Origin of the sequence: Bifidobacterium animalis subsp. animalis ATCC 25527, from assembly GCF_000260715.1 — a bacterium.
In the GTDB taxonomy this organism is placed as follows: domain Bacteria; phylum Actinomycetota; class Actinomycetes; order Actinomycetales; family Bifidobacteriaceae; genus Bifidobacterium; species Bifidobacterium animalis.
Genome location: NC_017834.1, coordinates 519,043 through 634,385, shown reverse-complemented (window position 1 = coordinate 634,385; position 115,343 = coordinate 519,043). Strand labels below are relative to the sequence as shown.

Annotated in this window: 88 protein-coding genes, 7 tRNA genes and 1 pseudogene (2 of these 96 only partly in view); 27 read left to right on the top strand and 69 right to left on the bottom strand. The window is 60.8% G+C overall.

Features of this window, described 5'->3' with window-relative positions:
- The 5 genes from BANAN_RS02670 to BANAN_RS02650 form a co-directional block, all read right to left on the bottom strand.
- Window positions 1–1,716 carry the 5' portion of a sialate O-acetylesterase gene (locus tag BANAN_RS02670; protein ID WP_041777103.1) on the bottom strand. It extends 210 nt beyond the left edge of the window, so 1,716 of the gene's 1,926 nt are visible here — the first part of the coding sequence; it begins with the start codon at window positions 1,714–1,716; its stop codon lies off the left edge, out of view.
- 107 nt (window positions 1,717–1,823) lie between these two features.
- Complete coding sequence (locus BANAN_RS02665) at window positions 1,824–3,449, bottom strand: glycoside hydrolase family 43 protein (RefSeq protein WP_014697405.1); 1,626 nt, start codon at window positions 3,447–3,449, stop codon at window positions 1,824–1,826.
- A 77-nt stretch (window positions 3,450–3,526) separates the two neighbouring features.
- On the bottom strand, window positions 3,527–4,396 hold the full coding sequence (locus tag BANAN_RS02660; protein WP_014697404.1) for a carbohydrate ABC transporter permease: 870 nt from the start codon (window positions 4,394–4,396) through the stop codon (window positions 3,527–3,529).
- A 1-nt stretch (window position 4,397) separates the two neighbouring features.
- The gene (locus BANAN_RS02655; RefSeq protein ID WP_041776964.1) at window positions 4,398–5,456 is read right to left on the bottom strand and encodes a carbohydrate ABC transporter permease; all 1,059 of its coding nucleotides are present in this window, start codon (window positions 5,454–5,456) and stop codon (window positions 4,398–4,400) included.
- 107 nt (window positions 5,457–5,563) lie between these two features.
- Window positions 5,564–6,841, bottom strand: coding sequence for an extracellular solute-binding protein (locus BANAN_RS02650; protein WP_014697402.1), 1,278 nt, complete (start codon window positions 6,839–6,841; stop codon window positions 5,564–5,566).
- 331 nt (window positions 6,842–7,172) lie between these two features.
- On the opposite strand from BANAN_RS02650, the gene BANAN_RS02645 reads away from it, so the two are divergent.
- Window positions 7,173–8,189: a LacI family DNA-binding transcriptional regulator gene (locus BANAN_RS02645; RefSeq protein ID WP_014697401.1), complete on the top strand. Its 1,017-nt coding sequence runs from the start codon at window positions 7,173–7,175 to the stop codon at window positions 8,187–8,189.
- A 164-nt stretch (window positions 8,190–8,353) separates the two neighbouring features.
- Here the strand turns inward: BANAN_RS02645 and BANAN_RS02640 are convergent, their stop codons facing one another.
- From BANAN_RS02640 to rpmE, 3 genes are all read right to left on the bottom strand, one after another.
- Entirely contained in the window at window positions 8,354–10,036 is a 1,683-nt protein-coding gene (locus BANAN_RS02640) for a glycoside hydrolase family 43 protein (protein WP_014697400.1), read from the bottom strand.
- Between the two features lie 429 nt (window positions 10,037–10,465).
- Entirely contained in the window at window positions 10,466–11,818 is a 1,353-nt protein-coding gene (xylA, locus tag BANAN_RS02635) for a xylose isomerase (RefSeq protein WP_014697399.1), read from the bottom strand.
- A 295-nt stretch (window positions 11,819–12,113) separates the two neighbouring features.
- Window positions 12,114–12,323 (bottom strand): 50S ribosomal protein L31, encoded by a 210-nt coding sequence (rpmE, locus tag BANAN_RS02630; protein WP_014697398.1) that lies wholly within the window; start codon window positions 12,321–12,323, stop codon window positions 12,114–12,116.
- A 364-nt stretch (window positions 12,324–12,687) separates the two neighbouring features.
- Here rpmE and BANAN_RS02625 point away from each other — a divergent pair, with 364 nt between their 5' ends.
- The gene (locus tag BANAN_RS02625; RefSeq protein WP_048340832.1) at window positions 12,688–13,593 is read left to right on the top strand and encodes a hypothetical protein; all 906 of its coding nucleotides are present in this window, start codon (window positions 12,688–12,690) and stop codon (window positions 13,591–13,593) included.
- 77 nt (window positions 13,594–13,670) lie between these two features.
- Here BANAN_RS02625 and BANAN_RS02620 read toward each other — a convergent pair.
- The 3 genes from BANAN_RS02620 to BANAN_RS02610 form a co-directional block, all read right to left on the bottom strand.
- Window positions 13,671–13,744 (bottom strand) — tRNA-Ile (locus tag BANAN_RS02620).
- Window positions 13,745–13,830: 86 nt separating this feature from the next.
- Window positions 13,831–14,739: a hypothetical protein gene (locus tag BANAN_RS02615; RefSeq protein ID WP_041777102.1), complete on the bottom strand. Its 909-nt coding sequence runs from the start codon at window positions 14,737–14,739 to the stop codon at window positions 13,831–13,833.
- Window positions 14,740–15,022: 283 nt separating this feature from the next.
- On the bottom strand, window positions 15,023–15,655 hold the full coding sequence (locus BANAN_RS02610) for an ECF transporter S component (RefSeq protein ID WP_014697395.1): 633 nt from the start codon (window positions 15,653–15,655) through the stop codon (window positions 15,023–15,025).
- A 287-nt stretch (window positions 15,656–15,942) separates the two neighbouring features.
- Between BANAN_RS02610 and BANAN_RS02605 the strand changes: the two genes are divergently transcribed.
- Window positions 15,943–17,229, top strand: coding sequence for an O-acetylhomoserine aminocarboxypropyltransferase/cysteine synthase family protein (locus BANAN_RS02605; protein WP_014697394.1), 1,287 nt, complete (start codon window positions 15,943–15,945; stop codon window positions 17,227–17,229).
- A gap of 31 nt (window positions 17,230–17,260) precedes the next feature.
- Here BANAN_RS02605 and BANAN_RS02600 read toward each other — a convergent pair whose 3' ends face one another.
- Window positions 17,261–17,689, bottom strand: a complete 429-nt coding sequence (locus BANAN_RS02600; protein ID WP_014697393.1) for a peptide deformylase — start codon at window positions 17,687–17,689, stop codon at window positions 17,261–17,263.
- Window positions 17,690–17,856: 167 nt separating this feature from the next.
- Between BANAN_RS02600 and ettA the strand changes: the two genes are divergently transcribed.
- Window positions 17,857–19,533, top strand: a complete 1,677-nt coding sequence (gene ettA, locus BANAN_RS02595) for an energy-dependent translational throttle protein EttA (RefSeq protein ID WP_014697392.1) — start codon at window positions 17,857–17,859, stop codon at window positions 19,531–19,533.
- Between the two features lie 244 nt (window positions 19,534–19,777).
- On the top strand, window positions 19,778–20,683 hold the full coding sequence (locus tag BANAN_RS02590; protein ID WP_041776963.1) for an acyl-CoA thioesterase: 906 nt from the start codon (window positions 19,778–19,780) through the stop codon (window positions 20,681–20,683).
- A 114-nt stretch (window positions 20,684–20,797) separates the two neighbouring features.
- Here the strand turns inward: BANAN_RS02590 and BANAN_RS02585 are convergent, their stop codons facing one another.
- The 10 genes from BANAN_RS02585 to BANAN_RS02540 all read right to left on the bottom strand — a co-directional run bounded on the left by BANAN_RS02585 (window position 20,798) and on the right by BANAN_RS02540 (window position 33,360).
- On the bottom strand, window positions 20,798–21,415 hold the full coding sequence (locus BANAN_RS02585) for a DUF3180 domain-containing protein (protein ID WP_014697390.1): 618 nt from the start codon (window positions 21,413–21,415) through the stop codon (window positions 20,798–20,800).
- Window positions 21,412–22,281, bottom strand: a complete 870-nt coding sequence (locus BANAN_RS02580) for a hypothetical protein (protein ID WP_014697389.1) — start codon at window positions 22,279–22,281, stop codon at window positions 21,412–21,414. Before BANAN_RS02580 ends, BANAN_RS02585 begins: the two co-directional genes overlap by 4 nt.
- Before the next feature lie 86 nt (window positions 22,282–22,367).
- On the bottom strand, window positions 22,368–24,464 hold the full coding sequence (gene ftsH / locus BANAN_RS02575) for an ATP-dependent zinc metalloprotease FtsH (RefSeq protein ID WP_014697388.1): 2,097 nt from the start codon (window positions 24,462–24,464) through the stop codon (window positions 22,368–22,370).
- Window positions 24,461–25,024, bottom strand: coding sequence for a hypoxanthine phosphoribosyltransferase (hpt, locus tag BANAN_RS02570; protein ID WP_014697387.1), 564 nt, complete (start codon window positions 25,022–25,024; stop codon window positions 24,461–24,463). The genes ftsH and hpt overlap by 4 nt, the downstream gene beginning before the upstream one ends.
- Window positions 24,987–26,141 (bottom strand): tRNA lysidine(34) synthetase TilS, encoded by a 1,155-nt coding sequence (gene tilS, locus BANAN_RS02565; protein WP_041776962.1) that lies wholly within the window; start codon window positions 26,139–26,141, stop codon window positions 24,987–24,989. The genes hpt and tilS overlap by 38 nt, the downstream gene beginning before the upstream one ends.
- A gap of 44 nt (window positions 26,142–26,185) precedes the next feature.
- Complete coding sequence (locus BANAN_RS02560) at window positions 26,186–27,658, bottom strand: D-alanyl-D-alanine carboxypeptidase/D-alanyl-D-alanine-endopeptidase (protein WP_014697385.1); 1,473 nt, start codon at window positions 27,656–27,658, stop codon at window positions 26,186–26,188.
- Window positions 27,659–27,686: 28 nt separating this feature from the next.
- On the bottom strand, window positions 27,687–29,408 hold the full coding sequence (locus BANAN_RS02555; RefSeq protein ID WP_050858001.1) for a hypothetical protein: 1,722 nt from the start codon (window positions 29,406–29,408) through the stop codon (window positions 27,687–27,689).
- On the bottom strand, window positions 29,405–30,277 hold the full coding sequence (locus tag BANAN_RS02550) for an ABC transporter ATP-binding protein (protein ID WP_014697383.1): 873 nt from the start codon (window positions 30,275–30,277) through the stop codon (window positions 29,405–29,407). The genes BANAN_RS02555 and BANAN_RS02550 overlap by 4 nt, the downstream gene beginning before the upstream one ends.
- A 210-nt stretch (window positions 30,278–30,487) precedes the next feature.
- Entirely contained in the window at window positions 30,488–31,774 is a 1,287-nt protein-coding gene (locus BANAN_RS02545) for a glycosyltransferase family 2 protein (protein WP_014697382.1), read from the bottom strand.
- Complete coding sequence (locus BANAN_RS02540; RefSeq protein WP_014697381.1) at window positions 31,774–33,360, bottom strand: AI-2E family transporter; 1,587 nt, start codon at window positions 33,358–33,360, stop codon at window positions 31,774–31,776. Before BANAN_RS02540 ends, BANAN_RS02545 begins: the two co-directional genes overlap by 1 nt.
- Window positions 33,361–33,490: 130 nt before the next feature.
- Between BANAN_RS02540 and BANAN_RS02535 the strand changes: the two genes are divergently transcribed.
- Complete coding sequence (locus BANAN_RS02535; protein ID WP_014697380.1) at window positions 33,491–34,513, top strand: glycosyltransferase family 2 protein; 1,023 nt, start codon at window positions 33,491–33,493, stop codon at window positions 34,511–34,513.
- 149 nt (window positions 34,514–34,662) lie between these two features.
- Here BANAN_RS02535 and BANAN_RS02530 read toward each other — a convergent pair.
- The 5 genes from BANAN_RS02530 to BANAN_RS02510 all read right to left on the bottom strand — a co-directional run bounded on the left by BANAN_RS02530 (window position 34,663) and on the right by BANAN_RS02510 (window position 36,412).
- A tRNA-Phe gene (locus BANAN_RS02530) sits at window positions 34,663–34,738 on the bottom strand.
- A 27-nt stretch (window positions 34,739–34,765) separates the two neighbouring features.
- Window positions 34,766–34,839: transfer RNA gene (locus BANAN_RS02525), tRNA-Asp, on the bottom strand.
- A gap of 36 nt (window positions 34,840–34,875) precedes the next feature.
- A tRNA-Asp gene (locus BANAN_RS02520) sits at window positions 34,876–34,949 on the bottom strand.
- 135 nt (window positions 34,950–35,084) lie between these two features.
- Window positions 35,085–35,615, bottom strand: a complete 531-nt coding sequence (locus BANAN_RS02515; protein ID WP_014697379.1) for a DUF4190 domain-containing protein — start codon at window positions 35,613–35,615, stop codon at window positions 35,085–35,087.
- A 176-nt stretch (window positions 35,616–35,791) separates the two neighbouring features.
- Complete coding sequence (locus BANAN_RS02510) at window positions 35,792–36,412, bottom strand: DUF4190 domain-containing protein (RefSeq protein ID WP_014697378.1); 621 nt, start codon at window positions 36,410–36,412, stop codon at window positions 35,792–35,794.
- A 129-nt stretch (window positions 36,413–36,541) separates the two neighbouring features.
- Here BANAN_RS02510 and BANAN_RS02505 point away from each other — a divergent pair, with 129 nt between their 5' ends.
- Complete coding sequence (locus BANAN_RS02505) at window positions 36,542–36,937, top strand: hypothetical protein (protein ID WP_014697377.1); 396 nt, start codon at window positions 36,542–36,544, stop codon at window positions 36,935–36,937.
- 126 nt (window positions 36,938–37,063) lie between these two features.
- On the opposite strand, the gene BANAN_RS02500 is transcribed toward BANAN_RS02505, so the two are convergent.
- Complete coding sequence (locus BANAN_RS02500) at window positions 37,064–37,672, bottom strand: HAD family hydrolase (RefSeq protein ID WP_014697376.1); 609 nt, start codon at window positions 37,670–37,672, stop codon at window positions 37,064–37,066.
- 417 nt (window positions 37,673–38,089) lie between these two features.
- On the opposite strand from BANAN_RS02500, the gene BANAN_RS02495 reads away from it, so the two are divergent.
- Window positions 38,090–39,085 (top strand): LacI family DNA-binding transcriptional regulator, encoded by a 996-nt coding sequence (locus BANAN_RS02495; protein ID WP_014697375.1) that lies wholly within the window; start codon window positions 38,090–38,092, stop codon window positions 39,083–39,085.
- A 207-nt stretch (window positions 39,086–39,292) separates the two neighbouring features.
- On the opposite strand, the gene lacZ is transcribed toward BANAN_RS02495, so the two are convergent.
- Window positions 39,293–42,496 carry a beta-galactosidase, LacZ type gene (gene lacZ, locus BANAN_RS02490; RefSeq protein ID WP_014697374.1) on the bottom strand — a complete coding sequence of 1,068 codons (3,204 nt, stop codon included), beginning with the start codon at window positions 42,494–42,496 and terminating at the stop codon, window positions 39,293–39,295.
- A gap of 309 nt (window positions 42,497–42,805) precedes the next feature.
- Between lacZ and BANAN_RS02485 the strand changes: the two genes are divergently transcribed.
- From BANAN_RS02485 to BANAN_RS08430, 3 genes are all read left to right on the top strand, one after another.
- Window positions 42,806–44,323 carry a glycoside-pentoside-hexuronide (GPH):cation symporter gene (locus BANAN_RS02485; RefSeq protein ID WP_014697373.1) on the top strand — a complete coding sequence of 506 codons (1,518 nt, stop codon included), beginning with the start codon at window positions 42,806–42,808 and terminating at the stop codon, window positions 44,321–44,323.
- 245 nt (window positions 44,324–44,568) lie between these two features.
- Window positions 44,569–44,961 (top strand): DUF488 domain-containing protein, encoded by a 393-nt coding sequence (locus BANAN_RS02480; protein ID WP_014697372.1) that lies wholly within the window; start codon window positions 44,569–44,571, stop codon window positions 44,959–44,961.
- A gap of 69 nt (window positions 44,962–45,030) precedes the next feature.
- Complete coding sequence (locus BANAN_RS08430) at window positions 45,031–45,408, top strand: hypothetical protein (protein ID WP_012619726.1); 378 nt, start codon at window positions 45,031–45,033, stop codon at window positions 45,406–45,408.
- Here the strand turns inward: BANAN_RS08430 and BANAN_RS02470 are convergent.
- The 9 genes from BANAN_RS02470 to BANAN_RS02425 all read right to left on the bottom strand — a co-directional run bounded on the left by BANAN_RS02470 (window position 45,329) and on the right by BANAN_RS02425 (window position 58,505).
- Window positions 45,329–46,549: a DUF3322 and DUF2220 domain-containing protein gene (locus BANAN_RS02470; protein WP_014697370.1), complete on the bottom strand. Its 1,221-nt coding sequence runs from the start codon at window positions 46,547–46,549 to the stop codon at window positions 45,329–45,331. The two genes, BANAN_RS08430 and BANAN_RS02470, sit on opposite strands and share 80 nt — an antisense overlap.
- Window positions 46,546–50,043: an ATP-binding protein gene (locus tag BANAN_RS02465; protein ID WP_014697369.1), complete on the bottom strand. Its 3,498-nt coding sequence runs from the start codon at window positions 50,041–50,043 to the stop codon at window positions 46,546–46,548. The genes BANAN_RS02470 and BANAN_RS02465 overlap by 4 nt, the downstream gene beginning before the upstream one ends.
- Complete coding sequence (locus BANAN_RS02460) at window positions 50,040–50,849, bottom strand: DUF4194 domain-containing protein (protein WP_014697368.1); 810 nt, start codon at window positions 50,847–50,849, stop codon at window positions 50,040–50,042. Before BANAN_RS02460 ends, BANAN_RS02465 begins: the two co-directional genes overlap by 4 nt.
- Window position 50,850: 1 nt before the next feature.
- Entirely contained in the window at window positions 50,851–52,425 is a 1,575-nt protein-coding gene (locus BANAN_RS02455) for a DUF3375 domain-containing protein (RefSeq protein WP_014697367.1), read from the bottom strand.
- Window positions 52,426–52,651: 226 nt separating this feature from the next.
- Window positions 52,652–54,073 (bottom strand): DUF2130 domain-containing protein, encoded by a 1,422-nt coding sequence (locus tag BANAN_RS02450; RefSeq protein WP_014697366.1) that lies wholly within the window; start codon window positions 54,071–54,073, stop codon window positions 52,652–52,654.
- A gap of 91 nt (window positions 54,074–54,164) precedes the next feature.
- Window positions 54,165–55,124: a cutinase family protein gene (locus BANAN_RS08180; RefSeq protein WP_162178374.1), complete on the bottom strand. Its 960-nt coding sequence runs from the start codon at window positions 55,122–55,124 to the stop codon at window positions 54,165–54,167.
- A gap of 133 nt (window positions 55,125–55,257) precedes the next feature.
- Window positions 55,258–56,805, bottom strand: coding sequence for an ATP-dependent nuclease (locus BANAN_RS02435; RefSeq protein WP_014697364.1), 1,548 nt, complete (start codon window positions 56,803–56,805; stop codon window positions 55,258–55,260).
- 25 nt (window positions 56,806–56,830) lie between these two features.
- Entirely contained in the window at window positions 56,831–57,256 is a 426-nt protein-coding gene (locus BANAN_RS02430) for a BUD32 family EKC/KEOPS complex subunit (protein WP_237705835.1), read from the bottom strand.
- Between the two features lie 253 nt (window positions 57,257–57,509).
- Window positions 57,510–58,505: a 5'-nucleotidase gene (locus BANAN_RS02425; RefSeq protein ID WP_014697362.1), complete on the bottom strand. Its 996-nt coding sequence runs from the start codon at window positions 58,503–58,505 to the stop codon at window positions 57,510–57,512.
- A gap of 146 nt (window positions 58,506–58,651) precedes the next feature.
- Between BANAN_RS02425 and BANAN_RS02420 the strand changes: the two genes are divergently transcribed.
- Entirely contained in the window at window positions 58,652–59,719 is a 1,068-nt protein-coding gene (locus BANAN_RS02420) for a YdcF family protein (protein WP_014697361.1), read from the top strand.
- A gap of 379 nt (window positions 59,720–60,098) precedes the next feature.
- Here the strand turns inward: BANAN_RS02420 and BANAN_RS02415 are convergent.
- Window positions 60,099–60,170 (bottom strand) — tRNA-Glu (locus BANAN_RS02415).
- A gap of 117 nt (window positions 60,171–60,287) precedes the next feature.
- The gene (trmB, locus tag BANAN_RS02410) at window positions 60,288–61,133 is read right to left on the bottom strand and encodes a tRNA (guanosine(46)-N7)-methyltransferase TrmB (RefSeq protein WP_014697360.1); all 846 of its coding nucleotides are present in this window, start codon (window positions 61,131–61,133) and stop codon (window positions 60,288–60,290) included.
- Between the two features lie 336 nt (window positions 61,134–61,469).
- Between trmB and galE the strand changes: the two genes are divergently transcribed.
- Window positions 61,470–62,480: a UDP-glucose 4-epimerase GalE gene (gene galE / locus BANAN_RS02405; protein ID WP_014697359.1), complete on the top strand. Its 1,011-nt coding sequence runs from the start codon at window positions 61,470–61,472 to the stop codon at window positions 62,478–62,480.
- Window positions 62,481–62,578: 98 nt separating this feature from the next.
- Here galE and BANAN_RS02400 read toward each other — a convergent pair whose 3' ends face one another.
- From BANAN_RS02400 to BANAN_RS02390, 3 genes are all read right to left on the bottom strand, one after another.
- The gene (locus tag BANAN_RS02400) at window positions 62,579–63,115 is read right to left on the bottom strand and encodes a low molecular weight protein-tyrosine-phosphatase (protein WP_014697358.1); all 537 of its coding nucleotides are present in this window, start codon (window positions 63,113–63,115) and stop codon (window positions 62,579–62,581) included.
- Between the two features lie 34 nt (window positions 63,116–63,149).
- On the bottom strand, window positions 63,150–63,833 hold the full coding sequence (locus BANAN_RS02395) for a dihydrofolate reductase (protein WP_014697357.1): 684 nt from the start codon (window positions 63,831–63,833) through the stop codon (window positions 63,150–63,152).
- 125 nt (window positions 63,834–63,958) lie between these two features.
- Window positions 63,959–64,831, bottom strand: a complete 873-nt coding sequence (locus tag BANAN_RS02390; protein WP_014697356.1) for a thymidylate synthase — start codon at window positions 64,829–64,831, stop codon at window positions 63,959–63,961.
- A gap of 133 nt (window positions 64,832–64,964) precedes the next feature.
- Between BANAN_RS02390 and BANAN_RS02385 the strand changes: the two genes are divergently transcribed.
- Window positions 64,965–65,378, top strand: coding sequence for an OsmC family protein (locus BANAN_RS02385; RefSeq protein WP_014697355.1), 414 nt, complete (start codon window positions 64,965–64,967; stop codon window positions 65,376–65,378).
- A 106-nt stretch (window positions 65,379–65,484) separates the two neighbouring features.
- On the opposite strand, the gene BANAN_RS02380 is transcribed toward BANAN_RS02385, so the two are convergent.
- From BANAN_RS02380 to BANAN_RS02370, 3 genes are all read right to left on the bottom strand, one after another.
- Window positions 65,485–66,522: a universal stress protein gene (locus tag BANAN_RS02380; RefSeq protein ID WP_014697354.1), complete on the bottom strand. Its 1,038-nt coding sequence runs from the start codon at window positions 66,520–66,522 to the stop codon at window positions 65,485–65,487.
- 454 nt (window positions 66,523–66,976) lie between these two features.
- Window positions 66,977–67,786, bottom strand: coding sequence for a C40 family peptidase (locus BANAN_RS02375; protein WP_014697353.1), 810 nt, complete (start codon window positions 67,784–67,786; stop codon window positions 66,977–66,979).
- 218 nt (window positions 67,787–68,004) lie between these two features.
- Window positions 68,005–69,030 carry a CHAP domain-containing protein gene (locus tag BANAN_RS02370; protein WP_041776959.1) on the bottom strand — a complete coding sequence of 342 codons (1,026 nt, stop codon included), beginning with the start codon at window positions 69,028–69,030 and terminating at the stop codon, window positions 68,005–68,007.
- 337 nt (window positions 69,031–69,367) lie between these two features.
- Here BANAN_RS02370 and serC point away from each other — a divergent pair, with 337 nt between their 5' ends.
- Window positions 69,368–70,507 (top strand): phosphoserine transaminase, encoded by a 1,140-nt coding sequence (gene serC, locus BANAN_RS02365; protein WP_041776958.1) that lies wholly within the window; start codon window positions 69,368–69,370, stop codon window positions 70,505–70,507.
- A 156-nt stretch (window positions 70,508–70,663) separates the two neighbouring features.
- On the opposite strand, the gene phoU is transcribed toward serC, so the two are convergent.
- The gene (gene phoU, locus BANAN_RS02360; RefSeq protein ID WP_004268709.1) at window positions 70,664–71,344 is read right to left on the bottom strand and encodes a phosphate signaling complex protein PhoU; all 681 of its coding nucleotides are present in this window, start codon (window positions 71,342–71,344) and stop codon (window positions 70,664–70,666) included.
- A 169-nt stretch (window positions 71,345–71,513) separates the two neighbouring features.
- Between phoU and BANAN_RS02355 the strand changes: the two genes are divergently transcribed.
- Complete coding sequence (locus tag BANAN_RS02355; RefSeq protein ID WP_014697350.1) at window positions 71,514–72,902, top strand: sensor histidine kinase; 1,389 nt, start codon at window positions 71,514–71,516, stop codon at window positions 72,900–72,902.
- On the opposite strand, the gene BANAN_RS08425 is transcribed toward BANAN_RS02355, so the two are convergent.
- Window positions 72,811–73,074, bottom strand: coding sequence for a hypothetical protein (locus BANAN_RS08425; protein ID WP_154701365.1), 264 nt, complete (start codon window positions 73,072–73,074; stop codon window positions 72,811–72,813). The two genes, BANAN_RS02355 and BANAN_RS08425, sit on opposite strands and share 92 nt — an antisense overlap.
- A 162-nt stretch (window positions 73,075–73,236) precedes the next feature.
- On the opposite strand from BANAN_RS08425, the gene manA reads away from it, so the two are divergent.
- A complete protein-coding gene (manA, locus tag BANAN_RS02350; protein WP_014697348.1) occupies window positions 73,237–74,607 on the top strand; it encodes a mannose-6-phosphate isomerase, class I in 1,371 nt (456 codons plus the stop codon).
- Window positions 74,608–75,007: 400 nt separating this feature from the next.
- Here the strand turns inward: manA and BANAN_RS02345 are convergent, their stop codons facing one another.
- The 14 genes from BANAN_RS02345 to lysS all read right to left on the bottom strand — a co-directional run bounded on the left by BANAN_RS02345 (window position 75,008) and on the right by lysS (window position 95,515).
- Window positions 75,008–75,991, bottom strand: a complete 984-nt coding sequence (locus BANAN_RS02345; protein WP_237705834.1) for a zinc-binding dehydrogenase — start codon at window positions 75,989–75,991, stop codon at window positions 75,008–75,010.
- 8 nt (window positions 75,992–75,999) lie between these two features.
- Window positions 76,000–78,117, bottom strand: a complete 2,118-nt coding sequence (locus tag BANAN_RS02340; RefSeq protein ID WP_014697346.1) for an oleate hydratase — start codon at window positions 78,115–78,117, stop codon at window positions 76,000–76,002.
- Window positions 78,118–78,799: 682 nt separating this feature from the next.
- The gene (locus tag BANAN_RS02335) at window positions 78,800–79,540 is read right to left on the bottom strand and encodes a phosphoglyceromutase (protein ID WP_014697345.1); all 741 of its coding nucleotides are present in this window, start codon (window positions 79,538–79,540) and stop codon (window positions 78,800–78,802) included.
- Window positions 79,541–79,637: 97 nt separating this feature from the next.
- Entirely contained in the window at window positions 79,638–80,708 is a 1,071-nt protein-coding gene (menA, locus tag BANAN_RS02330; protein ID WP_014697344.1) for a 1,4-dihydroxy-2-naphthoate octaprenyltransferase, read from the bottom strand.
- Window positions 80,709–80,795: 87 nt separating this feature from the next.
- A complete protein-coding gene (locus tag BANAN_RS02325) occupies window positions 80,796–82,325 on the bottom strand; it encodes an APC family permease (protein ID WP_014697343.1) in 1,530 nt (509 codons plus the stop codon).
- Between the two features lie 208 nt (window positions 82,326–82,533).
- Window positions 82,534–84,027 carry a S10 family peptidase gene (locus BANAN_RS02320; RefSeq protein WP_014697342.1) on the bottom strand — a complete coding sequence of 498 codons (1,494 nt, stop codon included), beginning with the start codon at window positions 84,025–84,027 and terminating at the stop codon, window positions 82,534–82,536.
- Between the two features lie 118 nt (window positions 84,028–84,145).
- On the bottom strand, window positions 84,146–86,269 hold the full coding sequence (locus BANAN_RS02315; RefSeq protein ID WP_014697341.1) for an APC family permease: 2,124 nt from the start codon (window positions 86,267–86,269) through the stop codon (window positions 84,146–84,148).
- Between the two features lie 104 nt (window positions 86,270–86,373).
- A complete protein-coding gene (locus tag BANAN_RS02310; protein ID WP_014697340.1) occupies window positions 86,374–87,732 on the bottom strand; it encodes a C1 family peptidase in 1,359 nt (452 codons plus the stop codon).
- Window positions 87,733–87,929: 197 nt separating this feature from the next.
- The gene (locus BANAN_RS02305; RefSeq protein WP_014697339.1) at window positions 87,930–89,285 is read right to left on the bottom strand and encodes a C45 family autoproteolytic acyltransferase/hydrolase; all 1,356 of its coding nucleotides are present in this window, start codon (window positions 89,283–89,285) and stop codon (window positions 87,930–87,932) included.
- 478 nt (window positions 89,286–89,763) lie between these two features.
- Entirely contained in the window at window positions 89,764–91,602 is a 1,839-nt protein-coding gene (locus BANAN_RS02300; RefSeq protein WP_014697338.1) for an ATP-binding cassette domain-containing protein, read from the bottom strand.
- Window positions 91,603–91,605: 3 nt separating this feature from the next.
- Window positions 91,606–91,773 carry an inner-membrane translocator gene (locus BANAN_RS08465; protein WP_014697337.1) on the bottom strand — a complete coding sequence of 56 codons (168 nt, stop codon included), beginning with the start codon at window positions 91,771–91,773 and terminating at the stop codon, window positions 91,606–91,608.
- Between the two features lie 13 nt (window positions 91,774–91,786).
- Window positions 91,787–92,020 (bottom strand): hypothetical protein, encoded by a 234-nt coding sequence (locus BANAN_RS08460; RefSeq protein WP_014697336.1) that lies wholly within the window; start codon window positions 92,018–92,020, stop codon window positions 91,787–91,789.
- A gap of 612 nt (window positions 92,021–92,632) precedes the next feature.
- Window positions 92,633–93,700, bottom strand: coding sequence for a YML083C domain-containing protein (locus BANAN_RS02290; RefSeq protein WP_014697335.1), 1,068 nt, complete (start codon window positions 93,698–93,700; stop codon window positions 92,633–92,635).
- A 150-nt stretch (window positions 93,701–93,850) separates the two neighbouring features.
- Window positions 93,851–95,515 carry a lysine--tRNA ligase gene (gene lysS / locus BANAN_RS02285; RefSeq protein WP_041776957.1) on the bottom strand — a complete coding sequence of 555 codons (1,665 nt, stop codon included), beginning with the start codon at window positions 95,513–95,515 and terminating at the stop codon, window positions 93,851–93,853.
- 227 nt (window positions 95,516–95,742) lie between these two features.
- On the opposite strand from lysS, the gene BANAN_RS02280 reads away from it, so the two are divergent.
- Window positions 95,743–95,816, top strand: a tRNA-Pro gene (locus BANAN_RS02280).
- Window positions 95,817–95,889: 73 nt separating this feature from the next.
- On the opposite strand, the gene BANAN_RS08695 is transcribed toward BANAN_RS02280, so the two are convergent.
- The 5 genes and pseudogenes from BANAN_RS08695 to BANAN_RS02255 all read right to left on the bottom strand — a co-directional run bounded on the left by BANAN_RS08695 (window position 95,890) and on the right by BANAN_RS02255 (window position 100,805).
- A complete protein-coding gene (locus BANAN_RS08695) occupies window positions 95,890–96,372 on the bottom strand; it encodes a PLP-dependent transferase (protein WP_014697333.1) in 483 nt (160 codons plus the stop codon).
- Window positions 96,369–97,115 (bottom strand): PLP-dependent transferase, encoded by a 747-nt coding sequence (locus tag BANAN_RS08690; RefSeq protein WP_014697332.1) that lies wholly within the window; start codon window positions 97,113–97,115, stop codon window positions 96,369–96,371. The genes BANAN_RS08695 and BANAN_RS08690 overlap by 4 nt, the downstream gene beginning before the upstream one ends.
- A gap of 237 nt (window positions 97,116–97,352) precedes the next feature.
- A pseudogene (locus BANAN_RS02265) lies at window positions 97,353–97,736 on the bottom strand (PLP-dependent transferase); the annotation flags it as partial.
- 290 nt (window positions 97,737–98,026) lie between these two features.
- Window positions 98,027–98,668: an ABC transporter permease gene (locus tag BANAN_RS02260; protein WP_014697330.1), complete on the bottom strand. Its 642-nt coding sequence runs from the start codon at window positions 98,666–98,668 to the stop codon at window positions 98,027–98,029.
- 16 nt (window positions 98,669–98,684) lie between these two features.
- Window positions 98,685–100,805, bottom strand: a complete 2,121-nt coding sequence (locus tag BANAN_RS02255; protein ID WP_014697329.1) for a PspC domain-containing protein — start codon at window positions 100,803–100,805, stop codon at window positions 98,685–98,687.
- Between the two features lie 114 nt (window positions 100,806–100,919).
- Here BANAN_RS02255 and BANAN_RS02250 point away from each other — a divergent pair, with 114 nt between their 5' ends.
- From BANAN_RS02250 to BANAN_RS02230, 5 genes are all read left to right on the top strand, one after another.
- Window positions 100,920–102,389 (top strand): ATP-binding protein, encoded by a 1,470-nt coding sequence (locus BANAN_RS02250; protein ID WP_014697328.1) that lies wholly within the window; start codon window positions 100,920–100,922, stop codon window positions 102,387–102,389.
- Window positions 102,390–102,581: 192 nt separating this feature from the next.
- Window positions 102,582–103,292, top strand: coding sequence for a LuxR C-terminal-related transcriptional regulator (locus BANAN_RS02245; protein ID WP_014697326.1), 711 nt, complete (start codon window positions 102,582–102,584; stop codon window positions 103,290–103,292).
- 54 nt (window positions 103,293–103,346) lie between these two features.
- Window positions 103,347–105,479 (top strand): DUF4037 domain-containing protein, encoded by a 2,133-nt coding sequence (locus BANAN_RS02240; RefSeq protein WP_014697325.1) that lies wholly within the window; start codon window positions 103,347–103,349, stop codon window positions 105,477–105,479.
- 29 nt (window positions 105,480–105,508) lie between these two features.
- Window positions 105,509–106,129, top strand: coding sequence for a DUF4125 family protein (locus BANAN_RS02235; RefSeq protein ID WP_014697324.1), 621 nt, complete (start codon window positions 105,509–105,511; stop codon window positions 106,127–106,129).
- 102 nt (window positions 106,130–106,231) lie between these two features.
- Window positions 106,232–107,779, top strand: a complete 1,548-nt coding sequence (locus BANAN_RS02230; protein WP_014697323.1) for an alpha/beta hydrolase family protein — start codon at window positions 106,232–106,234, stop codon at window positions 107,777–107,779.
- A gap of 121 nt (window positions 107,780–107,900) precedes the next feature.
- Here BANAN_RS02230 and pgm read toward each other — a convergent pair whose 3' ends face one another.
- Window positions 107,901–109,577 (bottom strand): phosphoglucomutase (alpha-D-glucose-1,6-bisphosphate-dependent), encoded by a 1,677-nt coding sequence (pgm, locus tag BANAN_RS02225; RefSeq protein ID WP_014697322.1) that lies wholly within the window; start codon window positions 109,575–109,577, stop codon window positions 107,901–107,903.
- A 159-nt stretch (window positions 109,578–109,736) separates the two neighbouring features.
- Window positions 109,737–110,894 carry a diacylglycerol/lipid kinase family protein gene (locus tag BANAN_RS02220; protein WP_014697321.1) on the bottom strand — a complete coding sequence of 386 codons (1,158 nt, stop codon included), beginning with the start codon at window positions 110,892–110,894 and terminating at the stop codon, window positions 109,737–109,739.
- A gap of 170 nt (window positions 110,895–111,064) precedes the next feature.
- Here BANAN_RS02220 and serS point away from each other — a divergent pair, with 170 nt between their 5' ends.
- The 4 genes from serS to rpiA all read left to right on the top strand — a co-directional run.
- Window positions 111,065–112,351, top strand: coding sequence for a serine--tRNA ligase (serS, locus tag BANAN_RS02215; protein WP_014697320.1), 1,287 nt, complete (start codon window positions 111,065–111,067; stop codon window positions 112,349–112,351).
- 335 nt (window positions 112,352–112,686) lie between these two features.
- Window positions 112,687–112,771: transfer RNA gene (locus BANAN_RS02210), tRNA-Ser, on the top strand.
- Window positions 112,772–113,564: 793 nt separating this feature from the next.
- Entirely contained in the window at window positions 113,565–114,539 is a 975-nt protein-coding gene (locus tag BANAN_RS02205; RefSeq protein ID WP_014697319.1) for a ribonuclease H family protein, read from the top strand.
- A 104-nt stretch (window positions 114,540–114,643) separates the two neighbouring features.
- On the top strand, window positions 114,644–115,343 hold the 5' portion of the coding sequence (gene rpiA / locus BANAN_RS02200) for a ribose-5-phosphate isomerase RpiA (protein ID WP_014697318.1). The gene runs 2 nt beyond the window's last position; 700 of the gene's 702 nt are visible here — the first part of the coding sequence; the start codon lies at window positions 114,644–114,646; the stop codon is cut by the window's right edge — 1 of its three bases falls inside, at window position 115,343.

The following is a 115,343-nucleotide window of genomic DNA, read 5'->3' as shown; positions in this document are numbered from 1 at the left end:
CGTCGCAGGTGCAGGCACCGCGCACATGGCATCGCGCCAGACGAACTCGAATTCACCCAGATCGCCGCCATCGAGCGTCAACGGCGTGCAAGGGACCGGATTGGCCCCTTGGCGGGCAACAGTGGCATAGGAGACGCACAGCATCCCATCGCGTTCCTCGATCCTCTTCACCATCGGCTGCACATTGTCGCCTCCATAGAGCAGCGCACATGCCGCGTCGAACAGACGTGACGCGACGAGCTTCTTGTCATGCGGATGCAAGTCGTTGGGTTCACCGGCATCCAGCGTCACGACCGTCTTCACGTCGGGTACTTGCTTCCCAACGGCCCACTGCCCGGCGCGTACGAGCGGCCAACCGCCGTCCTCGATGCAATCGATGCTGATGCCGGGCAATTGCACGATGAGGAAGGGCATATGCGGATCATGCCAACGCTCCCGCCACAGATCGATCATCGTGGCGAGCAGTTTGCCGTATTGCGCCGCCCTGGTCCCGGTGTTCGATTCCCCTTGGTACCACAGCGCAGCGCGTACCGGGAAACGGAAGCAAGGCGCGAGCATGGCGTTATACAACCCGGTGGGGCGCCAACGCACAAAATCCTCACTCGGACATGGCCTGTCCATGCTCGCCACGACGGCAAGCCTCCAGATGCCGCTCACATCATGGACCTCATCGCCGACCTGCAAGGTCATCGCCTTGCCTTCGGTCACCCGGCCGGATCCCGCGTTGCAGACAAGGCGCACAACAATCTCGTTGGCCCCCGCGCGCAGCATACCGGCAGGAATCCGGTAGTCACGGGGCTCATATTGGTTGGGGCGGCCCCCTATGTTGATTCCATTGATGTAGGTCTCATCGATGTCAGCCCATGCCCCCAACCGCAGCGTGCCTTCAGCACCCTCGCAATAGGGCGGCAGCACCACTGTCCGCCGCAATTCGATCATTCCCTGGAATCCCGGCAACCCGCAATCCTCAAAACGGGCCGGCAGGTCGACATGGCGCCAATGCAGCTTGTCGGCAGGAATCCGCCGCGCTTGCAGCTCTTCCATCCATCCAGCGACCGCGGACAGACTCTCTTCGCTCCGCGCCTCGGCCACGCCATCACCCAGATAGGGATCCAGCTCCTCCAACGCTTCAGGACAATCATCGAGTGAAGCGGCGTCCATCCATGCTTCGATGGGGGAACCGCCCAACGATACATTGAGCAGTCCGACGGGGACCTGCAACCACTGGCGCACCATTCGCCCAAAGAAATACGCGACTGCGGAGAATTGGCCCAGCGTCTCGGGTGCACACTCCAGCCATGAGGCCTCCTCATGGTCACGCACCGGGCCGGAGAAATCGTATCGGTCCACGACCTTGAACTGGCGCAGCAAGGGGTCATCCTGCCGCCGAAACTCGTTGGGATAGTATGGATGTACCCATTGCATGGAAAGCTCCATATTGGATTGCCCCGAACACAGGAACACCTCACCCGCATAGCATGAGCGCCGTACTGTCGCGCCATCGCCAATCACTTCGAAGGCATACGGGCCGCCAGGATCCAACGCATCCAACCGCACCTGCCAGCCGCCGTCCGCGGCGCTTATGGTTTCCCCTGCACATTCGCCGATACGTACGGAGACACGCTCCCCCGGTGTGCACCATCCCCAGATGTTCACGGGTCTGCCGGATTGCAGCACACATCCATCATCCAGCAGCTTTGGCATTGTCAATGTCATATGCGTCCCTTGCGCCTTCCATGCGGTCATGTCATCTGCACCGCAGATATGGAGATGCACGCTGGGCGGCCCGTCTCGGAGACGGCCCGCCCAGCGTGCATCCATGGTCATTCACTCAATTCGCGGTAATCGAAGTCCACGAACTCCGCCGTTGCGTCATACCCCGACAGGTCCACTGCCGCGAGCCCAACGAACGCTCCGGTGAAGAACCCGCCATACCGTTGATTCACATAGTCGTCCGACAGGATCTTCGCGTCCAGTTCGACACCGAGGTCATGCCACTGCTCACCGTCGAACGAATAGTCGTAACCATAGGTCTGCGTGCGCACACGCGTGCGCAGCCATACGGTCTCCACATCATCGGGAACCGGTACCGCCCGGTCCCGCAGGAACGAGGTGTAGGTGTTGAAATCGTTCTGGGCGACTTCGATCACACGGCACTGCCGCTTCTCATCCCAAGTGACGAAAGCCCACGACCAGCACAGGTCGTTGTAGTAGTTCGTCAGACCGGCCATCTGCCGGTAGTTGGTGGGGTCGAATCGCACACCGACAGACGCGTCGAAATCGAACGCCTGCCAACGGCGGGCGACGAGGGACAGGTCGAAGAGGTTGCACAGCGATCCCTGCCCACGCAAGGTCAGCGTGCCGCCTCCGACGGAACCCATCGATTCGTCGAAGGGAACACGCAGCGTGTTCCAATCCAGGGCGAGCTGCGGCACCTCGAAATCGTCATGCTGGCTGTGATCGGCCGGTGCCTCGGTCTCGATGGCGTCTTGCGGCGCCTCGACGACGCGTTGTCCGCCATGACCGCCGACGACGACAGGCCAGCCGTCATCGGTCCATTCGACTTTCTGGATGGACGTCTCGCGGCCCAGGGTGCACCATCCACGCGGATCGGTCACCGATTCGTTCTCATGGTGCCAGGGCCGGCCACACAGCGACGCGTAGTACCATTCGCCGGATGGCGTATCCACGAGTGCGCCATGCCCCTGCTTCTGCAGGTAGCTGCGTGGGGTGTCGAAGTTGCTGATGAACGGGTTGTACGGGCTCCCCTCGAACGACATCGCATCGAGCGTCGCGGAACGCGCGACGACCTCCTGATGCGTCCAGACGGTGCCGCCCTCGGCACAGAACAGGTAGTACATGCCGTTGATTTTGTACAGGTGTGGGCCTTCGACGAGTTTGACATCGGTGCCGCGCCAAATCGTGCGTTCGGTCTCAGGGCGCAGGCGCATGGTCTCGACGTCGAACTCGGTAAGCGTGATGCCATCGAAGGGATGGTTGTATTCACGGAAATCCCAAGTCTGCTGGACGAGGTACTTGCGCCCGTCATCGTCATGGAACAGGCTTGCATCGAAGCCAACGCCGTTGATCCGGATCGGTTCGCTCCACGGGCCACGGATGTCCTCGGCGGTCACGAGGTAGTTCGTGCAGTCCTTGAACGCGCCGTTGACGATTTTAACATCGGAGTACACGAGCCAGAACTTGCCGTCCGCATAGGACAGGTCGGGAGCCCACACGCCACCGGAGGACGGGTTGCCGCGCATGTCGATCTGCGAACGACGGTTCAGCGGGCTCGGCAACAGGCGCCAATGCACCATGTCCTTCGACTCGTGCAGACGCACGCCAGGCCACCATTCGAACGTGGAATTCGCGATGTAGTAGGTGTCTCCGACCCTGATCATCGACGGATCGGCGTTGAATCCGGGCAGTACCGGGTTTTCGATCTTCATAACGATCTCCTTAAGGAAACGGCGGCCCGGTTGTGACCGGGCCGCCGCGCTTCGTGCATTGCAGGCGGCGGGTCAGATCAGCCCTTGACCGCGCCGGTCAGGCCACCCACGATCTTCTTCTGGAAGATCGTGAAGCAGATGAGGGCCGGAAGCATGGCGAGCGAGGTGAACGCCAGGACCCTGGCCGTATCCACCGAGTGCTGGGAGCTGAACATCTGCACACCAAGCGGAAGCGTGTACTTGCTTTCATCGCTCAGGACGAAGAGCGGAAGCATATAGCCGTTCCAGCTTCCCACGAAGGTGAGGATGCCGGTTGTGGCGACGCCGGGCATCGACAGCGGGATGACCATGCGCCAGAAGAAGCCGAGGCGAGAACAACCGTCCAGCAGGCACGCCTCCTCCAATTCCATCGGGATGGATTGCAGGAAGGGGACCAGGATGATGATGGTCTGCGGCAGACCGAAAGCAATTCCCGGAAGGATAATGCCCGCAAGGGAGTTCGACAGACCCAGATTCCTGATCATCAGGTACAGCGGAGTGATACCGACGGTCATCGGGAACATGAGGCCCGCCGAGAACAGCGCATACATCAGTGCCGAGTACCGGAACTTGTAGCGGGCGATGACGTAGCTGACCATGATGCCGAGGACGACGACGCCGACCATCGTGCAGATGCCAGCGATCAGCGAGTTGCCCAGCTCGGTCCAGAACATATCACTGGTGATGACGTCCTTGTAGTTGCTGATCACCCAGGGATTCGGCAGACCGGCAGGGTTGTTGGTGATCTGCGCGTTGGTACGGAATCCGCCGAAGATGATGTAAAGCACCGGGACGATACAAATCGCCACGAGCACAAGCGAGAAGAAATAGACTATCGGGTTGCCCCATGGGGTCTTCGCGGACTTGTGGAAACCGTTTTTCTTGGAATATGCCGTTGCAGCACTCATCTCACTTCACTCCTTCCATGGCGACCGCCAGGGCCTCATCTTCTGCGGTCTGCCTCTTCCTGCGCTTCTTGGACGCCTTCTTCTCGGTCAAGGCGCCATCGAGATCACGGTTGAGCACAAAGTGCTGGTAGGTCAGCGCCACAATCAGCGAGATGACGAAAATGATGAGGGCGACGGCGGAACCATATCCGTAGTTGCCAGCACCGCGTCCCTCGCGGACCATGTAGGTGGCCATTGTGGAGACGCCGGCCGTCGTGGAAACGTACTGGCCCCAGATGATGTAGACCAAATCGAACAGCTGCAGCGAACCGATCATCGACAGGAAGACCCAGATGCGCAGCGTCGGGGCGAGCAACGGCAGTGTGATGCTCTTCTGGATCTGCCAGAACCCTGCACCGTCCACCTTTGCCGCTTCGTACAGTTCCTCAGGAATCGACTGCATGCCTGCAAGCATGAGGATGACGGCGAATCCGATGTATTTCCAGCTGATGAGCAACAGCAGCGTCCAGATCGCGACCTTGGGATCAGCGAGCCAATCGACACCATGCATGCCGAGTGATTCAAGGATCTGGTTGACCGCGCCCTTCTTCTGGAGTAGCAGGCTCCAGCCGGTGCCGACGATGACTTCCGAAACGACATACGGCACGAAGATGAGCGTACGGATCAGGCCACGTCCCTTGAACTTCTGGTTGAGCAGGAGAGCGAAGAGGATGGCCAACGGCCCCTGGATAACGAGGGACCCAATGACGATTTCAAAGGTGTGCAGGATCGCCTGTTGGAAGTTCGGATCCTTCAACGCCACGATGTAGTTCTGCAGTCCGACGAACTTGCCGTTCTCGGCCGGAGTGCCAAAGCCCTTCCACTGGTAGAAGCCGTAGTAGGCGCCCAAAATGATCGGAAAAATCACAAAGCAGCAGAAGAGGATAATCGCGGGTGCGGAAAGGATGAAAATTTCGAGATTTCTGCGCCCCTTGCCGTTAGAGGGTTTGCGTTCTCCGCCCCGCTTCTTCGTTTCGGCAACCGGTCGCCCGACTGCCACGGCATCATTCATTTCAGTCATGTCATCAATCCCATGTATCTAAGGTGTTTCGTTATACGTCATCCAGGGGAAAGGATGGCTGGACCATGAGGCATAGCCCAGCCATCCCGGACCTTGCTCAGACGCAATCAGCCCTTCTGGGCGGCGTCCTCCATCGCCTTGACGATGTCTTCGGGGCTACCCTGCCCCGACAGCATGTTCACCACAGCGGCATTCAACGCGTTGCCGATGTTGGTGCCCAGTGCGGTATCCATCCACAGCTGCATGGACGGAGCCTTGTCCAGGTATTCGATGACTTGCTTGAGAGACTCGTCGGTCACCACACCACGCGCGGGCTCGGAGGCAGGGATGGTGGAGAACGCCTCGGCGTAATCCTCCTGGTTCTTCTTCTCACCCATGTAGTTGACGAAATCGATCGAGGCCTGTGAAGCCTTCGGGTTGACACAGAAGTAGGTCACGCCGCCCATGAGCGCACCGGGCTCGCCTTCGCCGCCTGCAACCTCAGGGAACGCGAAGAATCCAAGGTCAGCCATCGGCTTCTGATCGGGGGTGAGATCACCGAGCACGCCCGGCTCCCAAGCGCCCATGAGTTCCATGGCCGCTTTATGGTTGGCAAGCAGGCCCGCAGAGGAGTTGGCGCCCTGCTGCGCGGTCGTGGTCAGGAAGCCGTCGTTGAAGACCTTCAAGTCTTTGAGCTCCTGCAGCTTCTTGCCGGCGTTGACCCAGCACGCGTTCGAGAAGTCGTGGTCCTGAACGCTCTTGTCGTAGACTGCAGGAGAGCATTCGCGCAGGACCAGCCAGTAATACCAATGCGCCGCGGGCCAAGCGTCCTTGGCGCCGAGCGCGATGGCATCGGTGCCGCTGTCCTTGAGCTTCTTCGCGTCCGCGAGCAGGTCCTCGTAGGTCGCCGGCACACCGGAAATGCCCGCCTTCTTGAACAGATCCTTGGAATACCACATGCCGCCCGGTTCCACACTGACCGGGACGCCGTAGACCTTGCCGTCGAACGTGGCAGCAGAAAGGGTCGACTTCATATCGGTCTTCACCGTGTCCGAGATCTTATCGGTCAGGTCCATGACCTGGCCGGCGTCGATCATTTCCTGGGTCTTGGAGCCGCCAAGCGACATGAAGACATCCGGACCGGATGCGGGATCCTGCATGGCGGTCTGCAGCTTGCCGGCGAAGTCCTCGTTCTGAATGGCCTGGATCTCCACCTTGGTCCCCGGGTTGGCCTCTTCGAAGGACTTTGCCAGATTCTCCCAGTACTGGCGTCCTTTACCGGCGGAAGCATTGTGCCAGAACGTGATGGTCTTGTCATCGGACGACGACCCCGACCCACCACATGCGCTCATGCCGAGTACGGTCGCAACGGCCAGTGTTGCTGCTGCAAGCGTCTTGAGTTTCATAGTTCCTCCTTGATCTTTGTCCACGCTGACATTGACGTGGAGCCGTCCTCGCTGACGCGCATTGCCAGAAGAGCAATGCATCCGAGCTTCTACGAAGCCTCCGGTACAACATTGAGAACTTCCGAAAACTTACGCTGTTTTCGTTAGAAACTATCGTAAACCTACTTTGTCAATTAGTCAAACAAAGTGTATTTTCGGCGTTTCGCGCACTTTTGTATACATTTGCTCGCCGTTTTCACAACAAGCGCATATTTCGCTTGCAACATTACGAAACTTTCGATATTATGACAGATGATATCACCCCCATTCATTTGCGGCAAAGGAGCTCCATATGTCGGAATCCAAAGTCAGATTGGCGGACATCGCAAAGCACACCGGCTACTCGTTGGCAACCGTCTCCAAGGCACTCAACGGAAGGTCCGACATCTCCGACGAGGCCCGCACAGCCATCGATCAGGCACTCAAGGCCTCGGGCTACCAGCGCCGCGGCCAGAAAGCGGCCGGCCAAAGGTACATCGAAGTGGTCTTTCAGGACCTCGACACAATCTGGGCTCTCGAAGTGCTGCGCGGCGTGCTGCGTGAGACAAGGCACTCGCCCGACATCAGCGTCATCACGACGGAAAGTGGCACCCGCCAACACCCCGACGACGACTGGATCACCGGCATGCTGAGGCGCAGGCCATTCGGCGTCATCTTCATCTTCGCCAATCTCACCGAAAAAGAAAAAACCAAATTGCAGGCCAACGGCATCCCCTATGTCATCTTCGACCCTTCGGGCGAGCCGTCGAACGATGATTTCTCCGTGCAGGCGGACAACTGGGCCGGCGGCGTGCTCGCGACTCGGCATCTGCTCGCCCTGGGGCACACGCGCATCGGCATCATCACCGGCCCCGAAGAGATGATGTGCTCGCGTGCGCGGCTCGACGGCTACACGTCGGCGCTCGCCGAACAGGGCATCGCGCTGGATCCCGAGCTGGTGACCGAAGGCGATTTCACGACCGAAGGCGGCTACGCGCAGGCGATGGCGTTGCTGGAGAACCCGAACCGCCCCACCGCGATCTTCGCTGGCAGCGACCTGCAGGCGATGGGCGTCTATGAGGCCGCCCGGCAGAACCGGCTGCGCATCCCCGAAGACCTTTCGGTTGTCGGTTTCGACGACGTGCAGACCTCCGCGTTCCTAGGTCCGGCGCTCACCACGGTGCGCCAGCCATTGCACGACATGGCGGCGGTCTCGACGCGCATGCTCATCGACACGGCGGAGGGGCGCCCCACGCAACACCATGTGATCCTCCCGACGACGCTCGTCGTGCGCGGCAGCACGGCCCGCTTGGCGTCGGAGGCGCGCTGATGGCGGACCAGCGCGCCTCCGACATCGGCATGGTATGCGGAGGACTGCTCATACCGGTGCTCCGCAATTTCGCGATGCTGCTGCGCAAACGGCAGCGGCTGGTGCACGGCGAGCCGGCCAAGGCTACCGCAACAGTGGCCCAACCATCCCGCTTAGGTCGCCGCCTACGCGTCACAACCGACGAGGCACCCCACGAAGCCGCCGGACCATTCGGTGCTCAGCGGCGCCACGTCGATCACCTCGACGGCCGGCGCCGTCCATGCCTGTTCCGCGGACTGCGCCACGACCACACGCGCCATGCCTTTGTCGAAGACGAGCATAACCGATCCCGGCTCCCCCTCGGGGATCGGCACCATGCCTTCCCTGCGCTCCGTACCCTCGCCGAGCGCCCACTGCACCGACGCACTATCGGTCGCCACGCTCAACGTATGGCGGCCGTCCTGCCGGATACGCACCGTGCCACGCGGCGGGCACAGCACCACGCACCTGTCTTCCGGCATACGCCGGTACACCGTGCCATCCGCGCGCACGGCCGCGCCTTCGCCGTCGCCGACGGCAAAAGGCATGCGCGCATCGACGACAGCCTGCGATTCGCACGGACCAATGCACATATCGAGCAGGGTCCCGTCCGCCGCATCGATGCGCAATGTCTGCGCCAGACGCCCCGCTCCCCCGGCGAGTATCGGCCAGCCCGGGTCATCAGTCCGCCTTTGCGCGGGCCCATTGGATTCCAGCGACCATTGTGCCGGATCGTGCTGCCAGTCGACAGGTGCCACAAAGGTCTCCCTGCCTAGGAAGCTGAGCGCCCCATGGTCCGCGGTGGGGGTCTCGCGCGAGCCCAGGCACGCGGCCCACCAGCCAAGCCGCGGATGATGCAGCAGATCGGCGTGGCCCACACACTGCACGCGCTCCTCCAAACCAAGATGCCGGTGTGTCAGGAACGGATTCTTCTTGCACGGATGGAACAGTCGCGCATACCGCCCCACAACCGACCGTTCGTCGGCACGTGGCGCGCGCGGCTCGGTCCCGTCTGCGTGCGCTTGGCCCTGCAGGGATTCGATCGCCGGTCCGAGCCCGTCGGGTGCCCACGTGCGCATGGTCATCTCGCTGTGGTCGAAGCTTGTGCCGCCTTCTGCGGTCATCAGATACACCCAATCGCCGATGCGGTACAGGTGCGGTCCTTCGGCCCACACCGCCTCCACGCCGTATCCCGTCCAGAGGACCGTCTTGCCATAGTCGCCGTCTGCGTCATGCGACGCGCACAGCCGCCACGTCTCCGGGTCGATCCGCTGGGTCCACACCTCGGTCTGCCCTTCCCAGCGCGGGCGTACGGCCGGCCTTGTCTGCGTCCAGTACACAGAGCCGTCAAGGTCCTCGAAGATGTCTGGATCGATGCCCTCGGCGCCCTCGATCCAGTACGGGCCGCGCCATGGCCCCTCAAGCGCATCGGCTTCGATGATGAAGTTGCCCTGGCTTGCGCGGGCCGCCTCGATCGACTCCGGGTCGACCCCAGCTGCGGCGGCCGCGTCCAGATCGATGCGGGCGACCGTGCATGCGATCACGTACTTCCCGCGGATCATGCGCAATGTCGGCGCATACAATCCCCCAGAATCAAGCACGAAGGGGATCAGCAGCCGTTGCGCCATCGCCTCGTCGACGGCGTTCCCCGCAAGCTCCCAGTTCGCGATATCGTCTGAAACGTGGATCGGCAGTCCCGGCACCAGTTCGAACGAGGAATTCACCAGGGCCACGCGCTCCCCGCGCTCGTCCCACATCCAGCTTGGGTCGGGGTACATGCCCCGCAGTACGGGATTGGTGATGTCTATGGTCGCGGTCGTTGCGGTCATCGTGGTCCTCCATATCGGTAGTGGTCGGTCATATCAGTACATTCGGTTCGGCAGCATGGCCGGAGGGTATAAGGGCGGTGCAGCGGTGCGCCATGCGCCTTGCGCAAGCAATAGGCGAACACACCGTCGTGCCCACCCGTATGGAAAAAGCCCATGGGCCTCCGGGAACCGCCGTGCTCCCCGCGCGCGGTGTGTTTGATGGGAAGGATGCGCGCGGAGCGTATGGGTGCACGGTGGGGCCCGGTGGCCCTTGGGCCTGCATCGCGCCTGCAGAGGAAAGGAAAGAACAGGCGGCGATTCATTGGAAGGAAGGAAAGAAAGAGTTACTGGCGGCATATGCCATACAGCGTGCACTGCATATGCCACGCGCCGCAGAGGTTGGATGGACGGTCCGGCCGCCCATGCGGCAGGTGGCCGGACCGTGCGGCGTCAGGCGTTGGCCAGGGCGTCGATGATGTAGTTGTTGATGGTCGCCTTCACGTCCTCGAGGTGATCGGGGTGCGTGGATGCGATGATCTCGGACTGCGGCATGTCGATGGCGTAGTCATTGAGCGACTCGAGGGTGGCGGTGCCGTCGTCGATCGACTTGCCGATGCCCGAATCGTAGGAGCCATAACGGTTGGCCACAAGGTCCTCGATGTACTTGTCCTGATGCATCTTGTCCGCCACGAGCAGGCCGGCGGCAAACGTGTCCATGCCGGCGATGTGCGCGCGGAACAGGTCTTCAGCGCTGAACGAGGTGCGGCGCGGCTTGGCGTCGAAGTTGAGGCCGCCGTGAGGGCCGATCTGGCCTTCGTCGAGCACTTCCCACATCACGGAGGTGGTCTCGTACAGGTTGGTCGGGAACTCATCGAGGTCCCAGCCGAGCAGCATGTCGCCCTGGTTGGCGTCGAGCGAACCGAGCACGCCGTTGTCGCGGGCGACGCGGATCTCGTGCTGGTAGGTGTGGCCTGCGAGGTTGGCGTGGTTGCCTTCGAGGTTGAGCTTGAAGACGTCGATCAGGTCATAGGCGCGCAGGAAGTTGCATGCCGTAGCCGCGTCGAAGTCGTACTGGTGCGTCGTCGGTTCCTTGGCCTTCGGCTCGATGAGGAACTGGGCGTCCATGCCGATCTGCTTGGCGTAGTCGGCGCACATGTGGAAGAACTTCGCCATGTGCTCCTGCTCACGCTTCATGTCGGTGACCCACAGGTTCTCGTAGCCTTCGCGGCCGCCCCAGAACACGTAGTTCTCGGCGCCCAGGCGCTTGCCGATCTCGAGGGAGTGCTTGAGCTGCGCCGCGGCATAGGCGTAGACGTCGGCGAACGGCGAGGTGGAGGCGCCTGCCACGAAGCGCGGGTTGGTGAAGAGCGACGAGGTGTTCCACAGCAGCTTCACGCCGGTGGACTGCATGTTCTCTTCGATCTTGTCGACCACGCGGTCGAGGTTGGCGTTCGTCTCACGCAGCGTATCGCCTTCCGGGGCGATGTCGCGGTCATGGAAGCAGAAGTACTCGGCGCCGAGCTTGGTGAAGAACTCGAACGCGTAGTCCACCTTGGCGAGCGCGTTGTCCATCGGGTCGGAGTACTTGCCGTCCCACGGGCGCTGGGCGGTGCCATCGCCGAAGGGGTCGGTGAGCGGCGCGTCGAAGGTGTGCCACCATGCCACACCGAAGCGCAGCCAGTCCTTCATCTTCTTGCCGGCGACAACCTTGTCGGCATCGTAATACTGGAATCCGAGTCCCTCCTGAAGACCCTTGGTGCGGCCGACATACTCGATCTTGTCGATGTCCCACAGACCTGCCATGACTACTCCTTTGCAATCATTTTCACTGTTCGACGCGAGTCGCACCGGGCATCCCACGCCATTTCAGATTTGTCCAGAACGCTTCCGCGTTCATGGTGTTATAGTAAAACGAAAATACTATATATGTCAAATGGATTGACTTTTAGCGTGTCGCCTGAAATTCCAGCACTCCCCCGCTTATGTCACATATCCATACAGATCGATTTCCTCGACACACAGACCAACGCCCCGAACAGTCCGCAGGCAAACAAAAAAGCGCCAGGGTTGCCTGGCGCTTCTCTGTCACAGGGACCGACTAGTCCTTCTTGCCGTAGCGCTTCTCGAAGCGGGCCACACGGCCGCCGGTGTCGAGAATCTTCTGCTTGCCGGTGTAGAACGGATGGCACTTCGAGCACACATCCACCGTCATATGGTCACCCTTGGCGGTCGAACGCGTCTCGAACGTGTTACCGCACGAACACGTGACGGTCACCTTGTGATAATCAGGATGAATACCCTGCTGCATAACATCGTCTCCTAAAGATACGGGGGACCCGGGTCCACTCACATACGCAAACGCATACGCAAGCGGTGAACCGGCTATGTTTGCGCGCGCCGCTATGGCGCCCGCAAGTGGACTTGCGCCCACCAAGACCCACAATACGAGCACGCCACGGTTTATTCCAATCGGTTATCCTTCCGGCATACTCATCGGCGCACACCGGCAATCCAATAGAATTAATTTAGGCAAGTGGGAGCCGGAATAAGAAATATTAGCAACTTCTTTGAGTATATTGTAAAATATTTATCTACATTTATTCTGTCTGCACGCCGAGAACAAAACCCCAAATGGACCACGGACGCCGTCTGCGTCGCCTAATGTACCCCGTATGGTTGATAGACAGATTAGCGAAGTGCTAGGGGATTTTCTTCACCGATATCGCGAATTGTATGGCATCGACGCCAATTCATTCCTGAGATGCGCGCACTCATACGGCATGAATTGGGGCGATCGCACGCTCAATGTGATCGAAGAGGGCCAGGCGACTGCAGGCATTCATCTCACGCTCGTCATATTGCGCGTGCTGAACCAGATCAGCGACGCCAAACTCAGGCTCGCCGACATTCTCGATTTCACCGACCCAGCCGATTCCATTCGCATCACACCGGACATCTCCATCCCTTCGCGCACCCTTCAGTGCATTCTGCGCGGACGACCCGTATGGTTCTATGGCTCGCCGGAGCGCCCCGGCAGCGTGGATCGCGCACAACGTGAGCACGAGGTACGCCGTTCGCGCGATGCCGACAATCTGACGCCCCTTCCACCTACCTGCACCGAGGAGCAGGCAATGGCACGGCTTGACGTGAATCTGCAGACCCTACGCGGTTGGTGCAATGCACTGTTCGGCATGTCGCTCGACGAAACCGCACATATGCGAGCGCAGGCTTCCGCGGACTCGACGCCCGAGCTCGAAGCGCACGCGATCGTGGAGGAAATCTACCAGGACCATGTACGCAAAGTGAAGTATTCGATGCGCAACTGCACGACATGGAGCAATTCGAATATCAATCTCATGCCGCCCGACGAACTCGACCGCTTGGAGGACGATCTTTCCCAAATGGAGGATTGCCTCATGAAATTCATGGCATTGCGCCACATCTCCTTCGTGCGCGACAAACGTGCCTACGACGCCGACCCGCGGAATACGGGCCCCTATGCGTTCCAACCAGATTCGGACATCTGGGCTGACATCGACGAGCCGGAGGATGGCACACCAGGTGCCGAGGAGTCCTGACCAACGCCGCGAACTCCGAACCAAGCAACGGATGCACACAAAAGGTCGTCTCCCGAAGGAGACGGCCTTGTACTATGTGGGGCCTCAGGGGCTTGAACCCTGGACCGGCGGATTATGAGTCCGATGCTCTAACCGACTGAGCTAAGGCCCCATGTGTGGTGCGGAACCACCACAAGTCCAATAGTCTACCAAAGCACCCCAGACCGCCGTGGCAGAACGACATGCAGCACGGCCCATTCAGTGCTTGTCCTTGTTCTTTTCCTCCTCCGCCTTCGCCTCGGCCTCGGACTCCTTGCGCTTCTGCTCGGCCTCCTGAGCCTTGCGTTCGGCCTCCGCACGCGCCTGCTCCTCCTGTCGCAGCTTCTCTCGGTTCGAACGCTCCACAGCATCCATTCTGGCGTTGAGATCGTCCATGAGCGTGCCGATCCTGCCCATATCGGTCTCCCCGCTGCGGTTCCGCGCCTCGCCAATGAGCTTGGAGAGGTCGTTCCACACTGCTTCGTCCGTCACATGACCCTGTGCGGAGGCGAGAATGTTGTCGGCATTACGGAGCACCTCCTCGAGTGAGGCATGGGCGTCCTCCACCTGCTTGGCGTGCCTTGACTCATTGACTGCCTGAATGGCGCTTCTCAGCGAAGCGGTGTGCTCGTCGTACCATTGGGAGGATGCCTTCGCCTGGGCAATGCGGTTCTCGAATTCCTCCACACTGCTCACGTCGCAGTTCACCGTCGCCGGGGATTCGCTGGCCATCTCAATATCGAGCTGCTTGACGGCCGTCGTGTCTTTGACGTCGACATCGGCGATCTTGCTCGCCAGTTCACCGTCGCCACCCACGAGGTCTTGGTACGCCACCACCTTGTCGTCGAGACCGACGAGCGAGCGCTCGCATTCCGTACGTTTCGCAGCGATTATGGATTGATGGTGGCGTCCTATGCCGAAAATGACCGCAATGAGCACGGCAATCACCGCGAGTATGCTCACACAGGCGATGGCAAGCCGCCTGTAGAATCCGCGATTGTCGTCGTCGGGCTGCCGGCGGTGCGACGTCGGAGGTCGGCGTCCCATTGCCGCGATTTCGTTGGGATTGATGAGTTCGGTTTGAGAACCGGCCTCATTGCCTGCATACATGATCGTCTTATCGTCCACAGTTACTTCCTCATCGCCCCATGTCTCGGACCGGTACTGTTTGTCGAGTGTGCCAATGCCCATTGCATGGATTCGCTGCGAGCTGAACAGTTCACAGATTATTTGTCCGTCTCTCATCAAGGAACGTTCTGCTCGCATTTCGGAACAATAGCGCACGTCGCATCGGGTATATGCCAAGCATTCTACAGAATCTCGCGTCCAAAACGAAGCAGCCGCCCCATCGGGCGGCTGACTGTCGCAAAGCGTCCACAATCGGCGAGGAGGCACGGAATGCAATCCTCGTTTACTCTTCACGCACGTGCACCGCACGGCCGGAAGCGAAGTGGTCGAGAGCCCCGGTCTTGGCCACAGCGACGAATAGAAGCCAACTGAACACACCGGCGATGAGCGCACCGCCCACCAGCTCGCTGATCATGTGCACAATGCCACGCGGGCTGAGCAATGCGACACCCTGATAGCGGAAGAACAGCAAGTAGAAGCCGTATTCCAGCGCAGTGCACAGACCGGAGAGCACGGCCATGGGCAGATTGAACACGCGGTATCGGGTCACAGCGAACGGGATCTCGGCGAAAATGCCCTGCAGGATCGCCGAAATGAATACGAATCCGAACGCGAAGTTGTTTCCAAGCAGCATTTCAACTGCACTGCCGACCACATTCACATACACCGCAGCGCCCGGTTTGCGCAGGATGAGCACGGCGAGCGTGCCGGAGAAATACCACACGGCGTGCAGAACACTCGCAATGCCAGGCAGAATGGAGCCAAGCATCGATGAAATCGGGGTGTAGGCGAAGTTGAAACCCCAGAAGACGAGTCCGCAGCCCACACCCAGCGCGGCGCCAAGGGCGATGTCCGCCGGCGTCCAGCGGAATCGGGAAGAGGATGGACGGGGTGATTGGGTGATGCCAGTAGACATATGGCTCCTTATTACATACATGGTCGCACACAGAATCGGAATATGGCGCGTCTTGACCTGCGCGACTCGGGCGGATGCGCCTCGATCATCTTAAATTGCATCCCATATTTCGGCAAGCGCGATGGCATCACGTGGAATCCACCTGCGCGGACGAGTGTCCACATAGATGAACGACACGGCGCCGACACGCGCGAACCGGATAGATTGTTGTCAACCCCAGTGAGAGGGCGGCCGCCTGCGTCGAAGGCATGGCGGCCAGATGGCTTCAAGGAGACAGGAGAGCACGCATGGGCGAGCATGTGGACACCATCTGCGTACAGGGCGGCTACCAGCCGGGCAACGGCGAATCGCGCACGCCGCCGATCATTCAGGCGACGACGTTCAAATACACATCGAGCGAACAGATGAGCCGCCTGTTCGATCTGTCGGAGACCGGCTACTTCTACACACGCCTGCAGAACCCCACGAACGACACGGTTGCGGCGAAGATCTGCGAGATGGAGGGCGGCGTGGCGGCCATGCTCACGTCAAGCGGGCAGGCGGCGAACTTCTTCGCATTGTTCAACATATGCAACGAAGGCGATCACATCGTCGCATCGAGCGCGATCTACGGCGGTACCTTCAATCTCATCAACGTGACGATGCGCAAGATGGGTATCACCTGCACCTTCGTGAACCCGGACTGTTCCCCGGAGGAGCTCGAGGCGGCATTCCAGCCGAACACGAAGGCGGTGTTCGGCGAGTCGATCTCGAACCCGGCGCTCATCGTGCTTGACTTCGACAAGTTCGCGAAGGCCGCGCACAGCCACGGCGTGCCGCTCATCGTCGACAACACGTTCCCCACGCCGATCAACTGCCGTCCGTTCGAATACGGCGTCGACATCGTCACCCACGCCACGACGAAGTACATGGACGGCCACGGCTCGTGCGTGGGCGGCGCGATTGTGGACTCCGGCAATTTCGACTGGATGGCGCACGCCGAGAAGTTCCCCGGGATGACGACGCCCGACGATTCGTACCATGGCGTCGTGTACGCGAAGGACTTCGGCAAGGCCGCATTCATCACGAAGGCGACCGCCCAGCTCATGCGTGACTTTGGTTCCACGCCGGCGCCGATCAACTCGTGGATCATGGGCATGCACCTCGAATCCCTGGGCGTGCGCATGGAACGCCATTGCTCGAACGCCCGCGCGGTTGCGCAATTCCTCGAAGACGATCCACGTATTTCCTGGGTGAGTTGCCCGGAGCTGCCCACAGACCGCTACCATGCCCTGGCCGAGAAGTACATGCCGAACGGCACGTGCGGCGTCATCTCATTCGGCGTGCCCGGCGGCCGTGAGAAGGTCTCCGCCTTCCTCGACCATCTGAAGATGATCTCCATCGCCACGCATGTGGCCGACGCGCGTAGCTGCACACTCTACCCTGCCGGCACCACGCATCGTCAGCTCACCGAGGAGCAGCTCGAGGAGGCCGGCGTGGGCGTGGATCTGGTACGGCTGAGCTGCGGCATCGAGAATCCGGACGACATCATTGCCGACCTTCGCCAAGCGCTCGACGCCGTCTTCGGCGAATGAGCGGCGCTGCGTAGATGTGCAGATCTCGGATTCAGATGAGCACGCCGTTGCAGTGATCGATCTCGTGCTGAATGATCTGCGCGGTCCAGTCGGCGAAGGTGGCGTGGCGAGCGCGTCCCTTGCGTGTCGTGTAATCGACCTCGATGCGGCGGAAACGCGGTGTGTGGCGCTCGCCGTGCAGCGAGAGGCAGCCTTCACAGGCGTCGTATTCGCCGTCGGCGGCAGTGATCTGCGGGTTGAACATGACAGTGATCGCGCTGCCCAGGCCTTCGTCGACGAAGGCGATCACGCGCTTCGGCTCGCCTATCATGTTCGCCGCCATGCCCACGCATTCTTCGCGGTGCGCGGCGAGCGTCTCCTTCAGATCCTGCGCAATGGCGGCGTCGAGCGGGTCGGCTGGGTCGGCAGAGATCGAGGGGCGTGAGAGGAAGCTGGTATCGGTGACAATCGTTCGCTGCATTCGCTCAGTATATCCGGTGTTTGAACGATTGTGCGCAGATTGGCTGCAGTTCGGAATATCAATGCCTCGCACGGTGTTTGCGCTGTAGACCTCTTTTGGAATAATGGTCGTGCATTTGCGTGAGACTCTGCGATGCACATCACATGCGTTACTAGAACGGAATCAAGTTGGCAGAATTCATTTATCAGATGATCAACGCCCGCAAGGCGTATGGCGATCGCGTCATTCTCGACAACGTGACGCTGAGCTTCCTGCCGGGCGCCAAGATCGGTGTCGTGGGCCCGAACGGCATGGGCAAATCCACACTGCTCAAGATCATGGCAGGGCTCGACACGGTGAGCAACGGCGAGGCACAGCTCACCCCCGGCTATACGGTCGGCATCCTGCAGCAGGAACCCCCTCTGGATGAAGACAAGACCGTGGGCGAGAACATCAAGATGGCGTTCGGCGACATCGCAGCCAAGGTCGAGCGTTTCAACCAGATCGGCGAGGAGATGGCGAATCCGGATGCCGACTTCGACTCCCTCATGGAGGAGATGGGCAAGCTGCAGACTGAGATTGATGCAGCGAATGGCTGGGATCTCGACTCGCAGCTCGAACAGGCCATGGACGCGCTGCAGTGCCCGGATCCGGACACCCCGGTGTCGGTGTGCTCCGGCGGCGAGCGCCGTCGTGTGGCGCTGTGCAAGCTGCTGCTCGAGGCTCCCGACCTGCTGCTGCTCGACGAGCCCACGAACCATTTGGACGCCGAGTCGATCCTGTGGCTCGAGAAGTTCCTGCACCAGTACCAGGGTGCCGTCATTGCCGTCACCCACGACCGCTACTTCATGGACAATGTGGCCGAATGGATCTGCGAGGTCGACCGTGGCCAGCTCTACCCATACAAGGGCAACTACTCCACCTACTTGGAGACGAAGGCCAAACGTATGGAGATCCAGGGCGCCAAGGACGCCAAGCTCGCCAAGCGCCTCAAGAACGAGCTCGAATGGGTGAGGTCCTCACCGAAGGCTCGTCAGGCCAAGAACAAGGCCCGTCTTGAGCGCTACGACCAGATGGAACAGGAGGCACGCAACTCCAAGAAGCTCGACTTCTCCGAGATTCAGATTCCGCCAGGACCTCGCCTGGGCTCCACCGTGCTCGAGGCCGAGCACATTCACAAGGCCTTCGGCGACCGCGTGCTCATCGACGACCTGAGCTTCACGTTGCCGCGTAACGGCATCGTGGGCGTCATCGGCCCGAACGGCGTGGGCAAGTCCACGCTGTTCAAGACGATCGTGGGCCTCGAACCGCTGTCAGGCGGCGATCTCAAGATCGGCGACACCGTCAAGATCAGCTACGTCGACCAGAACCGTGCCGGACTCGACCCGAACAAGAACCTGTGGGAGGCGGTCTCCGACGGCAACGACTTCATTGAGGTCGGCGGCGTCGAGGTGCCCACCCGCGCCTATGTGGCCAGCTTCGGCTTCAAGGGCTCCGACCAGCAGAAGCTCACCGGCGTGCTCTCCGGCGGCGAGCGCAACCGACTGAACCTTGCGCTCACGTTGAAGCAGGGTGGCAATCTGCTGCTGCTCGACGAGCCTACGAACGACCTCGATGTCGAGACGTTGGAGTCGCTCGAGAACGCGCTCATCGAGTTCCCGGGCTGCGCCGTGGTGATCTCCCATGACCGCTGGTTCCTCGACCGCATCGCCACGCACATTCTGGCGTGGGAGGGCGACGACGAGCATCCGGCCAATTGGTACTGGTTCGAGGGCAATTTCCAGGCCTACCAGGAGAACAAGATCGCCCGTCTGGGCGAAGAGGCCGCACGCCCGCACCGCTTGCACCGCAAACTCACGCGCTAACCGCAGAGTGGTGTCGTACACCACGACCCATGGCAGATCGAACGGGGAGGCAGATCGCCTTCCCGTTCGTCGTTCTGCGCCATCACTGCGTGATTCCGATTGGAACGCTACGCTCTCCGTAACATTCTTTTGCCCGTTCTTAACACGCGCCATGTAGATTACTCACATTGACATAGAACAGCAGATTACCCACGTGTTGCATGCAACACCGTGCATGACTGCATGGCATGCGAGAAGGCAGAACATGGCAAGCGATACCAAGACCCCGCTCCAACGAATCGTCGACGTGCTCAAACTGGGCGAGCCGTCGCAATACCGTGACCACACCTATATCAACGGCGAGAGCATGTACTTCCCCACCGGTCGCGTATACGGCGGCCAGGTGATCTCGCAGTCGCTCATCGCTGCATCGAAGACCGTGCCGGAAGACCGTCTCCCCCATTCGATCCACGGGTATTTCATCGCTCCGGGCGACATTCATCAGGATCTGCTGTTCGATGTGGAGAATCTGCGCGACGGGCACTCCTTCTCCGCGCGCCGCGTGAATGTGACGCAATCGCAGGGCTCGATTCTGACAGCCATTGCGAGTTTCCAGACCAAGGACCAGCCGGGTGTCGAATATTTCGACTCCATGCCGGCCGATGTTCCGGATCCGGAGTCGCTGCCCAGCTCGGTGGATCTCATGAAACCGTATGCGGATCAGTCCGACTACGCGAAGTACTACGCCACAACGTCGCCGTTCGACATTCGCTACATCTCCTCGCCGATTGTGCTCGGCCCCGATGAGGAGAGCCACAGACTCGACACCGGCAAGCAGATGCTGTGGATGCGTGCCATGGGTGAGATCGAGGTCTCGCAGACCTTCCACCGTGCATTGCTCGCGCTCGGCTGCGATCAGGTGATGCTCGAGCCCATTCTGCGTCGTGCCGGTCTCACACTGCTCACGCCGGGCATTTCCTTCGCATCGATAGATCATTCGATGTGGTGGTATCGCGACATCGACGTGACGAAGTGGCATCTGTATGTGCAGGACACGCCGACTGCCGCCCATGGCCGCGGGCTGTCTTCGGCAAAGGTGTACTCCCAGGATGGCGATCTCGTGGCATGCATGGTGCAGGAGGCGATGATTCGCGTCCCGCAGACAGACTAATCCTCTGCCGGATTGTGTCACGACCTGGCGGCCTGCCTGCTTCTGCGTAACAGGCAGGCCGCCAGGTCGTCAGTGAGTCAGCAGAGAGCACGGATGTCTCAGACGCCATAGTGGCTAATTGCAGGGCTTCTCCCATTTGTCGCTCTCATCGGCCCCGTTATTGCCGGCATGCTGCCCTGCGGCTTGCATCGGCATGCCAGACGCCCTGTTCGTGAACCTCGCCAACCGCTCCTCACGGCGTTTGCGCACGACCTTCGGATGCTCCGGTCCCATGTTCGGCGGCAGCTGGCATAGTCCTTCGCTGATGATGCCGAGCACCATGTCGATGACGCTCGCAATCACCGCGATGATGCATTCGATCACGATATGCCTGAAGAACGGTGCCTCAAAACGGTCGTACAGCATAACGATCTGGCCGCCATACCAGCCGGCGAGCAATGCTCCGGCAATGGCGAGCGCCTTGGACACGATGAGCGTGTTCACACAGCGCTCCGAATCCATGGGCTTGAGCTGCGCACGTTTCTTCGGATCGGTGGTCGTGTATTTATGCACCTGCCACGCCAGATAGAGCACAATGAAGCCGACAACGACCATCACCGCGCTGGCGAGGTACGGGATGCCGGCCAATCCCAGCCCCCGCGTCTCCTCAAGATGCGAGATGCCCATGCCGGCAAGCAGACCGACGAGCATGGCAATCACATACCACCACCATGGAGTTCTGCGTGCTTTCATCGACCGCCTCCCATAACCCACTGTTCGGATTCGACGCCCACCTGTGCGCTGTCGGGCGCCATTGCCAGCAGATACGCCAGTGGGTCTCCGTTATAGCTGGCATTGGGATCCATGGCAGCCCACGGCTCAAGCACGGCAGCGCCGAGATGATGATCCGCCGCGCCCTCCGGTGCATGCAGTGATTCATCCCCCGCCTTGCCTATGGCCACAACCGACAGTTGCAGGGCTCCCTCGTGTGCGGTGTGCAACGCATCGAGCACCTGATTCAGCTGACGCGTCCCCATTGCGGTGCTGAGTTTGATCACGGCGGCATGGCCGTCGGTTCCGTTGAGCGAGCCCACGAAATACAGTGGGGAGATGCCGTCCACTTGGTTGCCCGGCATGCTGTCGAGCGTGACGATGACCTCACGGAACAGCTGCTCGGCATTCGGCGCGGCACTGCGCAAGGAAATGACGGCATCGTGGTATGCCGGGTCGACCGGCAATGCCCCATCATGCGTGCTTGCAGATTCCTCGCCCCCGGTATTCGCAGCGGCCGCAGATGGGTTGGCCGAGGATTGCCGGTTTGCGGCGACCGTTGCGCTGAGCTGTTCGAAGGTGCGCAATGGGGCCTTCCAATGCATGTGCACGGTGACGGTGACGGAGCGGAACACCGGTTGGTTCGCCAGCTGCGCCGCGATGCGCTCGGCAAGCTGCTCAACGGGTACGCCGAGCATCATCTGCCCGATGGCCGCCACATGTGCGGCCAGATCCTCGGCATCCACCAGCTGGTCGTCGTCGGTGATCCAGCTGACGTCCGCCGTCCACACACGCGTATCGTCCTCGTTGCTGCCCAAGTCGATGCCGTTGCAGTCCACGGTTGTCATATTCCTCGCCCTCCTCTTCCCTGTTCGCATGGGCGCATATGCGAGGAAGGCCTGGGCGCATGCGCTCCAGGCCTTCCAGGTTTTCGTTAGAACTCCTGCTGAGGCAGTCCGGCGGACTTCTTCAGCGCTTCCGGAATGGCCACCGGCGGCTTGTCCGAATCCGGGCGGTTCGGGTTGCTCAGCCACACCTTGCGTTTCGGAGCCATCTTCAGATTGGCGAAGATCTCCTTGAGTTCCTTCTCGTTGAGCGTCTGCTTGACGAGAAGGCGGCTGACCAGTTCGTCGAGCACCTCGCGGTTCTCGGTGAGAATCTGCCAAGCCTCGGTGTGAGCGGTCTCGATGAGCTTGAGCACCTCCTCGTCGATCATCTCAGCGGTGGCGTCCGAATACTCGCGCGGGCGCAGACCGTCGAGACCCTGGTCGTCGTTCGAATCGAGCCACTTGACGGCGCCGAGCTGGGAGGAAAGACCATACAGCCCCACCATCTGACGGGCAATCTGCGTCGCCTTCTCGATGTCGTTGGAGGCGCCGGTGGTCGGGTCGTGGAACACGATCTCCTCGGCGGTACGGCCGCCCATCGCATAGGCCATTTGATCGAGCAGCTCATTGCGCGTCTGCGAATAACGGTCTTCGGTGGGCATCACGGCCGTGTACCCCAGAGCGCGGCCACGCGGCAGAATCGTCACCTTCGTCACCGGGTCGGTGTTGTGCAGGGCGGCGGCGACAAGCGCATGGCCACCCTCGTGGTACGCGGTGTTGCGCAATTCGTCGAGCGCCATGCCGCGCGAACGGCGGCGAGGGCCGCTCATCACACGGTCAATGGCCTCGTCGATGGCACGGTTGTCGATGAGCTGGGCTCCCACTCGAGCACACAGCAACGCTGCCTCGTTGAGCACGTTGGCCAAATCAGCTCCGGTGAAACCGGGTGTGCGCACAGCCACCGAATGCAGGTCGATGTCAGGCACGAAAGGCTTACCTTTGGCATGCACCTTCAGAATCTCCTCGCGGCCTTCCAAATCCGGCGCCTCCACGGCCACCTGACGGTCGAAACGGCCCGGACGCAGCAATGCCGGGTCGAGCACGTCGGGGCGGTTCGTGGCGGCGATGATGATCAGATGGGTGTCGTTGTCGAAGCCATCCATCTCGACGAGCAGCTGGTTGAGCGTCTGCTCACGCTCGTCGTGGCCTCCGCCCATGCCGGAGCCACGCTTGCGACCGACGGCGTCGATCTCGTCGATGAAGATGATGGCCGGGGCGTTCTTCTTCGCCTCGTCGAACAGGTCACGCACACGCGAGGCGCCAAGGCCCACGAACATTTCGACGAAGTCGGAACCCGCCATGGCGTAGAACGGCACACCGGCCTCGCCTGCGATGGCGCGCGCAAGCAGCGTCTTGCCGGTGCCGGGAGGGCCGTACAGCAGCACGCCGCGTGGGATGCGGGCGCCCAGCGCCTTGTACTTGGCCGGATCCTTGAGGAAGTCCTTGATCTCCTCGACCTCCTGCACAGCGGCCTCTTCGCCCGCGACGTCGGAGAACTTCGTCTTCGGAATCTGGCCGTCGGCGAGCTTGGCGCTCTTCTTGCCGCCCATGCCGAGCATGCCGCCCGCCGAGCTGCTCATACGGCTCATCAGGAACCAGATGAGCGCGAAGAAGATAAGGAAGGGCACCACCGAGCTCAGCAGGTAGGTCCACATACTTGTGCTGTGCATCGTGGCGGTCCAGCCCTGCGACGGGTTGGCCTTCTCCACGGCACGCACCACCTGCGCCTGCTGGGCGGTCGTGTAGTAGAACTGCACGTCCTTGCCGTAATTGCGCTCACGACCCGTCTGCGGGTCGTTCTTCTTGAAGTCGTTCTTGAGCTTCAACTGCACTTGCTGCGTGTTGTCGACTATGGTGGCCGACTCCACGTCGCTGGCCTGGCTGTTGAGGATGTTCATGCCATCCTGCGTGTTGATCGTCTGCGTGTTGTTTCCGAGGAAGGCCTGGAAAATGAAGAACAGGATCAGCACAATGAGCACGATGTAGAGCCACGGGCGCTGCCAGAACGACCTAGGTGCGTTGTTGTTCCCGTTGGGGCCGCCGTTGTTGCGCGGCTTGTTGGAATTGTCACCGAAGGGATTGAACGGGTTCGGCCTGTTGTTGCGACCGCCTCCGTTGTTCCCCGGCTGATTGGGGTAAGTCATTGCACAGCTCCTTCATACACTTCGGGCTTCAGCACGGCAATGCTGTCAAGGTTTCTGTATTGCTCGTCGTAGTCGAGGCCGAATCCGACCACGAATTCGTCTGGAATCTCGAATCCCTTATATTTCACATCAACATCGATCACGCGTCGAGCCGGTTTTTCGAGAAGCGCGAAAATCTCGACCGATTTCGCTCCACGCGACTTCAGCTCGTTCACCAGCCAGTCGAGCGTGCGTCCGGAATCGATGATGTCTTCCACGATGATCACGTCCCGGCCGCGCACATCGCGGCTCAGATCCTGGCGCACCGTGATCGTGCCGCTCGATGAGGTGCCCGCACCGTACGACGACAGGCTCATGTAGTCGAGTTCCACCTGGATCGACATGGCCTGCGCGAACGCGGTCATCGTGTTCGCCGCGCCTTTGAGCACGCATACGAGTAGCGGCAGCGTGTGTTTGTAATCCTCGCTGACCTGGTCCGCGGCTTCTTGGATTCTCTTCATGATCTCGTCATGAGTGATCAGCTCATGATCGATTTCGTTTTGCACATCGACGATTCGCATGCGTAATATCTTCGCATATGCGAATGACGTGAGCCTTACGTTTTGCTGAATATTTACTGGGAAGCGCAACCTTGCCCTGTCCGTGCCACTGCGAGACGAGCTTGTCCACCGCCGCCACATGCCGTGACGCATACGCCAGACCGCACGCAGCCAAGGTCCGGGCGATCACACGGTAGCGTATCGCCTCGGGCCACCGTTCCAACGCGCGCGCGTCGAGGTTCGCACCGAGCTTGGCATCGGCGAGATGATCTGCCTGCAGATTGCGCATGTTCCCTTCGAATTCTACCGTCTGCGCAAGCGCACGCTCGGCCTCCTGATTGAGCGCTTCGACATCACGGCGCGCAATCCGCGCTGTTCTGGCCAATCGATCCACCATGTCACATCCGGCGAATGCGCTCAGGTATGGCATGAGGTCGTGCCGCACGCGCGAGCGCAGCGGATAGCTTGCCGGCAACGCGGTCTCTAATGGCACCGCATCGCCGTTGGTGGGGTCATCCCAGTATTGCAGTCCTTCGTCTTCGCAGATTCGCGTCGTCTGCGCGCGCGTGATGCCGAGCAGAGGGCGCAATACCAGCACATCGTCGAACAGCTGGGTTTGCGGCATGCCGGCGAACGCATCGGTTCCGGCGGCACGGATCAGATCGATGAGTATGCTCTCCGCCTGGTCATCCTTGGTGTGGGCGAGCAGAACCGCAGCCGCATGCCATCGCCGTGCGGTGCCGATCAGGGCCGCATACCGCGCCTCGCGTGCGGCCGCCTCGATGCCCTGCCCGCGTTCCGTCACCTGCACGTCCACAATGAGTACCGGCTCCAGACCGAGCTCCCTGCACGTCTGGGCAGTCTGTTGCGCCACCTTATGGGACGCATCCTGCAGATGATGGTCGACTATAATCGCGCCGCAACGAATGCCCCATGCGGCGCACACCACCTGTGCGCATGCGGCCAGCGCCAATGAATCCCGGCCGCCAGAGCATGCGACGAAGACGAGCGGGGCATCGTCATGTGGCTTGTGTTCGCCATGTGCCGAGAATTCCTTGGATTGCTGGCCCAGACCATGGGCTTTGAGCACATCGCGCATCTCGCCGATCGCCGCCTTCATAACTGCAGAGTATGCCATGGATGCCCTTTCGCCGTCTCCTGTTCCCGACCAGATTCCCCGGATTACAGGGCCGCCAGCCCCGCCACGAATTCGCTGATGGCGGTGCGCGTGGCCTCGAAGTCTTCGGGATTGTTCACGATCACCGCGAATGCGGCCACACCGCCTTGTTCCCGCGATACATTGCCCGTCATCGACGAGACCTCCTGCAGGCTCCCGGTTTTCACACGCGTCAGGCCGGCAGCCTGTGCCGAGGCCAGACGATTGGCTGCCGTACCGACGAGACCCGGAATGGAAAGTCCCTCTGCCGCGGCCACTGCTCCCCCGACATCCAGATTGCGGGCCTGCACTTGGGCGAGCGTGTTCGCGGTGAGTCTCGACCCGGGAGTGAGACCCGAGCAGTCGGCCATGTGCAGCCCGGTCAGGTCTATGTCGAGCGTGCGCAGTTCGTTTCTCACCGCGGCGGTGGCCCCGGTCGGCGAGTTCTCCTGCTTGGTGGACAACGCCAGCAGCCTGCCGAACTCCTCGGCGAGTGTGTTGTCCGAATGCCGCAACATGAAGGCCATGACCATGGCGAGCGGCGCGGACTCCACTTCGGCTATCGGCGTGCGATCAGCGCTCACCGTGGTCTGCGTGGGCTCGGCATTCACAATCGTGATGCCTTGGGCGCCCAACAGGTTCCGGAAGATGGCAGTGACATCAGCTGCGGTGTTCTGCGAAAGCGTCGGGTATGACTCAAACATGTCCGGGTTGCTTGGATTCGCACCGTTCCATTGACGGCCACCATCAATGGCCATTGAGGAGACGGGCGTGTAATAGAGCGAATCGGGGTTGTTGGCCTCGATGCCTCTTGGCGTGCGATCAGTGCCGAACAACGAATCATCGTATTGCAGGTTCACCTTCGTGACCCCCCGTTGCTTGAGGGCATGGGCCGTGTTCCTGGCAAGCGTGAGCAACCCGGCCCGCCCGTTCACATGATCCGGGTCGCTGTCACCGGCACCGAGCAGCATGTCGCCATTGCCTTTGATCACCACGGTGTCGGTACCCTGTTCGGCCTGCAATAGGAATGTCTGGGTTGGCAGTGTGTCTCCCATGTCGAGCACCGAGGCCGCGGCCAGCGATGTGAGCGTCTTCATTGTGGAGGCCGGTTCGCGCGCCACATCCGCCGCATGATCGGCCACCACAGTGCCGTCGGCCTGCATGATGATTGCCGAGACGTCTGGTCCCACCCCGTTCTTCGCGCGGAGTGCGCCGATGAGCTTCGCCGCCTTCCCGGCATCGATGGCACGCGAGGTGTCGGCATTGGCAATGAAAGGGGCATCGGCTGTGAGCAGATGCCCCTGCGGCTCGGCAATATGCGGTTGCACGGCGGCATTGGTGAGGATTCCAGGCGCCTTGTCGGCGATGTCGGCCCACACGTAGGCGCCGCAGCACCCCAAGGTGACGAGTGCGGTGATGGCCACGGTGAGTGCGCGACGGGCCCGTATGCGACGCGTGCCGTTCGTGGCATGCCTTCCTGCTGTTTGTTTCCTGCCCATGCGCCTTCCGTCAATCGCCGAGATGAAGCTATTGCTGCAACGAGGCGAAGTTGTCGAGCGTGGCCAGCACCTTCAGGCCCCGTGCATCAAGAATCTTACCGCCAAGCCATACCCCGAGCCACAGGAAGAGCACGCCGTTGGCAAGCGAGACCGGCATGAGCACCCAATTCATGCCCCAGTGATCGGTGGCTGCGAGCACAATGGCCACAATGCCCGTGGGCAGTGCCATCACACAGGTGGCGAGCATGAAGGCGAGGGGAAAGAGTCCCTGGGCCATGGCTCGGCCTTGCGGCGACGAGAACGGTTTGCGAATCGACGGCACCGGGTACATGAGGAACGTCGAGAAGAACTCGGCGCTGCCCAACGAGATGAGCGCCACGCCGAAGCCGACCACCGTGCAGGTGATGCCACGCATGACACCGGCCGGAGTGCGCCAATCGCCGGTAAGCGCGTAGGTGAGCAACGCGCACAGCACATAGAAGATCGCCAAGTAGGCCAGGTAGACACGGGTGCGCCCCCAACGGTCCACCCTGCCAGGCACGCCGGCAATCTGCTCCATCGCATAGGCGCGCCCGTCATAGGCGATCCCGTTGCTTTCGCCGATGAGCATCATGAGTCCCATCCACAGGAAGCACTGCCACACCACCATCGACTCGCCATGGGATTGCAGCACGAAAATCACTATGAACAACACGGGCAGCACATATTGCATGGCTTGGCGGGGGTCGCGCTTGAGCGAGATGAACAGGCGCGCGGAGATCGCCCCACTCGCCGAATCCGGCATCCAGTTGAACGCACCGATCGAACGTTCCTTACGCACGTTGCTCTGCGGCTCGCCCTGCAGTCGTTCGCGACGAATGCACCACACCGACGCGGCGAAGCACAGGGCACAGAACACGAGGACGAGCGCCACCCGCGCAATGAACGCGGCGGCGTTGCCACGGGCGGCGTCGAACGGCAACTCCAGACTCCACCCGGACGGCAGCCAGCCCACAACGTCGGTCAAACGAACGAGCCCATTCACGTCAATCGCCGAGAAGTCTTCCTCGGTATGCGTGTTGACGTAGATGTTCGGCAACTGCGCCGCAACCACGACGAGCAGCGTCACCAGAATGTACAGCGTGTTCTTGCCGCGCTCGGTGCGGGTGAGCTGTGAGGCCAGCGACAGTGCCGCCTTGCTGAAGCACATGGCCACCATGACGGCGAGTATGGCGCTCAACACCCCACCCAGCACGGCGCCCGTGCCGTACCCCACGTAGAGGCGCGAGGCGAACAGCAGCGACAGGAATGCGCAGGTGGCCGGCAGACCGGTGAATGCCGAAAGGTAGAGTCCGGCGGTGAGCGTGCGGTCTTCAATGCCGAACAACGAGAACTTCTGTGCGCTCATGGTGGACGATTCCCCAATGAGCAGCAGCTGGATGAGGGCGGCGAAGATGATGCCCACCGTGCCGGTATTCACCATGACCACCCGCAGTACATCGAACGTCTCATCGTTCCATTCGATCGCTCCGCCGGTCAGCATGAACGCGGTGACGCCCGCTCCCGCCACAATGCCGAGCGCCATGACCAACGCCAGCACGTACCCCACAATCTGCCAGGGGCTTTTGCGCATGGCGGCGAACATCAACGACCAGCGCAACCGCACCATCGTGGCGATCACATTGGGTCGCTTGCCTGCGGAGTCTCCATTCGCCTGGACCTGCGGCATGTTCTTCCGTTCCCCCATCGGAGGTGTCTGCGTCGCACTCATGCCCGACCACCGTTCTGATGGTCATCATGTGGCACGGAGACGGCCTCGTCAGCCGCATGCACACCTCCATTGAGCCAGTCGAGATGCATGGTGTCATGGCGGCCGCCCACCAGTTGCAGGAAGCGCTCATCGAGATCCTCACCACCGGCGACCTGATCCACGGTTCCGGCGGCGACCACCTGCCCCTTGTTGATCACGGCCACATGCGTGCACATGCGTTCCACCATCGACATCACATGCGACGAAATGATCACCGTGCCCCCGGTGGAGACGTATGCGGAGAGAATGTCGCGGATGTTCGAGCTTGACACCGGATCCACCGCCTCGAAGGGTTCGTCGAGCACCAACACGCGTGGACTATGGATCATTGCGGTGGCCAGACAGATCTTCTTGGTCATGCCGGCCGAATAGTCGAACACCGGTTTGTCGGCCGCATCGAGCAGGTCGAATGCGTGCATGAGGTCGTTGGCCCGCTCCAGGGACTCGGCACGCGGCATGCTGCGCAGCATGCCGGAATAGACGAGCAACTGGCGGCCCGTCAATCTGTCGAAAATCTGGTCGGGCTGCGGCATGAGGCCGATCTCACGCTTGACGGCGTTGACATCGTGCCACACATCCTTGCCCAGAACGAGTACCATGCCCGCATCGGGCTTGAGCATTCCGGTCATCATGTTGATCGTCGTGGTCTTGCCCGCGCCGTTCGGCCCCACCAGTCCATAGAACGAACCAGTCGGGATGTCGAGCGAGAGGCCATTGACAGCCACTTTGTCGTCATACCGCTTATACAGACCCCGAATGGAGACCGCCATGGACGGGTCGGCCGGCACCGGAGCAGGAGCGGCAATCGACTGTTGCATAATCTGTGTCATATTTCACCTATATCAAGAATCAGCCGTTCGCGGCAATTACATTCACAAATGAACTCACGAACGGTTCCTTTCTCCACCTAATCAGAATCCAGACAGTCCATATCGGACCATCTCACGAGATGGACATATTTAGACAATCTGTCTATTTCAGTCTGTTGGTGGAATCGAGTGAAATATGATCTACCGGTTCAAAACGAATGCTCAGGCCACTCAGCTGGCCATGGCACGCTCTTCGCGGTCTTGTTCGCGAATACGCGGATTCTCGGCACCCGAGGAGCCCTGATGCTCGATCGGCTTCCACTGCGCCTTGGCGAACACGGCCTGGAACGAAATAGGCACATAGCTCAGAATGTAAATCGGGAAGCTCAGCGCATAGGCGAACAACTCACGGTTCGAAGCGCCAATCTGCTTGCGTTCCACCACCATCGTGAGCCCCGCCAGCACCATCATGAACACCATCGACGAGACGACGCCGAGCATCCAATTGAACAACGCGGCGCCCTGGCTCGACCATGAGATGAACCCGCAGGCGGCGAAGACGGTGCCGAGCAGGACGCGAATGATCGCGAGCACTGTGAACGGGCAAATGAACAGCGTCAAGTCGATGGACGAAAAATCGCGCTCCTGGATCGCACGGCGAATGAGCGCCGGGCCATAATAGCGGAACACCTGCAGGAAGCCCTTGCTCCAACGCAGCCGTTGACGCCAACTCTGCGCAAAGGTGACCGGCTGCTCATCGTAGAGGATTGCCGAGCCCACGTACCCGATGCGATCGCCATGCAGCACGGAGTCCATGGTGAACTCGAGGTCTTCAGTGAGCAGATGGAACTTCCACCCCTGATTGCGGCGCATCACCTCCTGCGAGAACATGAATCCGGTGCCACCCACATGGCAGCTGTTGCCAAGCCACATGCGCGAGGCGCTCACGAATCTGGATTCGCGAATGAACCACAATGCCGAACCGGAGCTCACCCAGTTCTCCGAAAGGTTCACCGAATTGCGGTAGCTCGTCAGAATGCGGAAACCGGATTGGTAGGCCTTGTTCATCTCCTCGAAGTAATGCTTGTCGAGGCGGTTGTCGGCGTCGAACACGAAGAACGCATCGTATTGGTCGGAGGCCTTCGAATCGATCATCGCGTTGAGCAGGTACGTCAGTGCATAGCCCTTGCCCACCTGCTGCTGGTTGAACCGTTCCACCACATGGCAGCCGAGGTCGCGGGCGAGCTGCGCGGTGCCATCGTCGCAGTTGTCGGCCACGAGCCAGATGTCGATGAGCCTGCTGGGATAGCTCTGCGATTGGATGTCGCGAATGAGGTTACCCACCACCTGTTCTTCATTTCGCGCGGAGATGAGCACGGCGTACCGCTTGTCCATCGGGGCGGTGGGGAACGTGACCGGCTTGGCAAACAGGGAGACGAGAATGCAGAATCCCTGGTAGGCGATGCTCACACCGCCCACGATGACGAGAAGCAGATCGAGAACGTCGAGTATTGCCATCAGCTCCACTGGCTCCTAGGGTTCTTTGGTTTGGTTCCGGTTGTTGTGGCGACGGAAGGCTTTGCGCCATCCGAATCCGTCCGCTCAGATTCTACCGGAGTCGAAGACTCGGCAGTATCGGTCTTGCGAACGATATCGACCTCATCTTGCGACTCGCCCTTGCCGGGAACTCCCCTGCGCGGCTTGTATTGGAGTCCTTCGCCTGCATGACGTTCGAGCAAGTGCTTCGGAATCGCCATGGTCGGTGATTCCTCCGATTCAGAATGGGCATATCCGCTCGCAGCGTCGTCTTCGCGGTCGCTGCCGTACATCTGCTCACGCAGATACTGAATATGGTCGTCGTCGAAGGAGACATGCGCGCTGGAACCCTTGGCCTGTCGTGGCATATGGTCGCTGACCGGTTTGATCACATGTTCGTTGATCGCATCCGCGGCCTCCACCATCTTCGACTTCTTGTTCGGCTCCGGATCGCTCATCAACGGCATGTCGACCAGCGGATACCGTTTCATGGCCACCTTGAGCAGCACTTGGATGCTGGCGGTGATCGGTAATGCGAGGAAGGCTCCTGCCGCGCCGAATATCGAGCCGAAGAACAGGACGGTGAGGAATGCGATGCAGGGGTTCAGATCCATCGTACGTTCCGAGATCTTCGGAGAAAGCACCAGATTCTCGATCTGCTGGTACACGGTGATGAACACCACGACGCCAATGGCGTAACCGATTCCGCGCTCACCCCAGGCGAACAACACCGGCAATGCGCCACCGATATAGGTTCCAAGAGTCGGGACGAACTGCGAGACAATGCCGCAGAACAAAGCCAGAGGCAGCCAGTACGGCACCTTGATGATCATCAGGAACACCGACATGCAGGCCGCGTTGATCGCGGCGAGGATGGAACGCGAGAACAGGAACCCGGAAATCTGATCCTGCACCACGGTCCACACCATGAGGAAGCGGCGCTGAGATCTCGGAGCGATCCACTGGCACACGCTCCGGCGCAGCTTCGGGCCGGCGATCGAGATGTAGAACGCCACCATGAGCGCTGTCGTCAGATTCAGTATCTGCCCAAGCACCCCCATCGTGGTGCTCACCGCCTGACCTGCGAAATCGGTGACCCATGATCCCTTGATGTTCTTCATGATCTCGCCGCCAAGATCGTTCATCTCGGGCAGCTTGAAATGGGTTTTCGCGTCCACGAAGGCGGCGAACTGGTTGTACAGATCGGGCAGCCCCTTGACCATGGAGATCATCTGCTGCACGAACATGTTGCCGAACAGCGCCATGAGCACGATCACGATGACCAGCAGGCTGGTCAGGCAGGTCACCGATGCGACACCGCGTTTCCAACCGTGCTTGATCAGTCGAATGACCAACGGCTCCACCGCAAGGGCCAGGAACAACGCGATCACGATGTCGAACACGATGTATGTGATCTTGCCGTACGACGTGAACACGAACCAACCGAGGTAGACGGCTATCACGGCATAGAACAACGCGCGGCCATACCACTCTGGCGGCCTCCTGGGATCGCCCTTTGATGGGAACAGCGACGCCACGTCCAGTTTCTGCTTGCTTTCCTCGCTCATGCGCCATATTGTAATAGTCTGCATACTCAACGTTCAGGGCGAAACCACGACCCGTCAGCCCGCACCTGCCTAAATTCGCCATCATCGTATGTGTGCCCGAGTGTACGGGTGAACTCATATTGTAGAAGGCATGCTGAAAGTCTCAATCATCATCCCAGCGTGGAACGAAGAGGAACGCATCGTCGATTGTCTCGACAACGCAACCCGCCAGACGGTGATGCCGCACGAGGTGCTCGTGGTGGACAACCGTTCCACCGACCATACCGCGGAAATCGTGGAGCGCTACATCGCCGAGCATCCGGACCTCCCGGTCAAGCTGCTCCATCAGGATGAGGAGCAGGGTCTCATTCCGACGCGAAACTACGGACTCAACCATGCCACCGGCGACATTCTCGGACGTGTGGATGCCGACTGCATGCTCAAGCCGGATTGGGTGGAAGTGGTGCGAGGCATCTTCACCGAGGATGCCGAGGCAATGGGAGCCACCGGCCCGGTCACCTATTACGACATGCCCGCCCACAAAATCGCATTGCGCGGCGACGACAGCGTGCGCCGCCACACCTACCGCGCGGACGGCGGTCAGGTGCTGCTGTTCGGCTCCAACATGGCATTGCGCGCTTCGGCATGGAAGCTCATTCACGACGAGGTGTGCCTCGACAAGGAGGATGTGATGCACGAAGACATCGACATCTCGCTGCACCTGCTTGGACGTGGACTCAAGACCGTGTATTCCGGCCGTATGATCTGCGGCATCTCCGCACGCCGCATGGACACATCGTTCAAATCGTTCCGCAACTACATGAGGCGCTTCAAGAACACCTTCGCAGCGCATCCGGAGCATTGGCGCAACCACAAGTCGGAGCGCACACTGTACCTGATGTACCCATGGCTGCACGCGATGTTCCCGATCTACCGCCAGTACCTGGAATCGAAGGACATCAACCCGGCCGTGCGCATCTGGTTCCGCGAACAGGCCAAGCTCGCGCGCAAGGAAGGCGACCCGCTTGCCGACCTGCCGGGCATCGAGAAGTTCGTGGAGGAGACGCCGACTGACATTCCCGGTCTCGAGGAGATCGACGAGAATATTGCCTTCGATCCGGATGCCGCACCGCAATCCGAGGATTCCTCGAACGCAGGGGCCACAACCGCATAGTAACCACTCAGCGGTCTTTGATCAGGGGGCGATGTGAATTCGCGTTCGCATCGCCCCTGCTCTTTGCCATGGCTGGCACTTGGTGGATGAAATGGCACCACGGATTGGCCTGAAAAACAAAAAATCCCTTGCCGAAGCAAGGGATTGAGTGGTGGCTCCGAGCGGCGTCGATCCGCTGACCTAACGATTTTCAGTCGTTCGCTCTACCAACTGAGCTACAGAGCCAGAGGCTGGAACAGAGTTCCAACATCGCGACCACGGCCGGACTTGAACCGGTGACCTCCGCCGTGACAGGGCGGCGCTCTAACCAACTGAGCTACGCGGCCTCAATCTTAAGATTCGCTAGAATCATTAAGACCTAGCGACCACGACCGGACTTGAACCGGCGACCTCCGCCGTGACAGGGCGGCGCTCTAACCAACTGAGCTACGCGGCCGTTGTTTCTCGATGTTTCCATCGCGACAACAGATGTAAATATTACTCGATTCTGCATTCAACGCAAATCCGGCGTGTCGAATATGGAGAGGGGCTTCACACTCACCCCCATCGCAAGCCACGACAGCGCTATTCGCTAGAACATTCCGCCCAGCGCACCCACCCAAGCGAAGGAGAACACCCAGACGACGATGCTGATCACAATACCGGCGATGGCCATGCCGCGACTCTTTTCACCAGTCCTGTTGATCTGGGTGAGCGCGACGATCGACAGGATCAGCCCCACAATCGGAACGAGGAACGAGCACACGAAACCCGCGATGCACAAACCGTTCCATGTCGTGGGCTCCGGCGAGTAACCATTGCCGTACTGGCTTTGGTTGTACTGGCCATACGGAGCGTAATTCGGCATGTTCTGCGTGTAGTCCGGCTGCCCGTACTGCTGGCCGCCCCCTTGGGCATATTGGCCATACTGCGGCTGGGCATATGGGGACTGCTGCCCGTACTGCGGCTGCCCGTATGGCTGCTGAGCATTGCCCTGTGCACCATAGTCACCATACTGGGGCTGGGCAAACGGAGTCTGGTTTGGATCTTGCTGCATCGGGGGCTCGCTCGAGCCCTGCGCATATGGATTGTTCGGATCGTAATTCGGCTGGTAATTCGTCATGACTCCACACTACAGGCAAACCCCTCGACACATCCGACACTTATGGCGACGCACTCGCGCGATACCGATAACACATGAGAGCCTGCAAACCCGCAATAGAAACGGGCCCCGGCCTTTCGGCCAGACCCCGCAGGAAACGGCTTCGCGGATGACTACTATGCCATCCGCATGGAATATCACACCGTTTTCATGAGCTGGTCCACAGAGCGTATATGCGCAAGGTAATCTGCACCCACCTCGTCGAACTGCGAGTAGTCGCTGTGGGTATCGTAGTGGTACTCGTAATTGTCCCATCCTGTTTCGGCGAGCGCGCCGAGCCCAATCACCAATCCGCAGATGACCATGATGATTGCGATGAGAGCGAGCGCCGTCGAGATGCCGCCGATTACAATGCCGGCGATGGCCATGCCTCGGCTCTTCTCGCCGGTTTTGTTGATCTGCACGAGCGCGATGATCGAAAGCACGAGGCCGACGAGCGGGAAGAAGAACGAGCAGATGAAACCGGCAATGCACATGCCGTTCCACTGGTCCACCGCAGCCATGGGATAACCGTAGGCACCCTGTGGAGGGTACTGCTGCGTGTAATTCGGCTGCGGAACATACTGTTGCGTGTAGTTTGGCTGCGGAGTCGCATACTGTGCCGTGTATGCCTGCTGAGGGGCCTGCGAGTAGCCGAGGTCTCCGACGTACGGATTGTCGCCATGCTCGTTGGGGTCCGGAGACGAGTACGGTGAGCCGAAGGTATCGTTTGTAGTCATATGCAAAGCATACTGCAAGAACGCACGGCATAGGCGCATATTCCATTCCGCTGACCATTCCCGACGCACTCTGCGTATAACGCCGAGAGAAGACTGTGCATCGCATGCCGCGCAGACGACGTACCGTGGAATCAGGAAACGCGCATATGCGCGGGAAACGAGGTAGACATGGCAGAAGACAAGACCAGTGATGAGCTGACCGAACGCGACATCGAGGATCTCAACGATCCAGACGACAATCCGGATGTGGCTGATGCGGATGCAACGGAACACAATCTACGGCGTGCGGTGATCATCTGCTTCATCGTGACGAGCGTGATGTGCCTGTGCATCAATATCGTGGTGATTCTGATGCTGCAGCGCAAGGGCAAACTCGACAAGGCGGCCGCCGATCTCGACGAGTTCAAGGAGAACATGCAGCATCTGGCCAGCGACAAGAGCCGCCAGATCGCCCGGAACAAGGACGTGCGCAAGGCAATGGACACGATTTCGCAGCATATTCACGAGATTCCAAGCGAGGCGCAGAGCGCCGTGACCCGCGTACGCGATTCCTTCGCAAAATAGGCCGGTTCAACACGGCGGTTTCCGTCGGGACCTGCCCATATGGGCAGGCCCCTTCCCATATGTATTCGCACTGGCCCGACGGACTCGATATGCCCTGCGCACAATGATGGCGCATGGATTCGCGGATTACCCGAGTATGGCCTGCATCGCCTGGTCTGCGCTGAGGAACTGCACGCCATGCATGCCCGATTCGCTCGCCGCCTTCGCGTTCTCGTATTTGTCGTCGAAGAACATGGCATGTGCCGGATCGATGCCGAAGCGTTCCATCGCAATCTCGTAGATGCGCGCGTCCGGTTTCACGCAACGCACCTCTGACGACACGACCGTGTCGAGGAGCAGACGCAGAGCCGGGAATTCGCTGTGTGCAAGCGTGACGAACGGTGTGCTGAAATTGGTCAGGCCCCAGAGCCTATACCCGCGCTCACGCAGCATGCGGAGCAGTTCCGGCATGCCGTCGACCATGCCGGCGAACGCGCGCGTGTAGTTCGCGAAATAGGGCTGCATTGCGTGGTTGAGCGCGACGTCATGCGGGTGATGTCGCGCGAAATCGCGCAGCATCTGCTCCTCGCTCCAGCCGAGATCGCTCATCAGGTCATAGTGCCAGAATCCGTAAGGATCTGCATGATCGAGCAGACGCCGCATGGTGGACGTGTCGACCTTGCCCTCCATGGTGAGCTCCGGTCGCCAATCGAGCAGCACTCCGCAGTAGTCGAATACGACGTCGGTGATCGGCATGTCTTCTCCCGTCCGCCTGCAGCAGGCATTCATATACCAGATTCCTCCACTGTAGCCGCTGGCCGCTCTACTCGCCACGCGCACCGAATCGTCGAGCAATATTCCAATTCCTGCACGACCACTTCCCTTCTGTCGATATCTCGATCCTGCCGGAAGCGCGCTTGCCGCTCGCCCACGCACGGTTACGGTGCAGTAAACAAACAAAGTGGTCAGATTAATGGCCCGGTACCTGTTGCACGAGCATGGAACACGGGATAACATAGCGGCGGTAACCGCCACGGGCAGGTTGACCGACGGATGACGGCGGTTCGGAGCGTGGTAGATTAATGTACCGAAGGATCGGGTCTGCCATACCGCAATCCGTTCACGCACGCCCCATCCTCAACCACAGACCGCTCACGCAGACGAAGGGGATCCATGGTCACTCGCAAAGACATCGCCGAGCAGGCCGGCGTCTCGCAAAGCACTGTCTCCCGTCTGCTCAACGGTGACCCCACCCTCAAGGTGAAGGCGGATACACGCCGCAAAATCATGCGCACGGCTGCGGAACTTGGCTACCGGGCGTTCACGAGCCGTTCGATAGCCGTGCTCAACGTGCCGCCACAATTCGACGAATTGCAGGACGCCTATTTCCAGTCGCTGCAAACCGAGTTACGCAAGGTCGCGGACGAGCAGGGCACAACGCTCACTTTCTTCGGCTCGATAGACAGTCTCATCGCACACGCCGACGACTACGACGGCTTCGTCGCCACCGGACCCACCTCTTTCCAGCGCACCGATCTGGCCCACCTGCGCGACGCACTCCGCTACGGCGTGTTCATTGACACGAATCCGGCGCCGGACTGGTTCGATTCGGTACGCCCCGACCTGAGCCAAACGATGCTCGATGCCCTCGATACACTTCTCGTCGACGGTTACACGTGCATCGGCTACATCGGTGGCGTCGGCTCGATCATGGGCCTGCACAACCACACCGAAGACATTCGCTCGCTCGCATTCAGCGACTGGAGCAAGCGCCTGGGCTTGCCGAACGAGCAGTATATCTACGCCGACGGCCCGTTCACCGTGAGCAACGGACGCGCACTCGCCGCTCGTCTCCTCACCGACCACCCCGACGATCTTCCCAACGCGCTCGTGATCGGCTCCGACCCTATGGCCGTCGGCGTGCTGCAAGCCTTCGCAGAGGCCGGCGTGCGCGTGCCCACGGACATCGCCGTCGTGAGCGTCGACAATCTGCCGATCGCGCAGTACACCGCACCGCCGCTGAGTTCCTACGCCATCGACCTGCACGAACTCGTCTATGCGGCGCTCACCACACTCACCGACGCCATCGCGCGCGATAGGCACGTGCGCCGGCATGTTCTGCTGAGCACCGAGCTTGTTCGCCGCGAAAGTCTGCCAAGCAAATCATGACTCATACGTGCGCATGCGCACTGGTTGGTCATATTCACAGACTCCTCCGCATGACGAACCCGCACACCCTGCACGTGTTCGTCACATCTGCAGACCCCCAACGCGACCAATCTGCACACCCACGCACTGGTTTGTCATATCTACAGGTTTCCAACGCGACGAACCCGTGCACACAGACACGGGTTCGTCATGTTCGGAATGCATGAATCAGAGCATGCTGATTGTCACGGCCAGCTTGAGCGGTTCGTCTGCCGGCAGCAGATACCGATCGTGAACAGGAGCGCCCCACGAGTCGTCGCCGCCCACACCCATCTGCCCTGCGAGCAGGCGCAGGAACATATGACGTGGTTGCGCCAACTCGTTCTGGTGTGTGGCATTTTCGATCTCCAACGAACTGTGCGGCAGCAGGCTGAGCGCGAGCGAGTCGTCGGCCTCCACGAGCAGCCCATGGCAATCGGCGTCAAACACATAGGCCCAACGCACATCCTCGTGATTGCCGGTTTCCTGAGGCACCAGATACGGCGCCATGTCCTCCTGCGCCGTGGTGTTCCAGATGCCGAGCTTGGCGCGCTTGCGGTCACGGTAGGTCTCGGCAGGCCCCCGACCATAGAATTCCAGATTCTCATACTGTTTCGGCAGCATCCACTCCAATCCGAAAGCCGGCAGGCTCGGCGCACCCGCACACCCCGTATACTCAAGTTCGATATGCATGCGCAACTGCGAATCGATACGATAACGAATCGGCACCTGCGTCTGCGCGCCATCTGCCAACTCATACCAGTACTCGCCGCACAGATCTCCGGTGAGCTCGTCGTGGTACACCTGGCCCACGCCGGTGACGACGCGCGCATACCGCCCGGCACCGAACCACTGCACGCGGTCGAAACCGGAGCTCATGCCACGGTCGTTGTCGGTGAGCGGGCGGAACGTGAGCAGTTTCGGCACACGAATCACATATTCACGCTCACCGTCGCGCAACGAGATGACTCCGCCATGCGTGCGCGACAGCAGGATCTCACGCCGCCCAACACGCACTCCGGCGTTCCATCGCCCGAGAGTGACGATCTGCAGATTGTCGTCATCGAACGCATCATTCATCTTCGACCCGCTGCGGCCACTCGCATGGGGACGCACCACGGCCTGTCCCCATGCGATCTCATACCCCGCTTCCGCCCAGGCGGTGTCATGCGCCAACTGCTGACTCACCTCATACACCACCTCATGCATGACGCCACCGTCGGGCAGACTATGCACGTCAGGGAAGCCGATGTCGAAGCTTCGGGCGCTTCCGGCCGCCACCTCGAACTCATAGCTCTTCGACCATGCCTCACGTCCGTCCAGAAGCATCCGCGCCACAAACACGGTGCTCGAGGTGCCTTGGAACGCATTCGTATTGGTCACGCGCACACCGCGCCCATCCGGTTCGAGACGCACGCCGGCATATTGTGCCTTCACCTCTTGCGCCTTCGCCGACACGGTCCGGTCGGCGAACACAATGCCATCGCCGCTGAACTCGTAATCACTCGGCCTGTCGCCGAAATCGCCGCCATAGGCCAGGCGTTCCGTGCCGTCGTCGAGCCGCTGCCATAGTGCCTGATCTATGAAGTCCCAGATGAAGCCGCCTTGGTATTGCGGGTAGCGCTCCAAGGCGACGTATTCACCCAGTCCTCCCACCGAATTGCCCATCGCATGCATGAATTCGCAGGAGATGTACGGTTTCGCCGGATCACTTTCCAGGTATTCGCGAATCTCATCGGGCTTCGCATACATACGCGATTCGAAATCGCTGATGTCGTCGTATTCACGGTTCCAGGTCACGCCCTCGTAGTGCACCGGCCGGGTGGGGTCGAGCTCTCGGCAGCGATTCCCCATCGCGCGGATCACATCGCCCGCGTACGATTCGTTGCCGAGCGACCACGCGACCACGCACGCATGGTTTCGGTCTCGGCGCACCATGCTCTCCACACGGTCCACGCAAGCCGGCTGCCAACGCACGTCGTCCCCCGGTATCGAGACGCCATCGGCCGTGTCACCGGGCAGATTCCAGCTGCCATGCGTCTCCAGATTGGCCTCGTCGATCACATAGAGTCCGTATTCGTCGCACAGTTCCATCCACCGCGTCTGATTCGGGTAATGCGAGGTGCGCACGGCATTGATGTTGTGCCGCTTCATGAACCGCACATCCCACAGCATGTCCTCCTCGGTGACGCTGCGTCCGCGCCGCGCGTCGAATTCGTGCCGGTTGACGCCATGGAACACAATGCGTTCGCCGTTGAGCTCGAGCACGCCATCGCGAATCTCCACATGGCGGAATCCGATGCGCGTGCGCGCGGTTTCCAGCACACGACCATTCGCATTGCGCACCACAGCCTCGAGAACGTACAGATTCGGCTGCTCCGCGCTCCACGGCAGCACCTGTTCGCATGTCGTGGCGTAGCGGATCTTCGGGGCAGACTCCACCGTCGCGCTCCACAGCAGGGCCGCGCCGTCTGCGTGCTCTTCCCATGTGCTGAGCCGCAGCTCCACATTGGCCGCACACCACGCCCCGTCGAGATCGAGTTCGACGGCGAGCTCACCGCACTGCGCATCCACATTCCAATCCGCATGCGCAAGCATGTCGCGAACATGGGCGTGAGGTCGCACCTCCAGCTCCACGTCGCGGAACAATCCGTGGAAACGCCAGGAATCCTGGTCTTCCAGCCAACTCGCACTCGAGTATTGGAAGCACGCCACGGCAAGCAGATTCTCCCCCGCATGCAGCGCCTCGGTCACATCGAACTCGCTGGGGGTGTAGGAATCCTCTGCGTACCCCACGAACACGCCGTTGAGCCACACGTAGATCGCCGTCACCGCACCGTGGAAGGTCAGACTCACGCGCTCCCCGCGGGACAGCGCCTCGCCCACGCGATCATCGGCAGTGAACGCACGCCGGTACAGTGCGACCAGATTGTCTGTGGGAACGGAGGGTGCCTGCGGATTTTCATGGCCATCCCACGGATATTGGATGTTCACATATTGCGGACGCATGAGCCCCTGCATCTCCAGACACCCCGGCACCTGCACACGGGTGAAGTCGCCATCGGCGAAGCTGCGCGATGCGAATGCCGGCGGAAGGTGGGCGTGCTGCCAATGCTCATCCAAGCTCTCCGTGGGGAGCCGATCCAAGTGCGAGGGCACCACCTTCACCGCCCATTCGCCGTCGAGGTGCTGCTTCAACGCGCCGGACTGATCGTCGGCGCAATTGTGGTCGGTATGCCCCGGCAGCCGGTTGACCGCGAACACACGGGGATCGGTCAGCCACGCCGCCGTCGGCTCTTCGGATTGCAGAGCTCCATCAGTGGACGGCACATCATTGCGCGGGGGCTCGGTCGCCTTCTCCTCTGCGACTTCCTGCAAGGTCTCCTCGTTCATCGTTGCTCCTGACTCGCATTTGACCGCGGTACCAACGCTGGTACCGTCGGCTCTGTACTTCGGTGTACTACGCAATAGTAAACTATTTACCAATATCACGCAACAAGAATTCAGCATATTGCGCAATCTCTTCATAGACAGACATTCACATAGAAAGAGTATATATCCATGAAACATATATCTTGAGCCGATTTTCAAATACTGCAGCAATCGATAATTAGACAGATCGACACCAACACGCGGTAAACAAATTTAGTAAATCGTGTATAGTATGTGAACTGTAATCGCCAATGAAGGAGGTTAGGTCACATGACCAGCAACAAATTCCAAGCGGGTGCCGGGCAGACAGCGTCGTCTGCCGCATCCTCCGACATGCTCCGTTCGACCACCCCGAAGACCGCACGACACGGTTTAATCCGCCAGCGCGCGGCCTTCGCCTTCGGCAATCTTGGTCAGGCGGCGTTCTACAACGCCATGAGCACGTTCTTCATGACCTACGTGACCACGGCGTTGTTCGCGCGCACCGACAAGGCCGTGGCCGCGCGCATGATAGCCCTGATCACCGGACTGGTCGTTGCCATCCGCATCGCGGAGATCTTCCTCGACCCGATCTTGGGCAATATCGTCGACAACACGCGCACCAAGTGGGGCCGTTTCCGCGTCTGGCAGTTCATCGGCGGCATTGTGCCCTCCGTGCTGCTCGTGGTGGTGTTCACCGGCCTGTTTGGACTCGTCAACGTGAACACCACCTGGTTCATCACGCTGTTCATTGTCACGTTCATTCTGCTCGACGTGTTCTACTCGGCGCGCGACATCTCCTATTGGGGCATGATTCCGGCACTCTCCAGCGATTCGCATGAACGCAGCGTCTACACTTCACTCGGCACGCTCACCGGTTCGCTTGGCTATAACGGCATCACCGTCGTCGTCATTCCCATCGTCAGCTACTTCACCTTCAAATTCACCGGCGAGCAGGGCGAAGGCCAACCGGGGTGGACTGCATTTGCCATCATCGTCGCACTGCTGGGGCTCATCACCGCGTGGACCGTCGCATTCGGTACACGTGAGAGCTCGAGCGAGCTACGCAAACAGGACTCCCATTGCGGCCCACTTGACGCGTTCAAGGCCATCGCCCACAACGACCAACTGCTGTGGACCGCATTGAGCTACCTGCTGTATGCCATTGCGAACGTGGCGACCACCGGCGTGCTGTTCTACCAGTTCACCTATGTGCTCGGCATGCCGCAGCGTTTCGCCATCGCGGGCGTGATTCCCGTGATCACCGGCCTGGTCACCACGCCGCTGTATCCGTTGCTCAACCGTGTGATCCCACGTCGATGGTTGTTCGCCGGGGGCATGGGGCTCATGATTCTCGGGTATGCATTGTTCATTGCGGCCCCGCGCAATCTATCGGTCGTGCTCGTGGCGCTCATTCTGTTCTATCTGCCTGCGCAAACGATTCAGATGACCGCGATTCTCACGATGACCGATTCGATCGAATACGGACAGCTCAAAACCGGGCAGCGCAACGAGGCGGTGACGCTGAGCGTGCGACCGATGCTCGACAAGATCGCAGGCGCCTTCTCGAACGGCATCGTCGGCTTCGTCGCAGTGGCTGCTGGCATGGTGGGATCGGCTTCCGCCGCGGATATGACGAGTGCGAACATCCATACGTTCACCACTTGGGCGTACATTGTGCCGTCCGCCGGCATTGTGCTCAGCCTGATCGTGTTCCTGCTCACGGTGCGCATCGACGAGAAGCGCCATGCGCAGATTGTTCGCGAGCTCGAGACGCAGCTTGCTGACTCTGCGAACACGGAACGGTGACATGACCGCGTCTTGACAAGTTTGCACAACGGCGTACAAAACCGGTGCGCACACCTTTCTTCTCCTAGGGTGTGCGTACCCCCCCCTTCTATCCACTTCCGAAACAACTTATCCCAATAGCGGAAAACACGAGGTAGCACACAGACACGGCGCCAATGAATCTGCTGGGCAATAGAACAAGAACGGCATCCTGGCGGGCCATCGCATACGACACACGCATTCAGTCCGTCGTATAACAATCGCCCATGCATTCGAAGCGGCATACACTGTGTGTCATGGCAATGATTCAACTCAAACGCGCATATGCACCGGCCGAGCCGGATGACGGATACCGCATTCTCGTCGATCGCCTATGGCCACGTGGCATGTCGAAGGCGAAGGAACATCTGGATCTGTGGATGAAGCAGATCGCCCCGAGCACCGACTTACGCAAGGCATGGAACCACAATCCCAACACGATTCTGGAATTCGCCGAAAGCTACCGGCGTGAACTCGACGCCAATCCCGCAGTGGAGCAGCTCGAACAGATCCTTGCCGAGCATCCGGTGGTCACTTTCGTGTATGGCGCGCGTGACCCGCTCGTGAACCATGCACGCATTCTACGCGACTACGTCGAGGAGCGCCAGAAGGTTCAATGAACCGCCCGCTCCTCCGATCCGATATGATGGAATGAGTTCCGCACACTCCACAAACAGGGGACTTCCAGTATGACGGAGCACACTGATGCGAATCGTGGCACCAGTCGCCTGCTTATGACCATCGGGTGGATCATCCTCGGCATCGGCATGTTGATCGCCATCGTGCTGCGATGCACCGACCAATATGGATTCATCACGGGATTCATGCTCATGTTCGTGTTCCCGGTGCTGGCGCTCGCGGCAACCGCGACCGCCACGGCAGGTTCGGTGCATGGGTACTGGCTCGGACTCGCCGCAGCGGCCGTCGAAATCGCCATACTCGCTTCAGCGACGCGTGGTATCGACGTATTCGCACTGTATGGCGGCATCACTTTGGTGTGCGCGGCGATTGGTTATGGCATTGGTCGGCTCTTGCACCGTCACTTCCATCGCTCCGGCCTGCGCTGATCAAGCGCATGAATTCAGCGATCGGAATGCGTTCCTGCTCGATGCGCGGCACGGCAAGTTCGCCTGTGCACAGGTCACGATACAGCGAATACTCCTCCGAACTGAGATGCAGCCCATGCTTCGGTTCGCCGCAGCGAATCTCATGGCTCATCGCATCCCTCGTCGTGCCGAAACGCTCGTATTCGGCATAGGTCATGCGATCCATCAATATGCTCTCACAAGCGACCCCCGAAGCCCGCAGTCCACTGAGAATCTCAAATCCCGCAGCATCGATGTCACCCCAATACACAACACGCACCGCATCATTGGCAAGCCAAGGCAGCAGTTCGGGTACCCGGTTCACGGCGAATCCGGCGCCGAACACACATACGGCTCCGTCAATGGGGCCCATGGCTTGGTAGGTGTCTTTGTTCTCCACAATGACGGCCAGCGAGACGGGGCGTTCGGGAACGCACTGCACCGAGGTCGCCACACGGTCGGGCTCGGCGGCGAACCGTTGGTCCATGTACCGGTACCGCACCTCGCCCGGGCGTTCCCGCAGCGGCATCCGATGCACACCGAGCACTGTACAGATCGCCGCGCGCCTGTGGGATCGTGAACCTGCCAACCATTTCGCCGAAAACCCGGGCAAGGGGATCTCACGAGCGGTGAGCCCCGGCACTTCGGCCCAATGCCGGCCGAACCACTGCGCGGCTTCGACGAACAACCCGAAATCGACGTCGGATTCGTTGTTCAACCTGCGTACCACATCCATGGCGAGCGCATGGTCGACATGGCATCGTTGCTCGAGCTGCGCCGCTCTGGCCAACGCCTGTTCGCGAGGGCGTCGCAGCGTAGGCCCCGCAATGGCGAGCGCCGTGGCCTCGTCAGGCACATGGATATACGCGACAAGCGGCACGGCCGTGCCCATTTTGCGCGAGATGAAGTCGGTCCGGCAGCCGAATCGTGCCGCGAACTCCTTCAGCGCATTATTCGCCGCGTGCACGCCGGCCACATCGGCGACGAGCTGCGTCTCCTTGGGCCACGGAATGCGAATCGTGCGCGGCCATGGACTCTCGTCGGCGAACAACTCGCGCTGTACAATGCGCGCCACATCGCCGCGCACATCCGCCGGAGTCTTGAGTGTCGCCGTATCCGTCACTCGGACCGCTCCCCCATCGAAGACTCATCGCCATCAGCGTCCCCCAGCAGATCTCCCTGCATCAGCGTCGTCCTGCCGCTGGCCTGGTCCTTGTGTGCCACAATGACCTTCGAAGCCGAACCCATGATCTCGCCGGTCTTCGATTCCGGTGCCGAAACGATCACTTGGAAGCCGAGTCCCGGCAGCACGCTCAATGCGCGGCGCGTGTACTGGCCGTCGGCTTTGATGAGCGCCTCGTCGAGGAAGACGGTGGCATACGAGGGTTCGGTTGCGTTGTCGTTGGCGAGCAGGTACATGAGCGCCGCGCCGTAGGCGAACGACGTGAGCTCCTGCAAGTAGCCGCCCGATCCGCCGCCGGTGGAGTTGATCGATTCCACCACGCCATCCGGGTTCGTCACCGACCCGAAGAACCGTGAGCGTTTGCGTGGGTCGAGGTTCGCGTTACCACGTCCGTTGCCCGCATATTCGTCGAAGCTGCCGCGCAACATCTCGATGAGTCCCGCAAGGCCGGCGAACAGCTTTCGGCACCTCTCCACGTCATGCTCGTCGTTTGCCTTGAACGCATTGATGCGGCCGATTTGCCCGGTGAGTGCCGTGGTGAACTTCGCATCGGGCCTGTGCACCTGCACGACGATCGACAGCCTACCGCCTCGCGCACCGAATGGGTACCGTTCAAGCAGATGGTTGATTTTGCCGATCTGTTCGGTGATCCTCTGCTGGTCAAGTTTGAGCATCGTCTGCAACTGCACGAGGTCCTGGAGCATCTTGTCGAGCGAGTTCATGTATTCCACGTTCGTCGCCTCGTCGCCGATCACCCCTGGTTTGAGCTCCTCCAGGTCTTTCCTGAAGTACCGCTCGTTCTCCACGTCGGCGCTCACTCGTTCGTCGCCTGACGCATATTGGTCGAGGTACGAGCGCATGCTTGCCTCGCATGACTGTTTCCGGTTGTCGCGCTGTGTAGCCAGTTCCTTCACCTGCCTGCCTACGGTTTGGGCGAGTGTGCCGAGCAGTTCGCGTACGTGTTTGGCGCAGGCCTCGTTCTCGCGTACATGGCCGCCCAGTGAGGTGCCGGATTGCCCGTCCAAACCGAGTATTCTGCCCATTCGTTCGTTCGCCGATTGTGTGCTCTCGCCGAAGTATGCCAGATATCCCTGTTCAAGCAGCCGACCGCATGCCTCGTTCAAATGCCGGCGTTCCACGGATTGCGTGCGCCGGTCATACGCTTCCAGCCACTGCCGGGTCGACCTCACCGCCGCATTCGCCCGCTTGAGTTTGTCTTCCGCGGCATAGCATGCACTGTTCGCCTTGGCCATTTCCTGCTGCTGGACTTTCAGCGTGGCATTGAGCTGTGCCAGTTCGGGGTTCTGCTCGAGTTCGTCGACGCGTTGTTGGAGGCTGGCGATTTCCTCTTCCACACCGTATGCATCTATGTCGTTCCATGCATGGTCCTGCAGCGTCTGGGCCAGACTATGGCGTTGCTCAAGCGCGTTGAGTTGCACGTCGTACTGTTCGAGATCGCGAGTTGCGGCATCCCGCGTCTTGTGCGCCTCGGCAATGTCTGCCTCCAGATCGCGCAGATAGGCATCGGTGACGAATCCGATGACGGCAGGCATGTTCTTGGTGCCGTGGCTGCCCTTCCGACCTTCCTTGATCTGTCCGTCACGCTGCACCTGGCGCGTCGTCTCATTGGTGTCGTCGATCGCCTCCACGCACCATGCGTCGTACCGTGCCTCGGTCACCCGGGCACGAAGCCAATCGACGAACGGAGATTCCACGTTGAACGTGAGCTTGCTCGACAGCCACCCTTCACGCTCCTCAGCCTCCACATGGACGCTCGTGTCGACGAACCGCCAGTTGCGTCGTGGGAGCGCCTCCTGGGAAATCTGCGAGACTTTCGCTGCGAAGCCGTTCTCATGGCGACTGTCGACCAGAATCACCGTTGCGAGCGACCGGTATGCCACGTTCATGGCGGTGCGCCACTCCTCGTTCTCCTCGCCCACGTCCATGAGCTCCGCCGCATAAGGCAGCTCCTGCGGGCTCAGGCCGGTGGCGCGCGCAATCATATTGCGGGCCTCGTCCATATCGCTGGAGATGCGCGTCTTCGACTGGCGTTTGCGTTCCAAGTCCTTCTCGAGTGCCTTGATTCGCTGTTCGGCTTTCTTCTGGGCGTCGATCAATGGGTACTGCAACCCGTGCAATTCGGTTTTACGCTGCTGGTATTCCGATTCGAGTTGCGTGTATTCGGCCACCAATGCATCCCACTGCCCGCGACTTTCCGGCAATGCTTCGCCAGAGGCACTGAATCGGGAGGCCAACAGCTCCCTGCGTCCCAACACTTCGCGTTGGCGCCGCTGTGCATCGCGAATGCGGTCTTCCAGGCGGCCTATCTCGTCGCCTCCCATACCCTGAAGCTGCCTATTGAGCGAGTCGACCTGTTCCCGCATCTGCTCCGCCCGCTCTTTGGCGGCCTGTGCACTGGCACTGCACTCCGTGGCATACTGCTCATATTCGGGCAGTACTTCGGTGATGTCGGCATGAATGCGATCGTCAAGCCATTGGGTGCGAATCCGTGCGCTATCGCCCTGCTGGGGGGCGATGGCGGAAAGCTCGCGCACACCACGTTCGGCGGACTCATACTCGGCGAACTCGGAGGCGATCGCCTCCAGTTGCCGCACCCGCTTACGCGTACGCTCCATACTCGAGAAATTCTCGGCGAACTGTTCGTAATCGTCGATGGCGAGCTTGCCGAACTCAACGGCGCGCGGCTCATTGAGCACACCTTTGCGGAAGATGTCATCGAGCTGGGAGGGCGCATCGGAGGCCTGCATGCGGTGGAGCAGACGGCACGCGGACTCAGTGAGGCCGAATCGTTTCCAGATGTCTTCGTGGAACTGCTTCGCGTAGTTGTACACGGTGACGCCCGGGTACACCTGCTTGATCAGCGGCACCGAGAAGCGCTCCTCGCGATGTGCATCCATGAGCCGCGGGTCGATTGCATAGCTGGAGACCACATAGAGCTTCACCATGCTCTCCGACGTGCCCTCCGCAGGCAGATACATGAACTTGGCAATCCATAACGCGCCGCTGTTGGCGGTGTCGACATAGTGGTCGACGATCGCACCCCAGACCGCGTACGGCTCGCCCTTCCCGCTGCGCCCGCGCAGGTAAACCGGCTCATCGTGCCCGTTGTTGCTGCGGATTCCCCTCAGTCCCAACAGGTATGAGTAGTCGCTGCGATCGGAGCGTCCGGCGTTCGAGGCCTTGTTGAATACGGCATTCGCCGGGTAGAGCAACGAGACCTGCGCGTCGACGAGTGTGGATTTTCCCGATTCGCTCTGGCCGGTGAGCAACGTCACCGTATCGTCGCCGGCGGTGGAGGGTTCGAATACATGGTAGCCGTCATAGGAACCCCAATTCACCAATTGCCGCGAGGCGAGCGCCCAATGCGGCGGCATGAGTTCAATCGAGGCATAGATGTCGGAAGTCTCGCTCAAAACAGCGCCTCCATATCGTCATCTTCGGGGTATTCGTCTTGGTCGGTATGCCCGGAGCCGTCGGAATCGTCACCTGTTCCATCCGGTTCGGGCTGTGCGGTCGATGCGTCGTCCGCGCCGAGCCATGCGGCGATGCGCTCCGGATTGAGCACCACGGGCACGAGTTTGGTGATCACATACATGCCTTCGTCGTCTTCGACAGGCGCCAGGAAGCCGTTGTTCTTCGCACTGCCGATTAGGCGGTCCACCTGCGCCTGCACCGCCTCCTCCGAATTGCGGCCGGCAAGCGGGCCCGCGCCGGTGGACATCGTGTTGACAATCTCCTCCTTCGAAATGAGCCAATCGGCGGCCGCGGCGCCCACATTCTCGTAGTCGAGCACCTTGCGCCGCAGCGAAGCCAGCATCACCGCCTCACGGGCACTCAGGCTGACACGGGTCTTGAGCGATCGTATGCCGTATTCATCGGCAGCGATCGGCTCCGCATACATCACCTCATAGTAGGTGTCGATGACCGGCACGAGCATGTCGTTGTTGAGCGAACGCCGCACGTGGTCCATATAGTCGAGTGCCTGGTGGTACATGTCGCCGCTGATCGACCTGTTGCGTTTCAACGCAATCGCGGCCTCACGGGCGGGTGCGGGCATGTCACCGATGTCACCATCGAACAGTGCATGCACATTGGCCAGATCGGCCATGCCGGCCTCGTCGGCCACACCTTCCTCATACTCGTCACTGAGCACCTTCGAGACCATGCCCAGATTGGCATCGCCGGCAATTCCCTGCCCGGTGCTGTCGTCCATCGCCATATCAGTCCTCCACCATGGTATCGTCGAGAAAATCCTTCAGCACCTGCCCGGGCACGAACAGCGCACAGGTGCGCCATACGCGAGTCCAACCGTCGGTGGTCACGCAATGCCACAGACTCTCGCGGGGCACGGGAATCTGGCCGCCATCGCTATTGCCAGCGGCATCGGTAGGCGACGCGGAACCCAAGTAGCTCAGGAAGCCCACGATTTCGCTCTCACGGCGCTCGTCGGCGGCAAGTTCGTTGAAACTGGCTGCGATGTCGACAACGGAATCGGCGAGCGCACCGCCGGCATCGTCGATGAGCACCGGGTGCGCGGCCACCAATTCGATCATATGGTGGATGCGTGGGCCGCCGGCCGCAACGATGCCATTGAGATCGACCTGTGCGATGCCGTCGTCCACCTGCATCTGCAGTTTGGGAGCCGCGGTTTTCACGGGTGTTTCACGCGCACGGGTCGGCAATGTGAGCAACGAGGTGGTCGCCGTGCCAATGTCGTAGCGGCCTTTCGCATGCACCGACTCACCCAACTGGGTGAACAGCTTCGCGAGCTGACGAGACATCGTGCGGAACTGCATGTCGGTCTGCTGCCTCACCAGAAGCTTCACGCTTTCGTCGGTCACACGAATCTGGTGACGCACATCGTCTATGCCGTCGTAGATGTCTTCGAACTCCCGATTGACCACGCTCATGAGGTCGTCGGCCTCGCCATGCAGCCATTCGCTGTTCGAGATGTCTTGCAGCGCCTCGTTGAGCTCCTCGCGGCTCTGCGGGGCATACATCACCTGGAATGCATCGTTGAAGCGGCGTCCCTCGTCGCTGAGCCGGTACGTGCGCTCGTATTCCTCGTGGTAGAACGTGAGCATGTCGTTGCTGCTCATCGAGCCGTCGTCGATGCGCCGGCGCAACGCATCGCCATTGTCGCGCTCGGTGATCACCAATTCGCGCAAATCGACAGGCACCCCGCGCAGCGTGTTGTACACGACGTTGATGATGTCGGACACCTGCTCGCGAGTGGGCCGCCGCCCAATGCCATGCGCCTTGAGATTGTCGATCTGGTGCTGCCGTTCGTCGATCTCACGTTCGAGCAGCTCAATGCGCTCCTCCACATTCACGGTGAGTTGTTTGCGCGCGCTCTCGATCTCCATGATGATCGAATTCACCTGCGCACCGGACAGCGACACTGTGCGTTGCTGAAGCGTCGCCAATGCCTCGATGGCTCTATGGGCACGTTGGGTCAGGCGGCACATGAGCCTGTGCTGGCGGCGGTCAATCGAATCGGCCACCCACGCATAGTCGCCGGCATCCTCGGCTTTGAGCTCCTTGAGTATGCGCCGGGCCGCCATCATGTCGTCCTCGCCCTCGCGCGGGGTGTAGGTGCCATCGGCGGCGAGCTCGCCGATCGCCTCGCGCATGCGCGCCAGCAGTCGCTCCTGCGGGACTTCTGCAGTGAGCGGGTCGAAGCAGGCGCGCAGCATGGCGATGTAGATATCGGAATACTTGTGCAGTAGCATGCGCAGCACGCCGGTCTCATACACCGGCCTCAACTGGGCCAATTCACTCCGCACATCCGCCATACCGCCGTTCCTTTCCTCCCGCCATTCTACCGGCCGGCAAGGAGTCGGTATACACACACGTCATGGTTACAACGACCACAATCTTCCACAAAAACTGCCATTTCAACCATTCACACAGTTACAACGACCACTGCAGCAGTGTTCCGCAGTGGGATCCCCGCGTTGGTCGACGACGTGGAACCTGAATCTGGCTTCGGTTCCGCGCCTGCTGGCACATCTGCGGGATTCACTCACCTTGGCCCGCACGCGCCTGCTTGAATTTCTCCTGCATCGTCGGATTCTTGTATGTCAAGCGGCGCACCGTCACCTCCTGCACCTTCTTGTTCGCGATCCTCAGGTTGTCTTCGGAGCCGAGCAATGCCTTCTTCGTCTTCTGCAGGTGGTCGATCGACTTGTCGATCTCGTCGATCACGGTCTGGAACTTTTTCGAGGCGAGCTCGTAATTGCGTTCGAATCCGTTCTTGAATTCGTTGAGCTTGTCTTCGAAGTTCGTGATGTCGATGTTCTGGGCGCGCATCTCGGCCAGTTCGCGCCTGTATTCCAGGGTGCCGCGTGCCGCGTTGCGCAACAGCGTGATCATCTGGATGAAGTACTGGGGGCGAATCACGTACATCTTCGGGTAGCGGTACGAGACGTCGACGATCCCCTGGTTGTACAGGTCGCTGTCCTCTTCGAGCATCGACACGAGCACCGCATATTCGCAGCCCTTCTCGCGCCTGTCTTTGTCGAGCTCCTTGAAGAAGTCCTCGTTCCTGTGCTTCGTGGCGGTCGTCTCGTTCTCGTTCTTCATCTCGAACATGATCGAGATGAACTCGGTGCGACCCTCGTCATCCTCCGGTCCGTCGTAATCACGGAAGATGAAATCGCCCTTGCTGCCGGTTCGCGCATCGTTGTCCTTTTCGAAGTATGCGTTCGGGAACGAACCCATGCGCACTTTGTTGAATTCGTCCTGACAGTGCCGTTCCAGCGATTCGCCCACCATCTTCGTGGAGAGCCGCGTTTTGAAATCGCGCAGACGCTCGATCTCGTCTTCCCGGTCACGCAGCTGCACCTCGTATTGCTCCCGCACCGACTTGAGCTCGAGTTCCTGCTGCATCTTCGCCGTGTCGAGTTCACCACGCAGCCGGTCGCGCTCACGTTCGACCTTGCTCACCTGCTCGGCGATCTCGAGCTGCTTCGAGGTCTGCGCATTGTCGAGTTGCGACTGCAGCTGTTGGATCCGCACGTCCTTCTCGGCCGCCGCTTTCGCCTTCTCGGCCTCCAGATTCGCCTTGGCCAGCTCCCGCTCCGATTCGGCATCCGATTTCAGCCGTTCCACCTCGTGGCGAAGCTCGTCGCGTTCCTTCTCCACATCGCCCACCGCTTCGGACACCGCGAGTTTCTGACGGTCCTCGAATGCCGCCAGCTGTGCTTTGAGTTCACTAATCTCGGCGTCCTTGCTCGCCTTCGCCTGCTGCAGCTCGCTGTTCGCCTTCTGCCGTGCGAGCTCGACCGCCTTCGCCTTGTCGTCTTCGGCCAGCTTCAGGCGTGATTCGAGTTCGCGGCCGAATTCCTGCCCCCGCACCTGCTGCACGATGTCGGCGTAGCCCGCCTCGTCGATGGTGAACGATTCGCCGCAATGCGGGCACTTGATCTCATGGCCTGCCATGGCTCCCTTTCCGTGCATCGATATGTATTCCATGATATTTCACGAACATGCGCCCGCCATATATTGCGCATGTGCATGCGCATGCGACGATTCACCGCAGCACGGCGCGTATGCGCCCAATCGCATATTCGGCCGCCTGGTCGCGCAAGCCGTTCGTCGCGTATTCGCGGTGCCCCTTGCGCGACCCATACGTCTGGCAGATCAGGTCATCGTAATTGCAATAGCTCTGTGTACGCGAGGCATATCGGTCGAGCTCGTGCGGGCCGCGGGCTCCCATCACACCGTTCGTGCCCTTGGTGAAATCGCCGACGTCATACGATGTTTCGCTGTTGAAGCGCGGGTCGCCGAACAATTCCGCCGCAATGACGTTCTCCGAGGCCCGGTCACTGAGCGTATACCCGTTGTCTTCGTTCGGCCGCACATCGGGCGCGCTCAGCGCGTCCCCCACCACCATCGCTCCCTGCGAGTACCCGAGCAGCACGGTGCGCTGCGCCGGGCACTGCTCGGCCTGCCCATTGAGGGTGCTGATGAGCAGATTCACGCCGTCCGCCTGCGTTCCGGGCTCCACGCTTGCCGCATACTCCAATGGTGTCACTTGAATGCGACCCGGGAACGCACTGGCGATCTGCTGTGCGAGCGGCCCCAGCATGCCGCCGTCGAGTTGCTCGTTCGTACCGCGCACGGTGATCACGCGCACCGGCTTGTTCGCGTCGCATCCGGAGTCGCCCCACGCCCCCGGAGCGCCCGGGCTCTCATGACCCGGACCGTTGAAGAGAATGCCGGCGAACACCGAACGCGTGGTCTGTGGATCCGGGTTGCCGTCCAGTTGGCGAATCTGTTCGATCAGATCGGCGGAAAGCAGCGAGTCCGTGCCGCGCGTGCGTTCCTGAGCGGTCTGCGAGGGTGTGGGCGAGGCAGCGGCCTGCGATCCGCCTTCCGCAGCGCGCTCGTCATGCCTCGCACCGCACGCCCCCAGCGCCACGCACAACGTCAACGCACCCACGGCAGCCAACAGTGATCTGCACCGTGTTCCGATCGTTCGAGAACCCATACCCACTCCATATTGAGATTGCCAGCATATTCGAGTCGTATCGAACATACTGGCAATTCGACGTGTCACTGTCAAGCGACGGCTGTGGAATGCCATAGCGAACGCCGACATTCACAATCGTCTGGGGAGGGGCTCATGCCAGACCGATCACCGAAGTGAGCAGTCTTTGCACACTGTCGATCCTACGAGCCCGTTTCGCGCTGATGCGGGACAGTACAGCAAGCACGGCACGCGTCTTGTTCGCGCGCATGCGGCAGAAATCTGCGAGCATGCCCTCATTCAGCGTCCCCTGCTGGCGTGCCGTGCGCAACGACTTCGTCTCCGCCGGGCGGAACAGATCGCTTTGTGAAAGCGCTTCGTATGCGAGATCAACCCCCAGCGCGCGAATGTACTCAGCTTCGAGATCGACGTGTGAGACGAACACACGCTTGGATTCAAGTTCGCCGGCCCGTACGTGGTACTGGTGTGCGAGATCGCCCTGGGCATCCTCGTCAACGAGCTGCGTGAGCGGCACGCGGAAGCCGTGTTCGCCGAACACCCGCTGCCATGCGGGCATCTCACGGCAACCGCCTGCTTCGAGCAGCACGACGCCGTGGGCATCGAGATTACGCCCGGTCACATTGGCGCAATGTTCGACGAGCGCGCGATCCGTCACGCCTTCCACCACAATTACATGCTCGGCGGTGAGCGGTTCGAGCCGATCACGCACCCACATATGCAGAAGCAGCTTGTCGTCTTCGCTCAGGAAATCGCGCCGGGGTTGGACCACGCCGCCGTTCGCGCGCACGACGACGATCTGGTCGGGCTCGAATTCGCCGATGATGTCGGGCGAGTGCGTGGCGAGGATCTTCTGGCTCGCCCCCTCCTTGAGCAATCGCGCCAGATTTCGCTGGCTCGTCGGATGCAGATGCGTCTCGGGCTCGTCGAGACCGACGATATGCACGTGCTCGTCGAGCAGATCATACAAGGCAACGGTGTAGATCGACCGCAGGCCTCCTGATTGCTCCCATAGGCCACGCTGCTTGCCGTGCATGCGCAATTGCAGGTGCACGTCGCTGAACGGATTGCGGTTGAGTTTGGAACCCGGCACGAACACGAGATTGTTCGGATTGCAACGCATCGGAAGCGCCGACGTGAGCGCGTCGGCGATGCGTTTGCGCAATGCGAGAAGGGCCGGCGAGGAGTCCAGCAGGCGCGCGTACTGGTCTGCGACCGCCTCGAATATGGCTTCCTCCTGCTCAAGTTGCACGGTTTCGAGCAGTTCGTCGACAATCTCATGCTGGGTCTCACGGTTCGGCGGGAAGGAATCGGAAAGGTACACCCAGCCGATCCGCGCCAGATCGGCCGCGGTCACGGCGTGTCCATCGTCTCCCATTGTGCGCGAGATGTGCACGGTCTCGCCATCGGCATCGAGCGCGGCCTCGAAGCGCATGCAAGTGTGCATGCCGTCGTTCTCCAGCTCGACGGCAATGGTGAACGGCAGCTGCAGCTCGCGAATATCCGCCGCAGTGACCGTGGCATACAGGTCGGCGGTCGACTTGCCCAACACAAGATCGAGGCACCGCAGAATGGAGGATTTGCCTGATTCATTCGTACCCACCAGCACGAGATGCCGACGGACGTCGATTCGGAAATCGGTGACGCGGCTGTGGTTCGCAATGCTCAGCGAGGTCAGTCTCATGGGCCACCGATTCCTTGAAATCATGTCATTGCGCCGCAGCGGGTGCATGCGGTGCATGCGCGGCCACGAACCGCAGGAATTCAGGGGTCTTCGACCAGTAGGTGACGCCCCAGCCGTCGAAGCTGCGTTCGCGTGTGTAGGCGGCGCATTCGAAGTCTATATAGTACACCAGCCCGTTTTCCACCACGAAATTCGTCGGGAAGTAATCGATGTTCAGACGGTGGGATTGCAAGCGCTTGGCCATCTCACGCACCTGTTCCACATAGGAGTCGTCCATCTGGTCGGTGAGCACCAGATCGAAGACCGTGGGCCCGTCGATGTATTCCTTGAGAATGCGCTCCTTGGCGATGTCGATGTCAAGCATCGCCGGCAACCGTATGCCGAGCTCGCGCAGTCGGCGGTAATCGCGAATCTCCACCTGCACTTTGTCGTTGGGCTGAAGGAATGGCATGGGTTCATGGCGCATTTGTTTGAGCACGTATTCGGTTTTTGAATGCGATTGAGAACGCACGAGAAAAGAGTACCCGCCCTTTCCTTTCCCAAGCAGCCGTAGCACTTCGAAAGGCTCGCCGTTCACGCTCAGCGTCTTATTTGGTTGCATTGTTCCAGCATAACATGCACATTGTGAATTCTATGATGCCCCGCAATCATCCACCGCGTGACCACATAGCGCCCCCGGTTCTGCCTAGCCACCCGTCGTCGACCTATTCCCCGTTGCGCGCGCCGAACGGGATGTGCACCGAGGGTATGGAGAGTGTGTACCGGTCGAGATTGCCCATCTGGTCGTCGAAGAAGATGTCGGGCTGCATGCGGTTGAGGAAGGGCGCCTTGTTCAGGCCTCCGAGGAAGAACGCGTCGTCGACCGTCAACCCCCAGTCCTCCAACGTGTTCACGGCCCGTTTCTGCGCCTTGCCACTCCGCGCCGTCACGAGCGCGACGCGCAGGTTCGGGGTCTGGGCCGCCGGATTGGCCTCCTTGTATTCACGTGCCGCATTCTGCAGTATGTTGATGCCCTCAAGCAACCGTTTGAGCGGCCCCTCCTCGATCGGCTTGTTCGCCAGGTCAGCCTCATGCTCGTTGTATTTCTCAAGCGCATTGGCCGGGTCGCTCACCTGAGCCTCACGGAACACGCGCTCCGCCGAGTCGCCCGCGAGCACGCCATCGAAGTCGAAGGCCACACGCAGCTCCTCGCCCGACTCGTGCACATGCGTCGCCTCCGCCGCGGTTCCATCGCCGCGGTTTCCGGAACCACTGAGCGGCAGCACGCAGCCGGCTGGGAATCCCTCGGCCACGGCCTCGCGCACATCCGCATCATCCGCCGAGAGGAACAGCGCCATGTCGAACGCCTTCATATACTCGAAGGGCGAGATGCCACTGCGGAACACCGAACGAGTGATGTCGAGCCCGTAATGCTCGATGCTGTTCATCACACGCAACCCGGTGCGCGGACTGTTGCACGACAGCACCACCACCTCCACACCCCGATCATCGCCGTCGAAGACCGAATTGAACTCAAGCAATTTCGAAATGAAGGGGAACGCGACACCAGGACGGAACGGTTCTTCCAAATGCTCGTTCTGATATCGTTCGTAGGCTTCAACACCCTCCTCGCGGAAGATCCGGTCGCTCTCACCCAGGTCGAACAATGCGCTCGACGCGACGCCTATTACCAATGCCTTGTTATCGAGCGTCTGCCCCATATCGCCTCCCGTTCGTCCGATCCAATCATTGTAATGCACCGCCGGGCGGCCGCACCGGCATTCCCCGCCGCGACGCGTACTGGACTCAGCACAGCCCGAATTTGGCTATCATATGATAGTCGCTCATCCACTCATAAGGAGACCCCATGCAAGCCGATTCCGCAATGACAACCCTGCTCACATGGTGCCCATTGCTCGTTGGCGTCACATTCTTCGCGCTCACCATGGCATTCAACCGCCGTTCGTTGTGGTCCGGGTTCTCCGCCTTCGTCATGCTGCTCGGCATCGGGGCCACCTCGATCGTATTGCTCATGACGGCATCTCAGTATGTCACCGGTTCCCTGCTCGGCACCTTGGCGCTCATCGCCATCTCCCTCGTCGCCGTGGCATTGCTGCTGTTTCCGTTCGCCCTTGGCATCTTCCTCATCGCCGAAGGCATTCGACTCCTGCGACGCGAGGGCCTCTCCCCCGCCAATTGCCTGTCGCTGGCGCTGGGCGTGCTTATTTGCTTCGACCTGTTGGTATTCCCGGCCATCGTCGCGAGCGTGCACAACGACGCCGTCAACTGGGTGTTCGGCGTGCTTTCCGCATGCACGTTCTACTTCTCCGCCCAGCTCGCCATCTACTGCCTCTCCTCCGCGCTCAATCTCATCCATTTCGGCAAAGCGAGGAACATCTCACAGATTGTCGTGCTCGGTTCCGGGCTCTTCGGCGAGACGGTCCCCCCTCTGCTGCAAAAACGCATCGCCAAGGGAATCGAAATCCAACGGCAGGATCCGCACGCGCGGCTCATCCTCTCCGGCGGCCAGGGCGCAGGCGAAGACGTTCCCGAAGGCGTGGCAATGAAGGCATGGGCGCTCGCTCACGGCGCAGAGCCGGCAAACACCATCTGCGAGGAGCGCTCACGCAACACCCGCGAGAATCTGCTGTTCTCACGGAATCTGTTCGCCGATCCAAACGGGAAGACGGCCATTGTCTCCACCGGCTACCATGTATTCCGCGCGCTGCTGCTATCGAAGAAACTGCAGATGAACGCCGTCGGCTATGGTTCGAAGACCCCTTGGTATTTCTCGCTGAACGCGATGCTGCGCGAATTCATCGCCTATGTTTCGATGACGCGCAAATGGCAGATTGCCATACTGGCCCTCCTGCTCACGCCGTTCTGGGTCAGCGGCGTCGTCGGACTCGTGCAGGCGATCCAGCATCTCGTGTAACACATCTCGACAACTACTCTGACGTAAATAGAGACACAACCAGGCACCCAGACATCCCCTTTTACACAGAATAATCGCCCTTACTCTTCCCTTACGTAAAAAGGGAGGAAATAGCTGCTTCAGATGTCCCCTTTTACGCAGAACCAAGGTGTACAAGGTATACAGGAATACCACAACTCAAACAGATGACCAAACATTCGACGCTTTGGCAGTGTAAGTGTCGAATTCGAAGTTAAGTGACAAGAAGTGTGTTCGAGCTGTGGCGGTGATCTGGTGTTTTTCTTCGGCGTGCTGTTACTGGGTTGGTACCGGATAATAAAAAGCCTTGGAATATAATAAAAAGCCTTGGAATCGTTGAAACTCCAAGGCTTTTACTTTGTACCCCCTGAGAGAGTCGAACTCTCGTTGTCAGATTGAAAGTCTGGTGTCCTAACCGTTAGACGAAGGGGGCTTTCGACAACTCGATTAATAGTACACGAATCCATTCATAGCGCAAATTCGGCGTGTCGGCCTTGCATGGCGCCCCGCAGCCCCGAAAGTCGGCAGGACGCACGAGCAATCAGACACCTCACACGGCACGGTATGCGAAATCGTGGATCACGCGCCCCGCGGCCAGTCCCTTCCTTTCGAAATTCGTGAGCACACGGCCATCGAAACGCTCCGACTCCATGAAATCGGCATGGGGAAGCGCGGCGGCCGATTCGGCATTGCCCTTGCCCACATGCTCGACGGGCAGGCTCACCGTCAGCGTGCCGAGATTCTCGAAATCCCGCCGTGCATCCATCACCTCATGCACATGCAACGCATAGTCCTCGATGTCGGTGGCGATGCGCCACACCCCGTCGACACCAAGCGACGCATGCACGTCGCGCGCAAGCTCGGGCTGCACGAGCCTGCGCTTGTGATGCCGCATCTTCGGCCATGGGTCAGGGAAGAACGTCCACACCTCGTCAAGCGCACCGGGCTCCATCACCGCGAACAACTCAGGCGCGTTGATCTGGGCCACCCGCAGATTCCGCAATCCACGCTTGCCCGACAGCAGCACGGTGTGCGCGACGCCAGGGTCATACACCTCGAGCGCCAGGAAATTGCGCTCGGGATGCTCCGCGGCCGCGGCCACCACATTCTCGCCTTGACCACTGCCGATCTCCACGGTCAGCGGATTGCCGTTCCCCCACTGCCCTTGCACATAGTCCCGGGAGAACACGAACCCTTCGCGCGGGTCGAGACTCCCCTCCGCCAGCGCGATATCGGAGAGGATGTACTCATCGGCATAGGTGTCGAGCGCCCGTTGCAATCGTGCATCGAGACGCGCGGAACGCCGCACGAACGAAAGCACCTTGCGCCCGTGAAGCGGATTGTTCGCCGCGCCGCCGTTGCCGGATTCCTCCAGATTCCTGTTTTGCTCAGTCATACGGCTCAGTCTACCCTGACACAGCCGAGAAATGGCCAGCGAGCGCACGCCCAGGCAAAACCGCCCACCGTTCCACCGCACTCCGTCGCGCGCGAATATCGCCATAATGCGTTATGCCGGGCGACATTCGTCAGGAGGGCCTCTAGACTGGAAGGCGGCGGGCGCTGCCTTCCCGCGACAGTCGAACAGAAACCGGCATGCTCGCCAAGCGACACACCGACGACGGATTTGTGTTCGATAGTGTTCGGGTGTTACACTATAAACGCACATATATGAACATTGCGAATACATTTCTACCATTCCTTTGTTCATACCAGCTGTAAGGAAAGGCTTAACATGACTGTTCTTGTCACAGGCGGCTGCGGCTACATCGGCGCGCATGTCGTCCATGCACTGCACGAGGCCGGCGAAGACGTCGTCGTAGTCGACGACCTGAGCTACGGCAAGCCGGATCGCATCGGCAACGCGCGCCTTTACGGCATGGACATCGCGGCACCGGGAGCCGGCGAACGTCTTGCCGAGATCATGGAGGCCGAGAATGTGGACTCAGTCATCCACTTCGCAGCCCGCAAGCAGGTCGGCGAATCCGTGGAGAAGCCGCTGTGGTATTACCAGCAGAACATCAACGGTATGCTCAATGTGCTCGAAGGCATGAAGGGAGCCGGCGTGAAGAAGCTCGTCTTCTCCTCGTCCGCCGCCACTTACGGCGTGCCGCCGGTCGATGTGGTGCCCGAAGACGTCGAACCGATGGTTCCGATCAACCCATACGGCCAGACCAAGCTGTTCGGCGAATGGATGGCGCGTGCCTGTGAGCAGCCGTACGGCATTCGGTTCTGCGGACTGCGCTACTTCAATGTCGCCGGCTGCGGCCCCGTCCAGCTCGAGGACCCGGCCATCCTGAACCTCATCCCGATGCTCTTCGACCGTCTCACACAGGGCAAGGCGCCGGCGATCTTCGGCGACGACTACCCGACTCCGGACGGCACCTGCGTGCGCGACTACATTCACGTCTCCGATCTCGCCGATGCGCACATCGCCGCATTGAAGTACCTCGATCGTGACGAGCGCAAGTACGATGTGTTCAATGTGGGCACTGGCGAGGGCACCTCGGTGCGTCAGATCGTGGACGAGGTGAAGAAGGTCACCGGCCTGCCGTTCAAGGAGACCGTCATGGGCCGTCGTGCCGGCGATCCGCCGCATCTGATCGGCTCCCCTGAGCGCATCAACACCGAGCTGGGCTGGCATGCCAAGTACGACGTCGAAGACATCGTCGAATCCGCATGGAACGCATGGCAGGCGAACCCAGATCACCACATCGACGTGGAGACCTGGAAGCAGACCGACTGACGCATTCCATCCTGCACGCGAAAGGGCTCCGTTCCATCAGGAACGGAGCCCTTTCCATAGATCGTACAGACCATGCTGCGCAATGAACGCTTATGCCCCTACCTCGTCGCGTCCTGCGCCTCGAGCTGCTTCTCCACATAGTCGACAATGTATGGGGCGACTTCCTCGATCTGGTCGATGGCGATCTCGAAGTCACGCTGGCCCCCATACCATGGGTCGACGAGATCGATGTCGCTTTCACGTCCCGGCTGCGGATCTGGCAGGTTCGGGTCGAAACTGCGATACATGAACACATGCGAACGCTTGCTCAACGGCAGCATATGCATGAGCGCGCCCATATGCGAGGCAGTCATGGGCAGGAACAGGTTCGTCTCGGCGATCTCGTTCGGGGTGATGCGATGCGCGAAATGTTCGGGCGGAATGTCGTACCCATGCTCACGCAGCACTTTCACGGCGCGGCGGTCGATCGGGTTGCCGTGCTCTTCGCTGCTCACACCGCTGGATTCCACGCGCACCCGATCGCCAAGCCCGCGCTCCTCGAATTCGTGGCGCAGAATAATCTCGGCCATTGGAGATCTGCAGATGTTGCCGGTGCACACGGTCATCACCGTGTATGGCTGCGGTTTCGTGCCCATTCGTCTCTTTCCCCTCGCATGTGTTCTGGTGTGGTTATTCCTCGTCGGGTTGTTCGTCGCCGGTATTGCGTTCGAACGTCAGGTAACGGTAGCGATCGATGCCTTCGGGCTTCTTCGGCGTGAGCCATCCCGAATTCTCCATGAGTTTCCAGGAACCGTTGTTGAGCGCCTCGGTGAGGTCTGGAGCGTAGGCGTCCGCATTCACCTTGGCGTCGACCTGCGTCATGTAGATCTTGGATGCCATTGGCAACATCTGGTTGAACAGCTGGGAGCCGCCGATGACCCAGATCTCGCTGCGGTCGAGTCCGTCGTCGGGAATGGCCTCCTGACGGGCCATGTCGAGTGCCTCCTCCAGATTGTCCACCACGGTGGCACCCGGCGCACGGAAATCACGGTCACGCGACAACACGATGTTGTCACGTTTCGGAAGCGGCCGGAACTTCTCGTTGAGCGCCTCCCAGGTCTTGCGACCCATGATCACCGGATGGGAGACGGTGAGCTCCTTGAATCGCTTCAGGTCTTCAGGCAGATGCCAGGGCATCTCACCCTCATACCCAATGGCACCGGAACGGCCTTCCTTGTCGTTTGCCTGCGCCCATATGAGATTCACCGAGAACGTCTTGGGAAAATCATCTCCCCAGTCATCCTCGAAGACTTCTGGCCCGGCGGATCCGGGCACGGGTTCGTGATAGCCACTGCGGCTACTTCCAGACTCCATTTCTCACTCCTTGGAACAAGTCTCAAACGTAAATTGAGTCTATAGGCGAGGCACGACCTGCAGCTTCGTTTTCGCGGGTTTTCACCGCAATTCCATATGTCGGCCGATCGAATCGACCGTAACCCTCACACCGCGATCGGAGCCTTGATGGTGGGGTGGTATCGATAGTTCGCAATATGGAAATCGGAATACTGGTAGTCGAACAGCGAATCGGCCTTGCGAATCTCCATCCTCGGGTATGGGTAGGGTTCGCGCGAGAGCTGCTCAAGCACCTGCTCCACGTGATTGTCGTAGATGTGGCAGTCGCCGCCGGTCCACACGAATTCACCGGGTTCCAAGCCGGCCTGCTGTGCCATCATCATCGTGAGCAGTGAATAGCTGGCGATGTTGAACGGCACGCCGAGGAACATGTCACACGAACGCTGGTACAGCTGGCAGCTGAGTCTGCCATCGGCCACATAGAACTGGAACAGCGCGTGGCACGGCGGCAACGCCATGTTCTCCACCTCGGCCGGGTTCCACGCGGTGACCACCATGCGCCGCGAATCCGGGTTGTGTCTGATGAGCTCAAGCACATTGGAGATCTGGTCGATTGTGCGGTCGGGATCGTCTGCGGTGGGAGCAGGCCAACTGCGCCACTGCACACCGTACACCGGACCGAGGTCACCGTTCTCGTCGGCCCACTCGTCCCAGATGTGCACATTGTGCTCCTGCAGCCAGCGCACATTGCTCGAGCCCTTCAGGAACCACAGCAGTTCATAGGCGATGCCCTTGAAGAACACGCGCTTCGTGGTGAGCAGCGGGAACCCCTTCGCCAGATCGAAACGCATCTGCTGGCCGAACAGCGAGATCGTGCCGGTGCCGGTGCGGTCGTTCTTGAGATTGCCTTCCATGAGAATCTTGCGCAGCAGGTCCTCATACGGCATCGGGATGTCGGTGTCGGGGCGCGGCGGAATCTGGGTGCGAATAGCTTGCAGTTGCTCCTGAGTCAATGGCATGGCATGCAATCGTAATCGCAAAGTCTGACGAGACGATGCCGGGAGCGAATACAGCCCGACACGGCGGGCATATACCCGCCTACAATGTGGTTGAGTAAACGAGACGACACATCCGCGTGGAAAGAAGGCACGTATGAGCAAGCGTATTTGGGTCGAGCGCAACAAGGACGGCTCGTGGGACGCATTCTCCGATGACGGCGCCCACATCAAGTTCGGCAAGGGCCGCGGCCAGTTCACGCCCGGCGATCTCATGAAGATCGCATTGGCGGGCTGTGCAGCGCTGTCCAGCAACTTCGCCATCGAAAGCACGCTCGGCGAGGGCAAGGGCGCCAAGATCGTCGTCGACGGCACCTATGACGCCGACAACGACTCGTACATCAACTTCAACGAGACGCTCATGATTGACGCCACCGACGCAAACCTCTCCTCGGAGGACGTCGAGAAGCTCAAGAAGCGTGTGCGCGCTCACGTCGACAAGGGATGCACCGTCAAGCACACCTATGAGCAGGTCACACCGGTGCGCATGGACATCGAGGTGCGCAGCTGACCGAACGCGGCGCAAATGGAGAGCCGCCGTGGGCAATGCATCGATTGCATTGCCCACGGCGGCTTTTCGTTATCGGGAGACCACCCGACTACTGTTCGTTATCGTCCTACCGGTACTCGTGCGCCTTCGGGTCGATGTCGATCTCGATCTGGCGTTCGGTTTCCTCGCTGGCGCGCTCAACCGGTACCTCGCGCACGAATTCCTCGAGCGACGTCACTTCGGCGGCCTCGGTTCCCGATGCGGTGCCCGTCTTCACACGCTGTTCCTCCGCCTCCACGAACTTGCGCGGCACCACGTAGACCGGCGACGCCGAATGCTGGAGCAACCCCTGGCTGGTGGAGTTGAGCAGCAGACCGGTGAGACCTCCACGGCCGCAGGAACCGACCACCACGATGTCGTGCGTATGACTGGCCTTGGTGAGCGTCTCCACTGCACGGCCGGACACAATCGATTTGCGAATCTTGAGGTCGGGGTGTGTCGTGCGGATGGATTCCAGCCGCGCGTCGAGCACATCTTCGAACTTCTGCTTCTCCGCAGGATCGTCGAGATTGGTGGTGCCCGGCACCACGGTGATCACGTCCAGCTCGGCGCCCCAGCTCGCGGCGAAATCCGCGGCGATCTGCAGTGCGCGCAGGCCCCACTTCGTGTCATCGGACCCAACGGCCACCTTGGTGATCACATTGTTGAGATGCAGCAGATTGTCTTTGTCGTCGGTGTACGGCACGACGACGATCGGGCAGTATGCGTATGCCGGCAGGCTCGAGCTCGTCGTGCCGAGCAGACGCTCCGCCAGTCCTCCCTTGCCGCGGTTGCCGATGACGATCAGATTGTAGTTGCGCGACAGTTCGACGAACACCGACGACGGGTCGCCCGTCACGATGAGCGTCTGCGCATCCACGCCCTGCTCATCGGCGATTGCCTTGGCCTTCGACAGAATCTCCTGGGCATCGTTGTGCGCGGCGTTGTCGTCGCCCATCGACGTGTATGTGGCGTCGAACGAGACGGCGGCATAGCTCGGCAGCGAGTATGCGCAGACAATCTGCAAGGAAAGTCCCATGTGCTTGGCATAGTTCGCGGCCCACCATGTCGCCTTGTAGCTCGCGTGTGAACCGTCTACTCCGACGAGGATTGTGTTGTCGTTCATATGAGGGACCTCCTTGACCAGCAATGAAACAAGTACTGGTATCTAGAATACCGTGCCGCCGCATGCGCGCGCGTTTCGGCGGTGAAATCCACACAAATCGATACGCCTGTCGATATGCCATGCGCCCGCAGATCGCCCAATATCGGGTCGCCATCCGCCAGCTCCGCATACTCCTGTGTAGAAGGGGCTCTTCCCTTTGAGCATGTAAGAGCCGTAAAAGGAGACAAATAACCCCCTGGCATTGGCTCCTTTTACGTCAGGGGGCCATCGCTCCATGCGCGATCCGTGCAGGGTCTGTGCGTGACCTATGCGCGACCTCTTGCGTAAAAGGGGACAGCGCCGGTCATCTTACGGACCCTTTTCACGCAAGAGGTGCTGCGGTATACACGCCGGAATGTGAAGGGCCGCACACCCAAGAACGGATGCGCGGCCCTTCACCGTATATCAAGAGAGGTCACAGAACTCGACGGATGCTGTAGGCAGCACCACCGAATGCCGAGAGATTGGTGACCTGCGTACCCTGCGCCGGGTTCAACGCGTTGACGATCATGCCATTGCCAATATAGATGGCGGCATGGTTGGCATTCGCGATGATGTCGCCCGGCTGGGCCTCGGCGAGGCTCGGAACGGCGGTTCCGACACCGGCCTGGGCGCCCGAGGTGCGCGGCAGATTAATGCCGAACTGGGAGAAGACATACATGACGAATCCAGAGCAATCCCAGCCGCTCGGAGTGGTGCCACCCAATACATAGGGGGCCCCGATGAACTTCTGGGCATAGGAGGCGATGGCTGCACCGTTCTTGCTGGTGGGCACGGATGGGGCAGCTGCTGCCTGCGCGGCCGGAGCGGCCTCCTGCTGAGTGGCGTTGGCGTTGGCTTCGGTGAGGGATTCACGCGCCTGGTCACGGCTTGCGGCCGCGGCCTGCTCACGTGCCGCCTGTGCGGCGGCCTCCTGCTGCGCACGCTGCTCAGCAGCTTCCTTCTCGGTTTGGGCGCGGGATTCCGCTTCCTTCTCTGCCGTGGATTTTGTCTGTGGAACATCCATTGAACCCAGACCGCCCCAGTTGGAGTCCTTGTCGACTTCCGTGGAGGTCGCCTCGGCGAAGAAGTTCGCCTTGGCCACGTTCACCTTCGGGAACGAACGGGTCGATACGACGTAGCTCGAGCCCGACTGGGAGTCGGCGGCGTTTGCGGCCGGCGCGATGCCGGTGAGCGCAAGCGAGGCTGCAACTACAGCGGCGGCAATCGAAATAGAACGCTTCATAGTATTCATCGTCGTCCACAGTAGCACAGCCGAAGTGAGACGATTGTGGAAACCTACAAGGAAACGGTTGGAATACTGGGCGACACGCCGAGAACACAGGTGGCATGCAATGTGCTATATTATGTAGTTTTCTTCACATATTGCTCACAGCGAGCACAGTTCCCTCAGGGCGGAGGGAATCCCAGACACCAAGCGTCCGCTCGGAAGCCGTGGAGGCCTTAGAAGTGGATGTACTGGAAATTCTTGGCCTGCGCCGAGGTGAAGGTGCGATGCGAGATCACGCCGACGCCCTGTACATTGGATTCGGAGATCTCGATGGATCCGTCGGGATTCACCTTCTCCACCACAGCGACGTGGCCGTAGACCCCCGAGGCGCCTTCCTGACCCGGCGAGAACACGAGCGCGTCGCCGGTGTTGCGTGGCGTGTTGTCGACCCAATAGCCCATGGAACCTGCGGATATGGCCCAGGAGCCCGCATTGCCGAAGTGTGAGCCGGTGTTGAGACCGAGCTGTGCACGACGCTCATACGCCCACCACGTGCACTGGCCATACGGGTATGCATTGCCGCGATCGCCGGTCTCGTGGTTGCCGTCGAAGCCTTGCGGCAGCTGGCTCTGATGCTCGTCCATGAGGTCGGCGACCTTCGGGTTGTTGGCGAGTGCGCGGGAAAGCGCGTTCGCATCGGCGATCGAGTTGTCGCCGCCGATCCCCCACTTGCCTGCATTGGTGGTGGAGACGGTCTTGCCGTTGTCGATGGTGACATTCACCTTGGCGGACGACGAGCTGACTTCGGAGGCCGCGGTAGCCGTTTCGCTGGTTGCGGTGGTGCGGTCCAGAGCCTCACGCGTATCGGAGCGCGAAGCGGAGCCGTCGGCGATGCGGCGCACCTGCGTGGTCTCGGTCGGGTCCTCGGCCGCCAGCACCGTGGAGCCCTCGCCCTTCATGAAGGCCATCGACGTCGCCGCCGTTCCCACCAATGTCGCCAACGAGACGGAGGTGAGAATGTTATGTTTGCGCTGGGCCGCCTTGGCGGTCTGGCGAATCGCCTTGCGGGTCAGCGGTGCGACTTCGTTGAGCTTGGCTGCCAGATTCTCGTCGATCGCCAGCGCCTGCGCGTCACCTGCCGCCGCCTGCTTCGCCCGCACACCCTGTGCGGAATGCGAGCCCATACGCGACGCGAACAGAGAGTTCGTTAGGCTTTTTGCACCTAATCCCTTGTGGGCTTTCGGGGCTGCATGCCTCATACAAAAAACTCCTTCGGTCATCTTCAGCCTGCACGCTCTGTCGTGCTCGTTATGCAACTTTCGACAGAATACCTCACCGAACCGTCAAAATACAGCTCGCATTCGTACTTTCGGCATCGAACACGCCGGGCGCCCACCATTACACCCCTCGCTCGCGCCTGTAATTTCAGGCTTCCACAAAACCTCGTAAATTTTTTGTCACATCTTCACAATCCACGCATTCTTCGCCGTGAGCCGGGTGTCTGCACACTCGCCCGACCGTTGCCCAGTGTTTGGGCAAGGGGCCGTCGTTCGTCCATTCACCTATGCGACGCATGCCTTCCTATAATTTAAAGACATGAGCACTATTACCATTCCGCAAAACATGCTTCCCGCAGACGGCCGTTTCGGCTCGGGCCCCACCAAGATCCGCCGTGAACAGATTCTCGACCTCACCAATGCCGCAGACACGCTGCTGGGCACTTCCCACCGCCAGCGTCCGGTGAAACAGCTCGTCGAATCGATCCGTGAAGGGCTCGCCGAATTCTTCTCGCTCCCCGCAGGCTACGAGGTGGTGCTCGGCAACGGCGGCGCGAGCGCGTTCTGGGATGTCGTGTGCTGCTCGCTCGTCAACCGCAAGGCCGCATGCGGCGTATACGGCTCGTTCACGAAGAAGATGGCCGCCTCCCTCTCCTCGGCTCCGTTCCTCGAGGAACCGGCCGTATATGAGGGCGACTTCGGCACTTGGCGCCTGCCTGAGCTCACCGATGGCGTCGACGCATACTGCTGGGCGCAGAACGAGACCTCCACCGGCGTTGCCGCGCCCGTCAAGCGCATCGCCGGCAGTGTGGACCAAGGCGCGCTGACGATCATCGACGCGACGAGCGGCGCAGGAGCGCTGCCGGTGGACCTGTCGCAGACCGACGCCTACTATTTCTCCCCGCAGAAGGCATTCGGATCCGAGGGCGGCCTGTGGGTGGCGATTCTCTCCCCCGAGGCGATCGAACGTGCCGAGGCGGTCAAGGAGAATGCTGCCGTTCCCGGTTCGATCCGCTGGATTCCGCCGTTCCTCTCGCTCACCTCTGCGATTTCGAATTCCCGCAAGAACCAGACGCTCAACACGCCGGCGATCTCCACGCTCGTGCTCATGGAGAGCCAGATTCGCTATCTCAACGACAACGGCGGTCTTGACTGGGCCGTCAAACGCTGCGAGCGCTCTGCGGACACCGTGTATTCCTGGGCCGAAACGAGCCGCTATGCGAGCCCGTACGTCGTGGATAAGGAGGCCCGCTCGCATGCCGTGGTCACCGTCGACCTCATTGACGCGGTGCCGGCCGCCGCAGTGCTCGAGGCGTTGCGAGACAACGGCATCGTCGACGTGAACGGATACCGCGCGCTGGGACGCAACCAGCTGCGCATCGGAGTCTTCCCGTCGGTCGATCCGTCGGATGTCGAGGCACTCACGCACTGCATTGACTATGTGATCGAACACCTGTAACCCACGCGACATGGGAACACCGCCCATATTGCCACGTCGCTTATGAGATGCGATGTGCGCAACGCGGAAATGTTCGGTATGCTCAACACATAAGCCCGGGGTCACACCTCCCCTCCGTGACCCGGGCTTTTCTGTGCCGATATGCGTATTCCGCGCTCAGTCGATGTCGGTGCCTTCGTCTCGCGACGGCGTCTTCGTCGGGTCGAAGCCGGAGACGATGAACACGACGCGGCGTGCGGCGGAGACCGCATGGTCGCCGAGACGCTCCATGAAGCGTGCGATGAGCACCACGTTGATGAGCTGCTCGTTCGTGCCCTCCCATTCGGCGCTGTCGGCGTACTGCATGATCTTGAGATGCAGATCGTCGAGCTGGTCGTCGTCGCGAATGATCTGCTCCGCTATCGCGGTGTCGCGGTCGGCGAGCATGTCGACGAGGCGTCCGCCCGTGATGTCGAGGAACTGCTGCATTTTCGCGAACGTGGGCACCAGATTCTGCGGAACCGGCGAGTTCGGGTAGGTGCGGCGCGCGGATTCCGCGATATGGCGCGCCAGATCGCCCATACGTTCGAAGGTGGTGGCCAGGCGCATCGTGGAGACGATGACGCGCAGGTCGGTGGCCACCGGATTCTGGCGTGCCAGCAGCTCCACGCATTGGTCCATGATGCGGGTGGAAAGGTCGTCGATGCTCGCATCGTTGTCGATCACGGTTTGGGCCGCATCGAGATCCTGATGAAGCAGGGCCTCCCCCGCCAGACGGATGGCGTCGCGCACATCGCGGGCCATATGGTCGAGGTCGTCGGCCACCGCTTTGAGGCCTTCATTGAAAATCACGCGCATGTGTTCACACTCCCTGTTGCTGCCCGTGCGCTATGTACGCAATCATTGTAGCCGATGCGACACTCTGGCGTGTGCCCTGATGGGCGACGTCTCATGCGTGTGTTCGCCATCTGCGACGGGAAAATGCGCATCTGCTGCGCATTCCGCGCGAATATGGGAGAATGATGCCATGCCACAATTCACAACCACGGTGATCGCCGTCGCGTTCATACTGCTCGCGGTCGGCGCGGTCATAGGTCTGTTGGTGCTGCTCTACGACTGGCTGGCCCCGCTCATCTCCCGCACCACACACGGCGTCTCGCTTCCCGATTCCATCGGCGACCTCGTCTCCAGACTCCGGCGCCGACGCTCGCGTGACGATGAGGACGGCGACGACGATGACGATGACGAGCTCGACGATGAGACCGCCGCGCTGCTGTCGATCCTTCCGGCCGCATCGATTGTGGTAGACGATTCCGACGACGTGGTGCGCGCCAATCCGGCGGCCTACCGTCTGGGCATCGTCAACGACGACGTGATCGTGGATTCGCGCGTGCTCGACGCCGTGCGCAAAGTACGCGAGCACGGCGGCAAGACGTCGCTGGAGATCACCACCTCCACGCCGAAGCGTTTCGCATTGCCCGAACCGGTGGATGCTGAGGAGGACCTGAAAACCAGCACCGTCTCGCGCCCCAACTGGCTCAAACTGGTCATCGGGCGCATCGACGAGCAGTTCGTCGTCGTGCTCATCGACGACATCTCGGAATCGGTGCGGTTCTCGCAGATGCGCGACGACTTCGTGACGAACGTGAGCGAGATGATCATTCGGCCGAGTGAGGATCTGCAACGGCTGGCCGACGTGCTCGAACACGGCGGCATGAGCCCCGAACAGGTCGCGCAGGCGGCCCGCGACGTGCGTCGGTCAAGCGCCTACGTCGATCACATGGTCAAGGATCTGCTGCTGCTCATCAAGGCACAGGGCGATGCTCCGAACGCGCAATCCGCGGTGTTGGATGTGCGCGAACAAGTGGAGGTGGCGGTCAACGAACTCTTGCCGCAAGCCCGTCAACGCGGCATCACGGTGTCCATCACCGGCAAGGGCGAGCCGAAAGTGCGCGGCGACGCCACGGCGATCCGTGCGGCGATCGGCAAGCTCGTCGACAACGCCATCGAATACTCGCCCGACAACGCGAACGTGAGCGTGCTCATCGAAACGACGCGCGACGCCAAGGATGCGTTGGTGCGCGTGGTGGACCGCGGAACGGGAATCCCGCTCAAGGAGCAGCCGCGCATCTTCGAACGGTTCTACCGCGGAGCGAACCAGAACGAGCGCACGCAGTCGGGCGTCGGCCTCGGCCTGGCCATCGTCAAGCATGTGGCCATCACGCACCACGGCAATGTGCAGGTGTGGAGCAGACCTGGGCAGGGCAGCACATTCAGTCTGGTGCTACCGCTCGTGTCCGAGTCTGCAGAGGAGGCCGGCGAAATCAGTCGGCGCCGAGCCGACGGTAATCGCGACGGTGAAAATGCTCCCACACAAGCAATGCGAAACCAATCAACACGCCATACGAGCAGATGAACATCGACTGGCGCGACATCTCCGAATGCGCAGTGGAGAAGATGACAATGCTCACGATCAGCGCGACGACCCAGCAGCAGATGCCTATGATGAACGCCTTGCGTAGGTCGACCTGCATCGGTTTGGGGCTGGGACGGCGCTGGGTCGGGTCATAGATCGGAGCGATTTTCATATGGCCCACTGTAATCACAGGTGTGTAGCAGTGGAAATAACCAGCCAATCGAGCCCTGAATGTGGGAAAAAACTTCCCATGTGGGCACAAGCATGCGGATTCGCGTACAATATGCACGTATGCGCGAGCGCCGAAAAACGCCAAGGCAGAAGGGAGCAGGCAGTGTACGCTATTCGCCCTGTTCCCAAACACTATGCCTGGGGCTCGCACCGAACACTGCAGCATGTGTTCCATCTGGGTGAACACGAAACACAGCAGCCGCTTGCCGAGATGTGGTTCAGCGGGCATGCCCAGTCGCCGTCGCCGATAATGGTGGATGGCGTCGAACAGCCGCTCACGTCGATGATCGAGCGCAATCCCATTGACATGGTGGGTCGGCGCGGCTCGGAGGAATTCGGCCCGGTGCTCCCCTATCTGTTCAAACTGATCTGCGCCACCGAACCGCTCTCGCTGCAGGTGCACCCGGTGGCCTTTCAGGCGCGCGCGGGGTTCAACGAGGAGAACCGCGCAGGCATACCACTCAACGCCCCCGAACGTTCGTTCAAAGACATCAATGCGAAAAGCGAGATGGTGGTGGCACTCGAACCATTCCTCGCGGCAGTAGGATTCTCCACGCGCACATTCGCGCTACGGAATCTGGGATTGCTCAGGCTGCCGGTGGCGCAACGCATGGTGGAGGCGCTCAACTCGACCGCCACGCAGTCGGCAGGCGAATCATTTTCCGCAGCGGACGAGATGATGCCCATCGCCTCCGCCGTATGGTCACCGGCGAGAAAACGACTGTTCCGCGCATTCCATGCGGCGATCACGGCGCAGGAAACAGATCCGCAGGAACTCCTCGACGATCTGCAGCATGCGCGCTCACTCACCGAACACACGCGCAACGATCTCGCATTCGACTTCGCGATTCGCGCGGCCAAGGCGTTCCCGGGAGACACGAGCGCGCTCGCACTGCTCATGATGAACCCGGTGAGTCTCGAGGAGGGCCAGTCGGTGTTCCTGCCCACCGGCACCCCGCACGCCTATATATATGGTACGGCGGCGGAGATCATGACGAATTCGGACAACGTGCTGCGCGCAGGACTCACCATGAAGCACAAAGACATCGTGAATCTGCTGCAATGCCTAGACTGCCGCACCAGCACGCCGGTGGATCCGTCGAACTCGCAGATCGCCACGATGCTGATGCGAGACCTCGCCTTCTACAAACCGAACGTGAGCGAGTACATGCTCGCCTACGGGCAGGTGGATGTGCAGCATGAGCCATGGCCGGTGATCAACGCGCTGGCCAAACGCTACGACTCACTGGTGCGGCAGATCAGCGGGCATACGCCGTTCCCGCATTCCGGCCCTCGTGTGGTGGTGTGCACACAAGGGTCGGTGCAGGTGATCAGCGAAGCGGATTCACGCGTGCTGCATCAGGGAGACGCCGTGTTCGTGCCGGCGAGCGACGGATGGGCGCATGTCGAGGCCGTGATCGACGGCGAAGGTGAGCCTCAGGGCAAGTATTTGGTGGCCTCCACGCCGTTCTAGGCGACGGCGGCTGCGTGGGCGGCGGTATTTCGGACGGATGCTTCCGAAAACCGTGCCGCAGATAGGCCCTCTCGCGGCACATCTTTCGGAAGCATCCGTAAAATCAACTCTGAATGAGGTCTGTGGCGGTCTGTCTCACGGATGCTTCCGTAAACCATGCCACAAAACCGCCTTGCAATGGTCCGTTTCACGGAAGTCTCCGAATGACATACCGCGAATAGGTCATCTGATGGCATGGTTTACGGAAGCATCCGTGAGACAGACCACTACACGCCACTTTCCCGGTCTGGTTTACGGAAGCATCCGTAAAACGGGGCACAAATGGGAACCCACGCGGCGCGGTATTCGGAAAACTCCATGCACCATGCCGCGCGGGCCATGCCAAACCGCGGTGGAGTCGCTAGATGTCGAGCGAAACGACCAGCTTGCCGGTCACTTTGCCGGCGGCGAGCGTCTTCAACCCATCCACCAACTCGTCGAACGGCAGAATCCTCTCGATGAGCGGATCGAGACGGCCCTGCGATGCCATCTCAAACACGTCGGTGGCCATTGTGCCCAGGTCGTTCTGCTGACGCGGATCGCCGGAGCCATGCGCACCGCCGAGATTGACGACCGCCATGCTCAGTCCACGGCCGAACATGTCGTCGCCGTCGATGTTCGGCACGCCCACAATGGTGACGAGCTGACCGTTGTAGGCCAGTCGGTCGAAGTCCTTCTCGGCCTCCGCGCCGCCCACCGTGTCCACCACGAGATCGACGCCGAGCCCGTCGGTGAGTTCGCCTATGCGTTCGGTCACATCCTCCTTGCGGTAGTCGATGACCGCATCCACATCGAGATGTTTGCGCACATAGTCCACCTTGGCGGTGGAGCAGGTGGTGAACACCGTGAGGCCATGCATCTTGGCGAGCTGGACGGCAATGCCGCCCACGGCTCCGGAGCCTCCATGGATCAATGCCGTGTGCACATTGTTGAGATTCGGTTTGCGGTTGATCGTCTGGTAGGCCGTCAACGCGCTGCACAGCAGGCCGGCGGCGGTGGTATAGCTCACGTCGTCCGGGATGCGGGCCAGCTCGTACACAGGGGAGGCGACGTACTCGGCGAAGCAGCCATCGTAGCGCAGGTCGCCATGTCCGGCGACGCGCATGCCCAGATGCCAGTCCTCGGAGACATCCGGCCCGATGGCGGCGATTTCACCGGCCACGTCAAGGCCCAGCGTATGCGGGAACGACCAGTCCGGGTCACCGCCTCCCGCCAGCTTGTAATCCACCGGATTCAGGCCAACCGCATGCACCTTGACAAGCACCTGCCCCGGCCCAACTGCCGGAATCGGCACTTCGGCGAGCTTGATGGCGTCAAGACCATGGTCGTCCGCCTGCTCAATCACATAGGCCTTCATTTCGTCGAATCATTCTCCCCTGGTTCAAGAACACCATCAGGTGCAGCGGCAGGCGCAACGGGATCGACCGTGTCGGCGGCCACAGGTGTGTCCTTCGACCCCGGGGCGGCAAATGCCTCGGCCTCGGCCTCCTTGGCATGCTGCATCAGACGCTGCTCATCCGCTTCATTGAACGACTCGTCGAACCGCATGCCGGGCTTCATGTCCACCGGGTGCTTCGGGTCGACGATGGCGCCATACACCTTGAGCATGTCGTAGATGTACGTGCCCTTGGTACGCCCCAGCGCAAACGCGATCGCCTTGCGTTCCACATTGTTGCGTCCGAAGGTGGTGAGTGGTTGGCCGTCGCGCAGCTTGACGGCCGCGTTGAGCATGTCACGCACGTCGTATTCGCTGTTCCACACCTCGGGCACGCCACGATCCACATCGCACAGCGTGTACACGGCCTCCATGCCGGTGCGCATCGAGTATTCCGTGGTGAAGATCGTGTCACGTGGCTCCTCGGCGAACTGACCGATGAACGCGAAGTTGACGGCACCATCCGGCACGACGTCGGGGCGGTCACCGAGTTCGCGCGGCATGAAGAACGCGTCGACATACGGCATCATGACCGGCACCGTATTGCAATGGTTCTTCGCGAGCTCCTCGATCTGGTCCTCGGGCACTCCCATGTGGTAGAGCCATTCCTCGCAGATCTCCATGCCGGTGCAGTCCTGCATCGGCTTGCGAATGTAGTTGCCTGGCTTGTCGGGGAACAAGCCGTAGATCCATGCCGAGATCATGTCCTTCGGCTGGTCGCGGAACTGCTGCTGCCGGTTCACGGTCCAGCTCATCAGCCAGTTCGAATCCTCCACGGTCACAATGCCGCCGGTAACGGTGTGGCCGCCGAACGGTGAGCGTCCGGTGATCTTCTCGATGTAGGCCGGAATCGTGTCGTCAAGCGTGGTGGCCGTGGCGCTCATCCACTTGGTGAGGTTCGGATCGTAGATGAACTTCTCCGGGTGACCGAAGCTCGGGTCGACCGCGGCAATGCGATTCCACATGTCCCACCCGTTGCCCGGCTTGAGCGTCGGATCGAAGCCGGCCGGCGTGTTCTGGTCGCCCTCGGTGGTCGACTCCACCAGGCCGCCGTTGGTGATGAACACGAAGTCGTTCTCGGTGAGTTCGATTGTCTTGCGCTCGTTCTTCGCCAGATCGGTGACCACAAGCGTCTTGGCCACCTTCTTGTTCGGCGTGCTGTACGGGTTGCGTGGGAATGCGCCGTTCTCTGCTTGGGCGCGTTGGGCCTCGTCCATTGACACGTTGGTGAACACATTGCGGGCCGGGCCGTTCTCGTGCTCGCTGACGGCGAAGGTGACGTCGTCGACTGCGGTGCCCATATGGAACTGCACGTCGTGCGCCTTGAGGTAGTTCATGAGCGGCAGGATCATCGACTCATACTGGTTGTATCGCGTGAACCGCAATGCCGAGAAGTCGGGCAGGCCACCGATGTGATGGATGAAACGGTGGATGTAGCGATGCATCTCGAGCGCGGAATCCCAGTTCTCGAAGGCGAACATCGTGCGCCAGTACAGCCAGAAATTCGAATTGAGCACTTCGTCGTCGAAGTAGTCGGTGATCTTCTTGTTGGCGAGCTCGTCCTCGGAGGCGAGGTAGAGCTTGAGGATCTCCATGCACCCCTTGTCGGAGAGATTGAACCTGTTGTCGGTGTGCGCATTGTGGCCACGTGCCTTGGTGGCGCGGCACTTCGAATAGTTCGGGTCCTCCTTGTTGAGCCAGTAGTAGTGGTCGAGCATCGACACCTTCGGGTCTTCGATGCTCGGCACATCGCGGTAGACGTCCCACATGACCTCAAAATGATTGTCCATTTCGCGGCCACCGCGCATGACGTAGCCCTCGCCCTTGATGAACGCGCCATCGAGCGCACCGCCGGGAACCACGTCCTTGTCGAACACGTGGATGCTCTTGCCCGGCATCTGCGCATCGCGCACGAGATAGAACGCAGCGGTGAGCGCCGCCAGTCCCGTGCCGATGATGTACGCGCTCTTGTTCTCAATGCCCTCCGGCTTCTTCGGGTGCGCGAACGCCTCGAAATTGCCTGCCGAATAGTACATGGTACCTCCTCTCCGCGGGCTCGCTCCCGCGAAGATTTGCCTGCGCCGACTTTCGGCGCTCTAGTGCCCATTGTCCGTCTGTTCGCGCAAACCGAGCACGAGGTTTGCTCTTAGCTTGGTTTTAGCGATTCCACAGGCGGTCTGCAACGCACTGCGAACATGGTGCATGTGCATGGCCGTTTTTGCAATCCTATGCTCATCCAGACATGCTCACGGGATTCAGATGGCTGCTCTTGCAAATGCAATCTCATCCTGACATGTTTATGCAGGTCAAGAATGACCGGATTTGCAAGCGTACTCTCAACACAGTATGCGAAGATCACTTCGCGTGCCTACATATGCCCCAGATTGCAAAGGCGGTCATTAAATTCGCCTCAGAAAGGTCGTTCTTGCAGCTGCGATCTCAGCATGGCACAGCTAGAGCCGTACGATGACCACTTTTGCAGATTCAATCTCAGCGCAGCTATCTCTTCAATCTCAGCGCAGCTATCTCGCATTTCATAGAATGGGCATCCTTGCAACTCTGATCTCAATTTAGCGTGATTATGCGAATCAAATAGTCGCCTTTGCAATCATGGCCGCAACCAGACACGCAAAAGGCGACCCGGTGCGAAAAACACCGAGTCGCCTCATACGATTCAGACGTGCGGTTAGCGGAGGACCGCCAAACTCACTTCTGGGCTCACTTCTGGCCCTGGGCCGCAACAGCGGCGGCACCGGCGGCAGCGGCCTCAGGATCGAGGTATTCGCCGCCCTTCTTGATCGGCTTGAAGTTCTCGTCGAGCTCGTAGACCAGCGGGATTGCCGTCGGGATGTTCACCTTGGCGATCTCCTCTTCGGTCAGGCCGTCGAGCATCTTGACAATCGCGCGCAGCGAGTTGCCGTGGGCGGCGATGAGAACGGTCTTGCCATCCTTGAGCTCAGGCTCGATCTCTGCCTCGAAGTACGGCTTCACGCGCTCCACGACGTCGGCCAGGCACTCGGCTTCCGGAACCGGGTCGCCGGCGTAGCGCGGGTCGTTGTTCTGCGCGTACTGGTCGTTCGGGTCAATCTCGGGCGGCGGGGTGCCGTAGGAGCGGCGCCACAGCATGAACTTCTCGTCGCCGTACTCCTCGCGGATCTCGCTCTTGTTCTTTCCCTGCAGGGCGCCGTAATGACGCTCGTTGAGGCGCCAGTCGCGCTTCACGGGAATCCACAGGCGGTCGGCCTCATCGAGCGCGATGTTCGCGGTGTTGATGGCGCGGCGCAGCAGCGAGGTGAAGACGATGTCGGGCAGCACACCCTTGTCCTTCATAAGCTTGCCGCCGTTCTTGGCTTCCTCGCGACCCTTTTCGGTCAGCGGGACGTCAACCCAGCCGGTGAACTGATTTGTCTTGTTCCATTCGCTCTGACCATGTCGGAGCAGTACCAGTTTGTAAGTCATATGCCCTAGTCTAGCGACCCGTCGAGTCAAATGCACGTGCATTGCCATATCTGCCCGATTGGCGGGATAATCTGCGAACGCGACGATCTCAGCGCATTCAGATGGACATGGTGAGACCGACGAACACCAGCGCGACGGCGAGCGCGATCCACGACAGATTCCGCATGGCGCTACGGTATTCCCGTTTGGCCACATTGAATTCGACGACCACGGTGAGCAGTATGAGCGCGATTTCGCCGAGCACTGCGCAGTAGCCGCCGAGCACGCTCAGATTGGGCAGATCGGAATCCATATGGATCCACATCACGCTCCACGGAATCACCATGACGAGCATAACGAGGGCGATAAGCACGCACAGGCACACCGTGAACGCACGCGCTCCGAGACGTACGGCGAGCGTGCGTTTGCCGCTCTCACGATCCGTGTTCACGTCGCGCAGATTATTCACCGCCATCACGGCCGCAGAGACCGCGCCGATGACTACCGCCCCATACACGCCGTTCCCGTTGACATGACCGCACAGCACGAACTGCGTGCCAAGCGCGGCGACCGGACCGAAGAACACGAAGGCGGCCAGCTCGCCGAACCCGAAGTATCCGTATGGATGAGAGCCGCCCACATAGAACCATGCGGCTGCCACGCACAACGCCCCCACGAATACAAGCCACCAGTAGCCGGTGATCACAATCACCGCGAGGCCGCACACGCAGGCGAGCACAGCATTCACAATGGCCGCCATGAGCACCGCGCGCGGGGTGACGCCGCTGGCCACCAAGCGCATCGGCCCGTTCAGCTCGCGCGCCTGCCGCTCCTCTTCTGCAGTCGCACCGTTCTCAAAGAACTGAAAATCAGATTCCACCGTGTATTGCCGTACCGCCGCCGTACGGTGGGCATCGGTGCCACGCACGCCGTCCGAGTAGTCGTTGGCGAAGTTGACGGCGATCTGCAGGAAGAGCGCGACGAGCAGACAAAGCAGGCCGAGCGTGACGATTCTGCCGGTGCCCGCATGGCATTCCGCACTGGAAACGAAGACGCCGCAGGCCGGCAAGCCTTCCGCACTGCGCAGGTCGAGCACGCGGCACGCTGCGGTGGCTCCGATGAGCACGGGCGCGATGCCGAGCATGAGCGTGGGGATGCGCATGCCGGAAACGTAATCGTGAAATCGCATAGTTTGAATATATGCCCGAATACTCGAACGCGCGAGCGCATACATGATCGGTGCGTTCGCGCGCGAGTTCAAGCACAGGGCGACAGTTCAGGCCTTCGAGGACTCGTTCGACATGGAGTCCGCGGCAGTCTGCTGGTCGAGCACGTTCTGGGCGACCTGCTTGGCATGGGCATCGGCCTGTGCATTGCGGGCGATGCGTTGCGCCTTGGTCTCGCCCTTGGCACGGGAGGCGGAAAGCAGATCCGGCTTGTGATGCAGCGCCTTCGTCCACACGTAGTAGAAGATGATGCCGAGCACGAGCCACACGGTGCCCACAATGAGCACCTCGCCACCGAGCGAGCAGAAGATGACGCCGGTGACGATTGCGCCGATGAGCGGGAAGATGATCGTACGCCAGAACTTGCCGTGCTCAAGAATCTTCGCCCTGATACCAAGGCCCCAGATGACGGCAATGTTGAGCATGAAGTACGTGGAGAGCGCGCCGTAGTTGGAGATCTTCGCGCCGGTGGTCATGCCGATCGGCAACACGATGAAGATGAGCGCCAGCGTGAGGACGGCGACGAAGCCGGTGGCGACGGTGGCCACGCGGGTCTTCGGGCTGATCTTGGCGAAGACCGACGGCAATGCGTCGTCCTTGGCCATCACGCGCAGCAGCGAGGCGCCGGCGGTCATGCCCGACAGCGACGTGAAAATGCCCAGAGCGAGCGCATTGGCCACGGCGCACAGCACACCAAGCCACTTTCCGGCAAGGCCGGCCACCAAGTAGAAACCGTTGTTCGGATTGGCTGCCATGAGCTTGCCGCTCGGATCCATGCACATCGTCAGCAGGCTCATCGCCATGTAGAGCGCGCCCAGAATGAGCACGATCACAATCATCGCGCGCGACGGGCCATGCTTGGGGTCGAGGCTCTGGTCGTCGAGCGTGACCACGGAGCCGAAGCCGACGAACGACAGCGCGCACAGCGAGACGGCGCTCATCACCGCGCCCATCTCGAAGTGGCCGGGATTGTAGAAGCCTTCGAAGGAGAAGTGGGCCACGCTGGGGTTCTTCGCCACGTAGATGACGCCGAAGATGAAGAACAGCAGCAACACGATGAGCTCGGCCACCAAGGCGAGCTTGTCCACCATGACGGTGGCTCCGGCGCCACGCATCGCGATGACCGTGATGATGGCGAGGAAGATGAGGCACCATGCCCACACCGGAACGGCCGGCACGTATTCATGAATTGCCAGACCGGCCATGATGAGCATGACGGCCGGCGTGATCAGGTACTGCAACAGCATGAGCCATCCGACCACGAATCCCACCGGACCGTTGATCTCATCGGAGGCGTAGACGAAGATGCTGCCGCTCGATGGGTAGCGGGGCACCATGAGGTCGAACGAGAACGCGGTGAACAGCATCGCGACCATGGCGATCACGTATGCGAGGGCCGGCATGCCGTGCGACGTGTTCGAAACCGATGCGAGAATGGAGAATGGGGCGATCGGCACCATGAAGATCATACCGAACACCACGAGGTCGAATACCGAGAGTGTGCGCTTGACGGTGACCGGACCGCCCGCACCCGTATTGTTTGGAGCTGGGATTTCCTGTGACTTCGTTGCAGCGGTCATGTGAGGCTCCTTCCCTTCCTGGAAAATCTCTTCCGTACTATTTCAATTTTCGACTATAGTTCTGTCGTCCTGCGTTGGAACGGCACTGTGCGGTACGCAAAAATCCTGAAGGGATTGCCCTCCTCTTCAATGGGAGGCGGGCAATCCCTTCAAATCAGACCCTTAGATCAAGTACTGCGGTTCCTTGGCGTGGGACGCGCCGGACAAATCAGTCCTTGTCTTCATGGCGCTTGTCGTAGAAGGCGGCAAGTTCGGGGCCGGCCGCAGCCAGAGCCACCTCGTCGCAGTACAGCATGTGGCCGTTGGAGTGCAGATGGTACTCGATGCGATCCTTGAGCGCCTGCGGCAGGAACAGCTTGTTGATGTCGTGGCGCACGTTCCAGTACGGCGTCGCAGCGTCGTGGATGCCACCGAGCACGCAGATGCGGCTCGTCGGGTTGCGACGCAGCGCAGTGGCAAGATCGTAGGCCACATTCGGAACCTGCGGGGAGCCCATGGTGCCTGGAGCCTGATGCGTCCAGTTCCAGCTCGAGTTGACCTTGAGCGAGAGGCCCTCATAGTTCTCGTAGCCCTTGAAGCCCATGTCGCCGAGCATCTTCATGTACACGTCGAGGTAGGCGGCGTTGATCGCGTCGTACGACGGATCCTCGCCGGCGAAGAACTCGTTGTCGCCCTGCACGTCCTGATATCCGTACGTGGTGAAGCGGGTGTCGTAACGGCCGGTGGTCTCACCCTCGGCCTTGAGCAGGTTCTTGCGGAACGTGTCGAGTTCGATGCGCAGGCCCTTCTCTTCGATGAAGTCGGCAGGCAGGCCGATGAACTCGCTCATCTCGCCGGCGATCTTCTTCATCTCGTCCGCCGGCAATGCGTCGGCGAGCGTCAGGGCACGGGCAAGCGTGTTGTTCGCATAGTCGAACGCCTTGTCGTACCACTCGTACTGGTCGACGCCCACCCCGGCCTTCTTGAAGTAGTTGGCGGTGGCGGCGTACACGGGGAACATGCCCATGTAGTAGTCGTCCTCACCGGAGAGCGTGGGCTCGTAGTCGAGAATGGTGGACTGTTCGGTGATGCCTGCGACGCCGACGCCATGCTCGCCGAGCATGCGGTAGACGACGGCGTTGCGCATGGTGCCGTAGGATTCGCCGTACAGGTAGTGCGGGCTGTTCATGCGGTCGTACTTGGTGAGCCATGCGATGATGCCGCGCGTGAAGGCATCGCCGTCACCGTCGACACCCCACACCTTCTTGGCGTCGTAGTTCGGATCCACATGCGAGTAGCCGGTGCCGAACGCATCGATGAACACGAGATCCGAGCTCGGCAGCAGCGAATACGGGTTGTCTTCGACCTCACCGACGCCCTTCAGGTGCGCCATGCCATCGGTCTTGACGCGCTTGGCGCCCATGCCACCGATGTTGACCATGTACGAGGCACCACCGGGGCCGCCGTTCCAGCAGAACGTCACCGGACGATCCGACTTGTCTTCCTGATCGGAAACCTGGGAGAACATGAACATGTGGCCGATGAGCTGGCCGTCGTCGGCGCGCACCGGAATCATTTCCGCGGTGGCGGTGTAGTTGATCTTCTTGCCGTCGGCGCCGGTCCACGTGTACTGCTTCGTGGCTGCCTGCGGCAGCGGCTCGAGCGGCTTCTTCTGCTCGTCGTTGCCGGCTTCGTTCTTGGTTGCTTCTGTATTGTTTGCCATGGAATACTCCTTAGCTTGTATGGTGCATGGGAGGAAATGCCCCGCGCACCGAAGAATTTGGCGCATGCGCGGCCCCGTGACGTTCACGGGGCCGCCTGCGCATTAGGAACGCCTGAGCTCAGTGCTTGGGCTGCGACGGATCGTCCGCCGGTTTGGTCGGGTCGACGGCCTGATCCGCGTTGATGGAGTCGATGGATTTGACTGCAGCCTGTGCCTCATGCGCCTCGGCCTCGTCCACCTGAACGCGGTGGGCGTCCTGCGACAACATCACATCGTCCTTCGCCTCATCGGTAAGGGCCACGGCCTCGTTGTGGTACTCATGGGCATCCTGGCTGGCAATCTTGGCCTCGGCCTCGGCACGGCGAGCATCGGCCGCCGCATCAGTGGGAACCGGGGCCGCTGAGACATCGGCCGCGGTGGGCTGAGGAATCATGTCGCCCGATTCGTTCGTATGCACGGGTTCAGGTTCGTATGACACCGTCTTGACGCCCACAGTGGGGTCTCCCACCAAGGCGACCTTGGCCGGCTCGGACGGTTCGGTGATGCCCTGCTTCTTGAGCAGCGCAGCCGCCACCTCACCCTGCTTCGGATCCTTACCCGTAGGCAGGTCCTTCATCATCTCATCCTTGTCGTAGTGCTTCTTGATCGGCAGGCCCATCGGGTTCTGACCTTCGGAAAGCAATGCGGTAGGAATGTTCGACAGCGCCTTGGAAGGTTTCTTCAACCCCTCAATCTGCCACGTGAACGGCGCGAACTGGTTGGTTGGATCAGCCCAATCATGCTTGCGGGAGGCACGGTAGATGAGCACGCAGGCAATGAACACGAATGCGAGCAATCCAATGATGATCAGGTCGTAGGTGGCACCGGAGCCCACCTCGGCGGCAAGCTGTGCCGGCGGGTAGAACGCCAGCACGATGCCGAACACGGAGGCAAGGATGCCAATGCCGGCCACAATCCATGCACCGGCCATGCCACCGGGCACCTTGAAGCCACGCGGGCGGTTCGGCTGCTGGTAACGCAGACGCAGGAACGCCACGAACATGAGCACATAGTAGGTGAGGTACAGAATCGTGATCGCCTGAGTGATCAGCGCGACGAAGCCCTCCACGTTCGGCAGCAGGAACACGATGAACGCGATGATCGTCATCAATGCCATCTGCGTGTACATCAGGCGGCTCGGCATGCCATGCTTGTTGTTGTTCTGCAGGAACTTCGGCAGGAAGCCGGAACGGCCGGCCTGTCCTAGCATGTAGGAGGGGCCTGCGAGGTTCGTGATCAGCGCGGCGAAGCTGTTGAGCATGCCGAGCCAGCAGAACACCAGGTAGAGATCAGGGAAGCCAATCGTCGCGCCGAGTGCACGGTAGGTGGCGAACAGCGTGTACAGCAGGTTGATCTGCTTGTTCGGGATCACCATGGCGATGATCAACGTGCCGACGATGAAGATGAGCAGCGCGAGGATCATCGAGACGAAGATGGCGAGCGGGAACTGCTTGTTCGGCTTCTTGAGGTCCTTGATGTGCGCGGCGTTCATATCGATGCCGGCGAACGAGAAGAACACGCCTGCGGCCAATGCGAGGGTCGACATGCCCTCCCACTTCGGCACCAATGCGCTCGGCGCCATGTCGATGGCGGGCGTGTGGCCCTGGCACAGCCAGACGACGGCCAGGATGGTCATGACGCCCAGCGGCAGGAAGGTGCCGAGAATGACGCCGTACTGCGCGATCTTGCTGAAGGTCTTGACGCCCTTCGTGGCGAGGAAGCAGCAGAACCAGTAGTAGGCCAGCCAGCCGATCATGATCGGCAGCGTCACCTTCCACGAATGCGAGTTCTTGGCGAAGTCGACGGCCCAATCGTACTTCGTGGTGAAGAAGCCGATCGTGGCCGACATCGACGGAATGCCGGAGCCGAAGGTGAACGTGGTCTGGAACCACAGAATCAGCAGGCAGGCGACCGCGGGGAACACGCCGATGCCTTCGCCGACCCAGCGGAAGATGCCGCCACGCTGGCTCCAGCCGGATGCGAGTTCAGCCGCCACAAGACCAGTCGGCAGGAAGAACAGCAGCCCGCCGATCAGGAAGAAGGTAACTGAGGAGAGGCCGTAGAACGACTGCTGCACGTCGTTGGCGAGACCTGCGATCACTGTGACGTTCATCATGATCAACGCGATCGTCGTGAGGTTGCCGGTGCCTCCCTTGGCGCCCTTGACTATGGCGCCGGATTTGGATTTCGTTTTATCACTCATGTTTTCCTGGCTTACGTCCATGCGCACAGGAGCCGCCCGGTGATTGGCCGAGCGGCATCTGCAACGCTATCGATTACGGACGGGACTCCTTCGGGTCTCGCGTATCACGGCTCCGGGTTGAAGGTGTTCCAATACGGAAGCACTTCAGGCTCGGTCTCCAGCGCCTTCTGGTACTCCTCGGGCAGGTACTCCTTGCGCACCGCCACCTCGTACATGTACTGGTCGAACCACGAATCATCCATGATGAAGTAGCCCTGGTGACCGACCGGCTTGCCATGCGCGGTGGTGCCCCACGAGTTCTCCACCTTCCAGCGGATCGGCTTGCCGTCGGCGTCGAGGTCGACGCCGGCCATCGTCATCGCATGCGTCGGCAGGCTCTGGTTGTACTGGAAGCGTTCGCCCTTGTCCATATCGAACTTGATGCCGAACATCTTCTGCACGTCGTAGAGGTTGAGCGAGAGAATGCCCTTGACGAAGTCGGAGTCCTGCAGCACATCGCAACCGAACCACACCGGTTCGCCGGCCTTGAGCTGCTTGATCGTCGCTTCCTTCATCACGTCGATCGGCACGTTCACATAGTGCAGCTTGCGCTTGGAGCCCAGCACCTCACCGGTCATGTCGATCGTGTACATCTTGCCGTATTCCATGCCCTCCACAGGCAGGTTCATCACGCCCACGTAATCTTCGAGCTTGACATCGCCGAGGTACTTCTTGTAGAACTCGAGCGGGGTCAGACCACGGTCTGCATGGTACTTCTTGTCGGTGTCACGGTATTCGAAGTCCACGGTCTTCGGCGGTTCGCCGAAGCTCACGCATAGGATGCGGTAGATCTCGGAGAGCATGGCACGACGTGCGTCGTCCACTTCCTTCTCCGACTTGCCTTCGCGCACGAGCTTGCGCAGCTTGAACGCGTCCTCACGCAGCACGCGGTTGAGCACGGCGTTGAATTCCGACGTGTTCTTGGTCACCGCGGTGTCGGGCATGGCCTCCAGCGGCACCACGCCGTACTTCTCGATGAGCGCGCAGATCGGGTCGAAGTCGCCGCCGTCCTGCTGCGGGGTGGCAAGCAGGAAGTCGACACGGCGGTCGTTGAGATCGGAGCCTGCGTACTTGATGATGTTCTCCATGAAGAAGTTCGACTTCTCGAGCTTGTCATAGAAGAAGTTGTAGTTCTGCGAGAGCTGGAAGCTGCCCTTCGGCAACTTGAGGCTCTTCTCCATGTGGAAACGCAGGAAGTTGAGAGCCGAGAACATCCAGCAGCGGCCGGACTGGCGTTGGTTCGCCACGGCCTCGCTGTCGACGTCCACCGAGAACACGAAGTTGTTCTCGGTCACGACCACATGCTCACGCTCGCTGGACGCATGGATGCCGTTGTTCTTGACCGCTTGCTCCGCGATTTGCTGGGCGGAATCCTTCTTATATGCCTCTGCCATCTGCGACAGATCTTGCTTTGTCAATTCCATTTATTGACCTTCGTTGTTGATTGTTGAATGACCATCCGGATTCCGTTGGCTGCCGGCGCACGGCGTATATGTATGCATATGCGGCATAACGAGAGCATCTGACGAACCGGATGCACGAATTTCGTACGGACCATGCCGGCGGGTTTTCCCATGCGGATGTCACGCGCATTCCCTCCGGCAATACTGTTGCGGGAATATCAGTCGAACAGCGTCCAAGGCTGGCTTGGACGGCTCTTCAAGTAACCTTTCTGCCAATTCCACTGTGGGTGCTGTTCCAGGAACGCATCGGCGTCGAACGGCTCGCCGTCGGCACGGCCGAAGATGCCCCACATGCGGAAGTTCTCTATATCGTCTGCACTGGCGCATTTGCCATCGCAGGAACCACCCGGGAAGAACGGCACGTTCCACACGCCGTGCGGATCGTCCGCGTAGTACATCGGGTCGCAGTCGTAATGGGCGCAGATGTCGCGCGAGCTGGCGCATTCGTAGCCCAGATACGGGTCGAACTTGTCGGCGAGGATCTTCTTGGCCATATCGTCGTCGATCTTGCCCGAGACCTCCGGCATGAGCTTCTCCAGGCGCGTGCGGCGACCGCCGGTCTGCTGGCGTGGGTCGTTGTAGCCGTTGTCGACGCATTCGAGATTGCGGATGCGCGGATTGTGCGCGGCGTTGCACCCGTAGAAGTAGCCGTCCTTGGTACGCAGCAGCTCCTGGTGCTTGAGGCCCTCCTCGTAGCGGGCGATCTCGTTGGTGTTGGCGTCGACGAGCATCCAGATGTTCGCGTAGCCGCCGTTGTTGCCGGTGTTCTCGATCTTGATCCACTCGTCGATCGTCTTCGCATATTGCGAGGCCTGACGCGAGCGCACATACTCGGGGACGCCGTCCACATCGTACCCAACGAAGCCGGCGAGGGTGGTCTCGGTGATGCCGAGACCCGCTGCGGTCACATAGAAGTCGGTCATCGAGCTGATGTAACCGGGAATGGTCTGCATCTTGATGGCGAAGCCCTTCGCAGGCTTGATCACCTCGCAGATGTTGAAGTACTGGCCGCTCCAGAAATCATCGAAGCTCTCATGTGCGATCACCGGACGGCCGTCCACCGTGGCCGAACCGGTGGCCACGAAGCCGGTGCAATGCGAACCCTTCGGTCCGGCTGGCGGGTTGTTCGAGTACTCTGCGGCGACCTGTGGCCACCAGTAGCCGGTGAGCTCCATCCAGGCGTTCCAGCCGATCACATCGTCGAGCGAGGTCTCGAAACCACCGGCGGTGAAGCCGTCGGCCATGCCTTGCATCTCCTCGATGTACTCATCCGGAATCTTGCTCTTGTGCAGTTTGACGGCCTGCTCCACGAAGAACGAGTAGTCCATGCCCATTGTTTCGAGTGTCATATGCGTGTATACGCGAATGGCGTCCTTGAACTCGTCGGTGAGCAGGTAGCCGTGCTCGAAGCCGATCTCGTACGGGCTTCCCTCAACGGTCAGGTACTGCCATCCGTTGGTCTTCGTGAGCGTGGCCTTGTCCACGATCTGTTGCTGTTCGCTGGTCAATGCCATTGCATCCCCCTTTGTTGGAACTACCCAACAGCATAGGGAGCCGGACACGCGGCCTCATTTTGTTTACCCTTGAGGCAGATAGCCCTTGAGCGGAATATTAAAAGGCAAAAACAGCATATTTTCCGAACTCTGTCTTCCTAAAACCTGCACCTTTGCCTCCTGACCCCATGCACCCAGAACACCATATGACCATATGACACAGGCATCTGCGCGCCGGCGGCACGGGTTCCGCATCACGGCATACCATGGCCGCACAGAGCCAACGAAGGGCACCGCCGAGGCCACGACCTCACGACACAGTATTTCTTATTAGACAGTTCGTATTGAACTGCACGCCAATCCATTGCCGTCTCATGCGTTTGCCACACGTGTCTTTCCCGCAATCTACACCGCTTCCAACGCACAAGCCCACCCGTACGGGCCGTACGGGTGGGCTTGTGCGTTCATGGGCGGCGTTGAACCGGCACATCCCTATACGTCAGCCGCCCAGATACGCTTCCCGAATGCGCGGGTCGGCGAGCAGGTCGTCTGCGCGCCCGTGCAGGCGAATGCGTCCGTTCTGCAGCACATAGCCGTAGTCCGCTATCGAGAGCGCAAGTTCGGCCTGCCGTTCGACCATGAGCACGGAGAGACCGAGCTCGTCACACAGTGCGGCGATCTGCTCGAGCACCTCCTCCACCAGTCTGGGAGACAGGCCCATCGTCGGCTCATCCATGCAGATCAGCTTCGGGCGGCTCATCAACGCACACGCGAACGCGAGCATCTGCTGTTCGCCGCCCGACATTGTGCCCGCCTGCTGCGATCTGCGTTCGGCGAGGCGCGGGAACCGCTCATACATCCGCTCGAGATCCTCGGCGACGCCCGCTTTGTCGGTGCGTGTGTAGGCACCGGCCAGCAGGTTCTCGCGCACCGTCATCTGCGGGAAGATCCTGCGCGCCTCGGGCACCGCCGCAATACCGTCAAGCACACGCCAGCGGGTCGGAACACGCGTGATATCGCGGTCTGCGAAGGTGATGGTGCCGCTCTTGAGCTGATTGAGTCCGAGAATCGTCTTCATGGTCGTGGACTTGCCCGACGCGTTGCCGCCGAGCAGTGAAACGATTGAGCCCTTCGGCACGCCGATCGAGACATCCTGCAGTGCATGGACCTGGCCGTAGAACACGTTGACGCCGTCCAGTGTGAGCAATGCCGGCTTGCCAAGCACACGCGACGGATCGCGCACGATGTTCGCATCCCCCTCCCGTTCCGCGTCGGCGAGCTGGCCGTGTTCGATTGCATTCTGCTTGCCGAGCACGCCGCTATGCCGAGCCGACGTCGTGGTGTGCAGCTCGCGGTGCTTGCCCAGATACGCCTCGACGACTTGTGGTTCGCGGCGCACCTCGTCGGGCTCGCCCTGTGCGATGGTTCTGCCGCCGTCCATTGCGATGACGCGGTCCGAGAGGGCCGTGACGAGCTCGATCTTATGCTCGACGAGCAAAATCGTATGCCCCTGCGCCTTGAGATATTGGAGTTGCTCAAGTACTTCCGCCGTCTCGGATTGGTTCATGCCGGCGGTCGGCTCGTCGAGCAGCAACAGCTTCGGCTCGCTGATGTGCGCGCGGGCGATCTCGGTGCGACGGCGGTTCGCATACGACAATGTGTAGGTGAAATCGTCGCGACGCGTGCCGAGCCGTTCCCTGAACCGGTCGATTTCCATGCCCACGCGGTCGCGCACATCGGCACGCTCGCGCCGCACCTTCGGCCCGTGCACCAGCGCGACCGCCGCTTCGGAGAGCAGATTCACCCACCGCAGCAACGGATAGCGCTGCAATTGTTTGAACGGACGCTGCTCCTCGAGCTTTTTGCGGTAGCCGGGTGCGATGTTCTCGTTCACGGTGAGCGCGCCGAACACGCGGCCGTTCTGGAATGTGCGCGCCAGACCATGCTTGCTCACGGTGGCCGCGCTCGACCCTGCAATGGATTGTTCGTCAATGTCGACGATGCCCGAGTCCGGTGCCAGGAATCCCGAAATCAGATTGATCGTGGTCGATTTTCCTGAACCATTCGGGCCTATGATCGAGATGACCTCGCCGGAATGCAGGTCGAAGGAGACGCCGTCCACCGCCTTGAGACCCTCGAAGGACTTGGTGAGATTGCGCACGCCGAGCACCACCGGTTCGCTGAGCACAGCCTCGCGGTGATGCTGCGCATAGGCCACTGGGTCTCCGCCGAATGCCTCAAGTTCCGCCGAGTACGGGTCCACCGATTCGACCGGCCCTTTGACCTGGCCCGCCTTGAATCCCTGCACGGCCGTCTGGAGAGTGTTATGGTCGCTCATGAATCATCCTTTCCTTGCGAACAGACCCTGGGGCCGGAACATGATGATGACGACGGGCAGCACGCCGTAGGCCAATATGCGCGCCTGCGGCACGATGCGCAACAGCTTGGGAGCGCCGATCAGAACGATTGAGCCGAACACCGCACCCACCGGCGAATTCATGCCGCCCACGAAACCGGCATAGTCATTGCGGTCGTACTCGGCTCCCCCACGCCTCCGCATAGTAGACGGCGCGCGGATTGATCTTCACCCAGTCCCAATCCCAGCGCGCCACGAAATCAAGGTAGGCCTTGGCGAACTCCTCGGCACCGTACTCATGGCCGACGAGATGCTGCCATGCGCTGGTCAGATGGGTCGGCTCTCCTTCGGGAACCGATTTGCGGGCGATGTTATGAAACTGCTCTCTACGAGTGGGCATGGTATTCCTTCTGGTTGGCATGCGAGGAACATGCAGATATTTGGATGATGTGAATGGCGTGTGTCGATACCGCGAGCGTACCCCGCAATCACCGCGGAAACACGGCCCTCCTTACAGGTTTTCGTTATGACGTTCTATTGAGCACCGGCATTGCACGGGAAACGGCGACGTAATTCCGGCGCAATTGTGCGAACTGGGTGCCATGCGCGATTCCGACGGCCCATACCCAGCTGCACGCGGCATTCGGCGAGCGTCACTCCCCCTCAAACGACAAAAATGTGCCGAATCGCGAAATCCGACCATCGAACAACGTCGTTCGCTGGTCAAACTGCGTAGGAGGTCACGAGGAGACCGACAGAATCAATGCGACGCCGCCATTTGGCATCTGGTATCCCCTCCCAATGGCCAGATGAGTTGCGGATGCGAACAATGGCCAATGAGACGAGTTCCCCAATGGCCAGATTGCGACGATACGCGCCGAATGACCGCTGGAGTGGCAGGAAATATGATGGGCGCAGAATACAAAAGAATACAAATAGGCCTCTCCAGGTGACTTACCTGAAGAGGCCTCGACAATGTCCTGCGCGATGCCGGATGGCATGTACAGGCGGATTACTGCGCGTCCTGTGAATCCGGATCTTGCGATGCGGGAGGAATGGTGGGCTGGGCCGGCGCGGCGGGAGCTGCAGGGCTCACCGGTGCTGCCGGTGCAGCTGGTGCTGCCGGAGTTGCAGAGGCGGCCGGCGCAGCATTGAATGGCTCATGGGCCACTGCCGGCGGAACCGGTGCAGCCGCATTTGGGGCCGGTGCCATAGGCGTGCCTTGTTGTACGCCCGCACCGGCCGGCGGATTCTCGACACCGAACTGCCACTGGCTATTGTCGACATTGCTCGGATCACTCTGGGCGGGAACGCCGAACTGCCAGCCGTTGTTCTGGTACGAAGCGTCGTATACCGGATTCTGCACAGGCATCGCCGGCGCACCATTCTGGGCGTTCTTGGCACGCTGTTTGTTGTAGAACGCGAAGATGGTGCCGATGAGCATGAGGATGATCGCAATGATGAGCAGCCACATGCCGGCGCCATAGCTCAATTGGAGAAGCGTGCCGTAACCTGACTGGGAGATCTTGCTGCCGGCGCCGGCGATCTCGTAGATGACGAGCAGCGTGTAGATGATCGTGACGGTCAGTGCCGCGATCTCCTGCCGCAACACGGCGAGCACGGCGATCACGACGGCGCCGATGAGCAGGATCCACCCATCGCCATGTGGCATGAGCGACACAGACATAGAGACACCGAAGGCACTGATGCTTGCAAACGGCAGGAACACGCCGATGACCGCAAGGAGCGCGCCGACAACGGTCACCAGATTGCCGTAGGCCACCTCATAGTTGCCGATCTTCAGATGCTGCTTGCCGAGCGAGTCCGCGAACCTGTTCACCGATTCCTTCACATCCACCGTGGTCGTGCCAGCCGGCGCACCCTGTGCGAATTGGGATGCGGCGTGCGGCGTCTGCGGCGCGGATTGCGGCTGTTGTGGTGCCGACTGTGCGTTGGCATACGCAGGCCGCTGCCCTTGGAGGGACGGCGAGCCCTGTGCCGGCTGCTGGGCCGGCGTCGGCTGGGCATACGGCGGCAGGTCGCTCGATGGCTGCGCGCCATTGTTCTCGTTTGGATTCATATTCGGTCCTTACATGTTCCGACTGCGATGGCAGTCATCTCAACATGAGGCCCATCATACCCGAAGAGATTACGGCGGCATGGAAAAGGCCGCCTTATAATCTGTGGAGATAATTTCCAGAGTACAGGCGGCCTTCAGCGAATGCACGGCTCAGTTGTTGAGCGGCTTGACCAGCGGGAACGTGATCGTCTCGCGGATCGTGGCGCCGGTGAGCGCGATGAGCAGACGGTCGATGCCCATGCCCATGCCACCTGCCGGCGGCATGCCGACGCCGAGCGCCTCGAGGAAGTCCTCATCGATGTCGCAGGCCTCCTCGTCACCAGCGAGCGCATCCTTGGCCTGTGCCACGAAGCGCTCACGCTGCACGATCGGGTCGTTGAGCTCGGAATAGCCTGTCGCAAGCTCGAAGCCGCGCACGTAGAGGTCCCACTTCTCCACCACGCCGGGCTTGCTGCGGTGCGCCTTGACGAGCGGCGAGGTCTCCACCGGGAAGTCGCGCACGAAGGTCGGCTCGTACAGCTTGTCTTCGTAGAAGTGTTCCCACAGGTGTTCGACGAGCTTGCCATGGTTCTCCACCTCGTCGCGCTCCACACCTAGACGGTCGGCGATCGCACCGAGCTCCTCAACGCTGGTCTCCGGCGTGATCTGCTGGCCGAGCGCCTCCGACAGCGAGTCGTACATGCTCATCGTCTTCCATTCGCCGCCGAAGTCGTACTCGGTGCCGTCGAGCAGCGTCACCTTGGTGGAGCCGAACACGTCGATGGCGGTCTTCTGAATCAGCTCCTTGACGAGCTTGGCGATCGTGTCGTAGTTGCCGTAGGCCTCATAGGCCTCGACCATCGTGAATTCCGGCGCGTGCGTGGCGTCCACGCCCTCGTTGCGGAAGTCGCGGTTGATCTCGAACACCTTCTCGATGCCGCCCACGAGGCAGCGCTTGAGGAAGAGCTCGGGCGCGATGCGCAGGTAGAGATCGAGGTCGAAGGCGTTCATATGCGTGGTGAACGGACGAGCCGCGGCACCCCCGTGAATGGTCTGCAGCATCGGAGTCTCCACCTCGAGGAATCCGTGTTCGTCGAAGGTGCGGCGCAGCGAGGCGACCGCACGGGAACGATTGCGCACCATGTTGCGAATCTTCTCGTCGGCGATCATGCCGATGTACGGCTTGCGCGTGCGCGTGTCTTCGTTGAGTTCCTTATGCAGCGTCGGCAGCGGCTGCAGCGCCTTGGCGGCGATGGCCCACTCATCGGCGAAGATCGACAGCTCGCCGGTCTTCGATGCGATCACGCGACCTTTGACGAACAGGTGGTCGCCGAGGTCCACCAGCTGCTTGAACTGCTTGAGCGAGTCCGCGCCGATCTGCTTCTTCGAGAGCATGGCCTGGATCGTCGTGCCATCGCCGGCGGCGAGCTGCACGAAGCACAGTCCGCCCGCATTGCGAATGAACAGCACGCGGCCCGCCACGCCGACGATGTCGTCGGTCTCGGCGCCCGCTTCGAGCTTGCCGTCATACTTGGCACGCACGGCGTCGATGGTCGTGGTGACGTCGAGATTCACCGGGTACGGATTGATGCCGTCCTTGATCATCATCGCGCGCTTGGCCACACGGGTCTGCACCTGCTCCGGGTGCGCGAGCGGCCCAAATTCCTTGTTCGACGGATCCACGGCCTCGTCGAGCGAGGCGCCCTCCTGCACGCGCTTGAAAATCGCCTCGTCCTGGTTGAGCAGCATTTCCGCGCGCTCCACGGTGCTTATCTCGGGGGCGGCCACTACCTCTTCTTCCACAGTGATATCTGCAGATTCATTCGCTTCAGTCATAGCGCAACAGTCTAATAAAGACTCGCTACACTCCCCCGCCCGGCCTCCCTGAGCGAACGCGCGCATGCCATGACATACGGAACCTTCCGTGAGACAGACCGCGAAAGTGCTGGAAAACAGTGCCATTCACGGAGTCTTCCGCATGATCGACCACATGCAACACGCCGACGAATTGCCATAGTCGACCAAACGTCGTACAGTAACTTTCTGTTGCGCAAAAGCAACATCGGGCTGTGGCGCAGCTTGGTAGCGCGCTTCGTTCGGGACGAAGAGGCCGCGAGTTCAAATCTCGCCAGCCCGACGCGAAAGGGGTTGTCTCCGCATGGAGGCAATCCCTTCTTCCATTTGCACTTCCATTTACAGCAGTTCCGCGCTCAGTAGGCGCCGTGTATCGCCTGCTCCAAGTCGGCAATGAGGTCGGCCGTGTCTTCCAATCCGATCGACAGGCGGATGAGATTGTCGCCCACACCGCTCATCCGACGGAATTGCGGCGAGACCTCGCGGTGTGTGATGCGCGCGGGATCGACGATGAGCGAGCGCGCATCGCCTATGTTCGGCACATAGGCGAACACGTGGGTGCCATCGAGAATCCGCGCGACCTGCTCACGGCCGCCATCCACTTCGAAACTGAGCACGCCACCCACGCCACGCGGAAAATCACGGCGCACGAGCTCGTTCTGCGAGGCCGACTGCAGCGCCGCATGGCCATCCCCGGCCAACGCCAATCCCGAGCAGTGCACGGCGCGCACATGCGGGATGGTTTGCAGGAATTCGGCGATTGCGGTGGCCGAAGCGACCTGCTGGCGCAGGCGCACAGCGAGCGTCTCCACTCCGAGCAGCTGCAGGTAGGCGTTCACCGGCGAGGCGACCGCGCCGAATGTGCGCAGGTATTTGATATGCGCACACGTCGGATATACGCGTCGATGCCGAATTTCGAGGCGAAGCTGTGCCAGCCATCGTTGCAGTCGTCACTGACCCCCACCCCCTGTCGCGTGAATTGCGGGTAGCGATCGGTGGCCCAGTCGAAACGCCCGGCATCGACGACGATGCCGCCGAGCGCATTGCCATGCTCGCTGATCCCCTTCGTGGGCGAATGCACGGCGACGTCGGCCCCCAGTTCGATCGGCCGGAACAGGTAGGGCGTGGGTACCGTGTTGTCGATGATGAGCGGGATGCCATGCCGATGCGCGACGCTGGCGAGCGCGGCGACATCGGCGACCTCGGTGGACGGGTTCGCGACGGACTCGGCGAAGATTGCGCGCGTGTCCGGCCCGATCAGCAACTCCACCAAGGCAAGGTCGTTGATGTCATCCACAAAATCGGTCTCGATGCCGAATTCGGGGAACAGGCTGTCCATCGCATCGACGGAGGCGCCGTACAGATTCCGTGCGGTGATGATGCGGCCTCCGCCTTCCGCCGCGCACAGCAACGCCGCGGAGACCGCCGCCATGCCGGAGGCGAAGGCCACGGCGGAACGGCCGACCTCCAATGCGGCGATGCGACGTTCGAGCACGTCGAGTGTCGGATTGGCCACACGGGAGTATGAGAAGCCCTCTGCGGCACCTGCCGAGAGCGCGTCGCCGTGTGCCGCGGACTGCATGTCGAAGGCGGCGGAAGGTAGATCGGAGGCACCGCGGCGTTGCCGTTGGTACAGTCCGCGGAATCATAGCCGGCGTGAATGGCCAGCGTGGAGAAATGGGTCATGGTAAGCCAGTCTGTCAGTGGCGCAGTCATATGCGCGAGGGAACGATTAACAGAAGAGCGACGCGAGCTCGAGCGATTGCGGAGCCTGCGCGCGGCTGGTGGCGATGGCGAGCGCCTGGTCGAGGTCTTCGATCAGCTCGCGCAGGTCCTGCGTGTCCACCGAGTAGCTGACGAGCCCCCAACGGTTGAAATGCTCGTTGAACAGCGAGTAGGTGCCGCCGTAGATGTTCGAACCGACCACAATGCGTTCGCCCGGTGCGAAGATCGACAGCACTGCGTGGATCGCTGCGAGCCCTGAGGCGAAGGCGAAACCGCGCACACCGTGTTCGAGCTGAGCGATCTGCCGTTCCAGGAAATCGCGCGTGGGATTGCCGCTGCGCGCATAGTCCCAGCGTGGCATGGACTCGACCGATTCGAAGGCATAGGTGGACGAATTGTAGATGGGCGGGTTCACCGCGCCGGTGGCGTTGTCCGTCACCGGTACGCCGTGGACGAGTTTGGTGTTCAGCTGGGTCATGGCACCTCCTGTACAGCATGGATTGTCTGAGTGCTATTGGTCTGGGTCGTGCCCGCATCCGTCGTTGTCAGGCACGGGCGCCACTGTATCGCCGTTCAGACGCACGAATGCCGGCGTGGTTATACGCGCAGGTTATAGGAGTCTGCAAATACGCGGGATCGCAACGAAAACCCCGCTATAGAGCGCATCTATAGCGGGTTTCAAGTGAAGATGTTAGGAGATTGAGAATATGATCTTACGCTTGGGCTCCTTTCTGGTGGGTGTGTGGGAACGTCTGTGGCATCCGGCTGTCACGCACTGCGATTCTTGTTGCGCCAGTGGCTGGAGACGCCCATCACGATGGCGATGAGCGAGAGCAGAATGCCGAGGCCGGCGAACAGGTAACCGGTGATCCGGTTGAACTCGACGAACGAGAACATCGACGAGTTCATGAGCAGACCGACCGTGACCGTGAGCGCGCCGAACAGCAGCACGACCACGCCGAACACGATGGTGCCCGCGCTCGCCCCCTTCGGCCGTTCCGGCTCCGGTTTGCGCTGCGGAGGCGCCTGGTAGAGCGGGATGTTCTGCGGTGCTCTCTCTCCGGTGCTCGCCTGATGTGAGGTATCGGTCACCTGCATCGGGATCGTCAGGTCATCGTCGACGGGCTCGCCACCGGGTTCGGCACTGCTGGCATTGGCTCCGCCGTCATCGCTTCCGCCGTCGTTGCCGAGGCCTGAGTCCTCGTCGGCGTCCCCGGCAAATTGCGCATAGAGAGGAGCATTCATATCGACAGATGCGGTGGCATCCGCAGCAGGCATCTGCGTGGTGCTTGTGAGGTCGACTTGCTCGTCGATCTCCACGGTCTCGTCGAGCGGCTCTTCGACAGCGAACACTTCGGTGGTCTCGTCGTACGGCGTCTGGGCGTCGTTGGAATCAGATTGCTTCTTCATGTCAGGCTCCTTTCAATCAGTGTTTCTTCGCGGAGTCGGCGATGTCGCCCCCGTAGGAGACCGTCACCGAGGCGTTGCGCAGCAGGCGGGGTGAGATGTTGAGCTCGGTGTGTGCCACGCTTTTCGCGTTGTCGGTGAGGCACGGCCAGTAATAGCCGTTCTCGGCGAGCTGCTTGACGCGCGGGTCGGTGTTTTTCGTGACGGCGTGGTTCATGTCGTCGCCAAACCCGACGTTCTCGCACAACTCGTTCATGTCGCCGGTCATGCTGTACCACGAGCTGATGCCGTTGCCGTCGGGGTGGGCACCAGAGATTTGGAAGCCCGAGCGGCCGGCCTGAATGTCCCAGCCGTTGCCGTGGTCGTCGTCGCCAAGCCAGTCATAGCCGGCACCGGACCGATCGCTGCCCACACCGGTGGCAAGCAGACCTCCCTGGGCGTCAATCGAATTCCACGTGCTCATCATGCCCGACGATACGTTGAAACCCCATGAGCATCCGTAAGGAATCTTGACCGTCACCTTGGCGTCGGTGACCGTCATCGGAATCGTCTCGACCGGGCAGTACGTAGTTCTGGTCTGCCCGTCGTTGAGACGAACCTGCTTCGCCTTGTTGTGCTCGGCATACTTCGTCAGGTCGATGGTGAGCGTGGATTTCGCGTAGCCTTCGCCTTGCACGGCAATACCCTTGCGCAATGTCTCCATGCTCGCCTTCGACGAGTCGATCACCAACGTCTTGCCCACGTTGACATGCGTGTAATCCTTGGCCAAGTAAGGACTCAGCGAGTTCGCCGTCGCCACTGTGCCGCCGAAGCACATCGCAATCACGGCGAGGAACATGAGCGTCCATGCGAAGGGGTGCAGGCCGCCGGTGCGTCTGCCGGCACACCCCAAGGCGACGATGATGAGACCGAGCACCAAGCATGCGCCGCCGATGAACAGCACCGCGCCACGGGACGCCCCAAACAATGTGCTGAACGAGCCGTTGCCGGCGGAACCGCAGATCAGGGGCACCACCGCCATGCCCGCAATGAGGAGCCCGAGGAATAGCAGCACCACCGCCGGCCCTGCAGGCTTACGACGTGCCTTCGTTGCGCCCCGGTATTCGTAGGTGTAGTCCTTGGGCTCGTAGTGGTAGGTGTAGTGATATGCGCTCTGGCTCGCGGACTGCGGTTGCGCTGGCCGGAACCCTTGCGCCGATGCACTGTCAGCGGCGACTGGTGGCATATTGACGGTTGGCGTACCTGCGTCAGCGGACTGCTGCGCTGACGACTGCGACTCTGGCTGGGTCACATTCGGCCGTTCCCCACGAAAGGGCTGCGCGGGCTGCGCATATTGCGTGTATCCGATGTTCTGCGGGGCGGCCGCCGGCATGCCATAACGTGCGGCATTCGGATAGGCGCCCGGCTGCTGGGCCGGCATGAAGGGGCCGGCGGGGCGCTCGCCCGCATTGGGCATCGGTGGCATGGGAGGAACCGGTGCCGGGCCTCCATAGCCACCCGTGCTGCCGCCGTTCCCACCGATGCCGCCATTCATGGAGTTCGGCTGCATGAACCGGCGGCGCCCGTGGTCGATGACGAGGTACATGGCCAGTGCGGAAAGCAGAATCGGCATCATGTTCACGGCACCGTGGAATCCGAAGAACGGCACAACCAACACGCCCGAAAGCAGGATGCATAGGATCACGCCGATGAACGACCAGTTCCAGTGCCCATGGATGAGGTCTTCGAGCAGGATCGACCCGTCGGATTCATCGGGCAGCAGCGCCCAGGCGAGCCCGTAGAAGAACACGCCGGCGCCGCCCATGAATGCCAGCACGACCATGAGCACGCGCACGAGCGTGACGTTCCAGCCGAGCTCCTGCGCGATGGCGCCGCACACACCTGCGATCACGCGATTGTTCGTGCGCTGCACGCCACTTTCGCGAATCCAGCGGAAGAACGAGGATTCAGAGATCTCGCCACCGTTCTTGGCGTTCGGCTTAGGACGCCCGTTCTCATAGTTGGTGTTGTAGGTGGTGTTGGCATTGTAGGAGGTGTGAGAATACTGGCCTTGCCCAGGCTGACCATACTGGCCGGCAGGCTGGCCGTTGCCGAGGGGCTCGCCCTGCGGCTGCTGTGGATTGTGGTTTGCGTTGCTCATGGTTCCATTACAGCAGACGGCGGATTGCTCAGGCATCGGGGGACACCCTGATTCCGACCCTGATTTCCACCTGAGGCACCCCCATACCTCCCCTGAATGCGGCACAATGGAACCATGAGTCAGATTCCCGAGCATCTCGCTCCTCCGCTACTACCTGCCAAGCTGCCGCTCATGCGTCCCAAACAGGGCCGTGTGATCGCCGGCGTGGCCCGCGGCATCAGCATGCATCTGGGTGTGTCGGTGGCGTGGGTACGCATAGTGTTCGTACTGCTCGCATGCTGGTTCGGCGTGGGCGCGCTCGCCTATGTGGCGCTGTGGATTGCCATTCCCGAAGGGAATCCCGTGGCCGAGGCTGCCCGGTTGCGCGGCACCCACAGCTCACGCAATGCACCGCTTGCCAAGGGGAACGCCTCCGTGGGTGAATCCGAAAGCCCGCTCTTCGTATCGCAGACGCTCGACTCGGCACAGGATGCCTGGTATGCCTACACCGGATTGGAACAGTCTGCAGGCTCTCCCGCTCCGGTGGACTCCGTGCGCCGCACACTCGCGAACGCCTCGAAACCGGCCATATTCGCCGGAATCGGCGTCGTGCTCATCGCGTTGCCATTCGGGTTGAACGCGGTGATGCGATTCTCGGAAAGCCAGATGCTGCCGATTGTGCTGTGTTTGGTGGGCATGGGCCTGCCGTGGCTCAACACGCGCGCGCGCAACGGGCAGGCATGGCTGACGCTGGTGGGCGAAGGCCTTATTTTCACCGCATTCCTCGTGTTCGCGGCACAGACGGTCGCCAAGAATGGCGCCGTGCCGTTCGGTTCGGCGATCGCCTGCGGATTCGCGTTGCTGGTGGCGGCAATCTGCGCGCTGATTCCGCTGCTGATGACGCTGATTCGCAATATATGGCAGGAACGCGCGCTCAAAGAGCGTGAGGAGGAGCGGGCAGACATGACCGCGCATCTGCATGACGGCGTATTGCAGACGCTTGCCTTGATTCAGCTGCATGCCGGCGATGAGCAGCAGGTGTTCACGCTCGCCCGGTCGCAGGAACGCGAGTTGCGCAGCTGGCTGTATCAGGAACGGACCACGAGCGACAGGTCGGTGAGCGCCGGTCTGCAGGAGATCGCCGCACAGGTGGAAGACACGCATGGCAAGCCGATTGAGGTGGTCACGGTGGGCGACGCGCGGCCGAGTGCGCAGACCGATGCGTTGCTCGATGCAGCGGGGCAGGCGATGGTCAACGCCGTCACGCACGGCAGAGAACCGGTCTCCGTGTATTGCGAGACGGATCGGCATCAGGTGGAGGTGTTTGTGCGAGACCACGGCAACGGGTTCGACATCGACGACATTCCGCCCGAACGGCTCGGCATACGCGAGTCGATCATCGGGCGCGTGCGCCGGCGCGGCGGCACGGTGGAGATTGTGTCGAGACCCAACTGGGGCACTGAAGTGCGCATGCATATGCCGCTCGAGGCGAGTTCCGACTCCTCGCGCACGTCGGGCTCCCCCACCGACCGCGCCGCCCAATCCGGCGATCCCATACGAGCTGCCCAATCCACCCAATCCGCACAATCCCCCCAATCTGCGTAAAAGGAGACAGAAACACCCATGAAAATGTCCCAAATTACGCAGATGAGGAGCGCTAATCACATAGACGGGGCACCGATCACACAGGCGGAGCCGACTATCACGCAAACGGGCGGTTGATGACGCAATGTAGGCGGCGGGTAGACTGCAGAATCAGAGGAATATGAACGCGCACGAGAAAAACGGAGGGTGCTGATGAGCGAGCAGGAACGACAGGGCATTCGCATAGCGGTGGTGGATGATCATGAGATGTTCCGCGCCGGCGTGATAGCCACGCTGCAACCGTACTTCACGGTCGTCGGGCAGGCGGCGGATGTGCCGAGCGCCATCGAGATGATTGCGGACACCCAGCCGGACGTCGTGCTGCTCGACGTGCATGTGCCGGGCGGTGAAGGCGGAGGTGGCGCGGAGATTCTGAGGAAGTCCCAGCCCCATGCCCCACAGACGGCATTCCTGGCACTGTCGGTCTCGGATTCCGCACAGGATGTGGGTTCGGTGATCCGTGCAGGCGCACGCGGATATGTGACGAAGACAATCACCGGCAACGACCTGATCCATTCAATCGAGCAAGTGAGCGACGGATACGCCGTGTTCTCGCCGAAACTCGCCGGATTCGTGCTCTCCGCGTTCCAGGGGGCGCCGCTGAGCGATGGCATGGACGCCTCCAATGAATCGGCTGCCGGCGGCGACACCGTGGCGCACGATGCCGAGCTCGACTCACTGTCGACACGCGAGCAGGAGGTGATGCGACTCATCGCCCGCGGTTACACCTACAAGGAGGTGGGTGCCGAACTGTTCATCTCGGTGAAAACAGTGGAGACCCACGTGAGCAACGTGTTGCGCAAACTGCAGCTCTCGAACCGCAACGAGCTCACGCTATGGGCTGCCGACCGCCATATCGTCTAGGTTTGCCGCCACGGGTTAGAATCGCAAGGTAGCAGTTCACGGAAGCGAGGCGGCATGGACGATCAACGTGATCTTGAGCGGATGCTCGGCAATCTGCGGAAATTCCAAAGCGAATCGGATGCATCCAAGGAGTCGGAGAAGAGTCCGTCAAACGCGGGCACCGGCTTTGACACAGACGAGTTCCTTGCCGGACTCGATGCGATGTTCGCCGCGCACACCGCCAAGGACAAAGCCGACGGGTACCTGCAGCAGGCGATGGCCGACGCCGAGAACGCGCAGGACTATGCCGGGCTGCTCACCGTGCTCAACGAGACGATGGGATTCTACCGTTCGCAGGGGCGCCATCAGGAGAACCAGTGGATCATCCAGCGCGCCATCGAGCTGGCACTGCGCATGGGTCTGGAAGGCACCGAGGCCTGGACCACCACGCTCATCAACGCGGCCACATCGCAACGAGCCGCCGGCAATCTCGACCAGGCCGAGGATCTGTTCGAACAGGCACTCGACGCGGCACGCCGCACCTACGGGCCGGACGATCGCCGTCTGGCCGCCCTCCACAACAACCGGTCGATGCTGTTCAGCCAGACGCACCGCAGGCAGCAGGCACTCGACGAGTTGCACGAATCGCTGAGGATCCTCGAACATTCGAGCGTGGATGCCCAGTCCGACGTGGCTATCGCCTCCACCTGCACGAATCTCGCCCTCGCGATGCTCGACGGTGAGAATCAGCCCACCGCCGCCGAACTTGAAGAGGCGCAGTCACTCGCCCGTCGCGCGCTCAACATCTACCAGCATGCCGGTTCCGACTCCAGCGCCCACTATGCATCCGCATTGGCCGGCGCCGCCCACGTGAGCTTCGTCTCCGAAGACTATGCCGAGGCCGTCCGGCAGTACCAGCGCGCCCTTGACGTGATCGCCCGATGCTATGGCGAACACACCGACTACTATCGGGTCACCACGCAGAATCTCCAGAAGGCGCAGCGCAAACTCGGGCTGACGCAATCCACCGGCAATCCACATGATCCGGTGGATGACTCCCCCGCACAATCCACCGTCCACACCGATATCCACCGTTCCGCGGTGCATAATGTGAGCGCGCCGTCCACAATGCAGGCCACCGCGCAGCATTCCACGTCACCGCGAACGCTCGCCACCGGCACCGCACTCCGCGTCGCCAAACCCGGCATGGCCCTCGCCAAAGCGTACTGGCAGGAGCTCGTCAAACCGATGATCGACGAGAAGTATGCGAGTGTCAGGCATCGCATCGCCGCAGGGCTAGTGGGTCATGGGTCCGAATGCTACGGCTTCGATGACGCGCTCTCCCGCGACCATGATTTCGGTCCACGCGTGTGCCTGTGGCTCACCGCCGACGACTATGCGGAGTTCGGCGAGCGTCTGCAGGCAGATTACGACGCCCTCCCCGGCATGTTCCACGGTGTTTCACGCTCTGCCGCCACTCCACGCGCGCAGGGTGCGGGCCGCCGTGACGGCGTGTTCGAAATCGGTTCGTTCTTCACGCAGCTCACCGGCATGCCCCATGCGCCGGCCGACGACGAACCGCATCTGTGGCTCTCGCTCGACGAGAGCACGCTGGCGGCCGCCACGAATGGCCGCGTGTTCCAGGATGGTCTCGGCGCGTTCTCCGGTGCACGCCAATCATTCACCCGCATGCCCGACGATGTGCGGCTCGCCTTGATCTCGCGCAGGCTCGGTATGATCTCGCAGGCCGGCCAGTACAATCTGCCGCGCATGCTCGAACGCGGCGACGGCGCTGCTGCCTGGCTTTGCATCGAGCAATTCGCCGATGCCGCGTCTTCGCTGGTGTTCCTAGTGAACAACCCGGCGAGTGTGGGCTATGCGCCGTACTACAAGTGGCGGTTCGACGCACTGCGCCGGTTGAGCGCGCGCCCTGCGATGCTGCTCACCGAGATCTGCGGCGAACTCGAGCAACTGATGCGCCTGTCAAGCGCAGCCTGTTTCGGCGGCGCGGGCTTCGGCGAAGGGGGCAAAGGCGCAGCGCCGAGCATCGACACAGTGAACGCGCTCGTCGAGGCAATCTGCGAACAGGTCACCCACACACTCAATGCGCTCGGCCTGAGCGATTCCCCGCAGACCTTCCTCGAATGGCAGCGACCGTACGTGGAGGCGCATATCACGTCGCCGGCGGCCTGCCTGCACAGTCTGTAGTCCAGCGAAACAAGGAATAAGGCGGCGATATGAGCACACGGCAGACGATCGAATCGATCATCGAACGCGAATGGGACCAGTTCCAGCGTACGAACAATGAAGGCGAACGCGCGAGCTGCCAGGGCAACCGGCCGATGTTCGAGGTGATGCGCGCAAGCCAGTTCACCGCATGGCCGCAGGAGCTGCTGACGAGCTACCTTGACGACTTGCGTGAGGCCGATGCGTGCGGGCGCAATCTCGTCACCGAGAAATACGCGCGCATGATGGCGTCAACGGCACCCGAGATCTACGCGCGCGATCTGGAACCGCATCTGCCGCGGGTATCCGAGGCGCGCATTGCGCAGCAGGAACGCATCATCAAACGGCAGCTCGCATGGGCGCATGAGTTCGCCGACCGGTACCCCGCACTTGGCGCGGGCATGCGCGTGCTCGACACCGCCGAGGACAGCGAGACCGTCACCTCGTTCGAAACATACCTGCGCGGCGAATTGGCCACGTATTCGCAGCGCACGCTCGACCTGTACGAGCGGTTCGTGCGGGAGAGTGAACGCAGGCGGGAGAATCTGACCGAGCAGATCATCGCCAACACGGTGCGTCTCGAGGGCTATGCGAGTCTGGACGAGGCGGAGGCAGCCCAGCGTCGCGCATAGGCTCGCATGTCGCGGTAAGAGGAATATCTGCCGAATCGGTACAGTGTTACTGTGCAGCATTTTTTCAGACAGCTTGCGTGGACGTTCGGCGTATCCATTGTCATGATTGCGCTGTTCGCGGGACTTGGCATCGCGATGGAACCGAAATGGTCGGTGAAACCGCTCAGCATGCATCTGCAGGTCACCGAGCGTAGCACGACGATCAAAGCGCGCGGCATCACCACCCCGCAGGAAGGCACCTACCAAGTCAGGCAGACTCGTCTGCGGCTGCCCATCTCCGATGGCAAGACGGTGAATGCGATTCTGCGCGAGCCCGAGCATGCGCCCGGAGGTCGCGCCGCATGCGTGTTCGTGCATGGCGCGGGCACCGGCAAGGCGGAGGAGGTGTACGCCGATCTCGCGAACGCGCTGGCCTCGGCCGGCATCACCACACTCGTGCAAGACAAGCGCCTCGACAACTACACGCCGTTGCACCGCGACTATAACTCGAGCGCCGAAGACTACCTCGCCGGGCTCAATCTGCTGCGCACACAGCAGGGTGTGGACGCGCGCAAGGTCGGCCTGTACGCGGAGTCGGAGGGCACGTGGATCGCCTCGGTGATGACGCATAAAGACAGGCACATCGCATTCCAGGTGCTCACGAGCGCGCCCGTGTACTCCGGTCGCCAGCAGATGGCGATGGCGGCCACTGAATACCTGAACATCATCGGCGCGCCAGGCGGCGTCGTCGACATCATCCCGCGCCTGCTCAGTCTCAACTTCGCGCCGATCGGCCTAGAATACGCGGATTTCAATGCCACCGACTACCGTGACACGCTCACGATGCCGCTGCTCATCGACTACGGGACGATCGACCCCTCGATGCCGGTGGAGCAGGGTGCGCACCAGCTCATCGAAGATGCCCGTGTGGCCGGCAATTCGAACGTGGTCGTGCGCTACTACCCCACTAATCACCAGATGCGCACCGGTTCCTCGCTCTCATTGCCCGGCTTGCCGCTCGACAAGGACTACACCCACAATCTCGAGGATTGGATTAACGCAATCGCCGCCGGTGCCACGGAGGACGACTGGCAGACTCCCGATATCGCCGGCGCGCGCCCCTACCAGGAGTATGCGATTCCGGAGAACATCTCCTCCGGACTCGTGTCGTCGGTCTGGGTGCTCGTGGTGCTCATTGTGGTGTGTCTCGTTTCGTGGCTGCTCACGGTTGTCTTCTGCATAGGCGCGGTCGTCTCGCGCAAACGGGTGGAGGCGAAGACTGTTGATGACAGCGGGCACATTGTGGTGCACCGTTTCACCATGCTTTCCAAAGTGCTCATCATCACGAACATCGTTTTGCTGCCGATATGCGCGGCCGGTTTCCTCGGCTATTTCGCGTTCACCGCGAAGGCCGCGCTCTCGCTGACCGATGAGGCCACCATGCTCTCCTTCGGCTGGAGCATGCTGCGGTTGGGCAGCATGGTGCTCATTGTCATGAACAGCTGGATGTGGGTGCGCATGTTCTTCTTCTACGGCCCCGGCAACATCGACAAGGAATATCCGAAGACGGCCATGCGCATGGCTTCCGGGCATACCGCCACCGTCGCCCTCCTGTCGGTGAGCGTGCTGTGCGCGCTGGTGCTCAGCTCGTTCTTCGGCCTCATTGGCTGAGGCATGCCAGCAGGCGCATTCATACATAAGACCGAATGAGAAAGCGGGCTGCAGATATGTGCATCTGCAGCCCGCTTTCTCTTATAGGCTTATTAGGTTTATAGGCCTAACGGTCTTGGAATCACTCGCCGAGCGCCTTGTCGACCACCTCGGTGGCCTCCGTGAGCACGCTGCCGAGCGTCTTGGGCGAGACGAACGATTCCGCGTACACCTTGTAGATGTTCTCAGTGCCCGAAGGACGCGCGGCGAACCAGTTGTCCTTCGTGACGACCTTGATGCCGCCGATCGGCGCATCGTTGCCTGGGGCCTTCGTGAGGATCTGCTCGATCGGCTCGCCACCGAGCTTCGTGGCAGTCACATCGGAGGCGTCGAGCTTGGCGAACTTCTGCTTCTGCTCGAGCGTGGTCGGCGTGTCGATGCGCGAATACCAGCTCTCGCCGAAGCGCTCCACCTGCTCCTGATGCAGCTGGGCCGGGTTCTTGCCGGTCTTGCCGGTGATCTCCGCGGCCAGCAGGTCGGGAATGATGCCGTCCTTGTCGGTGGTCCACACACGGCCGTTGAACCGTAGGAAGCTCATACCGGAGCTCTCCTCACCGCCGAAAGCAATCTCGCCGGTGAACAGCGGGTCGACGAACCACTTGAAGCCGACAGGCACCTCCACCACCGGGGCACCGATCGAGGCGGCCACACGGTCGATGAGCGAGGAGGAGACGAGCGTCTTGCCCACGCCGGTGTGCTCCGGCCAGTCAGGTCGGTTGCCCCCGAACAGGTATTCGACGCAGACGGCCAGATAATGGTTCGGATTCATCACGCCCCAGTTCGGGCAGACGATGCCGTGGCGGTCGGCGTCAGGATCGGTGCCGCCGACCAGATCGTACTTGTCCCATGCACCGGCATTGAGCGCGTCGACCAGGCCCTTCATTGCATACTGCGATGAAGGATCCATGCGGATCTTGCCGTCATGGTCGATTGTCATGAAACGCCAAGTGGGGTCGACCTCAGGGCGGATCACGCCGATGTTCAGACCGTACTTCTCATTGATGAGCGGCCAGTAGTTCACCGAGGCACCGCCGAGCGGGTCGATGCCCAGACGCACGCCGGAGTCTCGAATGACATCGAAGTCGATGACGTTCTTCAGGTCGTCCACATAGTGCTCGCGGTAGTCGAAACGCTTGACGAACTCGGACTTGACGGCCTGTTCGAACGGCACGCGCTTGACGTTGCGGAAGTCGCCGAGCAGTTCGTTCGCGCGGTTGGCGATCGCATTGGTCACGTCAGCCGGAGCCGGGCCGCCGGTGACCGGATCGTACTTGAAGCCGCCGTCGGTGGGCGGATTGTGCGAAGGCGTCACCACGATGCCGTCCGCCAGACCTGGGCCTTCGAAGCGCTGGGTGCCGTCAGCGGCACGGTTGTGCGTGAGAATGGCCTGGGAGATCACCGGCGTGGGCGTGAAGTCGTCACGCGAATCGATGCATACGGTCACGCCGTTCGCCACGAGCACCTCGATCGCGGTCTTCCATGCCGGCAGGCTCAGGGCATGGGTGTCGCGACCGATGTAGAGCGGGCCGTCCACGCCGGCCGCCTTGCGGTATTCGGCGATGGCCTGGGAGATTGCGACGATGTGCGCCTCGTTGAACGACGTCTTGAGCGACGATCCGCGGTGTCCGGAGGTGCCGAAGATCACGCGCTGCTCGGGAACGGACGGATCCGGAACCACGTCGTAGTATGCGCCGACCACTTCGTCAACATCGATCAGATCCGCTGGGGTTGCGGGAAGTCCCGCGTTCTTTGCAACCATACTTTCCTCATTCTGTAGTGTTCAGATTGCGTATCCCGCACATCATATGCGGGAGCTGACTCCAGTCTACCGCGGATTCGCCGAACGGAAAGCCAACGACGCCAAGATATGCAATCGTTTGCACACCTGTGGCATGTCACGCCTTTGCACCGATTGCGATCACCGCAATCTTGGCTTGCCGCTCGCATCCACACGAACGGGCTGCAGATTGCCGGTCATCTCGGCATCCTGCCCGGGCGCGCGCACGATGAGCGCATTGTGATCCACGGAGAAACGGATGTGTCGGGTCGGTTTCAGCATGTCGCCATCCACCTGCGCGGGAACCGGCCTCTCCAACTGCAGTTCGGCGCTCACGCCCTGCACCTGGTCGATCGTCGAATGCACCGACAGCGGGCTCTGCTGGGCCTTGCGCGTGATCGTCTGATGCACCACGTCGCCGAACAGATTCATCCAGCCAATGATGCCGCCATTCGTGTCGATCACCTCGAAATCGAGCAGACCGTCGTTGAACGAGGCGTCGGGCATGAGCGAGAACACCGGAATCTCGCCGCAGTTGCCGCTCATGAACGTGCGGAACCCGACATCCTCGCGCACATGCTGGTCGCCGTTCGCGTCGGTGAGCACCACGCTCGCATGGTATTTGGGGGCGAACAGATGCTTGGCACCGGCCACGAAGTAGGCGAGCCAACTGATGTTCTTCTTGAGCTTGGGGTCGGTGTCGTCGATCATCACCGCATCGAAGCCAATGCCGGCGATGATCAGGAAGGCGTGCGCATGATCCTCTTCCGGGTGGTCGAGCAGCTGCAGTCGACCGATGTCGACCTTGTACGACCCATGCGAGATCGCAATCAGCATCGCCGCCTCGAGGTCACCCACCGGAATGTTCATGTTTCGGGCGAACAGATTGCCCGTGCCGATCGGAATGATGCCCATGGCATGGTTCGTGCCGCCCATCGCACTCGCGACCGTGCGCACGGTGCCATCGCCGCCCACCGCAATCACCACGTCCGCCCCCTGCTCGAGGGCTTCGAGCGCACAGGCTCGGCCGTCCTTGTCGAGCTGCGTTTCAATGAACATGATGTCGGCGATGCAACGGTTCGCGCAGAACCGCTCAATGAACGCGCGCGTCTCGCCGGCCGTCGGCTTGCTCGGGTTGATCACGAAGGCATAATGCACCGCGTCCCTGCGGCGTTCGTTCTTGATCGCCTCCACACGCCGTTTGTGCAACGCGATGCGAATGCCGACGATAGCCCCCACGATCACAATGATGGCGGCGATCATGCATACGAGAATCAGAACCCACTGATTGTCACCCATTGCGCTCCTTCCCGTAGGCCAGCATTCCCGATTTTACCAAATGCACCTTTCGGGCACGTGTGGTGGTGTGTGGACCGGCGGCGAATACACGGATCATCGCCCCGTGCCGCACCCGCGAACATGCGTGAAAAACGCTGCAATCTGTCGGCTTTGCACATTAGAGTTGAACTATGCTCGATATTCAATTCATTCGTGAACATCCTGAAGTAGTCAAGGAATCACAACGCAAACGCGGCGAATCCGTCGAACTCGTCGACGAGGTGCTCCGTGCCGACGAGGAACGCCGCTCCTCGCTCAAGCAATTCGAAGAGGCCCGCGCCCGCCAGAAGGAGATCGGCAAGCAGGTCGCCAAGGCCGCACCGGATGAGAAGGCGAAGCTGATCGCGCAGACCAAGGAGCTCTCCGAACAGGTCGCCTCGTTCAAAGCAAGCGCCGACACCGCCGACGAACAGTACACCACCGCGATGTGGCAGCTGTCGAACATCGTGGAACCACAGGCGCCGGAAGGCGGCGAAGACGACTACGTTGTGGTGAAGAAAGTCGGTCAGATCCGCGATTTCGCAGCCGAGGGCTTCGAGCCGAAAGACCACCTCACCCTCGGCGAGGAAGTCGCCGGCATCGATATGAAGCGCGGTGTGAAGGTCTCCGGTTCCCGTTTCTACTTCCTGCGTGGCGATGTGGCACGTCTGCAAATCGCCATGCTCACGATGGCGGTGGATCAGGCACAGGAGCACGGTTTCATCCTTGCGATCACACCTACGCTCGTGCGTCCGGAAGTCATGCGCGGCACCGGCTTCCTCAACTCGCACGCCGATGAGATCTACCGTCTGCGCGAGCCGGACGACGACTATCTGGTGGGCACTTCGGAGGTCGCGCTTGCTGGCATGCACGAGAATGAGATTCTCGACCTGAGCGACGGTCCGCTGCGCTACTGCGGATGGAGCTCCTGCTATCGGCGCGAGGCGGGCGCCGCGGGCAAGGACACGAGCGGCATCATTCGCGTCCACCAGTTCGACAAGGTGGAGATGTTCGTCTATGCCAAGCCGGAGAACTCTGATGCCGAACACCAGAAGCTTCTCGCGATGGAGGAGGAGATGCTCGCCAAGGTGGAGGTCCCGTACCGCGTAATCGACACGGCCGCGGGCGATCTGGGTTCCTCGGCAGCACGCAAGTTCGACTGCGAGGCCTGGGTTCCCACGCAGGGCCGCTACCGCGAGCTCACGTCCACCTCGAACTGCACGCAGTACCAGGCACGCCGACTCAACATTCGCGAGCGCGTTGCCGACGGCGGCACCTCCCCTGTCGCCACGCTCAACGGCACCTTGGCCACCACCCGCTGGCTCGTGGCGATTCTCGAGAACCACCAGCAGGAAGACGGTTCGATCGAGATCCCGAAGGCCATGCGGCCGTACATGGGCGGCAAGGAAGTAATCGAGCCGCGCAAGTGGGAGGCCTGAGCATTCCCCTGAACCGGCAATGATCCGTGCCGGCATACTTCGCAACGAGCGGGCGCATATGCCCGCTTGTTGCGTAATTGGAGACATTATGCAGCCTGAATCTGTCCCCTTTTACGTAAGAAATACCCGGCAGATCTCATACTTTTACTTTTACTGTTACTTTTACCTTTACTCTGCGTGAAAAGAGACAACGGCACGCTGAATTTGTCCCCAATTACGCACGACACACTCTGCATAATTGGAGACAAATCGGGCTCACACATGTCCCGGATTACGCAAAGAGCAGCCATATGCTACACTGAATAGTCGTGTGCGGCGAGTCCGCCTGCGCATATGGATAGGTGTCCGAGCGGCCTAAGGAGACGGTCTTGAAAACCGTTGACGCGCAAGCGTCCGCGAGTTCGAATCTCGCCCTATCCGCCCACCGGGGTTCCGAATTCGATTCGGAACCCCGTTTTTTCATACGCGTTCCTGCCACACACACGTTCCCGAGGTCATCGGCACATCACTCTGCATTATGCCCGGCCTGCAGGCATGTCGTTTGCCTGTGCCATGTTTGCAAACGCATCTCTGTTCCGACCACCGCGGCGCAGCAGTTGTGTCATATTTGCAAATTCAATCTCAGGTCGGCCATTGACGACCGGAATAACGCGCCATATTTGCAATCTCAATCTCAGAGCAGTCACCGCAAGACTTCTCGCCTGCCTTGTTGAGACTGAATCTGCAAACGAGACCATTGAGAAGCGCGCAATAGTGTCGTGTGTGCAGATTCCATCTCGAGTCGGTCAGCGAGAGCCCCGCAGCAATGCCATGCTTGCAAATCTGGTCTCATGGCGATACTGCAGACAAACCGCGACATGCCGCTTGGAGATCGAAATTGCAAAGACGACACCGCAAACAGATACAACATGCCGTGTTGAGATTGAGATTGCAAGCACGACACTGCTCAACATGCCATGCTGCGACTGGGATTGCAAGAGCGACACTCGAACTCGACGCAAACCGAGTCTGGCACATACGCACATACGATTGCGACTCTCTGGACGCACACATCCCCGAAAGCGCCCCGAATACAGTCGCCACATGGGAACACGCACACACCAACCCGGCGCCGAAACGGCAACGAGACCGATGATGAGAAATATCCGCGATTACGTGCGCCTCACACAATCACAACGTGGCAATGATAGCGGGCCGCACGTAGAGTGGAGGCATGACGATCACAGTTTCCACAGACGGCTCCGCACTGCGTAATCCGAACGGCCCGATGGGGTGGGCGTGGGCTGACCATACGGACGGCGCGCGCGACGAACACGCGCATGCGGGCGATTGTGCGGCAGGGGGCGCCACGAACGGCACGAATCAGATCGGCGAACTGTGCGCGGTGCTCGAGGCACTGCGTGCACACCCGGGAAGCGAGCCGCTGGTCATAGAATCCGACTCGCAGTATGCCATCAACTGCTCGAACAAATGGGTGTTCGGGTGGAAGAAGAATGGCTGGAAGAACTCGAAACAGGAACCGGTGAAGAACGCGCCGATCATCAAGGCGATCGATGCGGAGATAAGCAAGCGGGCCGGCAAAGTGAGCTTCCGCTGGGTTAAGGGTCACGCCGGCAATGCAGGCAACGAGAAGGTGGACGATCTCGCACGCGGATTCGCCGGCGATTGCGAATCCGGCGCGCAAGAGGGGTATCTGCCGAAGGAAGGTTGGCAGGCGTTGCTCGAATCGCCGTACGCACGCGATGTCAAGGTGCCTGCGGATGCACAACTGCTGCTCGACGGCGAGATGGACGAACGCGAATACACGCGGTTGCATGCCGCCGAGGTGGACGATCTCGAGCACGGCGAGCCGAATCTGACCGAGCTCGGCGACGTGCGGACTCCTGCGGATTCCGCAGAAACCGACGCCCCTGCGGATACCGCCGCACATGCCGCGGAATCCGCGGCGGACGGCACCGACACCCCCGCAGGAGAGCCCACGGCGACGGCCGACATGCAGCTGGCTCCCACGGGATTGGCGGCAAGCGGGCGTGTGACGCTCTCCCCTCCCCCGAACTCGAGCCCGTATTATGACGGCTCACCGAGGCGCATCCACGGGTACATCGAAGTGGACGCGCTCGTGCAGGGCGACGGCACGCTCGATCTCGAGAACGCGCGTTTCCTCATGCATCGCCGCGAGAACGGCTAGGAAACCCGCCAGTGAAACAGCACGAGCGTTCGCAAGCATGTTCTAGTATGGAAATCAAATTGCGTGCATAGGCAACGCAACGTGCACACTCGCTAAGGAGAGTCATGGATAAAGCACAGCAGGATGCAATGAAGAAGGAAGCCGGCATCGAGGCCGCGAAGCTGGTCAAAAGTGGCATGATCGTGGGGCTCGGCACCGGTTCCACCGTGCGCTTCCTCGTCGACGAACTCGGCCGCCGCAAGCAGGAGGAAGGTCTGGAGTTCACCGGCGTCACCACTTCGCGCCGCACGCAGGAGCAGGCCGAGAGCTACGGCATTAAGATCGTGAACATCGACGACGTCGACCACATCGACCTGTGCATCGACGGGGCCGACGAGGTTGACAAGAACTTCAACGGCATCAAGGGCGGCGGCGCGGCGCTGCTGTGGGAGAAGATCGTGGCGATCAACTCGAACAGGATCGTCTGGATCGTCGACGCCTCCAAGCTCGTCGACGTCATTGGCAAGTTCCCGCTGCCAGTGGAGGTCATCCCGTTCGGCGCCATGCATGTGATCGAGCGCATGAAGGAACGCGGCTACAACCCGACGCTGCGTCTTGACGCCGACGGCAAGCCGGTGCGCACCGACGAGAACAACTACGTCGTCGACCTGCATATCGAGCGCATCGACGACCCGGCAGGTCTCAACGAGGATCTCATCAACATGGTGGGCGTCGTCGAAGACGGCCTATTCCTTGACATGGTCAACGAGGTCATCGTGGGCGATCCGAACGGCCCGCGCACGCTCATCAATCCGAACAAGGCGT

What these genes read in the sequence shown, in the direction of transcription:
- BANAN_RS02665 (WP_014697405.1), bottom strand. Translation starts at nt 3,449, where the DNA reads ATGAAGATCGAAAACCCGGTACTGCCCGGATTCAACGCCGATCCGTCG.
- BANAN_RS02660 (WP_014697404.1), bottom strand. Translation starts at nt 4,396, where the DNA reads ATGAGTGCTGCAACGGCATATTCCAAGAAAAACGGTTTCCACAAGTCC.
- BANAN_RS02655 (WP_041776964.1), bottom strand. Translation starts at nt 5,456, where the DNA reads ATGACTGAAATGAATGATGCCGTGGCAGTCGGGCGACCGGTTGCCGAA.
- BANAN_RS02650 (WP_014697402.1), bottom strand. Translation starts at nt 6,841, where the DNA reads ATGAAACTCAAGACGCTTGCAGCAGCAACACTGGCCGTTGCGACCGTA.
- BANAN_RS02645 (WP_014697401.1), top strand. Translation starts at nt 7,173, where the DNA reads ATGTCGGAATCCAAAGTCAGATTGGCGGACATCGCAAAGCACACCGGC.
- BANAN_RS02640 (WP_014697400.1), bottom strand. Translation starts at nt 10,036, where the DNA reads ATGACCGCAACGACCGCGACCATAGACATCACCAATCCCGTACTGCGG.
- xylA (WP_014697399.1), bottom strand. Translation starts at nt 11,818, where the DNA reads ATGGCAGGTCTGTGGGACATCGACAAGATCGAGTATGTCGGCCGCACC.
- rpmE (WP_014697398.1), bottom strand. Translation starts at nt 12,323, where the DNA reads ATGCAGCAGGGTATTCATCCTGATTATCACAAGGTGACCGTCACGTGT.
- BANAN_RS02625 (WP_048340832.1), top strand. Translation starts at nt 12,688, where the DNA reads ATGGTTGATAGACAGATTAGCGAAGTGCTAGGGGATTTTCTTCACCGA.
- BANAN_RS02610 (WP_014697395.1), bottom strand. Translation starts at nt 15,655, where the DNA reads ATGTCTACTGGCATCACCCAATCACCCCGTCCATCCTCTTCCCGATTC.
- BANAN_RS02605 (WP_014697394.1), top strand. Translation starts at nt 15,943, where the DNA reads ATGGGCGAGCATGTGGACACCATCTGCGTACAGGGCGGCTACCAGCCG.
- BANAN_RS02600 (WP_014697393.1), bottom strand. Translation starts at nt 17,689, where the DNA reads ATGCAGCGAACGATTGTCACCGATACCAGCTTCCTCTCACGCCCCTCG.
- BANAN_RS02590 (WP_041776963.1), top strand. Translation starts at nt 19,778, where the DNA reads ATGGCAAGCGATACCAAGACCCCGCTCCAACGAATCGTCGACGTGCTC.
- BANAN_RS02585 (WP_014697390.1), bottom strand. Translation starts at nt 21,415, where the DNA reads ATGAAAGCACGCAGAACTCCATGGTGGTGGTATGTGATTGCCATGCTC.
- BANAN_RS02580 (WP_014697389.1), bottom strand. Translation starts at nt 22,281, where the DNA reads ATGACAACCGTGGACTGCAACGGCATCGACTTGGGCAGCAACGAGGAC.
- ftsH (WP_014697388.1), bottom strand. Translation starts at nt 24,464, where the DNA reads ATGACTTACCCCAATCAGCCGGGGAACAACGGAGGCGGTCGCAACAAC.
- hpt (WP_014697387.1), bottom strand. Translation starts at nt 25,024, where the DNA reads ATGCGAATCGTCGATGTGCAAAACGAAATCGATCATGAGCTGATCACT.
- tilS (WP_041776962.1), bottom strand. Translation starts at nt 26,141, where the DNA reads ATGGCATACTCTGCAGTTATGAAGGCGGCGATCGGCGAGATGCGCGAT.
- BANAN_RS02560 (WP_014697385.1), bottom strand. Translation starts at nt 27,658, where the DNA reads ATGGGCAGGAAACAAACAGCAGGAAGGCATGCCACGAACGGCACGCGT.
- BANAN_RS02555 (WP_050858001.1), bottom strand. Translation starts at nt 29,408, where the DNA reads ATGAGTGCGACGCAGACACCTCCGATGGGGGAACGGAAGAACATGCCG.
- BANAN_RS02550 (WP_014697383.1), bottom strand. Translation starts at nt 30,277, where the DNA reads ATGACACAGATTATGCAACAGTCGATTGCCGCTCCTGCTCCGGTGCCG.
- BANAN_RS02545 (WP_014697382.1), bottom strand. Translation starts at nt 31,774, where the DNA reads ATGGCAATACTCGACGTTCTCGATCTGCTTCTCGTCATCGTGGGCGGT.
- BANAN_RS02540 (WP_014697381.1), bottom strand. Translation starts at nt 33,360, where the DNA reads ATGAGCGAGGAAAGCAAGCAGAAACTGGACGTGGCGTCGCTGTTCCCA.
- BANAN_RS02535 (WP_014697380.1), top strand. Translation starts at nt 33,491, where the DNA reads ATGCTGAAAGTCTCAATCATCATCCCAGCGTGGAACGAAGAGGAACGC.
- BANAN_RS02515 (WP_014697379.1), bottom strand. Translation starts at nt 35,615, where the DNA reads ATGACGAATTACCAGCCGAATTACGATCCGAACAATCCATATGCGCAG.
- BANAN_RS02510 (WP_014697378.1), bottom strand. Translation starts at nt 36,412, where the DNA reads ATGCGCCTATGCCGTGCGTTCTTGCAGTATGCTTTGCATATGACTACA.
- BANAN_RS02505 (WP_014697377.1), top strand. Translation starts at nt 36,542, where the DNA reads ATGGCAGAAGACAAGACCAGTGATGAGCTGACCGAACGCGACATCGAG.
- BANAN_RS02500 (WP_014697376.1), bottom strand. Translation starts at nt 37,672, where the DNA reads ATGCCGATCACCGACGTCGTATTCGACTACTGCGGAGTGCTGCTCGAT.
- BANAN_RS02495 (WP_014697375.1), top strand. Translation starts at nt 38,090, where the DNA reads ATGGTCACTCGCAAAGACATCGCCGAGCAGGCCGGCGTCTCGCAAAGC.
- lacZ (WP_014697374.1), bottom strand. Translation starts at nt 42,496, where the DNA reads ATGAACGAGGAGACCTTGCAGGAAGTCGCAGAGGAGAAGGCGACCGAG.
- BANAN_RS02485 (WP_014697373.1), top strand. Translation starts at nt 42,806, where the DNA reads ATGACCAGCAACAAATTCCAAGCGGGTGCCGGGCAGACAGCGTCGTCT.
- BANAN_RS02480 (WP_014697372.1), top strand. Translation starts at nt 44,569, where the DNA reads ATGCATTCGAAGCGGCATACACTGTGTGTCATGGCAATGATTCAACTC.
- BANAN_RS08430 (WP_012619726.1), top strand. Translation starts at nt 45,031, where the DNA reads ATGACGGAGCACACTGATGCGAATCGTGGCACCAGTCGCCTGCTTATG.
- BANAN_RS02460 (WP_014697368.1), bottom strand. Translation starts at nt 50,849, where the DNA reads ATGGCGATGGACGACAGCACCGGGCAGGGAATTGCCGGCGATGCCAAT.
- BANAN_RS02455 (WP_014697367.1), bottom strand. Translation starts at nt 52,425, where the DNA reads ATGGCGGATGTGCGGAGTGAATTGGCCCAGTTGAGGCCGGTGTATGAG.
- BANAN_RS02450 (WP_014697366.1), bottom strand. Translation starts at nt 54,073, where the DNA reads ATGGCAGGCCATGAGATCAAGTGCCCGCATTGCGGCGAATCGTTCACC.
- BANAN_RS08180 (WP_162178374.1), bottom strand. Translation starts at nt 55,124, where the DNA reads ATGGGTTCTCGAACGATCGGAACACGGTGCAGATCACTGTTGGCTGCC.
- BANAN_RS02435 (WP_014697364.1), bottom strand. Translation starts at nt 56,805, where the DNA reads ATGAGACTGACCTCGCTGAGCATTGCGAACCACAGCCGCGTCACCGAT.
- BANAN_RS02430 (WP_237705835.1), bottom strand. Translation starts at nt 57,256, where the DNA reads ATGCCATTCCTTCAGCCCAACGACAAAGTGCAGGTGGAGATTCGCGAT.
- BANAN_RS02425 (WP_014697362.1), bottom strand. Translation starts at nt 58,505, where the DNA reads ATGGGGCAGACGCTCGATAACAAGGCATTGGTAATAGGCGTCGCGTCG.
- BANAN_RS02420 (WP_014697361.1), top strand. Translation starts at nt 58,652, where the DNA reads ATGCAAGCCGATTCCGCAATGACAACCCTGCTCACATGGTGCCCATTG.
- trmB (WP_014697360.1), bottom strand. Translation starts at nt 61,133, where the DNA reads ATGACTGAGCAAAACAGGAATCTGGAGGAATCCGGCAACGGCGGCGCG.
- galE (WP_014697359.1), top strand. Translation starts at nt 61,470, where the DNA reads ATGACTGTTCTTGTCACAGGCGGCTGCGGCTACATCGGCGCGCATGTC.
- BANAN_RS02400 (WP_014697358.1), bottom strand. Translation starts at nt 63,115, where the DNA reads ATGGGCACGAAACCGCAGCCATACACGGTGATGACCGTGTGCACCGGC.
- BANAN_RS02395 (WP_014697357.1), bottom strand. Translation starts at nt 63,833, where the DNA reads ATGGAGTCTGGAAGTAGCCGCAGTGGCTATCACGAACCCGTGCCCGGA.
- BANAN_RS02390 (WP_014697356.1), bottom strand. Translation starts at nt 64,831, where the DNA reads ATGCCATTGACTCAGGAGCAACTGCAAGCTATTCGCACCCAGATTCCG.
- BANAN_RS02385 (WP_014697355.1), top strand. Translation starts at nt 64,965, where the DNA reads ATGAGCAAGCGTATTTGGGTCGAGCGCAACAAGGACGGCTCGTGGGAC.
- BANAN_RS02380 (WP_014697354.1), bottom strand. Translation starts at nt 66,522, where the DNA reads ATGAACGACAACACAATCCTCGTCGGAGTAGACGGTTCACACGCGAGC.
- BANAN_RS02375 (WP_014697353.1), bottom strand. Translation starts at nt 67,786, where the DNA reads ATGAAGCGTTCTATTTCGATTGCCGCCGCTGTAGTTGCAGCCTCGCTT.
- BANAN_RS02370 (WP_041776959.1), bottom strand. Translation starts at nt 69,030, where the DNA reads ATGAGGCATGCAGCCCCGAAAGCCCACAAGGGATTAGGTGCAAAAAGC.
- serC (WP_041776958.1), top strand. Translation starts at nt 69,368, where the DNA reads ATGAGCACTATTACCATTCCGCAAAACATGCTTCCCGCAGACGGCCGT.
- phoU (WP_004268709.1), bottom strand. Translation starts at nt 71,344, where the DNA reads ATGCGCGTGATTTTCAATGAAGGCCTCAAAGCGGTGGCCGACGACCTC.
- BANAN_RS02355 (WP_014697350.1), top strand. Translation starts at nt 71,514, where the DNA reads ATGCCACAATTCACAACCACGGTGATCGCCGTCGCGTTCATACTGCTC.
- BANAN_RS08425 (WP_154701365.1), bottom strand. Translation starts at nt 73,074, where the DNA reads ATGAAAATCGCTCCGATCTATGACCCGACCCAGCGCCGTCCCAGCCCC.
- BANAN_RS02340 (WP_014697346.1), bottom strand. Translation starts at nt 78,117, where the DNA reads ATGTACTATTCGGCAGGCAATTTCGAGGCGTTCGCGCACCCGAAGAAG.
- BANAN_RS02335 (WP_014697345.1), bottom strand. Translation starts at nt 79,540, where the DNA reads ATGACTTACAAACTGGTACTGCTCCGACATGGTCAGAGCGAATGGAAC.
- menA (WP_014697344.1), bottom strand. Translation starts at nt 80,708, where the DNA reads ATGCGATTTCACGATTACGTTTCCGGCATGCGCATCCCCACGCTCATG.
- BANAN_RS02325 (WP_014697343.1), bottom strand. Translation starts at nt 82,325, where the DNA reads ATGACCGCTGCAACGAAGTCACAGGAAATCCCAGCTCCAAACAATACG.
- BANAN_RS02320 (WP_014697342.1), bottom strand. Translation starts at nt 84,027, where the DNA reads ATGGCAAACAATACAGAAGCAACCAAGAACGAAGCCGGCAACGACGAG.
- BANAN_RS02315 (WP_014697341.1), bottom strand. Translation starts at nt 86,269, where the DNA reads ATGAGTGATAAAACGAAATCCAAATCCGGCGCCATAGTCAAGGGCGCC.
- BANAN_RS02310 (WP_014697340.1), bottom strand. Translation starts at nt 87,732, where the DNA reads ATGGAATTGACAAAGCAAGATCTGTCGCAGATGGCAGAGGCATATAAG.
- BANAN_RS02305 (WP_014697339.1), bottom strand. Translation starts at nt 89,285, where the DNA reads ATGGCATTGACCAGCGAACAGCAACAGATCGTGGACAAGGCCACGCTC.
- BANAN_RS02300 (WP_014697338.1), bottom strand. Translation starts at nt 91,602, where the DNA reads ATGAGCGACCATAACACTCTCCAGACGGCCGTGCAGGGATTCAAGGCG.
- BANAN_RS08460 (WP_014697336.1), bottom strand. Translation starts at nt 92,020, where the DNA reads ATGCCCACTCGTAGAGAGCAGTTTCATAACATCGCCCGCAAATCGGTT.
- BANAN_RS02290 (WP_014697335.1), bottom strand. Translation starts at nt 93,700, where the DNA reads ATGAATCCAAACGAGAACAATGGCGCGCAGCCATCGAGCGACCTGCCG.
- lysS (WP_041776957.1), bottom strand. Translation starts at nt 95,515, where the DNA reads ATGACTGAAGCGAATGAATCTGCAGATATCACTGTGGAAGAAGAGGTA.
- BANAN_RS08690 (WP_014697332.1), bottom strand. Translation starts at nt 97,115, where the DNA reads ATGCAGTCCGCGGCACACGGCGACGCGCTCTCGGCAGGTGCCGCAGAG.
- BANAN_RS02260 (WP_014697330.1), bottom strand. Translation starts at nt 98,668, where the DNA reads ATGAAGAAGCAATCTGATTCCAACGACGCCCAGACGCCGTACGACGAG.
- BANAN_RS02255 (WP_014697329.1), bottom strand. Translation starts at nt 100,805, where the DNA reads ATGAGCAACGCAAACCACAATCCACAGCAGCCGCAGGGCGAGCCCCTC.
- BANAN_RS02250 (WP_014697328.1), top strand. Translation starts at nt 100,920, where the DNA reads ATGAGTCAGATTCCCGAGCATCTCGCTCCTCCGCTACTACCTGCCAAG.
- BANAN_RS02245 (WP_014697326.1), top strand. Translation starts at nt 102,582, where the DNA reads ATGAGCGAGCAGGAACGACAGGGCATTCGCATAGCGGTGGTGGATGAT.
- BANAN_RS02240 (WP_014697325.1), top strand. Translation starts at nt 103,347, where the DNA reads ATGGACGATCAACGTGATCTTGAGCGGATGCTCGGCAATCTGCGGAAA.
- BANAN_RS02235 (WP_014697324.1), top strand. Translation starts at nt 105,509, where the DNA reads ATGAGCACACGGCAGACGATCGAATCGATCATCGAACGCGAATGGGAC.
- BANAN_RS02230 (WP_014697323.1), top strand. Translation starts at nt 106,232, where the DNA reads ATGATTGCGCTGTTCGCGGGACTTGGCATCGCGATGGAACCGAAATGG.
- pgm (WP_014697322.1), bottom strand. Translation starts at nt 109,577, where the DNA reads ATGGTTGCAAAGAACGCGGGACTTCCCGCAACCCCAGCGGATCTGATC.
- BANAN_RS02220 (WP_014697321.1), bottom strand. Translation starts at nt 110,894, where the DNA reads ATGGGTGACAATCAGTGGGTTCTGATTCTCGTATGCATGATCGCCGCC.
- serS (WP_014697320.1), top strand. Translation starts at nt 111,065, where the DNA reads ATGCTCGATATTCAATTCATTCGTGAACATCCTGAAGTAGTCAAGGAA.
- BANAN_RS02205 (WP_014697319.1), top strand. Translation starts at nt 113,565, where the DNA reads ATGACGATCACAGTTTCCACAGACGGCTCCGCACTGCGTAATCCGAAC.